The organism is Psychromonas marina, from assembly GCF_030161115.1.
Lineage (GTDB): Bacteria > Pseudomonadota > Gammaproteobacteria > Enterobacterales > Psychromonadaceae > Psychromonas > Psychromonas marina.
The window spans coordinates 1-115,343 of sequence record NZ_BSPQ01000004.1 but is presented as its reverse complement, the minus strand read 5'-3'; the positions used below and the strand labels follow the sequence as shown (position 1 = coordinate 115,343).

The following is a 115,343-nucleotide window of genomic DNA, read 5'->3' as shown; positions in this document are numbered from 1 at the left end:
CAACAACGGGTAACTTAGAGATGTTTGATGTTACCGACCCTTACTCATTAAGTTTGTCTGAGAACAGCCTATATTCACAGGTTGTTGATATGGATGATGCAAGCTTAAAACCAGATGGCTGGGATGAGTACCAGTTTGATGCAGAAGCTAAAGCAACCGATGCAATTATCTATGAGTCCCATATTCGCGACTTTAGTAATAGCGACACCACTGGTAGCACAGAAAACAATGGTAAATATCTTGCTTTCACGGAAGCTGATCGCGCCAGCATGAAGCATCTACAAACCCTTAAAGATGCGGGATTAACTTATTTCCATCTGATGCCAACCTTTGATATCGCAACGGTGAACGAAGACCCAGAAAAATTGGTAGACCTTAATGATACGGTTGCAAAACTCTGCACATTAAATGCAAGTGCAGCGTTATGTAGCAGCGCAGATAAAAGTGTCACCCTATTATCTCTGCTAGAAAGCTACGATCCAGAAAGCAGCGATGCACAAGCGCTGATGAATGACATGCGCGCACTTGATAGCTTCAACTGGGGTTATGACCCATATCACTACACAGTGCCAGAAGGTAGCTATGCAAGTGATGCTGAAGGGACGATACGTATTGAAGAGTTCCGTCAAATGGTGAAAGCACTACATGACATGGGTCTTAAGGTGGTTATGGATGTCGTTTATAACCATACAAACGCTTCTGGCACCAATGACAAATCAGTATTAGATAAAGTGGTACCTGGTTATTATCACCGTTTAAATACTGACTCAGGCGCTGTTGAACAATCAACATGTTGTGACAATACTGCAACCGAAAATGTGATGATGGAAAAACTAATGGTTGATTCATTGGTGACTTGGGCACGCGACTACAAAATTGACTCGTTCCGCTTCGACCTGATGGGTCATCATATGAAAACCAATATGGAAAAAGCATTAGCGGCAGTGCAAGCGGTTAACCCAAGCACTTACTTCTACGGTGAAGGTTGGAACTTTGGTGAGGTGGCAGATGGTCAGCGTGGTGAAAACGCAATTCAATGGAATATGGCCGGTACTGGCATCGGGTCATTCAGTGACCGTCTGCGTGATGCGGTTCGTGGTGGAGGCCCATTTGATGGCGGCGAAGGTTTACGTGATAACAAAGGTTTTGCTAATGCAGGTCCTGACTTTTTAGATGATGCAAAAAAATCAGACCTAAATGTCTTAACCGACTTAGTACGTCTTGGTATGGCAGCAAATCTAAAAGACTACATGCTATTCGATTCAACTGGCGCACTTAAACGAGGCCAAGATGTTGATTATAATGGCCAGAAAGCGGGCTATGCAGAACAACCTCAAGAAACATTAAACTACGTTTCTAAGCACGATAACCAAACCTTATGGGATAACAATCAATATAAAATTCTAGCGGGTACAAGTTCAGATGATCGTGTACGTATGCAAAATATCGCACTCAGCACCGTATTATTAGGTCAAGGCGTACCATTCCTGCATATGGGCTCAGATCTATTACGCTCGAAATCGATGCAACGTGATAGTTACGATTCAGGTGATTGGTACAACCGTGTTAATTTTGATCTACAAAGTGGTGATCTAAATAACAACTGGAATGTTGGTTTACCCCGTGAAGATAAAGACGGTGGTAATTACGATGTGATTAAAGAGGTAATTGCAGACAGTGAAGCACAACCAACGGCAGAACAAATTAACCTAGCAGCTTCTCAGTTCCAAGAGTTGATGACAATCCGTACCACCAGTCCACTGTTTAACTTAGCAACAACGGAAGAAGTGATGGCACGTGTCGACTTCCAGAATAGCGGTAAAGAGCAAGTAGCGGGTGTGATCGTGATGTCGATTGATGACGGTACTGGGCTAACTGACCTAGATCCTAACTATGATGCAGCTGTCGTGATTATCAATGCAACAACAGAAGAGAAAGAAATGTCTGTCGCTAATGCAAGTGGTTTTGCACTGCATGAGATTCAGCTTGAATCTGCTGATGATGTTGTCCAAAATGCTGCGTTCGCTGATGGAACCTTTACTGTTCCAGCCTTAACAACCGCAGTATTTGTTAAAGCGCAAGGTGAAGCTCAGGGAATGGGACTACCCATCGTAGAGAAAGATGCAACTAAAATACCGACCTATGGTGATACAGCTATCTACTTAAAAGGATTAGATGGTGAATGGGGTGCGGTTAACTTACTTGCTTTTGGAAATAGCGTTTACTCTATCGAAATGACAACAACTGCAGGCGCTAAAGAGTTTAAAATGGCCGATGCAGGCTGGACAACTCTAATTTTCGGAATGGGTAACATTGTTGTTGGAGAAGGATCTGTTGCACTAACTGGCGATGATAATATCAATTTCACTGCCGAAGACGGCACCTACATCTTCACACTAGATGCCTCTGCAGATGCAGCTAAACCGACAGTAACGGTAACAAAGAAATAATAAATAGCGGCTATCACACTTAACGCACTATTGGTTAAGCTAGTTAGATAAAGCACTCAATCCCCAGTCTTGTATAAGATTGGGGATTTTTTGTTTAACAGCTAAAGCCAGGGGCTTATAACAATAATGCAATGCCCTTTTAATACTCAGTAAAAACAGATAAGTTCAAAGTAAAAGTTGCCGTAAATAGCGGCGACCTTTGTAAAAATTGTCACGTAGAAATAACCTACAGTAACCAGCAAGATTGATTCGATAATAAGTGGATTTATTAGCAGTGCGGTTGGGTAGTTATTGAATGAGTTTGTTATTATTTAGGATACAAAAAATGCTATTCACCTAAGATGAATAGCATTTTTAGAACGGTAGATAATTTTATTACAGTCTATTTGAGTAACATACCATTAGAAAAGTTAGGTTATTTAAAAACTCACATTGGTCTGGTTTCGGCCTGCTTTTATTGCGCCATGAAACGCTTTTTTAGCTTCATCTCTTAATAACGCCATAGTAGTCAATTCACTCGGAAAGATACTTGATAAACCAATGCTCACCGTCACAGCATCACTTACTTCTGAGGCTTTATGCTCGGTTGCAGATTCAGCAATAAATTGATGCATCTGTTCCGCTATTTTTAATGCTCGTGTCGCGTTGCCACCTTTAAGTAGTACAATAAAGTTACCATCATCTAAATAATAAACAAAGCCGCCATGTTTTTCACAGGTTTGCTGCAGAGCACAGGCCACAATCAATAAAGCATCCTCACTTGATTGTTTCCCATAGTGCTCAATGTAAGGGTTAAGAAAATCAAAGCCACAGATGATCATCGATAATAACTCTTCTTCAGCCTGACATTCTTGCCACAGCGCAGAGAAATTCACCTTCAATGAGGCCTGATCAGTAATCTGCATATCTAATAGAAATTGTTTAAAATTAGACACTTCAGAACTGGCGCTCTCATGCTGTGGCGGAAGATCAACAGAAACTTGGTTTCGCCCTGATAATCTTGCTTGATGTAACGTGTTATTAGCTTTTTCAATTAACATCGACATTGAGTTTGGATAGATACTTGAAACACCGATACTCAAGGTAACAACACGGCTAATATTAGAGAATTTATGCTCGGTTTGTGATGCTTCAACCGCTGAACGTAGTGCTTCTGCAATATTTAAAGCAGCTTCTTCATCCTTGCCCTTTAAAAGAATACCAAATTCTTCTTTTTGATAATGCGCTAAAAAACAGCCATGTTTATCACAAATATTTTTCAGTGCGAGACCAACAACAAGCAGCATAAAAGATGCACCTTGCTGACCATAATTATCAATATAGGATTTAAAAGCATCAATTTCACATAGCAGTACCGATAATGATGATCCATCCATACTCGCATCTAACCAAAGTTGCTCATATTTTTTGTCAAAGGCACTGCGGTCGGCAATATTCATCTGTGACATGACTTTTTCAAAACCAGAAGACTCTGCTTGCTCTGAATGTCTATATTCCGCAATATCTACAACCGCTTTACCCTCTTCCCCATCCAGATCAAAAGTGAATGCATCAGAGTCAGCTTTATCTTCAGTTTGTATATATTTCGACATAAATTATTCCTTGAGAATAGTTTCTCTTATTAAATACTTCTGGTATGTTGCTTCAGTGAAAATCACACTATGAGATAATATTATTTAGCTAAAACCAGACAGTTATTGATTACAACATATTTCCTTTGAGATAAAAGTAACTCGCTAATGTTCATATTTCAACCTCCTTTTTACCGTCTCCCTCTCAATTACCGACATATCAAAAAATCATACCCAAACTTGATGTTTTTTATATATAAACGTTCAAAAACAAGCAGTTTAACGACATGATTTAATGTACAGATTGGCATTAATCGATTTACTGGGAAGTAATAGATATACCTCCCGACTTGATCCTTCTATAGACTTAAGTTGATATTAGTTATTGTTTTATTCACACAATATCTCTTGTACTGTTAATAAGTCTGTTGCTTTGTCAGCAGGTAGTGGTTTAGAGAACAGATAACCTTGATAAGTTGAGCAGCCATTTGTTAATAAAAACGCTTTTTGTGCTTCCGTTTCAACACCTTCCGCTATTGTTTGTAACCCCAAATTATTAGCTAAATTAATAATCGTTGAACATATTTGTCCATCTTCAGTCGTAGAAGCACATTCATTAACAAATGATCGATCAATTTTGAGTATATCAATCGGTAAACGTTTTAAATAACTAAGTGATGAATAACCCGTACCAAAATCATCCACTGATATTTTAATATTCATCCCTTTTAGCTCAGACAAAACCTTAATACACTCCTCTATTTCAGTTAATAACACCCCTTCCGTTATCTCAATCTCTAAATGCTCACCTAACATATTATTAGCCGCTAACTGTGCATTGATAAAGGGGATAAGTTTTCCTGAAATAAGGTGCTTTCCTGATATGTTCACTGAGATCGGCACAAGCTCATAACCTTGTTTCTGCCATCGCATCTGTTGTTGCAATACCCTTTTAATCGCTAGCTCTCCGATGGTAATAATGATGTCTGATTTTTCAGCGATCGGGATAAATACAGCGGGAGAAATATAATGCCCATCGCAACCTAACCATCGAACTAAGGCTTCGAAGCCAATAACATCATCATATTGATTCACTTTAGGCTGGTATACAAAGTGAAATGACTCAGGATGATTAATTGCATTTATTAAATCTTGCTCATAAGTAAAATTAGCAAGATCAGCATCCTGCATTTCTGCCAGGAATAGCTGATAATTATTGCGACCATTATTTTTGGCATGATACATCGCAATATCAGCTTGTTTTATTAATTCCTGAGCATTCGCTTTTTCGACTTCAGATATTGCCACCCCGACACTGGTGAGTATATTCACCATATGCCCTTCCAATTCGATAGGCGTGTGCATCGAATTTAATATCTCTTGAGCTTTGTTAAGCGCGTTGAATTGATTTAACTCCCCAACCATCATGACTATGAATTCATCGCCTCCCCAACGCGCAATAACATCCGAAGAGCGCGTTACTTTGATCAATCGCTGCGCAACTTCACAGAGTAACTTATCGCCAGTTTTATGCCCTAAACTGTCGTTAACCTGTTTAAATCGATCTAAATCAAGAAAGAAAAGAGCAATATTTTGCGTGTGATTAGCTGGATTTTTAATAATACATTCTAAGCTCTTCATTAAATAAGTTCGATTGTATAAGCCCGTTAATGAATCACTGTATGCCAGCTGTTTCAGCTTATTTTGTAACTTTAGCTGTCGACCAATATTACGAATATGAAGGGTAAACTCGTTGTTAAGTGCATCACCTAAATTTGTTCTTGTTATTGACACCTCAGCAGGAAACTCTCCACTCGTATGGCAGCACAATATAATTGTATTTCTAATATTATGTAGCAATCCATCTGCAGAAGAGAACCCGTTTGTTAAACTATCTTGAATCCTCTGTTGGTCTTTGGGTTGAATAAACAGCTCAATAAAATTCTTACCAATAACCCGTTTTTTTAAGTAACCAAACATTTTTTCTGATGCAGGATTAAACTCTAGAATATGCCCACTTAGATCAACACTAACAATACTGTCCATCGATGAATCTAAGATTGCTCCCTTGCGTTTTTCACTAGATCGAAACTGTTTAATCGCATCATCTCGTTGCGTCATCTCATTATTAACGCGCTTAAGGACTTTGTTATATTGTTTCGCGATTTGCCCTACTTCAGTAAAGGGTTCTTCAGGCACAGAAACGGAAAAATCCCCCTGCGCTTGCTGTATATGCATAGAGTCTAATAATGAAATTAACTCCGTAGAGGCTCTATGCTCAGAAATATTCATACCGAGCGTTTCATTGACATCTGAAACACGTAAAGGCGCAAAGATATTAATTATTTTTAATAACAGGTAACTAGCAACAAAACTAAAAGTGACAATAGAAAAAATACCGATAAGTTGCGCATTGAATTGTTCAGCACGTGATAACCCAGTCCCTAATATCGACAAATCAGAAAAAACAGCAACCGCTAATGTTCCCCATATACCTGCAAATAAGTGTACGGGAATGACACCCAATGCATCATCAATTTTCAGCTTTTCAATCAACCCTGTACCATAATACAAAATAATACCGGCAATAATCCCTATCATCATCGCCTCTTTTGGAACGACACTATGACAACATGCAGTGATCGCAACAAGACCAGCAATAACCCCATTTAAGATATAAGAAACATCGATAAATTTATGATAATAATAATGAATGATTGACGCGACAATGCCACCAAAGGCAGCCGATATACAAGTGTTTAAAATAATACCAGGGACTTGCCCACTGAGTACCAACGTACTGCCACCATTAAAGCCAAACCAACCTAGCCATAATAATAAAACCCCTAAAACAGCGATAGGAATATTACTACCTTGTGGGAAGTTTGTGTCAGGATCAAAGCGTCCGATACGTGGCCCGACAATCAATACCGCCGCAAGTGCAACACTCCCGCCAACTGAATGCACGACCGTTGCTCCTGCAAAGTCGACAAAACCAATCACTTCTAACCAACCGAGATTATTTTCCGTATAGATCGATGACCACGCCCAATGCCCAGAGATAGGATAGATAACAGTCGTCAAAATGAGTGTGCCGTAAATGTAACCTTGATAGCTCATGCGTTCAGCAACAGCCCCTGACAGTAACGTCGCAGCAGTGCCACAAAACATCATTTGAAAAATAAAGAAGCTGACTTGAAAAGGAGTTTGCCGATCGCCAAAAAAGAAATCACTGGTGCCTAATAAACCATGAAATGATTCACCAAACATGAAACCAAAACCAATTGCCCAATAAATAGCAACCGCGACAATAAAATCAGAAATATTTTTGGCGGCAACATTGATGCTATTTTTACTGCGGATTCTTCCACTTTCTAAACAAAGAAAACCTGCTTGCATGACAAATACTAAAAATGCTGTTGTTAACAACCAATAATAATCCATTTAAAATCCCATTCGAGATAACTCAAATCCAGTTGAGTAAATAATTCATTAACATAATCTATAGGAGTGTAGTTTTTGTCAAGCAAGTGTCTGAGATTAAAAGGGTTTACATTAACAAAACAAAAAACATCAAATTTTAGTTGCCAACATTATTGTATTACTTGTCTCTCAGGTGTTCTGGCTCATTAAGCCCAACGAGGCTTACAATTTCACACACAACCCCCACCATACATACAACCACGATAGGTTAAAGGGAAATTAAAAATTAAAAAAAGCTATTCAACAAGCACACCACCACATGAAAAATAACTCACTCAAAAAAAAGAAAGCGGGAAATAAAAACAAATTATCAAACAGTTAAAAAGGTGATCCTTATCACGCTTGTAACTTATCTATGGATATAAAAAAACCCTGTAAAAACAGGGCTTAATTAACAACTTCAGATACGATTAATAGCATTATTCAATATTTTGGACTTGTTCGCGCATTTGCTCGATTAACACTTTACACTCTACTGCGACGGCAGTGATGTCAGTATTAATGACTTTTGAGCCTAGCGTATTTGCTTCACGGTTGAACTCTTGCATCATAAAGTCTAAACGACGACCAACGGCACCGCCTTTTTTAAGCACATTATGTGCTTCGCTAATATGTGATGATAGACGATCTAACTCTTCTGCTACATCAGACTTTTGCGCTAATAACACTAACTCTTGCTCAACACGTGTACTATCTAAATCAACTTTTGCATCTTCAAATTTCTTTAAAATACGTGCTTTTTGCCACGCTTGCACGTCAGGCATAAAACCACGCACTAAAGAAACTTGCTCACTAATCGCGACTAAACGCTGTTCTATCAATGCAGCAAGGTTTGTACCTTCAGCGCTACGTACTTCAATAAATTCATTTAATGTTTCTTCGAATCCAGCCATTAACTCAATGGTAATTGCATCGACATCTTGCTCTGGCGCTTGCATAACACCCGGCCATTTTAGGATATCAACCGGATTAATCGTTGCGTTGCCCGCTTGCTCAGCAACCCACTGTGCGTTTTTGATTAATTGACTAGCTAGCGCTTGGTTCATCTCTAAACCTTTTTGACTGCTATCTGCCCCTTCAAAACGTAAGCCACATTCAATTTTGCCACGTTGAAGACGTTTCTTAAAAGAGTCTTTTAGTTTTACTTCTAAACCACGAAACTGTTCAGGCAACCGAAAATAGGTTTCTAAATAACGTTGATTAACGGAACGGATCTCCCAAACGGCAGTACCCCAATCCCCTTTAATCTGCTTACGTGCAAATGCTGTCATACTGTAAATCATAATGTCTCCTCTATTTTATTATTTACCCGCGGAGTATATCATTGAACCTCTCAGGAGAGTTGAATGAAACCTAAAATTGCAACGCATATTATCAGTGGTTTCCTCGGTGCAGGAAAAACCACTTATCTTAATCAGTTACTAGCGACTAAAAGTGCTGACGAAACTTGGGTCGTGCTAGTTAACGAAGCCGGAACAAGCCATTTTTCGCAACAGCGCTTAGCGAGCCAAGGCATTATTATAAAAGAGGTATACGGCGGTTGTTTATGTTGTAGTGCAGGCATGCCTTTTCGGGTTGCGCTCAACCAACTTATAAAAGCCCATCAACCACAACGTATTTTTATTGAACCCGCAGGCGCAGGCCATTTAGCAAATATTAAAACACTTTTGCTTGGAGAGTTTTACCGTCCAATATTAACACTACAAAGTACGATTTGTTTATTGGCACACTGGCAATTAATCGATACTAAATTTACTGATAATGAATATTATCAAGGATTATTACAACAAGCAGATAAGCTGTGTTTCTATGAACAAGAGGCGGCGCATTTAGCAAAAAAAATGGCTCTTGAATACACAAAGCCATTGCATAAATTACACCATACGATTGATGATCTTACTTAGACTTGTTGGCGCTTAAGCATACATTAATCGCCCAAGTTCTTCGCCTGCTTCTATCATTCCTGCAAATTCTTCCACCAATCCCTGTTTATTGAGGTTTAGGTGGTCGGTTAATGTAACGGGAAAACGAGCTACAATCATCCCTGCTGGCAACTTAGCTCCCCATGCAAAACCTGCAAAAACAGACAAACGAATTAATACCGCACCAGCTGATGGTTGCTCATAGGAAAGCGGATCTAATTGCTGCTCTATCGCATCACAAAAAACAGTCGAAAAGTCCCAATGCTTCGCTAACTCAGCCCCAACCTGACTATAATCGAAACCAAACACTTCTCGTTGCGCAGATAAGCGAGGTTCGCCCGTTTCAATCGCCATTGCGACTAATGCGCATTCATCAGGTTTTAGTATCTGCAATAATAATTCACCAATGTTATGCATCATGGCACAGGTAAAAGCAGTCTCTTCGTTCACATTGGTATGTTTGGCTAACGCCTTTGCGATACTGGCAGTGGTGAAAGTATCTTGCCAAAATTTATTTTTATCAAAACTTGGTGTATCTGGAAATACGTTAGACAGCGTCGCTGCGACGACAATACTACGTACCTGATTAAAACCTAAACGAATCACGGCTTGCGAGATAGACTCAACCTCTTTACCGCGTCGGTAAGCGACTGAATTTGCCATACGAATAATTTTCGCACTCAGTGATTGATCCATGCCTATTTTTTTAGCAATATCTTCTACACTGGCACCTTCAGCGCTAAAGCTATCCATCAGTTCTAATAGTAAGATCGGTAAAACAGGCAGTTGTTTTACATCTTTAAATAATTGTGACAGAGCAAGCATCCACATTCCTTTTTATTCATCCATGATGCGGCTAAACTAAGTCGTATTAAATAGAAAATCAATGCCGTAAAGATGCTTTATTGAAGTGACGCAAACACAATCAATTTAATTACTTAATGTTGATAAAACAATTTTATTTTAGTATCTTTTTTGACCGCAACTGTTAAATCTACATATGCCTCTCTCGCAACACTAGAACACAACTTCAGTACCTGTAAAACTATCATAATAAGTAAAAATCGAGGTGCCTACCAATGTCCCAAATGTAGCTATACCTGTTATTTCACTAGTAAGAACGACTAACGGTTTCAGGCTAAATGATTAAGAAAAGTATTAATAACAATTATTAGCGTAGTTATCATTGCCAGCAAAAGAATTTCAAAATTCATGAATCTGCGCTATAAAATTGTTAAACTAGCAAAAATTTTCACGCTAACGAAAGGATTCAAAAATGAAATTCAGTCCCTGTACTAGCCAATGCACAAGTGATGGTGCCTCTTGCCAAGGGTGTGGTCGTACGCATATTGAAATTAAAGAAACACAAGCATTGGTCGCTAAACTCGTTGCTCACCTTGTTGATTACAATTATGACGATGCCGAACGCTTTTTAGCGCTTACCAGTGCCAAAGCACTTAAACGTGCCAACGCAATTTTAGAAGACAAATAATATGGCGAAAAAGAATTCAATTAACGTCTCTACTGAGACGGTTGATGAAGCACTAGCGATCGCGAAAAAAACACAAAAGCCAGGGCAGAGTAAAGAGCAAACCCGCATTATTGCCCAAGGCATTCAGAAAGGTATTGCTGAATATAAAAAATCGGCAAAAGCCAAACAGCGCCAAGCTGACAAAGCACAAAAGAAGCAGCAAAAGCTAAAACAGCCGCAAAATAATCAAGATCAAGCGGTCACAATCGAGCCTAACAACGCTAAAAAATCGCCACTACCTTGGGGATTATTAGTGGTTAGTTGGGTCAGCTTTGCACTCTATTTTTTCTACACTAAGTAACAGGGATTAACATGGTTAAGGTAATTGTAAATGGCGCTAAAGGGCGCATGGGCAGTGAAGCGGTTAAAGCGATTAATAACGATGACGCATTGCAGCTAGTGGCTGAATGTGATTTTGGTGATGATCTTGCTGCACTGATTAAAAACAGTGGCGCACAAGTGGTTGTAGATTTAACAGCGGCTTCTGCTGGTTTTTCAAATACACAGATTATCTTAAACGCAGGTGCTTGCCCTGTTATTGGTACTAGCGGATTTCAAGTTGAACAAGTAGAGCAACTACAAGCACTGGCAACAGAAAAGCAATTAGGTGGATTAATTGCGCCAAACTTTTCAATTGGCGCAGTATTAATGATGAAATTCTCAGCGGAAGCGGCCAAATACCTACCGGACGCAGAAGTGATTGAAGCGCATAGCCCGCAAAAAGAGGAAAGCCCTTCTGGTACGGGTATTCGCACCGCAGAGTTAATTGCAGCAGCACGCACTAAAGCCCCCATTGAATGTAGCGACAAAGAGTTAATTGAAGGTGCACGTGGTGCAGAGCTTCATGGTGTGAAACTGCACTCAATTCGTCTTCCGGGTGTGGTTGCACAACAAACGGTATTCTTCGGTGGGTTAAGTGAAACGCTGAAAATTGAGCATAATTCACAACATCGTGAATCATTTATGCCGGGTATCTGTCTTGCGTGTAAAGAGGTCGTGAAACGTAACGAATTGGTTTATGGTCTAGAACATTTAATGGACTAAGTTAACAGCACGGTTAACAGATGCTAATTCGATCAAAAAACGCCAACTTATGTTGGCGTTTTTATTAGCGCAGTACTTTTCTTCTGATAGACAAAATAGACAAAAACCAAAGGTATCGATAAATAATAAAGTTGTTGTAACTGCTGCAAGGGTTGCTCTGTTAGTGGTACAAATAACGCAATTAAAGCGAAAAAGACAACAATCATAAATTGTGAATAGTAGCTTTTACATAAGATATAGTAGATAGGCCTTTCGACACTGGCAATATCGTAAAAACGCTTGTTAAACGCAAGGCGAAACAAGCTACTTAAAAAAGCAATTAACAACATGCCGCCATAAAGTATTAACGGATTATCCTGAAAACTAAGCTCCCCACGTAAAAACCATGCTAATGCATAACCCAAAATAGAGATAAAAAATAAACGCTGTGCATTAGTATTATCAATTACCTGTTTGATAACAAAGAAGATAACCGCCAACAATAGACTCAGTGCAACAATTACAACCCCTAATGTAGATAAGCTTTCCTTAGTGAGCATGTAAATAGTTAACACCCAAAAATAGCTCTCTAAAAAAAGAAAGAGACCATCCACCATAAAAACACTTTTGGATCGGTAGTTATCTTTAAAAGCGAGTACGTCAGTCATCGAAAAGGCGGGTGGCTGTATAATTGAAAGCAAATTTCTGCTATTACTAAGCAGTTTATTGAGGCTATAAAAGCCTACTAAAGAGGCACTAAAAGAGATAAAAATGAGCGTGTTAGAATAATCACCGTCTAATAAAAAACTGCCTAATAGTATGCCTAACTTAAGGCATATCACCACGACAATCTGAAAGTTACCAAAGGTATTGCCGCTATTTTTATTGCTGGTAATCGATTGAAACAGGATACGTTGTGTTGACCAATAGAAGCAACCTGCTGCACCATTAATGAGTGCCCCAACAGATAATAAAAGCCACTGAGCATCCGCTATAAGTAGCCCAACTAACAGCATTTGCAGTATAAAAGAGAGCGCTATAATCACTCTCCAGTTGCTACTAGCCCGTAACCGATCCCACATGACCAAAGCCAATAAAAAACCAACACCACTAAGGGCAACAAAAGTGGCAATTTCATTAATGGTTAACCCTTTATCCCACAAAATAACTGGGATAAAGATAGGTAACAAACCCAATAAAAAAGAGTGGATAGCAGAGAACAGGTAAAAAGTACGACTTAGTATGGGCATCAATTATTATTCTATGTGATTGATATTAATAAATATCGGATTGACTAATTTCTAACTTATCGAGTTCATCAAAATGCACAGAAAGGTCTTCAGCTTGACCATAACGTGGATAATTATGCATTTTTAGATAAGGTCTTGAATTAACCTCTAAAAAAATACATTTTTGTTCTCGATGATCAACTTCAATACCCTTTTCTAGGATCACATCGATACCTAATATATTCGCATCAAACAGATTTAAGACCTCTTTAAAGAGTTTTTGGTTTGCCTCTGGTAACAGTTTTTTATCAATCACTTCCACCACCCCACCTGGGGCAAGAGAGATACGATAAAATAGGGTTACATTCTCATTGTTGGCCGGGATAGTTTGCAGGTTATAACCTGACTTTTTAAGAAATGAGGTTGTTTGCCCACCTTTTTGTAATGGTGACATACAAGGGTATAACCCCATCTGTTCACGTATTTTATTTTCAGTATCTATCAACTGCTCGATAGTCGATATACCATCACCCACAACAAAAGGGGCATAACGCTCCAATACCGACATTATCTTTCCATTCGCTACTACGACACGGTAGTTATGTCCCTGCAGATATTGTTCAACCACCGTAAATGGCCACCAACACTTGGCAAAAAACATCGCTTTCCAGAGCTGTTGGTAGTTTTCAATCGGAAAGTGACTTCCCCTTGAAAAACCACTCACGTTTGGTTTGATAACTAATGGGAATCCGTGTTGTTGTGCAAATTTAATCGCTTTGAAAGGGTTAAAAAAGATTAACCCCTGTGCGTGTTGAATACCGCCCTGCTTAAATTTATCACGTGCCTGTTTTTTACTACGGCAACTTTTACGTACCTGTAAGCTATTGTAGTTACTACAACCATCCATAAAGGTTTTGCTTATCCATGCATAAATTATTTTTTTTAGCTTCATGATAGTTCCATTAAATTGTTTTATTCACTGATTTTAAACGCTGTGCCACACGCAGTTTTTTGAAAAAAACTGATTTATTCTGCTGCGTAGTGGGAATGGTTTGGGTGACAAAAACCAACTGTTTCATCGCCTGTTTTATAAATTTTAATTTTTTCAACAGCGTCATCTGTTTCACTAATAACAGTAAAGGCATCGGCACATAAAGATTCACCTCAACCACATGAAATCGCCCTGCAATCAGATCCTCTAAACTATTGGCACGCACACCGTAGCGTGCAATACGATAATCACCGAGCTGCTTTAAATGCCCCCAAATTGTCTGTAGTTGCTGATCCGTTAGATGCTCAGCACAATCTTGGTAATAACTATCTTGGTTATAAATCCCATTTACTGGAAGCGCATCACCACTGCGATTACAGGTTTCAGTCACTGATAATAGCGAGAACTGCTGTAAATTATTTTCATTAGGAATCATAAACAATTCAAACTCACGCTTCTCTTGCGCAGCCTGTTGAATGAGATAAAACGGATGACGATCAGTACGTTGTTGGCGCAATGCATTAAGCTGCATTAGGTTATCAACCCGTACAACGCCCTGAGAATTCTGTCCCCACTCAGGTTTTACAAATACCGGATAATGGCTAGGATCACGGGCCCCTAAATCCATAAACTGCTCAAGCAACCACTGCTTAGGGATACGCTTATCCATATCTAACTTAGAGAACAGATTACGCTGTTCGTTAAAATAGGGCGCGTTTAACTGGAAGTAGCGCCACGGCGCAACAGCGAAACGGATGCAGTAAAATATATAAGTAAAAACCAGCGATAGTCGAATTAACAAACCTTATCCCCTTCTGTACTTGATCAAGTTAAGCAACGCGATAAAAGCACCTAGAATAAGAATAGAGGTCGCCGCATAAAACAGTGAACCACCATCGCTTTTACCCTCGTGTATCACTTCAATCCCTAATGGCGTAAACAGGTGGAAAAATACCGCCCCCGCCATCACCATTGAAGCTAACGCACCACCAACGGCATGCAACAGATGAATATTCGGAGCATTGCTGATCACACCCATTTTTTTAAAAACAAAAAACAGCGCAGGAGAAAGCAATATAAGCGAAGTCACTAACTCAACAGCCCCAACCGCGTAGGAGCCATAATTCATAAACAGCGTACCACCAGAATCGCCAATAAAGCCCTTCATCCATTGACCAATAGTGCCAAAAATATGCTGCGTATCAGGATGTAATGTAAATTTATAAGGTAATGAGAGTAGAAAAACCTTACAAATCCAAACAATCACAAGCCAACTAATTACTGATGTTTTACTTAATTTCATGGTTATTCCTTTTCCATACTTGCCCAATGAGCATCTGCTTTCTTAATGAACTGGTCTTTATTGACACGCCACGTATCTAATACTTTCTGATCATAATTGAGGTATAACTTATCGTTGTAAATAGTCCAAAAAGGAGGGTTGCCCGGTGCAGCTTTATCATTAGACATCGCCCATGCACAGTAGCCGCCATATTGCGGTGCATACTTTTCTGGATTTGCTTTGAATTTGTCGAGGTTACTTTGTGAAGAAAAGTACCAGTCTGCACCTTTATAGCTAAGCTGATATTTAGAGGAGCCTTCAACTGGCTGCGACTGTTCAAAATAAGCGATAACATCATAACCAGAGACTGCTTTATTATTAAAATATCCGGTATAAATATGATCAACTACCGTTCCAGCTTGTGCTGAACTAGTGCCCACGATAAACAGTAACAGTAAGGTTTTTATGCTTAACTTTAATAACTTCATACAAATACCACTTTTAAATTAAGGAATAATATTAACAACTACTTAACATTAGACCCTGAAAGCAATAAATGTATTTCAACAAATTAAAAAATAATTATCTATTTAATCATTAACTAGATAAATTTACCTGCCATTATTAGTAATAACACACTGATTAATTTGAAATTTAGAATAAAAAGACAGTCAAAATAGTTATTTTCATAATTCTCTTTTGAGTAATAGGTCGGTTTGCAGATCACCGGCCATATCGAAAGGATGTTCACCGACTTGTTGAAATCCGTGCGCGTGATAAAAGGCCAATGCAGGTACATTGTGTTCCCAAACACCTAACCAAACAGCAGACTTACCAAACTCCTGCCCAAGGTTATAAGCAAACTGCATCAACTTATTGCCTAATCCGTTACGCAAAAAAAGTTTACGGATATAAAAACGCTCGATCTCTAAACTGTCTTTAGCCACATCATCACTCTGTGCAGCATCAATATTGACCTTTAAAAAGCCAGCAACCTGATCAGCAAAATAGATAAAATAAAAATAACTGCCTACTGTTTGTAATTGTTGGCTTAATTTTTCCTCAGTGAGTGCATCATCAAGATACTGCTGCATTAACGCTTCACTATTACTCTCTTCAAAAGTATCACGATAAGTTTCGATAGAAACGTCACGTAACAGACTCAACTGATCTAATTGGCAAGGACGAATATTAATTGTCATAGGAACTCCATGTTTTGCTAATATATCCTTTTATACTATCCAAAAAGTGAAAAAGACATTGTTAGATGATCCAAAAGCACTCAGTGAAGCAATTAATCAAGTCATGCCCTTCGGGAAATATGCTGGTAGAAAATTAATATTTCTGCCTGAACCCTATTTAGTCTGGTTTTATAGCAATGGTTTCCCCGAAGGAAAGCTAGGTAAACAATTAGCATTGATGTACGAAATTAAATTGAATGGCTTAGAAAAGATGCTGAAACCTCTAATACGCTAATTATTTCTACAATATGCTTTATAATCTAGCACTTATATTGTGGATTTAGACTATCTAGACAGTTTCACCAATTCATTTTATCCTAAGCAAACAAGTTCGTTTCACGGAGGAAAATGATGACTAAGTTTGATAAATCTATCGATAAAAAATTAGTAAGCGCTGGACATAGCACACTACAACGACGTTTTTATGAGATAAGAAATAACAAAGTTTTTGAACTATTTGTTATCGCGATTATTATCTTCTCTGCGCTAATGATCGGTGCGCATAGCTATCAAATATCCGCAACGGCGATGAGTATTTTATCGATATTAGATATTGCGATCACGGTCATTTTCTTAACCGAGATTATTATCCGTTTCATTGGTGAGCCTGACAAAAAACGCTTCTTCCATAACTTCTGGAATATCTTTGATACCTTTATTGTCTTAGTGAGTCTTATCCCCGTTGAGGATAGCGAAATAGCCTACTTAGGCCGCTTGGTGCGTATTTTCAGGGTATTAAGAATGGTCAGCATCATTCCTGAATTACGTATTCTAATTAACTCTTTAGTTAAAGCGCTGCCCCAATTGGGTTATGTCATGCTATTGATGTTTATCATCTTTTATATCTATGCTGCGGTTGGCACCACGTTCTTTGCGGGCATTAACCCTGAATTATGGGGTGATATTTCGATCAGTCTGTTGACGTTATTTAGGGTAATGACCTTTGAGGACTGGACTGACGTGATGTATGAAAGCATGACGGTTTACCCATTATCATGGATCTACTATCTGACATTCATCTTTTTTACCGCTTTTGCCTTTCTCAATATGGTGATCGGCATTGTGGTGAATGTGTTAGAACAGGAACGACAGATAGAAGCGGACCTGAATAATAACGAAGCGCAACAGCCAACGATGCAGGAATTACAGTTGCAGATTGCGGAGATAAAAACACTGCTCATGCAGCAGCAGAAAAATAGATAATATTAATATGCAGTGCTAACAAAAAAGCACTGCCATTAATTTCGCTGATAACGAACGCGTATTACTTATGCGTGCGTCTCTTCATACGCCACTAACTCATCCATGGTGGTGGTTGTTACAAACTCACCGTCCATGTAAAAAGTCACGATATCACCCGATTTTTCGCCACGTAACGTTGCTTTCTCACCATTGCTATAAACGATATGGAAATCAAGCGTATTTTCATTAATTGCTTCCATTTGCGTTGAGTAAACCTCTTTTTCAACGCTGTCTGCTTTAGTGATTGGGTCGATTGGCGCATCGATCAATGATGGGTGTAAGTCATCATTGATATTAAGCATGGTATCTGTTTTTGTATCGAAGATATGTGGCTTACCGTTGATTGGGTTTTTGCCCGACCAAAACTCAACTGAGTTAAATACAATCGCATCTGCTGCAACCGTTAATGCATAAACCGGGGTAAGTAACATATTTAAGCCACCACGCGCATAACGGTTATCAACAGCTTTTACATTAAATGCCATTAAATGACCTGTGACTGCGTTGCTACCAACACAACCAGATAAACCACCCGCTACAGATGCGGTGAATGTTGCCAAAATAACAGTTTTTAAAATATTCTTTTTCATATTGATACAGGTAATCCTAAGGGCTTATCTCGCGTAAGCTAAAAATTTAAATACGAAACAGCGCGGATGCTGTTTCTATCGGGCGGGGATGATAAAAGAATAAAAGTTGAGCGCCTAGTGCTTCACAAAAAGATAATTTATCTATGTTAAAGTGATTAAGTACGTCTCCGGCTAAGACTGCAGAAAATAATAACAACAAAAGAGACACTAAAATTATCGACACGCTTTACTATAAACCTCAGAAGGCAGATAGTAATAAAGATCAGTACCCCCAATCCAATAATTAAAATATAAAAAAGGAAACTCTGTGCTCACTTACCAATTTGATGACTACAACGGCGTTGTGCTCAACAAGCAAACATTGCCAGAATCGATATCTGAATTTTCAGAGCAGTTCCATCACTTATTATTAACCGCCAAAGAGCAATCTAAACAATTGATTTGGTTTAGCTTATCGATTCAACAATCGGGGTTTATTAAGTTGCTCACCGATGCAGGTTTTGTTTTTCATAATTGCTTAGAAGATGAAATAACGCTTATTTTACGCCTTAAATCGGATGCCTACGCACCTTTTGTACCCACCTATAGCATCGGTGCTGGTGCACTTATTTTTAATGAAAATAATCAAGTATTGGTAATTCGTGAACGATTAGCTACCCACAGTGGTTTTAAGTTACCCGGCGGGCATATTGAACTCGGTGAAAAGATATCAGAAGCAATTGTACGGGAAGTATTTGAAGAGACAGGCATCCACAGTGAGTTTGTTGCTGTTCAAGGCTTTGCTTCCAAAGAGGTGTTTCGCTTTGGTAAGTCTAATATCTACTTTCTATGCGCGTTAAAGGCGTTAACAACAGAGATTAATATACAAGATATTGATGAGATTGCAGAAGCTAAGTGGTGTGATGTGAGTGAGTTTATTAATGATAAACAGAACAGCTTCTTTACCCGCGAAGTGGTTGAAAAATTGCAATATCAACAGGGTTTGAAGTCTATTGAATTAACTGACAATAGCGGGCCACATAAAAAGCACGAAGTTTTCTTTACTGAAAATAGCCACATCTAACGTTGATTTTAAAAAAAGTAACATTAACTTTTTGTAATGTTTTATCCACCTTGTTGAAATGGGCAAAGTCTATACTTCAGCCATCAACTAATAGCGAACAAGGCAAATAAAATGAAATTTACTAAACTAATCGGTGCAGCACTAATACTAACTTCTGTTTCAGCAGTAGCCGGCAAAGAGGACGATGTATTAGCAACAATGGCAATTCAGCGTGCTAATTTTTCTGTAGAGCAAGCAATTGAAAAAGTAAGCAGTGATTATGCACAATACATTATTGAGTTTGAAATTGATGATCACCATAATCAAGCGACTTACGAAATTGAAGCGATCAACTTCGAGACACAGGAAAAACATAAATTAGAGTTAAGCCTTGAAGATGGTGCAGTGTTAAAAGAAGAGAAAAAAAATCTTAAGTACTTAATGGTTAACCGTTTAGATGATGATGAATTACAAGCATTAGAAGAATTAAAAGCATCAAATTTTGAATTAGGTAAAACCATTGCGCAATTAAAGCAAAAGTACAATGCAGAGGTTTTCGAGTTTGAATTAGAAAATGAAAAAGGTATTACTTTTTATAAATTTAAATTAATGAATGAACAGGGCCCTAAACGTGTCATTGTTGATATAAAAACCGGTAATGTACTACCTGTGATGAAATACTAATTTAAATCCAACTGTTGGGAGAAACCCTCCCTTTAGGAGCCTCTGTGCGCATTCTTGTTATTGAAGATAACCAAACAACCCGTGAATATTTGCAAAAAGCACTTCAAGAACAAGGGTATGAAGTCGATCTCGCCGATAATGGACAAGATGGATTATTTTTAGCGCTAGAGGGGAAGTATCAACTCATCTTGCTCGATAGAATGTTGCCTAAATTAGATGGCTTAACGGTATTAAGTACATTAAGAAAAGCCGGTAAAGAAACACCGGTACTTATTTTAAGTGCATTAGATAGTGTTTCTGAACGAGTTAAAGGGTTGCGTGAAGGGGGGGATGATTACCTCATCAAACCCTTTGCATTGTCTGAGCTGTTAGTCCGAATTGAAATATTAATTCAACGTAAAGGTAATACTAGCCAGCAACTTACGAGCACCCTACAGGTCGCAGACCTAAAGATGGATCTACTTTCTCATAAGGCATTCAGGGGGGGCAATGAGCTAACTTTGCAACCTAAAGAGTTTAAGTTATTACGCTATTTAATGGAACACAGTGGGCAAGTTGTGTCGCGTTCAATGCTTTTTGAAGCGGTTTGGGATTATCAGTTTGACCCACAAACTAATGTTATTGATGTGCATATGGCACGATTACGAAAAAAGGTAGAGCTTGATGGGGTTACCCCTTTATTGGAAACAGTGCGTGGCATCGGTTACCGAATGGTGGAAAACGGTTAAACAAGCCCGTTCTATCTGGCGCTTAACCTTTTTATATACCGGTTTATTATTAGCCGTCGTGATCGTTTTACTGGTGGTATTATTCCAACTTAGTATTGGTCAGATGAGTCGTCAGCAACACTTGCAGATGGATAATATTATCCAACAACAAACTCAACTTGCCCAACAACTCAATAACGATGAATTTATAGCGCAGTTTAAACTTCAAGCGGAAAGTTCTCGACAGTATTTATTAACCTATCAAACACAATCAAAAATGATTGGCCGGTTGAACTCAATCCCATCAAACCTATCACAATGTTCTAAGCTCGCACGTTTCCCTATCTGGTTAGACAAATATGAAGAGATCCGCCTTATTTCTGGTTGTTCTCAATCTTTACCCGATGGCTTATTAATTATTGCCATTGATGATGAGTACCTATATGACCTCAAAGGGCAATTCATCACAGCTTCTATGATTGCTTTATGTTTAGCACTATTAATGGGATTAATCACCGGCCTTATCTTTTCTACACGGGTTTTAAAACGCATTAATAGCATTAACAAAGTTGCATTACGTGTTGAATCGGGCCAATTAAGTGCACGTATCGCTGTCTCTAAACACAATGATGAATATGACCATATGGCGTTGCATATCAATACCATGCTTAATCAATTACAACACTCCTTTGAAACCATTGCGGGTATTACCGATGCTATCGCGCACGATTTACGTACACCATTAGGGCATTTAAGGCAGCAACTCGAATCTGAAATAGAGGCTAACTTAAAGCACAATTTACCCAGTGAACAATTGCAATCGATGCTAGAGAAGCTAGATGAAATCCTATTTACTTTCAGTGCAATGCTAGAGTTAACGCGCCTACAGCAACAACAAGAGCAAAAAAGCCAACATTTTAAAACCGTCAACCTACAACAAATAATGGTTGATGCCGTGGATTTAATTGAACCACTGACAGAAGAAAAACAACAGATTATTAAACTCAAAAGTGATTTGGAAGTTTCTATTAAAGGCGATGCAAGTTTGTTATTCCGCGCTGTGTATAACTTATTAGAGAACGCCAGTAAATATGCCGGAGATAAGGCAACCATTAGCTTACAGTTAACTAAAAATGGTTTCATAGTCAGTGATAATGGCCCTGGCATTTGCGATAGCGAAAAAGATAAAGTATTTCAACGCCTGTACCGCATTGAAAAAAGCCGCCAGATTGCAGGTTTTGGTTTAGGGTTAACCTTAGTCAAAGCGATTATTCAACTACATAACGGTAGTATAAAATTGCTTGATAATAACCCGGGGTTAAGCGTTCAAGTTGAATTTTCACAATAAGCTAAAAAGCGCCTGCTGAAGTAACTCAACAGGCGCAATAATATTAACTATTTAGATTTAATGACTCGCCTCATCCACCAAATACAAGATGGATTGATAAGGGATACCACTGTGGTGCGATAGCCCTATTTCACAAGTCCGACTATTACTAAATCCACGTTTACAACTATTCGGCACTTGCTCTTTTAGTGTATGCAGCGCTGCTTCATTCAATTCAGGGGTGGTAAAACCTTTATCGCCCGCCCAACCACAACATTGAATATGTTCAGGGATAATCACTTCTGAAGCACAGGTTTTAGCCAACTCAAGCATGCTATTTTCTAACCCCATGCGACGCGAACTACAGGTCACATGTAACATTACCGCTTCATCAATGGGTTTTATGGTTAAATGCTCAAGTAGATATTTAAGCACAAAACCTGTCGGCTCTAGTACCTCTATCGGTTGGCTAAACTTTTCGATACTCTGTTTTGCGCAGGGGCTGGTATCCATTAATACCGGCCATTTTCCCTGCTCAGAGGCTTGCCATAAAACCTTCTCTAACTGTTGTGACTTTTGATCCGCAAGTGCATTCATCCCCTTGCTATCGTAGGGCATACCACAACATTGATCTGATAACTGCTCTGGAATAATAACTTCAAATCCTGCTTTTTTGATAAGAGATTGTGTCACCTCGGTTAACGGACGGTTATCACTATTACCAGCCTGTTGTCCCATGGTGCGACTTGCACAGGAGGGTAAATACACCACTTTTTTAGCACTGCTGTTAGCAGCTTTTGTACTTTGTACAGGGCTGTTATTCGCACTCGGTATTTCAGGTATCCAGATGGGTGTTTTGCCCGCACTAATATTACGCACCCCATTCACTACCGTACTAAGCGTTTTTTTACCCAACACATTTTGCGCGACTTGATTTGTTTTCAGCCCCAGACTAACCATTTTAGTGGTGGCACTGAAATGGTTCGCTGTCCAACGTGCAATAGGGGTGAACTTTTTATATTTATTAGTGCGTAATTTTTTAACTAGATCGCCAGTATTAATGCCTACAGGGCAACGTTCGGCACATAAACCTGTCGCAGCACAGGTATCTAAACCTTGGTATTCAAATACCTTGCGTAAATCTTTTATGTTTTCCGTTTCACCAGCACTTTCTCGACGTTGTAGTTCACGATACAGCACAATACGTTGACGTGGCGATAGACTCAGCGTGCGTGATGGACACACTGGCTCACAAAAACCACACTCAATACAGCGATCAATTAACTCATCAGCTTTAGGCATCGGTTTTAAGTTTTTAAGATGCGACTGTGGATCATCATTAATAATCACCCCTGGGTTTAATAAACCGCAGGGATCAAACAACGCTTTAATTTTCTGCATTAGGGCATAACCATCTTTGCCCCACTCTAGCTCAACATAAGGCGCCATATTACGGCCTGTACCATGCTCCGCTTTTAGTGAACCCTGATATTTAACCGCCACTAATTCAGCCACCGCATCCATAAAATCGCCATAGCGTTTTATCTCATCAGCATCTTCAAAGCTTTGTGTGAATACAAAATGTAAATTACCTTCGAGTGCATGACCAAAAATAATCGCTTCATCATAATGGAATCGGTCAAACAGTTTTTGCAGATCCAGCACCCCTGCGGCGAGATGTTCAACGGGGAAAGCAACATCCTCAATAATCACCGTGGTACCAACTTCCCTTACCGCGCCAACAGCAGGGAACATACCTTTACGAATACCCCACAACGTCGCGACTGTTTCAGAATCGCTGGTAAATGGAATCGATTCAATCACTTTAAATTGTGCAACGGTTTGCATGATCGTTGCGCATTGCTCTTCTAATAAGGTTTTATCACTTGCGCGTGACTCTATTAACAAGGTCCCAGCTTGCAGGTCTAAACCTGCAATAAACGCGGGCATTCCGGGTTTATCAGCAACGGAACGCATTGCACGACCATCCATCATCTCAACCGCTGATACCGGATCTTTGCTTAATGCAGTCACCGCTTGACTCGCTTCATCAATATTATTAAAAACAATCAGCGCTGACGCTTTATGGGGATGTTCGATAACGGTGTTATAGGTTATTTCAGCAATAAACCCTAACGTACCCTCGGAGCCGATCATTAAATGTTTAATGATTTCAATCGGGTCTGAATAATCGACTAAGGCATTCAGTGAATAACCGGTAGTATTTTTAAGGCGATATTTATGAACAATGCGTTGCGTTAACGCTTCATTCTTCGCGACTTCAGCGCATAACGCGTTAATGCCCATTATTAAACGCGATTGATTAGACTCAAAAGCACGAATACTTTGTGGACTAGCGGTATCAAGCAAGATGCCATCTGCAAATACTAACTTCATACTATCAACGGTGCGGTAGGAGTTTTGCGCACTGCCACAACACATACCACTGGCATTGTTTGCGGCAATTCCACCTATTTTACAAGTATTGATAGAAGCAGGATCAGGGCCTATTTTACGCCCAAAGGAGGCTAGGTACTTATTCGCATCTGCCCCAATCACCCCCGGTTGCAGGGTGATTTTATGGCCATTGTCACTGATTTTATGATTTCGCCAATCATCGGTTAATGTGATTAACACCGAGTCTGATACCGCCTGCCCCGACAAACTGGTCCCTGCCGCACGAAAGGTATAAGCAATATTAAATTGAGCACAGGCTTGGATAGTAAAAATAACTTCATCAAGATTTTTTAAACGCAGCACCATTTTAGGGATTAAGCGGTAAAAACTAGCATCGGTACCATAAGCAAGCAGCAGCGCTTGATCGGTAAAAATTCTATTTTCATCAATACGTGTCTGTAGCATATCTGCTAGTTGTTGATACTGCTGAACATTATTTTCCATTACATATCCTCAATTAAAATGACAACTAGCTGGCTAGGACCATGCGCACCATAGGCGAGTGTTTGTTGTATATCGGCGGTTTTAGAGGGGCCTGAGACCAAAACGATGTTGGTTGGCATCTTATTTTGCCACGCCTCTGTTACCATCAACTCCGCAAAATTACTGACAATTGTTGAGCGTTTGATTAACGCGATATGCGCGGGTGGGATTAATGATAGTGTTCTCGGCTCGGTATTATCAGGCCATAATACTAAAGTACCCGTGTCAGCAATTCCTACTCGACAATGGGTAATACCCGCATCAATGTCATTAAATAGTTGTGACTTACATTGCGCAAAATCAACATCAAATTGTAAGATATTTAAGGGGTGAGTGATTTGCACTAGGCTAATCGCTTTCACAATCTCGCTATGTAAATCCCCACCCGTACCGATCGCAATCCGAGCAAACTGTTTTTCGATAATAAGCGTTTTAAGCGTCTCGTTTAATGCATGCCTATTAGTTGTTAGCACCTCGGCATGGCTGGCGCTCAAGCCGTCAATAAAACGTGTTTTTAACACCTCTGTTTCGTTGCTTACCCAAGGTTGATAAGCGATCGTTTCCATTGTTTTCACTTTAGGATTCGCATCACGAAGACGCGCGAAAATAGCCTCTCTTGAACTGCTCATGATTGATCCTTTTTATGACTTGCCTTGAGTAATTGATGCAAGGTTTTACTCGCCGGTTTTGGCGCACTTCGGCACTGCGTCCAAGCCCCTAACTTGCTCGGTATTAATCCTCTGACTTTGGTCGCTGACCAACTGCCCAAGTGATAAATAGCGGGATGAGTCGCCGCATAAGCAAAACTTTTCATCGCTAACATTTCTGTTTTACTTGCCGCCGATGCTTGCCCTTTTATCTCAGGATGCGCTGCTGTTGCTGGATTTTTCGCTTCATTACGTAAGCGTTGTAACATCTCTGGAATCGGTATTTTCACCGGACAGACTTCGCCACAGGCACCGCATAAACTCGATGCGGTCACTAGATCTTTGGTTTTCTCTAGCCCCATCATATGCGGCGAGATTATTTTACCAATCGGCCCCGGATAAACCGTACCGTAGGCATGTCCGCCAATACGGGTATAAACAGGGCAATGATTCATGCAAGCACCGCAACGAATACACTGCAACGTTTTACGCATCTCTTCATCCTGAAATGCTTGTGTGCGGCCATTATCAAGCAATACCAAATGCACCTCTTGAGGCCCATCTAACTCGCCTTCACGACGCGGTGAAGTGATCATATTGAAGTAGGTGGTGATCGCTTGCCCCGTTGCAGAGCGCGTTAAGGCACTATAAAGCGGTGGCACATCGGTTAAAAACTCAACCACTTTCTCGATACCCGTAATCGCGATATGTACATCAGGTACGGTAGTGCACATGCGACCATTACCTTCGTTCTCTACCAAGCATAATGTGCCTGTTTCTGCGACCGCAAAGTTAACCCCAGACAGCCCGATATCAGCGTCCTGAAACTTTTGACGCAAACGACTACGACCGGTTTGAATCAGTTCATCAACATCAATCGTAGGCGTGAAATTATCAAGGTGTGCGGCAAAAGTATCACTCACCTCCTGTTTGTTTTTATGAATGGCAGGCATGATGATATGGGAGGGTTTATCACCATCGAGCTGCACGATATATTCGCCCATATCACTTTCTAAACAGTTGATACCAAGTTTTGCCATCTCATGGTTAAGTTCAATCTCTTCACTGACCATCGATTTACCTTTGATGATCTCTTTGGCGTTATGACGCTGTGCGATATCTGCAATAATCTGATTAGCTTGTATGGCGTCCTCAGCCCAATGCACTTGAATGCCATTATTGATGCAATTGCTTTCAAGTTGCTCTAATAGATCGGGTAACTTACTTAAGCAACGTTGGCGAATCGCTTCGGATAAATTGCGAATATGTTTCTCTTCCGCCACATCAGAGAACGCGAGTTTGCGTTTATCTTTTAAATAATCCATCGCGCCACGAAAGTTTTGACGCAGTTGAGGATCAGCGAGTGCTGCTTTTGCTTGCTGATGAAAATGCTCAGGGGCGAGCGGTTGAATGTGAACGCCGTTGTTCAATGAATTGCTGTCAGATTGACTCATTCTATTGTCCTCCGGTACGCGCCAATAAAAAGCTCGCAAGGTGTACGCCACGTAACGCTTTATTCTGATACTCCAACGCACCATTAATATTAAGTAAACAGCCCCAATCAGCACTGACCAGCTCAGTGGCCTCGGTAGCACAAAGGTGTTGGGTTTTATCTTCCACCATCGATTGGCTGATATCAGGATGGCGCACCGCAAAAGTGCCTCCAAAACCACAACATTCACTCTCATAAGCTTGTTCTCGAATCTCTACGTTATCAAGCTGCTCAAGCAGTTGTGTCGCGGTAAGATGTACGTTCATTTCACGACGCGCGGCACAGGAGGTATGCATCACCACCACACTTTTATCGCCTTGATCAATTAAGCTCGCCCTGCAGACATTAACCAGAAACTCGGTTAATTCAAAAACCCGATCGCAGAACGTATCTACCATCGCTTGATTGCTATCACCTTTGAATAAACGGCGATAATGATGATGCATCATGCCCCCACAGGATCCCGACAATACCACCACTGGCCAATTTTCAGGGAACAGGTCAATCTGGCTTTGCGCAACCTGTTTAGCTTGTTTGTCATACCCAGAGCTATAGGCAGGTTGACCACAACAGGTTTGTTTCTCAACAAAAATCACTTCAATACCTTGCTGCTCGAGTAGTGTTATCGCATCAAGGCCCGCCTGTGGATCAAACATATCAACAAGACAGGTGGCATAAAAATAGACTTTAGATGGTTTTGCAGGGTAGATACGCATTACTGTTCTCCTTTACTGCTATTGTGGTCGCTCTTTCAGTCTATCTCTGTTTATTGTGTCGTTAATGATGAGATGACAATTATATGAACTGAATAGGAAAATAAGGCTTATTTCAGCGCAACACCGACCTAGGCTTAATGCCTAAACCGTTGCTGCAATTATATTTATTTCGTACCTTGCGCGACGATTAGGCTATCGCTGATATTAAAACCATAAATAATCACTAAACCAATAATGCCTGTCGCAACAACATAATAGAATGTAGGGATCACCGTTTTACGAAGGGTGATACCCTCTCGCCCAAGTAAACCAACGGTTGCTGATGCAGCGACTACGTTATGAATGGCAATCATATTACCGGCAGCAGCTCCAACTGCTTGCAGAGAAACAACCGCGGCACTAGAGACACCGATGGTTTGTGCTACTTCAAACTGAAACTGACTGAACATCATATTTGAAACCGTATTAGAGCCTGCAATAAATGCACCTAATGCACCAATCGAAGCGCTTAACGCAGGGAACAGATCACCAACTATACCTGCTGCAAAATGCGCAGTGGTGACCGGCATACTTGCTAAATCAGCACCATTAACACCTGAGTTGATAAAGATACGCACCATTGGAATGGCAAATACCAGAACAAAACCTGCACCTATCAGTGTTTTACTTGATTCTTTAAAGGCATTGCCTAAGGGCTTGAGGCTGCGCGCTTGTAATAGCACTGCAAGTAACGCAACAAAAACCAAAATGCCGCCAGGTAGATAAAGAGGCTGGATCGCTGAACTCACACCCACCTCTCCTAAAATGTTACTAAATGACAGGCTAAAGCTTTTTAAGAAACCTTTAAATTCAGGGCTAACACGGCTAGCAACAAGCACGATGGCTAATAACAGGTAGGGTGTCCAAGCAAGCGTAAGGCCCATTTTACTTTTCTGCTCTGTTTTTAAATCCATTTTTAGTGAACCGAACCACTCCTTCGGCCATTTATCTTCACTGTCAAAGTCCCAAGTAGTTTTAGGTACTAAGAAACCTTTTTTAGCCGCAGTTACGACAATTGCAAGACTCACTAAACCACCAATTAACGAGGGGAACTCTGCACCAAGAAACACACCGGTTAAGGCATAAGGAACAGTAAATGCAAGCCCAGCGAAAATAGCAAAAGGTAAGATATCTAACCCCTCTGTCCAACTTTTTTTGTTTCCAAAGAAGCGCGTCAGCATCATCGCCATTAATACCGGAATAAACGTACCAACCACCGCATGAATCACCGCAACATTGCTGGTGATCTCTTGCAGATAGATCTCCCACGTCGAACCACCTGCAACCAGTACCTCAGAAATATTATGGGTATCAAGTCCTCTATTCACACCAACAATAATAGGGGTTCCGACAGCACCAAATGAAACAGGTGTCGATTGAATCATCATGCCCATGACCACTGCGGCCAATGCAGGAAAACCGATAGCCACTAATAACGGTGCAGCAATCGCTGCAGGCGTACCAAAACCAGATGCTCCTTCAATAAATGAGCCAAAGCACCAAGCGATAATAATGGCTTGGATTCTACGGTCGGCGGATATGTCGATGAAGCCATTACGGATAACTGAGATAGCCCCAGTATGCTTTAAGGTATTCAATAAAAAAATTGCACCAAATACGATCCACAATACTGCCACCGTAATGGTTAACCCCTGTAACGATGAAGCGACAATACGTGTTACGGACATATCCCACGCAAAAAGAGCGATAATAACGGTCATTACAAAGGCCACTGGCATGGCACGTTTTGCAGGCCAGTTAAGACCAACCAATAAAACAGCGGCGACCACTATCGGTGAGAATGCGATTAACGCGAGTAGAGTATCATTCATATTATTTTCCTTGCTTGCTATCGCTTGTTGGCTTAGCTAAGTGTGCTTAAAACAGAGTGAAGTTCATTGTCGATATTTATTACGGGTCTTAATTAAAGCCCCTTTAATTTGTTATCGAGTTGTTAATGGAGTGTGACGATACTCCTTTCTTTTTTATCGATATAGAGAAATAATGAATAACATTATTTCCAAAAGTTGATTAATCATGGCAAAGACAGACGACCTGATCCTGTTTGCTCAAGTAGTTGAATATGGGTCTTTTAGTAAAGTGGCAGAGGTTAATTCCCTTACAAATTCAGTGGTTAGTAAACGAATTGCACGATTAGAGGCTGACCTTGGTGTGCAACTTTTGTATCGAACAACACGAAAATTAACCCTGAGCGAAGCGGGAAAAGTACTTTATCAAGGGGCTAAAAGTGTGAAGCAGGCCTCTGCTGAAGCGATTGATGCGGTTTATGGCTACGCAGAAAGTGTGACGGGGCACTTAAAAATGTCGGTACCCACTATCTCCGGTGACCTGTTATTAGCAAATGCAGTGGCTGAATTTTGTAGTCTGCACCCAGGATTAACGATCGACATGTCTCTCAAGAACTCATTTGTTGACTTGGTTGAGGATGGTTATGACTTGGTAATACGAACAGGCTACTTGGGAGACTCTAATTTAATTGCACGTCATATTATCGATTCTCAATGGGTTATTTGTGCTGCTCCCAGTTATATAAAGAAGCATGGCAAACCACTACAACCTGAAGAGTTGATCAACCATAATTGCCTACAATACGCCTATCAAACAACCGGTGCATCTGAGTGGGAGTTCAAAGGAGATAATGGCAACTATATTGTCAAAGTAGCCGGTAACTTTTCAACCAATAATGCTGGCGCGTTACGCAAAGCGGCATTAGGCGGCTTTGGTTTAGCTTATGTCCCACGCTGCTTAGTTTACCAAGACTTTTTAAACGGAGACTTAGTCGATATTTTTCCTGATCGGGTCGGAAAAAAACTAGGTATATACGCTGTTTACCCCTTCACTCGTCAGCCTCCTCTCAAAATTCGTTTATTGATTGAACATATCAGGAAGCACTATTTAGCCATTGGGCAATGCTTTTAATAACAAAATAAATTTTAACGATTGATCAATATGATAAAAACAATTGACTTAAAATCATAGCGTTATTAGATATGGTATCATTTACCTCTCACTGACCAGTCACCCAGAATGGATAACAAATGCGACTTAAAAAGCTAATGCTTATAAGCTTATTACCACTACTTTTATGCTCAGCTTTTTCTGTAAATGCATCCGGTGATAATATTGAGATCCGCACTATTGGCTTCCCTCCTTATGGTATCAATACACAAGCGGAGTTAAGTGGCATCTACTATGAGATGGCTAATATCCTTGTTAGTGGCGCAGGTTACGCCCCACAAAATAGAGTTGCTCCCTACGCACGCATTATCAAAGAGATGAAGTTTGGCGTCATTGACCTGACGATTATGTTTCGCTATCCAGAACTAGAAGAGTACGTTGAATATATTGCACCGCTACCTTCTATAAAAACCGTTGTGATGGGTCTACAGGGCAATAACTTCACTAATATAGAAAGTTTAACGAATAAAAAAATTGCTTATTTACGCGGTGCCAAATTCAGTGATGAGATAGATAACAACGTAAGTATCATAAAATATCCGATAAACAATTATGCACAAGGTGTGAAAATGCTAGCAGCAGGGAGAGCAGATGCCATTATTGGCGCTCTTGATCCAATTCTCCGATCAGCACTTTACCTTAATGATAAAGAAATTTTATTTGGTGAACCTTTAGTGGTTGACTCGCGAACACCTTGGATACAAATTTCTAAAAAAAGCCACAACAATATGGATGTAAAAAAGTTAAAGGCGAGCTTTTTGGCGATGCAGCGCGAGGATACACTGAAGCGTTTAAGCACTAAATATAATAACCAATCACATCTAAAGCAGTAAATTTTACTATGAAAATCATCACACCCAGACTTATTTTACGCCCAGTTGCTGTTACTGATTTTGAGGTTAGCTATCAATTATTCAGTGATCCTGATGTGATGCGGTTTTCATTAAACGGCCCCTATAGTAAACAAAAAACCATTGAATTCATTGCAAACTGCATCAAACAAACAGAACAAAATCGGCCTAGCTTACTCGCCGTTTTAGATAAAGAAACGGAATTACTGATTGGATACTGTGGATTTTATATGCAAACAATTAATGGTATTGAAGAAGTGGAGCTAGGTTATCGATTATTAAAATCTCAGTGGGGAAAGGGATTAGCGACTGAAGCCGCTATCGCAATGAAAGAATATGCTTTTCAAGAGATGGGATTAACACGCTTAATTTCAATTATCGATAAGGACAATATCGGGTCGGTACGGGTTGCTGAGAAAGTTGGTTTAACAATAGAAAAAGAGCTGCTCTATAATCGTAAAATACACGTCGCGATCTATGCCATTAATGGTTAGCGCTAAAGACTAAAGTCCTCTCCAGTAACTGCAGAGAACTTGTTTATCAACATTAAAGTAATATCAGAGCCCTTTTCTCTGCTGATCTTTTAGCGCCTTCTTCTTCGCTCGATTATTTTCAAGCTGCACTAGCGCATCAGAACCGAGGTGAGACTGACCACGCTGCTTCGCTAGGCGAATCTGTTTTTCGCGTTCACTAAAGCGCTGTTTTTGCTCGTCACTAATGCTATCAAAACAGTGGTGACAACTAATGCCCTGCATATACTTATCTGATTTTTTATCTTCTTCAGTAATCGGTAAACGGCAACCATGACACTGATCGTAGGTGCCTTTTTCTAACTGATGATTTACCGAAACACGATTATCAAACACAAAACACTCACCTTTCCACATGGTCTCCGACTCAGGCACCTCTTCTAGGTACTTTAAAACACCGCCTTCTAAGTGATAAACCTCATCAAATCCCTGCTCTTTTAAGTAGGCAGTAGATTTTTCACAGCGAATGCCCCCTGTACAAAACATCGCCACTTTTTTATGCTGCTTCGCATCAAGGTTATCTTTTACGTATTGTGGGAACTCACGAAAGTTGGTTGTTTTTGGATCCACCGCATTTTCAAAGGTACCAATACTAATTTCATAGTCATTTCGAGTATCAACTAATAAAACATCTGGGTCGCTAATTAAGGCGTTCCAATCTTTAGGTTTTACATAACTGCCAACACTACGGTTAGGGTCAATGCCCTCAACCCCCATCGTGACAATCTCTTTTTTGAGTTTTACCTTAGTGCGGTAGAACGGATTAACCTCATCAAAGGACTCTTTAGTAGTGAGGTTTTCAAAACGAGGGTCTAATTTGAGCCAAAAAATAACATTATCAATCGCGGAACGACTGCCGGCAATGGTGCCATTGATACCTTCACTGGCTAATAATAGTGTCCCCTTAACTTCATTATTATTCATAATATCGAGTAAAGGTTGTTGAATTTCTTGATAGTTTTCAAGCGCGACAAAGCGATATAACGCACATACGACGGTTGTTGACATGGTTCTTCCTTGTTAGCTAACTAGAACGTAAATCCAGTGCTGATTTAATTGAACAGCGATTATACGAACTAATTATTAACAAATACACAACAACAATGTAACAAAAATACGTGAGATTAACGTTTAAAAAAGGACGATAGGGTAATCATACCAATGAATAGTAGGAGCACCTTGATCACTACCAGCTACCTTAATCGCTTACCAGTTAATGCGTGGTGGATTTGAGAAGGGTTATCTAAACCGGATACTTCAGCGTCGATAGTTGTCGCCAAAAGTGGATTATCGATAAACATCGCTTTAACTTGCTCGGCATTAGTGCATGCCTCTAAGCCAGAAAGGTTAGCACTGGTTGAGATGATAGGTTTAGCAAATTGGCTACAAAGTTGCTGCACAATAGGATGGTCACTCACTCTAACTGCTACGCTATCAAAGTCACCACTGATCAATTTTGAAAGGGATTTTTTTGCAGGTACAACCCAGGTAAAGGGACCCGGCCAGGTATTCTTTATCGCTGTAACTTGTTGCTCTGTGAGCATTGAAAAATCAGCATAGTGTTGCAACTGTTCAATATTAGCAGCAATTAAGATCAGGCCTTTATGTGCCGGACGTTGTTTAAGCTGTAATATTTTTTCTATCGCGAGATCGCAATCAGGATCGCAACCAAGACCAAAAACAGATTCAGTGGGGTAAGCAATAACACCTTCATTGTGCAGTGCACTCAGTGCGTTACTTAAGTCAACCTTAGCCAAAATACTATCTCCCTTCATATTTATAAGTATGATTTACAGTCGATTATATCGGCTTACTACGATACCCACACCCTTTTTTAGGACATATTATGCGAAAAGTAGCGGCAGTTTTACGCTCAACTAAGATTGGCCAATGGCAATCAGGGCAAAATTCATTAACCGGTTTATCGTTAACCGCATATTTACACGAGGGATAATTATCACAGGCATAAAAGGTTTTCCCATAGCGAGATTGACGCTGAATAAGCTCGCCTTTTTTGCATGATGGACAGCTAATATGTTGTTCTTTTGGGTCTTCTTTAGGTGGCTCTGTTAATTGTGCAGTATGCTGACATTCAGGATAACCACTGCAACCGATAAAGAGACCATAACGGCCCTGTTTCAATACCAACTCTTGTGCACACAATGGACAGCTTGTACCGACGAGTACTTTTTTTATCTCTGTTTTTTCGTGCAGTGGTCTTAGGTAGTCACACTCAGGATAACGCGTACAACCAAGAAAGGCCCCCTGCTTACCGTTGCGAATATGCAGTTCAGCACCGCAATCAGGACAGAGATCAATGGTTTTCATATGTGTGGTGGGAAGGTCATCTTTACTCATATTAATGGATCAGCCCATCTTCAAGATCCATTAACATGGATTCTAATTGTAAAAATTCACTTTCACTGCTTGGGTCATTAAATAACACCATCAATATTAACCATTTTAAGTCTTGTAACTCGAGTTCATTCAACTCCAATAACATCGCGCAATCAATTACAATTTCACGAGTATAACCGTTGAGAATCTCAGCTTGCTCTAAATAGGAGATATACCCCTGACACGCACTGTTTAAACGAAACTGTTCCTGTTCACTATACACACGATGTGAAGTTAGTTTTGCTAGTTGAACACGGTTGCTTTCTTCAGTTTCATGCAACCCTGATAGATGATCTAACCACGCTAACGCCTTGGAGATATCGGCACGTTGAAAGCCTTCCTCCAATAACTCTTCAGTGATCTCCTGCGCATCGACCTCTATATTTTGATCAAGCTGCATATAGCTTTCAAATAGATAAATAATTACTTCAAACATGTTTACTCTTTTACCTTTTATATGCACCTGATATTAAACAAGATACGATGTTTAATACGCTACATAAAGAAAACTAGGGTGAATATTAACACCGTTATTTTTCACAACGACGGGTATAACCTTCAGCAGTAACCTCAATTCTACCAGTTATCTCTAACTCTACTAACTGATTTTGCAAATTGATAATATCAAGGCCAGTACGGGAGAGTAGTTGCTCAAGTGTCGTGAGGTGAAAGTCGATATGCTTTAATAAAGCATGATCATCTGATTGGGGAATTAGTGGGGTAGGGATAGGGGATATATTTAGCGATGTAACAAAATTGAACTCTTCAATAATGTCAGCACTATTGACCACCAGTTTTGCCCCCTGTTGGATAAGTTGATGGCAACCACAAGCCTGACTATTATCGATGGAACCGGGTAAAGCAAACAACTCTCTATTTTGTTCATTTGCATAACGGGCAGTAATCAATGAGCCACTTCGCTGTGACGCCTCAACCACCAATACGCCAAGTGATAACCCAGAGATAATCCGATTTCGACGCGGGAAATTACTCGGTATCGCAGGGCTATCAGGCCAAAACTCCGAAACAAGCAATCCATTTTCAATGATCTGTTGCGCTAATTGATTATGTCGCTTGGGGTAGATGTTATTGAGGCCAGTTCCTAACACCGCAATGGTTTTACCATTGATATCTAAGGCTCCTTGATGTGCCAAGCCATCAATCCCAATCGCCATACCGCTGGTCACAGTAAAACCAGATTGCACTAATTCACGGGCAAATTGATAGGCCTTTTCTTGCCCATAAGGCGTGCTATTTCTACTGCCGACGATGGCAACTTGAGGGGTTGATAATAAACCGATATCGCCCTGCACATAGAGTAATAAAGGAGGGTTACTGATCTCTTTTAATTGCGGCGGGTAGCGTTGGTCATCAAAACAGATAATGTCTCTGCTTGCAGATAACTGTAACCAATCAATATTTTTTTCTATCTGCGTGAGATTGGGATGCAATAAGGCATCAATTTGAGCCTCTTTTAAGCGGTAACTTTCTAAGGTTGTCCTAGGTAGGTTTATCAGTTCCTGTAGCGGGTGTTTGCTTAACAGTTTAAAAATAGTGCGCTTTTGTAACGCTGGAATAGCATCAACTACCATCCAGCGTTTAATATGCTCAGTGGATAAAGGAGGTATTTCATCTAACTCAAATAGGTTTTGTTGAATAGTTACCTTCCTTTAACCTCACTTTAAGCGATAGCTAACAAATTAATGATTAAAACTCTAAACCTTTAATTTTATATTTTGCGCCCATTGCATCAGTACTACGCATCACTAAAGCAATACTTACTTTTTCATAGACTTTAAAGACCATTAATTCACCTAAGCGTTCTGCTGGAATGATGATATCTGGACTACCCACTTGATCAAGAGAGCTAGCATCACTTTGATATTCAATCTTATTTTTAGTGACTAAAACACCAGGGCCTGAGCGCATGATAGAAAACAGTGAACCAATTTGTATATTTTCACGACTACCTTTATCAATTACAACGACATCCCATTTACCAATTGCAGAGACATTATTAAGCGCACCTAGAATGTGCCCTTCAACTTCCGATGATACCGGCTGTGGTAAAAAGTAAGCGGGTGTCGTTTCATATTCAGGAATCGGTAAAATCAGGTCACCTTGACGCGCTTCACGTGCACTCTTTAAAAGATCAAAGGGTGTTGCCTGTTCAGTAGCAGTAACATTGATACTCTTAGAAACTTCCGTATGACCAATAAAAATTAACTGTTTACCTAAAAACTCTCCCGTCTCAGGTTCAAGGTAATCATTGCCTTGGCGGTAGATACCATATAATTTTCCGGCTTCATATTGCCCTTGACCATAAAAAACATCGCCTTCAAGAAAGCGAGGAGTCCCGACAGCATCACCTAATAATCGTGGTGCTGCAACGAGTAAATCGGGCTCAATAATATGATCTCGTGATAAAAAAGCAGAAATGGTCGCAAGTGGAATAGTAGGAATTGCCACCTCTTTATCTTCTATGCGAGGAGTAGGTGATAATTTTTTTAATTTTTTACGCGTTAATTGTGGCTCTCCATCAACCCAAATTAAGGTTAATACGTCACCAGGGTAAATAAGATGTGGATTTTCTACTTGGCTATTTGCTTGCCATAAACGCGGCCATAACCAAGGAGTATTTAAGAAGTGAGCAGAAATATCCCACAATGTATCACCCTTTACAACCGTATAGGTTTCAGGGTGATTCTCTTTTAGAATCAGCGTGTCAGCAAAAGCTGCAAAGGAAAGTGCTGCTCCTAATAAGAATGAAGTAATACGTTTAAATTTCATAACAATCCCTGTTTTGTAAGTAAATCTGTTTTTATAAGGAACTGAGCCCCTACATAACCTCACGATGCTTTGTTGCATCTTCAAGCACCATGGGTATAGAATTAGTATTCTTTAACATTAACTATAGAGCAAGATAATATCATGGCTTTACTTGAAGTATTACATTTTCCCGATCAACGCCTTAGAACCGTTGCTAAAGCTGTTGAGCAGATCACACCCGAGATCAAAAAAATTGCGGCAGACATGATTGAAACCATGTATGACGAAAATGGCGTTGGGCTAGCTGCAACACAGGTTAATATTCACTCGCGTATCGTCGTGATTGATGTCTCTGAAGATCGTAACCAACCTATGATCATCATTAATCCTGAAATTATAGAACAATCTGGCGAAGAAGAGTCTCAAGAAGGATGTCTTTCTGTTCCAGATACCAACGCTGATGTAAAACGCAGTGAATTTGTTACCTTACAATATCTTGATGTTGAAGGTGAGAAACAGGTTCTTGAGGCAGATGGTTTAATGGCCGTTTGTATTCAACATGAATTAGATCACCTTAAAGGTAAGCTGTTTATCGACTACCTTTCACCTTTTAAGCAGAAACGCATTAAAGCAAAACTTGAGAAACTACAGCGTCAAAACGCTAAGTTTTCATAAGAACTCTTCATTACAGCCCATTTACAGCGTAGGTAATATATTTTAGTGGAAAAATTAAACATCGTTTTTGCAGGTACACCTGACTTTGCAGCAAAACATTTAAGTGCTCTTATTGAGTCAGAATTTAATGTGGTTGCTGTTTATACGCAACCGGATAGACCTGCAGGTCGTGGTAAAAAACTAACTGCGAGCGCAGTAAAAGCATTAGCTCTTGAGCACGATTTACCGGTATACCAGCCAGAAAACTTTAAATCTGAGCAAGCGGTTTCTGAGCTTGCTGCACTCAATGCCGATATCATGATCGTTGTTGCTTATGGCTTAATTTTGCCAACCGTTGTTTTACAAACGCCACGTTTAGGTTGCCTTAATGTGCATGGTTCTCTGCTACCAAGATGGCGAGGAGCGGCACCTATTCAACGTGCTATTTGGGCTGGAGATAAAGAAACAGGCGTTACCATCATGCAGATGAATGAAGGCCTTGATACCGGTGATATGTTAACCAAGGTAAGTTGCCCGATTGATAGTGATGAAACTAGTGCGTCACTTTATGAAAAACTAGCGACACAAGCCCCACAAGTACTCGTTGATACTATCAGTCAACTCGCAAAGGGTGAGTTAAGCGCTGAAGTACAAGATGAAACGCTTGCTAATTACGCTAAAAAATTAAGCAAAGCAGAGGCTCTGATTGATTGGACACAGGATGCTGAATTTATTGAGCGTTGTGTACGTGCATTTAATCCTTGGCCAATGAGTTACTTCGAAGTGGCCGATAAACCCGTTAAAGTGCATAAAGCGAACATTATCGCAGAGAGCTCAACACAGCCCGTTGGTACAATTATTAGCGCTGATAAAACAGGTATCCAAGTTGCCACTGGTAAACATATTTTAAACCTACAAGTGATTCAACTTGCAGGTAAAAAAGCAATGCCGGTACAAGATATATTAAACTCACGTAAAGAGTTATTTGCACTAGGGACTGTGCTGACCATTAAAGGTGAACAAGCATGAATACCCGCGCATTAGCTGCAAAAGTATTAAACCAAGTCGTAGAACAAGGGCAATCTCTTTCCCAAGCGCTACCGACTGTACAACAAGACCTTAACCCTAAAGATAAAGCACTGGTTCAAGTCTTTTGTTATGGGGTGCTACGCACCCTACCGCGCCTGGATTTTTTCTGTCGCTCATTGATGCAAAAACCTCTCAAAGGTAAACAACGTGAACTTCACTTTTTGATTTTGGTGGGTTTTTATCAACTGCTTTATACACGTATCCCTAGCCATGCTGCGGTAGGTGAAACGGTAAACGGTGCCAAAGCCCTTAAAAAACAAGCTTTGAAAGGCATGATAAACGGTGTTCTACGTAACTTTTTGCGTGAAAAAGATGCCTTAATCGAAAAGGCTGATCAGCAAGATACATTAAAATATTGCCACCCTGGTTGGCTAGTTAAGCGTTTACAAGCAGCTTATGGCGAAGAGCAAGCTGCAGCCATTATGACTGAAAATAATCAGCAAGCACCGATGTGGTTACGCGTTAATAATATCCATCATACTCGAACTCAATATCAAGCCTTATTAGAACAGGTTGAACTACCTAGTTTTATTGCTGCGGATGCTGAAAACAACAATGCATTGCGCTTAGAAAAAGCAACCGATGTTTATAAATTACCTGGCTTTACAGAGGGTTGGGTATCTGTTCAAGATGGCGCTGCACAATTAGCTGCACACTACCTTGGCGCACAAGCCGATGAGCTTATTCTAGATGCATGCTCAGCACCTGGTGGTAAAACAGTACATACTTTAGAGTTGCAACCTAATATAAAACAGATGGTTGCCGTTGATGCTGATGCGAAACGTCTAGTACGCGTACAAGAGAACTTAGATCGCTTAAACCTGAAAGCCACGGTTATTCATGGCGATGCTTCCAAACCAAACGATTGGTGGAACGGCGAGCAGTTTGATCGTATTTTATGTGATGCGCCATGTAGTGCGACGGGTGTTATTCGTCGTCATCCGGATATTCGTTGGTTACGACGTGATAGTGATATCGCTGAATTAGTGACATTACAAAAAAGCATCCTTAATGCATTGTGGGAAAAATTAAAACCAGGTGGTATTTTATTATATGCAACCTGTTCAATCTTACCCGATGAAAATGAACTACAAGTTAAAAGCTTTTTAGAAAGTAAAAGCGATGCCACATTAATTCCATTATCTGAACAATATAATAGCGATACGCAAGGACGTCAGTTATTACCAAATGAAGATGCAATGGATGGTTTCTATTACGCGAAACTTCAAAAAGCCCTATAATTCAACGGTAATTCAGAGAAATAGTGCAGGTTTTCGACTCTGCACTATTATCTAAATGGAACACACTGAGTTAAGCAACTCCCCTATCAACAGGATCATGGATAACGATGAAAATTATTATTTTAGGCGCAGGTCAAGTAGGCGCATCACTGGCTGAGAACTTAGTAGGTGAAAATAACGATATCACCGTTGTTGATTCGTCAAATGAACAGTTGCAAGACCTACAAGACCGATTTGATCTACGTGTGGTGCAAGGTAATGCATCTAGTCCACGTACGTTAGGTGAAGCGGGAGCTGCGGATGCTGACATGCTAATTGCAGTAACAAACTCCGATGAGATCAATATTGTTGCCTGCCAAATTGCATTCACTCTGTTTAACGTTCCGAAAAAAATAGCACGTATTCGCTCCCAAAGTATGGTCATGTTTGAAGAGGAGTTATTTAACAGTGGCGCCTTTCCTATTGACCATATTATAGCGCCTGAGAAGCTAGTAAGTGATTACATATTCCAGCTCATAGAACACCCTGGTGCACTACAAGTTGCACATTTTGCAGAGGGACGTGTTGGACTAGTGGCAATCCGTGCCTATTATGGTGGCTCACTAGTTGGCAACGCCATTTCAACCTTAAAAGAGCATATGCCTAATATTGAAGCGCGTGTAGCTGCAATATTTAGACGTGGTAAAGCGATTCGCCCACAGGGGACCACCATTATTGAAGCCGATGATGAGGTATTTTTCATCACTGCAAGCCAACATATCAAAGCAATAATGAGCGAGATGCAGAAACTCGAATATCCCTATAAACGTATCATGATTGTAGGTGGTGGCTTTATTGGGGAGAGTCTTGCAAAACGACTTGAAAAAGATAACTCCGTTAAATTGATTGAAAAGAATCTGAAGCGTGCAGAATATCTATCAGAAACACTTTCCAATACCATTGTATTTTGTGGTGACTCCTCTGATCAGGAGTTGTTATCTGAAGAGCATATCGAACAGATCGACCTATTTATCACCGTTACCAATGATGACGAAGCGAACATCATGTCGGCAATGCTAGCGAAACGAATGGGCGCGCGCAAAGCAATGGTCTTGATTCAACGTACGGCTTACCTTGATTTAGTGCAGGGTAATATTTTAGATATCGCTATCTCACCACAACAAGCAACTATTTCCGCACTCCTCACACACGTCCGTAAAGCAGACCTTAAGCATGTATATTCACTACGTGAAGGTGTTGCTGAAGCGATTGAAATTATCGCACGTGGTGACAGCATGACTTCTAAAGTAGTAGGTAAACAACTAAACCAACTAAAATTACCACGAGGTACCAGTATTGGTGCAATTGTACGTAATGATGAAGTATTGATCGCTCATGATGACACCGTGGTCGAAAGTGATGACCATGTGATTCTATTTCTGGTGAACAAGAAATATATCAGTGACATTGAGAAACTATTCCAACCTAGCCCATTTTTCCTTTAATTTGGTGCTGTAAATGGTCTATCGCCCCCTGTTTTTTATCACCGGTTTAGTCTTATCCAAGATGGCCGTGTTTATGTATTTTCCAATGGCACTGGCTTTTTATCAAAATAGCCTCGGTGGTGTGGAATTTCTTTCGGCGATCATCATTACCCATATTGCTTCTTTTATTTTCTTGTTCCTAGGTGGAGAGAAACAACGTTCTCGCTTAGGTGCTCGTGAAATGTTTTTACTCACGACTACTGTTTGGGTACTCGCCAGCCTTTTTGCCGCACTGCCCTTTGTATTGATTGAACACATTAGCTACAGCGATGCTTTTTTTGAAACCATGTCTGGCATCACCACCACCGGCAGTACCGTATTACATGGTTTAGATACCATGCACCCTAGCATCCTCCTGTGGCGCTCTATTTTACAATGGCTCGGTGGGGTTGGCTTTATCGTAATGGGAGTAGCAATTTTACCCTTTTTAAACGTCGGTGGTATGCGCCTTTTCCAAACAGAATCTTCTGACTGGTCTGATAAAGCAGAATCAAAAACACGTCGTGTCGCAATCGATATTTTGCTGGTATACCTATTTTTAAGCGTCTGCTGTTTTATCGGTTATCGCTTAGCGGGGATGAATCATTTTGATGCGTTAAACCATGCGATGACCACGATATCGACAGGCGGATACTCCACTTCAGATGGCTCAATGGGGAGTTTTTCACAGGGTGCACATTGGAATGCAATTCTGTTTATGTTTTTAGGCGGCTTACCTTTCCTGCTATTTACGCGTGCTATAAACCATCGAAATCCGATGTTCATTTTAAAAGATGCACAGATTCGAGGTTTCCTGAAACTGGTACTGTTTTGCACGCTTAGTTTAACCTTCTACCTAATTTATACCGCGCAATTTAACTGGTCAGATGCACTGCGTTTAAGTATGTTTAATGTGGTTTCAGTGATCACAACAACCGGATTTGGTTTAGATGACTTCATTACTTGGGGTGATTTCAGTGTATTAATCTTTTTTGGTTTGCTGTTCACAGGGGCCTGTTCAGGTTCAACAACTGGCGGTATCAAAATATTTCGTTTTCAGATTGCGTTTAGCCTATTAAAACGCCAATTGATGTTACTTATGCACCCACGTGGCGTGTTCCCTCAAAAATATAATAATCGTGTTGTCAGTGACGATATATTGCGTTCGCTGATCGCTTTTGTGTTGGCATATCTGACCACAATTATTGTTGCTGCACTGTTGTTAACACTCTGTGGATCAAGCGCAATGACCTCACTAACCGCGGCTATCACTGCGGTTTCTAACGTAGGCCCCGGATTGGTAGCTGAAATTGGTCCGTCAGGAAATTTTGCACATTTTTCTGATGCGTCAAAATGGATTTTATCGCTGTGTATGTTGATGGGCCGTTTAGAGATATTAACGGTTGTTGTAATGTTAACGCGCCATTTCTGGCGCCGTTAATAGGTTAAAGAGAAAAATGAGAAGCCGGGTCAGGTCGATGATTTATCATATATTCATAGGTTTTTGCGCTCAATACTCGCGTATTTTTTACCGCTAAACATATCTCTTGCCACATACTCACAGGCAGTTCTAACTGTTTATTTATTCTCCACTTTCTCGACGTTAACTCTCCCTCTTTTCGATGCTGAAAAGTAATAACCGGATAAGCATAACGCTTACTGCCAACTGTTTTCACTTCGTGGGTAAATGACAACCCTTTAAAGCCCGTATTAGAACGTTTCGATTTAATATCATTACGTGCATGCTTTAATTGCAGTTTAAGTAACTGACGTTCTTTATCTTGTGCTCTTCTTAATGCAGTTGAATCTGTATATTTACTGTATGAAAAATAAAACTGTTTCGATTTACCGTTAACACTTACCGAGACACGTACTCCAGCCCATCCGCTGGAAAGATCCCCTGGTTTATAAATCCGAATCATATTACCTCTCTTCTAACTTACTCCCTTTAGATAACTCAACGAGTTGCTCTGGAAGTGGCTTATTAACCGTCACCCCCATGTTTTTAAGGGATTCCGCTTGTGAAACTAAGTTACCTCGCCCTTCACTAAATTGCTTAAGGGCATGGTCATAACTATCCTGGGCTTTATTTAACTGTGCCCCCACCTCAAGCATATTTTGGCTAAATAGGCGCAGTTTGTCGTATAACTTGCTTGCTTGCGCTGCAATTAAACGGCCATTCTTTTCTTGTGAATCGAAACGCCATAGATTCTCAATGGTGCGTAGCGCAATCATTAAGTTGGTCGGGCTCGCCAATAAAATATTATTATCCAGTGCCAACTTCACCAACTCAGGATCATGTTCAATCGCAGCAATAAAGGCCGGTTCAACCGCAACAAATAACAGTACATAATCAAGGCTATTTGCACCAATCAAATTTTGATAATCTTTTTTCGCCAATCCTTTAATATGTTGTCGAACAGAAAGTGCGTGTGCTTTTAATGCCTCTTTTTGTTCCGCAACATTTTCACTATTAAAAAAGCGTTCGTAAGCCACTAATGATACTTTTGAGTCGATAATAATATTTTTATCTTGGGGAAGATGCACAATCACATCGGGTAAAAAGCGTTGACCCGCTTCGTTTTTATAGTGACTTTGTGTTTCGTACTCATGCCCTTCTCGTAAACCAGAGTTCTCTAAGATGCGTTGTAAAACCACCTCACCCCAGTTACCCATTTGCTTATTATCACCCTTTAATGCATTCGTAAGATTATTCGTTTCCTGCTGCATTAACTGGTTAATATTGGCCAGTTTCTTAATCTCTGCTTGTAAATTATAGCGCTCTTTACTTTCATTGATGTAACACGCATTAACTTGCTCTTTAAAACCCTCTAGTTGCACTTTGAAGGGGGCTAATAACTGACTAACACTCTCTTGATTAAGCGCTTTAAACTGAGCGGATTTATCATTAAAAATACGCTGAGAAAGCAGTTCAAATTGGTTGCTGAGCTTCTCTTCATTCTCTTGTTGATCACGCAAGCGCTGTTCACCTGCCTGCAAGCGCACCTCTGACTCACGCAATCGCGCGGTTAATTTGGTATTTTGCATCTGCAAGCTCTCAACCAGCAACGTTGATTGTTCAAGCTGAACGCTCACATTCTCTAGCTCCTCATCGTGAAAAGCATGTTGTTGCTCATTAAGTAATTGTATTGTGTTGAGTTGGCTTTTCGTGCGTAAGTAGAGCAGTAAAAATAGCCCCATCATAAAGACAATCGCCACTATGATAATAATTTCAAGAGAGATTGGTTTCATTAATACTGTAACTTTTTAAGGTAAGCGGTAACAAATCGATTACTGCGGTTCCAAAGCAGAAGATATGCAAGGTAGATAGCAAAGACCACCCATTTATGGATATTTTTTCCCTGGTCTAAATCAGCAAAACTAAAGCCCGGATCGTTACTACTCATCACAAGTACATAACCGACCATAATTATTGGGATCACAAATACTGACGATAACTTCCACAGTAATATTAAAAATTGGCTAAGCTGAGTTAAAAACATAACTTTCTCCACAAAATGTTACTGTTATTTTAAACAGTTATCTTATATTTAGCGACTCTCTTTAGCTGAATCCAACTTTTTTGTGCACCAGTTATCACTGTTTTTTAAAGAAACAGGTACAAACATGCAACAAATACGTCTTTTTGCATGTTTTTTGTTAAAAAATGCTCTATCATGCATGAACGTATGTTTTGGTGCGTGTTTTTCTTTGTTTTATTATTCGATCTAAATTATTGGGGCAGTATTTATGTGTGGAATTGTTGGCGCGGTTGCGCAAAGAGATGTAGCAGAAATTTTACTTGAAGGGTTAAAACGCCTTGAATACCGTGGTTACGATTCAGCAGGTGTTGCGATTGTTAATAACGAACAGCAACTAAACCGTGTTAGACGTTTAGGTAAAGTAAAAGAACTCGCTGATGCCATCACTTCTGATCCCATTACTGGTGGAACAGGTATTGCTCACACTCGCTGGGCAACCCATGGTGAACCCTCTGAAATCAATGCGCATCCTCATATGTCAGGCGACAACATTGCAATTGTGCATAATGGCATTATTGAAAACTATGAAAGCCTGCGTGAAACATTAAAATCTCGTGGTTATGAATTTGTTTCACAAACAGATACAGAGGTGATTGGTCATTTAGTGGAATGGGAATTACGCACTTGTGACAGCCTACTTGAAGCACTACAAAAAACAGCCGCACAACTTGAAGGTGCCTACGGCACGGTAGCGATGGATCGTCGCGACCCAAGTCGTTTAGTGGTTGCACGATCAGGCAGCCCATTAGTCATCGGCTTAGGCCTAGGTGAAAACTTCCTAGCTTCTGACCAATTAGCATTATTAAACGTTACACGCCGCTTTATGTACCTAGAAGAAGGTGATGTGGCTGAAATAACACGTCATGACGTTAATATTTTTGATGTTAATGGTAACCCAGTTACACGCGAAGTACTTGAATCTACAGTTGAACATGATGCTGGTACTAAAGGAAAATACCGCCATTTCATGCAGAAAGAGATCTTTGAGCAACCAACAGCGTTGATCAGTGCAATGGAAGGCCGTATTAGCCATGACAGCGTATTGGTTGAAAGCATCCGTACTGGTGCAAAAGATATTCTGTCTAAGGTAGAGCACGTGCAAATCATTGCCTGCGGCACCTCTTACAACTCAGGCATGGCTGCACGTTATTGGTTTGAATCGTTAGCTGGCGTAAGTTGTGACGTTGAGATTGCCTCTGAATTCCGTTACCGCGATTTTGTGGTACGTCCAAACAGCCTATTATTAACTCTTTCACAATCTGGTGAAACAGCAGATACATTAGCCGCACTTCGCTTAGCAAAAGAAAAAGGTTACATGTCGGCAATGTCGATTTGTAACGTTTCTGGCTCTTCATTAGTACGTGAATCTGATCTCGCGTTCATGACCCGTGCAGGTACTGAGATTGGTGTTGCATCAACGAAAGCATTTACCACGCAGCTTGCTGCTATGTTGATCTTGGTGACTGCGATTGGTAAAGAACAGGGCACCATCAATAAAGAAAAAGAGACTGAAATTGTACAAGCCCTACATTCATTACCAGCGCAAATTGAAAAAGCACTAGAGTTTGATACCGAGATTGAAAAACTAGCAACTGATTTTGCAGATAAACACCACACTTTATTCTTAGGTCGTGGCGAGTACTACCCTATTGCTATGGAAGCAGCACTGAAACTAAAAGAGATCTCTTACATTCATGCTGAAGCTTATGCGGCAGGTGAACTTAAGCATGGTCCATTAGCACTTGTTGATGCGGATATGCCGGTTGTTGTCATCGCACCAAGCAATGATCTGTTAGAGAAACTAAAATCAAACGTTGAAGAAGTACGTGCCCGTGGCGGTCTATTATATGTATTCGCTGATGAAAATTCAGGTTTTGAAGCGAGTGAAGGCATGAAGATTATTTCACTCCCTCACGTAGACCCTATTGTTGCTCCTATCTTCCATACCGTACCAATGCAGTTACTTTCTTACCACGTAGCTTTAATTAAAGGTACCGATGTGGATCAACCACGTAACCTAGCAAAAGCAGTAACGGTAGAGTAATCGTTGTTATACCTCATATAACTAATGTGGGCAGACAATAAAGATTGAAAATAAAGCATTATTACCCCTTAGGTAATAATGCTTTTTTACTTTAATTAATCGTTACAATTAAGAATTGTGTAAATCAGATAAGTATTTCTGCACCGCCGCTTCTTGAACCTTATTATAAGACAGGCCTAACTTGGTTCTGCGTAATAAAATATCATCATGCTTTCTTGCAAACTCGAAATGATATAAATACTTTATTTCTACTTCAAATAGGTTTGGTGCAATTTCTTTGCCTAGCTCCTCTTGTGAGGATAATCCATCTAATAACTTGAATACCCCGCTGCCAAACTGGGTTGCATAACGACTACATAGCTCGTCCTCTAACCAAGAATACTGCTTTTCTAATCTTTTAATCAGTATTGCAAGAGACTCAATATCCCCTCCTGGTAATGGAGTAGAATCTGTCCACGATTCCCCCATCTCCGGAAAATATGGCGATAACTTATCTAATGCAGCTTCTGAAAGTTTGCGGTACGTCGTTAACTTTCCACCAAAGATAGAAAGTAATGGAAGTTGCTCGCCGACTTGTTCGAGCTCCAATGTATAGTCACGTGTAATTGCTTGTGGTGAAGAAGACTCATCTTCACAAAGCGGTCTTACGCCGCTAAAACTACTCACTACTTGCTCTCGATTGATACCCTTAACAAAATGTTGATTAACAATATCAATTAAATAATTAACCTCTTCCTCGCTAATGCAACAATCTTTAGGATCGCCATCAAAATTAACATCTGTAGTACCAACCAACGAATACTTACCAAGGTATGGGATCACGAAAACAATGCGCTGGTCTTTATTTTGTAAGATATAAGCCTGCTCATTATTGTGTAATTTCGGCACAATAATGTGGGAACCTTTAATCAAACGGATACGCCTAGGAGATCGGCGCTTCATCGCATTTGAGATAAAACTTTCTACCCATGGCCCTGCTGCATTAACAACAGAACGGGATAAATAATAACTTATTTTTCCACTATTTTTGTCCAGAACAGCAACTCGCCATAAGCCATCATGCTGATCAATATTCGTCACTTCATGATAATTGTGAACCAATGCTCCTCTCTGTTGTGCATCTAAGATATTAGCCAACACCAATCGTGCGTCATCTACCCAACAATCTGAATACTCGAAGCCTTTTTTAATCGATTCAACAAATAAACCTGTACCTGATAAATCCACAGTCTGCGTTCCAGGTAATGTTTTCCTACGCGCAAGAACATCATATAAAAATAACCCCGCACGAATCATCCAAGCAGGACGTAAGAATGGACGGTGTGGTAGTATAAATCTCATCGGCTTAGCAATGTGTGGCGCCTTATTTAAGATCACCTCACGCTCTGCAAGAGCTTCTGAAACTAATCTAAACTCATAATGCTCAAGATAACGTAAACCACCGTGAATAAGCTTTGAGCTCGCACTTGATGTCGCACTGCCAAAATCATTTGCTTCAAAAAGTGCCGTTTTCAACCCACGACCAGCAGAGTCCGCAGCGATTCCAGCGCCATTAATACCGCCACCAACAACCAGCACATCAAAAATTGACGTATTATCCATTATAAAAATAACTCCATACACGATAAGCAAAACATAGGTTAATCAATTAGGTTTCCTAGTTGATCAAAAAACGGATAAGGACCATCGCTATGATCAATATAACTCAAGTGCGATATAACGGTATCTTGATCCAAAATAAACAACCTAATAGCTGCGGGCTCTAAAGAAAAAGAAGAGTCTGCCTCAGGTTTCAAATCCAAGGTCACTGAGTGGCTATGAGAAGGACCAACCCAGACAGGAATTTTATTCCACAGAGCAGAGATAGGCCTATGTAAATGCCCTGCCACAAGACCATTCACATTATCAAAGCGCTTTAAAATGTCGTATAAATCACCAGCGTTATGCAGATTTTGAACATCCATATGTCCAAGCCCTACAGGCATTGGTGGGTGATGGATAAACAGCATTACCGATTTCTGCTTATGTATTTCTAATGTTTTATTTAACCAAAAAAGCGTTTCTTCTGATAAATATCCATGAGACTCACCAATCACAGATGAGTCTAGACCTATCAATACTTGATCGGGATGATCAACCACAAAATTACAATATTGCGCATGATCGAAAGATGTCATTTCGCCTAATACTTGACGCAAATTATCTCTATTATCATGGTTTCCTGGCACGATATGCACTGGCATTGTAAATTTATAGAGAGCCTTTGAAATAAGTTCATATTCATCTATTGTGCCAAAATCACCTAAATCTCCCGTTATCACTACAAGGTCTGGGCAAGGAACTAACGCATTGATATGTGAAATTGCTTTTTCTAAACATGCTAATGTATCCACCTTTTTATAGGCGTGCTTACCCGCTTTTTTGATGTGTAGATCGGTTAATTGTGCAATAAGCATAAATATTACCCCTGCAAAGGAATCAAGTGTTTTGACTCAAAGGAAAGTGCAACAATTTGCCCACTTGGGTATTCAATTCTCTGAAAACAATCCACAATCACTTTACCCTCTTTTTGCACCTTCTCAAGCGTAACGCGAGTGCGATCCCCTAAGAATACAGAGCTGCTGACGATACCTGTTAACGCGTGCTGCTCATCCGTTACCTTTGTAAGGCGAATATCTTCAGGTCGTAGCATCATGCTGAGGGTTTCATTGGCATTCGACGAAGCAAGTGCTTCCGAAGACAGTGGTATTTTCTTACCCGTATTCAATACTAATTGAGCATCAATGACGTTACCTTCAAAGCGATTCATCTGACCGATAAAGTCCGCTACAAAAGCATTTTTAGGTTGTAAATAGATCTCTTTCGCGGAGCCAATTTGAGCTATTTCACCATGGTCGAGTACCGCAATTCTATCGCCCATTGCCATTGCTTCTTCTTGGTCATGTGTAACATAAACGGCCGTTATTCCTAGGCTCTTTAGCAATGTACGAATATCTCCTCGTAAACGCGCTTTTAATAATGCGTCCAATGCAGATAACGGCTCATCAAGCAATAAAACATCAGGTTCAGTGATAATTGCTCTTGCTAGTGCGACTCGTTGACGCTGACCACCGGAAAGCTGATGCACACCTCGTTTTGCATACTTTTCCAAATCAAACATTTTCAGCATTTCAGCCAATTTATGGTCTATTACTGCAGTATCAATACCACGCACTTTTAGGCCATAAACAATATTTTCACTCACGTTCATATTAGGAAAAAGAGCATAAGACTGAAAGACCATACCAACCTTGCGCTTTTCAATGGGTAGTTCGGTCACGTTTTTATCACCAAAATTAATAGAACCACCATTTGAATCAGCAAACTCTAAGCCTGCAATAAGGCGTAATGTCGTTGTTTTACCACAACCTGAAGGCCCAAGTAGCACCAAAATCTCTTCTGCTTTAATGGTTAAATCTGTTGGTTTTAATGCAAGTGTTCCGTCTGAAAATGTTTTAGTAATATTTTTTAACGTAATCTCAACGCTATTTGTTTTATCTGTCATTGTCTTCTCAACCTAGTTGTTCTGTACTTTCTTATTATTTAACATTTGTGCCAATACCAATAACGGCAAAATTAAACAAAGAAAAATTAATGTATATGCAGAGCTCACTTCAAAACGCATTGACGCATAAGAGTCAGCTAAACCAACGGGTAGTGTTTTTGTCAGTGGTGTATGTAACATCCAAGTCAAGTTGAACTCACCAATTGAAAGCGTCAGCGTCATCAACATGCCCGCGACAATGCCTGCTTTACAATTTGGAATGATCACATCAAAGAAGCGACGCCAGAAACTAGCCCCTAAGCTTGCAGCTCCCTCTTCTAATACCTTAAAGTTGAAGCTTTGTAATACCGCCAGCACTGACTTAACCATAAATGGCAAGGTAAAAATAACGTGCCCAATTAGAATGAAGAACCAACTAGAACGAAAATCACTAAACCCACCGTACACCGAGATAATACCCAGAGAAATTGCCATACCAGGTATCGCAATGGGTAGTGTCAGTAGCTCATCAAAAACAGAGACCCAGCGACTTTTACTGCTCGCCATGACATAAGCACAGGGCACACCAACAATGACGTTGATCATCGTCGTAGCAAGCGCAATCTTCATCGTTAACCAGATAGTATCCGAATAAAGCATCCACACTTGCTCTACCCAGCGCAGGGTAAAGCCACTTTTGATACCTACAAAATAATTGTTGGTAACACCCGCAACAGCAGACATAACCACTGGCACAATTAAGAAAGAACATACTGCTAACGTAAATAAAAGCTGCATGTAAAAGTATTTATCTTTTTTCATTGTTATCCACCCATACCAACTGACGCGGCACCTTGTCGCTTAGCGATCCCTAAACATACCCACGTAACCAAACCAAGAATTAAGCTCAGCGCAGCTGCCATCGCAAAATTAGCATTAAGCGTAAATTCTGTATAAATAGTCATTGGCAAAACATTAATATTGGTTGCCAATGTGAATGCAGTACCAAATGCGCCCATTGAAGTAGCAAAACAGATTGAACCTGAAGAAATCAACCCTGGTCTTAAGGTTGGCACCGTAACATCGCAAAATATTTGCCAACGGCTAGCGCCTAAAGATCGCCCTGCTTCAATCAAGTTTTGATCCAGTTTTTCTGCCGCTCCCATTACCGTTAAGACAACACGGGGAATTGAGAAATAGAGATAACCTAAAAATAAACCGGCCATCGAATAAGCAAACATCCAACGCTCACCAACAAGCGCGAGGCCAATTTGAGCAAATAACCCCTGCCGTCCAGCTAACATAATCACGAAGAAGCCGATAACAACGCCGGGAAAGGCAAGTGGAAAGCTCAACATCGCAATCAACACTTGCTTGCCCCAGAATTCATAACGAGTAAGAAAAAGGCCTGTAATCGTCGCTATCACTAAACTTACAAACGTCACGAAGGTAGATAAACCAACCGTGGATAACAAACTTTTCAGATACATCGGCTGCGTTAAAATATTCCAATAGCTAATACCGTTACCTTCAACAACAGAGACCTTGAATAACTGTACGATAGGTAAAAGAAAAAAAGCGAAGCTAATAATTATCGCAGGCAAAACTAAAAAGAGAGAAATACGTGTATTTTTCATATTATTAATAATGGTACTTACGTACCATTATCCATTCAGTGTATATCTAGTTTGGGTTAGTTGACTTCACGTAGGTAAAGCTCAGCAAACTGTCGTTGATTTTCTGCCATTTTTGAAAAATCGACAGTAGTTACTCGTGCGTAATCGCTATCTGGTAGGAATTTACTTCGTACTTCGCTATCCATAACACCATCAATGATTGGTCGTAAATAAGCATTTGCCCAGACCTGTTGGCCTTTATCAGAGAGGACAAAATCTAATATTTTTTCGCCATTTCCTGGATTTTTTGAATTCTTTACCTTACTCATAACATAAGGAACGGCAATCGTGCCTTCTTGAGGAATCACAAAAGCGGCATTTGTGTAATCATCATATTTTGCACGATATGCATTAAAGTCATAATCCAATAAGATTGGAATCTCACCTGATAAAACACGTGCATAAGATGTTTGCTTTGGCACAATTGGGCGATTTTTAGCTAATTTATTAAAATACTCGATAGCAGGAGCAAAGTTATCAATGTCTCCTCCCATTGCTTCATTAATCGCCACTGCACTCGCATAACCTACAAATGCACTTGTCGGGTCCAAGTAACCAACCATGCCACGATATTCAGGCTTTAATAGGTCATCCCAAGTTTGTGGTACGGCAGCACCATCTAATGCATCTTCATTAACAAAAAAACCAATAGTACCTGAATGGATAGCAAACCAATTACCATCAGGATCTTTCATTCCCTCAGGAATTTGATCCCAATTAGCAGGCTTATAAGGCTCTACAACATCTTGTTTTGCTGCATTGATACCAAATGAAACGCCGTAATATACAACATCAGCTACAGGGCTATTTTTTTCCGCCACTAGTTGAGAAAATGTCTGACCTGAGTTTTTATTATCCATCGGAACTTGAATACCTAACTCTTTATTAATCAGTTGTAATTGCTTGCCCCAATTTGCCCATTCAGGAGGACAGTTATAACAAATAGCATTCGAAGCTTGCGCTTGAAAGGAAGCACCAGCGAGTCCAAGAAGCAGACCTGTCGCGCCAATTAAACTAGATATTTTTTTAATGCTCATTATTTTCTCCAACAATTAACGGTGAGTTAATATTTAAATTGTAAATTTGGATTCACTCTGTGATTGCGTCTTTTTAATTATTTTTAATTATTTTTAATTATTTTTAATTATTTTTAATTCGAAAAAATGAATTACTTTCCCGTTAGGTTCATCTTTGCGGGCGATTGCTCTATTAAGATACATTTATTAGAATGAAGAGCGCTGAGCAGACACTTCAACGGCCTAGTAGCACTCAATAATCATCTTCTAAATAATTTAAATCACGGCGAGACTAGATAAATTATGTGACAGAAATAAGTCATTTTTTTTACTATTGCATTACAGAGGAGACACGGGTAATCACCAAAAAATCAAACACGTGAGTGATTGAATTTAAATACCTTTTTAATTTAGGGGGCATGTAGAAGTCGAGGTCTTAATATTGAAACGCGTATGTAATGAAGGCAGCCTGGATAGTAAACCAACTCTAAAAATATTTAGAAATTATTAATATCAGAACTATTTTAAAACAAAGTAAAAACACAACAAAAGGCAAGTAAAGGTCAAGTACAGTGACATACCCGTAATATTTCTGTCACATAATAACAGGTAGCTTGATTGATAATTAACAGCAAACAAGCACCTGGTCGAACCAGTTAAAGCGAAAGTAATGAACTAAAAATGATAAAAAACCTACCAAATCCTAGTTACTATTATTTGTTCTCGCTGATTGCGCGACCTCTTTGGAAACGATCGTTTGTCCAATCGGCGCAAAGGAGATGATAGCTAGTTTTAAGTGCTGAATGGCAAAAGGAATACCAATAATAGTCATTGCACAAGCAACCGCTGAAATAAGATGCCCTAGCGCTAACCAAATTCCGGCCAATAAACACCAAATAACGTTACCCACTAACCCCCAATCGCCAGTACCAACATCTGCTTGCCCTGTCAGGTATCGCCTGTCTATTGGCTCTTTACCAAAAGGTAAAAATGAAAAATTACCTATAACAAAACAAGCCTTTGCCCAAGGAATGCCAATAATCGTCATAAAGGCTAAGACTCCCATCAGCCACCACGCTAGGCCCATAAAAACCCCGCCGAATAACAACCAAATAATATTACCGATTAAAGTGATCATGCTATTTCCAAAATAAGATAAAAAATGAGAATAAATAATTTTTTAAAAAGAAGCAAAGAATAGATAAAGCAGAATTTCTGTTGCTAAAATCATAGGAAAACTTTAGCCTGACAACCTTATTAGTGTTTAGGAAACGGATAAAGTGACTTACCCTCGCATCGAAATACCCTTTAATTACCGAAATACCTGTTGGTTTTGTGGGGAACCTGATGATAAAAAGATTAATTTCCCGAAAAAAGCATACGAAGCGAACATCGTCAGCCATAAACCACTCTGCCTACCGAGTTGTAAAGAGTGTGCGAGTATCGTGCAACGCAGTGCCTTTACTTCAATCTATGCTTATCGTGATGCAATCAAGCAAGCCTTAGTCAAGAAACACCAAAAAGTACTCAGTATCGGTTCCAACTGGACAGAGCAAGAACTATTGGAGTCTGAATTAGAAGGTAGTGCTTTCGAGGGATTTAAACGCAGTGCATGGCCTATGTTCAAGATGATGCAGGCGCGCATAAATTATGTCGGTTGGCCAGTGATTATCAATAATGATCAACTCATTGAAGAGCAAGATAATGAGAGCTTCACCTTTGATGGCGTTAACTACACCTGTTTAGATGATGCGGTCACCCACGCTGTTAACACCTTCTTTTTAGATGAAGAGCTGTTTACCCGTGTTTTAAGTGTGCTGGGTAAATCCAAATTCTCACAAGCAATTCGCTTATGTCGTTTATACCCTAAATTAACCAGTAAACAGAGAGAATCTGTATTTCTGGAGATACTTGATAGTATTGGCCTCTAAACTTAATTCACAAAAAAGCGTGACGTCATGATGACAATACGTTCAAAATAAAAATGAATAACTTACAAAAGGAAACCGTTCGTGCAAAAAAAACTTTCAAGCGCTTTTTATGACGCAATGTTTGGTCCAGAACAATTGTCGACAGAAATAAATGCTATTGAAGAAAAAGCCTTAAATAATGTACGAGATATTCTCAATAACCCAGTAAAATTAAGCCATCAAATTCCTCCACTGCCTACCGTATTATTAGAGTTAATCGATACCTTAAAAAATGATAATGCAACCTTTATAGATATCGCTTTGGTAATAGAAAAAGATCCCTCACTGGCGATTGAAGTACTGAAAGTCGCAAACTCTTCTCTTTATTACACAGGAAATGGTGAGATTACGTCATTGAAAAAGGCGGTATCATTGATCGGAGTTTCTGGTATTGCGAGTATCTCAAGCACCATATTAATGAAAAAAATTCGCCCTGCAGCACCTATCTATTACAAGATGTTTGGTCGCCAAATCTGGATGCATTCGATGCAGTGTGCCTTTTTATGTAAAGCACTCGCCAAAGATGAAAAACAGGATGAATTTGACGCTTATTTCCTAGGGTTAATCCACGATATTGGTAAGATAATTATCTTTAACTGCTTATGCGAAGCGCTACGCTCAGAGCCGCCAAGCAGTTCACCCGGCACACGTACTTTTAAAGCACTCATGACTGAAATGTCTGCCGATATCTCTTTTTTCATTGCCCAAGAATGGGGATTACCAGCAATTTATTGTGATGCATTACAAGCACACCGAAATGTGCGTTCATCAGCACTAGCCACCACGTTATATAAGGGCAACCTACTCAGTGAGACCTACCTACTGGTAAAAAATAAAGGCTTGGATGACGATATTATTGATAGGTTGCTCAGTAAGTTGTCTGTTGATAAACAGATTTGGATAGCATTTATTGCACTTTGCCCTGAGATTGAGAAGCATGTTTGATCAACATTTGGTGTACTTCCTGTAATGAAACTTCAACGATATGCCCTAACTTCAGCACCTCTGCACAAGGGGCAACTAAATCTGGAATCTGAAACACCTGCATATTAGCCGCAATACCCGAACGTACGCCATTATTTGAATCTTCAAAAACAAGGCATTGTTCGGGACTTACCTGTAAACGTTCAGCCGCTAATAAAAATATCTCGGGATGTGGTTTGCCCTGTTTGACCTCACATCCAGTAGATAATTGCTCGAAGTAACCATACAGGCCAGCTAATTTAAGCTTAGTAATCGCTAACTCTTTAGGTGTTGATGTTGCTACCGCCATCGGGATGTTTTGTGATTTCAACCACTCAAGCAGCTCAATCACGCCTTTTTTAACCGGGATTGCTTGCGTCTCTACGATCGGATGGTATCTATCCATCCAAGCTGCTCTTAAGGTTGGATAAGCAATTTTATCGCTATAACCCGCGCTTAATACCTCTTCAATGCCCTGTGCATTACGACCAATAATACCTAGGTAGGTTTGTTCTAAAAATGGTAAGGATAAAGCATAACAAGCATCGCGAAAAGCTTCTAAACAAACACGTTCGGTGTCTAATAACAATCCATCCATGTCAAAAATGGCCGCTTGGTAATTCATTACACTCTCCTCTTATAAAACACCATGATACCGATAACTTTTGACAAAAAATAGCATACCAAGATGATTTGCATTTACGCTGAAATAGCATTCAATACATAACCATTAATTAAAGAGGAACTTTGTGCGGTTTATCGACTCTGATAGAAAGAAGATAATTAATTGAAATTTTTATGTAAAATAACCTCTCTTATTAATCGATACCCAACGATTTGGAGCTTTACCTTGAACAACCTTCCCCTTTTGATGCGCCTACTGGCCTTTGCTCTTTTTTTTAGCAGCTTACCTGTAAAAAGTGCAGATTTTATTCAAACCAGTACCGGGTGGTTAATAAGTCCAATGCATCAACCCGTTTCTGTTCAAGCACAAATGACAGGGCAAGTTGACCAGCAGTCTAAAACAGCCGATCTGTTATTAGATATTAACCTTGAAGGTGAGTGGAAAACTTACTGGCGCTCTCCCGGTGAAGGTGGTGTTGCGCCAGCATTTGAGTGGCAAACAGAATCTAAAAATATCAGCAATATTAATTGGTTTTGGCCTGCGCCTAAACGCTACCCTGTGTTAGGTGTTGATACGCTTGGTTATAAACACCAAATACACCTCCCATTAACCATTGAGTTGCAGGATTTAAATCAGCCAACGCTGTTAAAAGGCCGTTTAACCCTCGCATCTTGTACCACTATTTGTGTGTTAAGTGATTACGATATTGAATTGTCATTTAGCATTGCTGATCTATTGATTGATCAGGATGTCGCCTTTAGTTATGCGCAAGCGATGGGCTCAGTGCCGATTTTAATTGATGAGGCACACATTGAGAGTGGTAAAAATAGCGCCTCAATTACAGCATTACAATCCTATTGGAATCAAGCTAAACAGCAACTTGTTGTTCAGGTTGAGAATCAGTTTGAGTGGCAAAAACCAGATCTATTTGTCGATTTACAAAATCCAGAATTAGATGGCATCTTTTTTTCTACGCCGCAGATAAGTGTTGTTAACAAACAATTAACCGCCACCTTTGATGCTTCTACTTGGGGGGGAGATGTTGATTTAAGTGATACTAAAATTCATGCGACCGTCATTGACCAAGATGTTGCTGTAGAATTAGTAAGTACTACCAGCGATAAAATTATTATCAGCTCAAACAGTGAAGCCAATATCATATCCATGTTTCTTATCGCGTTACTTGGCGGCTTGATTCTTAATATCATGCCCTGCGTATTACCCGTTTTAGGCATGAAACTTAGCTCTGTCTTGGGTGCCCACGGCATTAAAAAATCACAAATTAGAAAACAGTTTTTAGCCTCTTCGTTGGGTATTTTGAGCTCATTTTGGTTATTAGCCCTGTTTCTGCTCACATTAAAACTCTCTGGTGAAGCGCTTGGCTGGGGCATTCAGTTTCAAAACCCCTATTTCATTGCTGCGATGGTTGCTATCACCGCATTGTTTGCCGCGAATATGCTGGGATTATTTGAAATTCAGCTACCTTCAAGCATGCAAACTTGGTTAGCCACCAAGGGTGACCAATCCTATTTGGGGCATTTTTTACAGGGAATGTTTGCCACGCTGCTTGCAACACCTTGTAGCGCACCGTTTCTGGGCACGGCTGTCGCTTTTGCATTAGGTGCTTCAGTGGTTGAGTTGTTTGTTATCTTCAGCGCATTAGGCTTAGGCATGGCACTACCTTGGCTGTTAATTGCCCTATTCCCTTCTATTGCACTGTTATTACCTAAACCAGGTAAATGGATGGGCAGCGTTAAGCTTATTTTTGCGCTGATGATTTTAGCGACCAGTTTATGGTTATTAAGCCTATTAACGAGCTTTATCGGTATCGCCTATGTGCTACTTATTACCGCGCTATTACTCATTATACTTTTCACTTTAGTGACGAGAAAACATGGTAAAAAAGTACTGCTTATCACCCTCGCTTCAGTATTGTTGATAAGTGCAGTTGGTTTGTTAGTCAGTAGTTTAACGGCAAAACATTGGGCAACCCCACTAGCCAATGATCTGCATTGGCAACCACTCGATACGACCCAACTTAAACAGTATGTTGAATCAGGAAAAACGGTATTTGTTGATGTCACTGCCGATTGGTGTGTCACCTGTAAAGCCAATAAAATTGGGGTGTTGCTGCAAGACCCTGTTTATAGTGCATTGCAAGCTGAAGATATTATATTAATGAAAGGTGATTGGACCGTACGCTCCGATAACATAACCCAATACCTACAATCCTATGGTCGTTACGGCGTGCCCTTTAATATTGTTTATGGTCCTGCAATACCACAGGGTATTGAGTTATCCACAATTTTAAGTAGTGATGCAGTGATCAATGCCATCACTTTGTCTCAGGAACAATAAAATGAGCAATAAAAAACAATCGATAAAACAACGTAAAGGCTGGTTAGGTTGGCTAAAAGAGCTACTCATATTTAGCCTGATTGCGATTGTTATTAGTGTGGCAATCGATCTCTGGCGAGGGCAATCAATTGTTTCCGGTACGGCACCAACATTAAATGCACAGTCGCTGCTAGGCGAACAGGTAGATCTGATCAAAATGAGTAATGAAGAGCCTGTTTTGGTCTACTTTTGGGCAACCTGGTGTGGGGTGTGTACTACGGTATCACCCTCAGTCGATTTTATCGCAGATCATTATCAAGTAGTTACCGTTGCACTAAGCTCAGGGGAACCAAAGCGTATCAAGCAATACCTCAATGCCAAAGAGTATGATTTTAATGTGGTAAATGATCCTAGAGGGGAAATTAGTCGCCAATGGGGCGTATCGGTAACTCCCACCATTTTTATCATCGATAAAGGGAAAATAAGCTCGGTTACCACCGGATTTACCTCTCCGATAGGCATGTGGTTACGCTTATTCTTTAGCTAACAACCGGTACTTTTTACGCGATAGGTTGCTTTTTGTATTGCAACCCGACCGTTGGGCATCATTTTTTGCGCTGCCTGTTGATAATCTAAGTAGCAGGCATCATTTTTAAAACGATCCAGATATAAGCGAATCACGCCCTCTTTATTGGTGGGAGCATACTCAATAAGATCACTGTCTAAAAAACGCTGTAAATCTTTTTCTTGTGCACGTAACTCCCCATAAATAAGGTAAGCACCCGCATCTTTTTCACCTAATATATCGGTTGTTTGTAATGCATTTTCCTGCACACCTTTAATGAGCGCTCGGCTATAAAGCATTCGATTAACAGAGCTAATACTTAATACTGTTGCATTTAACGCTTTTATACGTGCTTCTATGCCAACATCGATAAATTTTGGCAATGCAAAAATAGCAACAACAAACAACAGGATGATAATAACCACATATTCAAATAGCGGATATTCAATACGTTTTTTCACTTTTTATTTAATCCCCAAATACCTACCATTCAACCTATTCCATACTTATTTAAAAGCTCATTGCATATTCTATTTATTAAGCCGCCAAAATAATTCTATGTATTTTAGTACCTTTACGATTTTTTTATTTTGCTATGTATTGTAACTTTGAGATGTATGCTAAATTACTACGCCTAAATTACCTACCATTTTGGAGCTTTCATGGATCAGTATGCTGTTTTTGGTAACCCGATAAAACAAAGTAAGTCCCCTTTTATCCACACTCTTTTTGCGACACAAACATCGCAACAACTTGTTTATAGAGCAATCGAACCTTCTAATGAAGATTTTAAAATTACCTTACGTAAATTTTTTGCAGGCGAAGGAAAAGGCTGCAACGTAACGATGCCCTATAAAGAGGAGGCGTTTCAATTTGCACAACAACTGACTGATCGAGCAACCTTAGCAGGTGCTGTAAATACCTTAAAGCTTACCGATGATAATCTAATTATTGGTGATAATACCGATGGTGCTGGTTTAGTATTAGATCTTAAAAACAACCATATTGACCTCGCTGACGCACGAATTTTATTACTGGGAGCTGGCGGTGCTGCACGTGGCGTTTGTGGTCCATTACTTGCAGAATCTCCCAAAGAGATCGTCATTGCAAATCGAACTTTCAGCAAAGCGGAAACATTAGTATCTATCTTTAAAGACCTAGGTAATGTCGGCGCTTGTGAACTGGATAACTTAAGCGGTGAATTTGACCTTATTATTAATTCAACCGCAGCGAGTCTCAACGGAGAAGTGCCAGCAATTAGCCCGCTGCTAATCCGACCTGAAACCGCAATATACGACATGATGTATAGCGCTCAACTAACCCCTTTCAATGCTTGGGCAAAACAACTCGGCGCACGCGTCACAATTGATGGCTTAGGCATGTTAGTCGGACAAGCAGCAGAAAGCTTTGCTATGTGGCGCGGTATTAAGCCGGGCGCAAAACAAGTATTAAATGAATTACGCCACAATTTATCGTAACCAAACAACTTTCTTATAATAAAAATAAAAACTGGAGAAACTTATGCACAACTCTCATATCGATGAGCTAATTAAATTACTAAAACCAATCTGGTTAAAAAATAAAGAGTTAACTTTTTTAGAGCTGCTCACGTTAATTAACAAAGAAGCAGGTTCTGCACAACCATTAGGTAACCTGAGTGATGAAGCGATTATTACTTACCTGCAAGCTTTGCAAACTAAAAGCAATGAAACAGTACATCTGGTTGATGAAGTACTAGAGTTGTTAGCACCTTACTGGATAAAGAATAATGAACTAAGCTTAATGGCACTGCTCGCTTTACTACAAAAACAATCTGGATTCTCAGACACGCTAGATAAGCTCACTGACTCGGTGATTATTTATCACTTAAAAATGGATCAGACCGAAGAGGGTGAAATGATCCCGGGCATTAAAAAAGATTGTGAAGATGACTTTCAAACAGCCTTGTTAAAAGCACGAGGTCTTATTTAAAGGGGTAAACATGGCCAATCATAGGATACTGTTATCCGTTATTTGTAGTTTACTTGTTTGGGGATGTGAAGATTCCACCTCCGAACCTAATAACAATGCGACAGACTTAGGCCAAGTTTATACCTATCGCGAGCACACCTTAGCAACACCTCAGCGAGACCCTGCCAGCTGTGTGAATTATTCACGCAGTTGTAGTGTCGCAGAATTACCTTTTATCGCTATTAGCTATCCCGAACCTGACATTCAACAAATAATGTCTCGTGTCGTCGTTTCACATGATTGGATGGGCGCACGATTTGAATCGCTATTAGCGGTGTTGCCCGAGCATATATTAACCCTACTTGGCTCAGTCACAGCGATCGTTATCGCAAATAATATCCGCCCCTCTTTCTATTGGACAGGATCTGGTGCTATCTACCTTGATCCCGCTGCATTATGGCTAACCAATACTGAAAAACTAGATATTGATAAAACAGAAGATTACCGAGATGGTTTTTCAAATGGCTTACGTTATAATTTTTTTCACCGTTTTGTTAAAGATGACCAACCTGCCTATTATCGTTACTCCTTAACCAGTGATGTTGAGCGCGACATTGATGATATTATTATTCCAGTAGCAAGTTTACTGTTTCACGAATTAGCACACGCTAATGATTTTATGCCCATCTCATTAATGCCTTCTCTGAATATGAATGCGACCACTTCATCGGAAATAAATCGTTTTTCTGACATCCGTTTGAACGAACAATTAACACAAAACTATCCCATCAACGATGCCGTACTTACAGCCCAATCAATGATTTTATATCGAGGCCAACAAGCAACTGAAGAGAGAAAGCTAGATACTGCATCAGAGCTAGGTGCTTTATTTGAACAGGAAGGCGCAAATCATCTTTATGCCTACTCACAGCAAGCTGAAGATGTCGCGATGTTATTCCAAGCAACCATGCTCAGCTATTATTATGATATAAAAATGGATAGTGCTTTTGTCATACAGCCAGAAATTGACAGTAACAGTTGTAGTGATTATACGGTCAGTTGGGGGCAGAGACACCGTATCGCTGACCCCATCAGCAAGCCACGCACACAATTCATCAGCCAGCAGATATTGCCTAACATCGATTTTAATGATTTTTTTGAACAACTCGCCTCACCACAATCATTCCCCTCATTGACCAGTTGGTGCAACATTAGTCTAACGGAGTCTGCCACAGAAAATATACAGACTAGATCTGCACAAAAAAATACGATTGAAGCACTAAAAAAAGATCATCATCACGGAGCGCTGCCCCTAATTAAATAATTATTTTAGATTTATCTAATATAATTTATACTGGCGACTCAATGGTATTTCAGGTGCAAAGCAATGACCGAGCGAATTAAAATCAAAGAGATAAAAACATCAACCCAGTCAAATGTTGATCGTTATAACCCCAGTAATCGCATCTACGTACGAGCGGTCTATGGTTTGTTTCAAAAACTTCGTCGCTATACTGGCTGGGGATTAATCATTCTCTTTTTAGCGTTGCCAATGATCCGCTGGAACGGGCACCAAGCCGTCTTATTTGATATTGCAAAACAGCAATATCATATTTTTAATATGACCCTGTTCCCTCAAGATTTAACGCTCTTGGCATGGATATTTATCATTGCCGCTTTTGCCCTGTTTTTTATTACGACTTACCTCGGCCGTGTTTGGTGTGGTTATACCTGCCCGCAAACCGTTTGGACTTTTATTTTTATCTGGTTTGAGGAGCGCTTTGAAGGCACCGCCAATAAACGTAAACGCCTTGACCAAATGCCTTGGAGTTTTAACAAAATATGGCGAAAAGCAGCCAAGCATACGGGGTGGATAATTGTTTCATTGCTGACAGGCCTCGCTTTTAGCTCCTACTTTGTCCCCGTCGATGAACTCTATTTTGACTTTATCACTTTTAATGGTGGTTTTGCGACAACCGCCAGCATACTGTTTTTTGCAACCATCACCTATGCAAATGCCGGTTGGATGCGATCTATTGTTTGTACCCACATGTGCCCTTACGCACGCTTCCAATCAACGATGTTTGATAAAGATACCTACATCGTTGGTTACGATACAACACGTGGTGAAAAACGTGGTCCACGTCGCCGTAAAGCAGACCCTAAAGAGTTAGGACTTGGAGACTGTGTTGATTGTGATTTATGTGTACAAGTTTGCCCTACAGGCATCGACATTCGTGACGGCTTACAATATGAATGTATTAACTGTGGTGCTTGTATTGATGCATGTGATGAAACAATGGTAAAAATGGGCTATGAAAAAGGGCTTATCTCCTATACCTCAGAACAAAAATTGGCGGGTAAAGAAACCCATGTGATGCGCCCTAAAATTATCGGTTATGGATTAATGTTGCTAGTCATGATTGGCATGTTTATCACCAATATTATTAATTTAAGCAGTGCAGAGCTTGAGATAGTCCGCGATCGAACCGCTTTATACCGAGAAAATAGTGAAGGGTTAATTGAAAATACTTATACCCTAAAAATCCTTAATAAAACTATTGAAACACAAACCTATGACCTCTCTTTTAGCGGCTTACAAGATGCACAATTAATTGGTCCGAAAAAAATAGTGATTAAGTCTGGTGAAATTCTCACTCAACCAATCTCAATTGCTGTTGATGCATACGATATGAAAGAGAAAAAGGTAATGATCACCATTAAACTCACCAGCAGCACGGGTGATGTTGAAGAGATCGAACAACAGAGCCCCTTCTTTACCGGTTCATAGCGGAAAACGCTAAACTTTGTACCTTGGGTGGTAACGAGTATAATCAAATAAAGCGCAACATCGGTTGCGCTTCCTTTTTTAGAGAACACCATGCCAGACTCAAATTTTAGTTATCTCTCCCTTACGCCTGAATTACAACTTGATGCACTTGCAAGTGTTGGTATCTATCCTGAAACAGGGCTAATACAGCTTAATTCCTATGAAAACCGTGTTTCACTGTTTACTGACGAAAATAAAGTTCGTTATGTCGTTAAATTCTACCGACCACAGCGTTGGAGTGAGGAACAACTGCTTGAAGATCATGCTTTTAGTCTGGAGTTAAAAGCGCAGGGAAACTGCTTATCTGAACCTGTTACTATTGATAATAAAACCCTCTTTGTGTTTCAAGGTTATTACTTTGCACTGTTTAAAAGCCTATCTGCTCGTAGTTTAGAGAGCGATAACTTAGATCATCTCTATGAAATTGGTATTAGCTTAGGCAAGTTGCACCAAACTAGCAGCCAGCAACATTTTCAATCACGAGAAGTGCTCGATACAGAGACCATGTTAGTGCAACCAATTAAGCAGCTTAAACAGAGCAAGTTAATCCCAAATGCTATTCGAGAGCCCTTATTTGCTGCGTTAGACAGTGTAGCAATACAGGCAACTGCACTATTTAATGCGCAACCCTTTACCTCAATTCGCTTACATGGTGATTGCCACGCAAGCAATATTTTAATGGATAATGATACTCCCTATTTTGTCGATTTTGATGATTGTAAGACCGGCCCTGCAGTGCAAGATTTATGGATGTTATTAAGTGGTAATCAGCAAGAGCAACAATTACAACTATCGACTTTATTAGAAGGTTATGAACAAGAGTTTGAATTTCACGTAGGGCAATTGAAGTTAATTGAACCATTACGCAGCATGCGTATCATTCATTACGTGAGCTGGATCAACAAAAGATGGTCAGATCCTGCATTTCCGCTTAACTTTCCTTGGTTTACTACTGACCAATACTGGCAAGAGTTGTTACAATCACTACAACAACAGATCATTAATATGCAAGTTGCGCCACTATCAACGCAACCCAACTATTAGCATTATTTACAAAGGGAATACCGATGAAAAAGTTTTTTGCAGTTTTCGCAGCTTTAATATTATTACCACTATCACTACAAGCAGCTGATTTTAAAGAAGGAACTCATTACGAGGTAGTTAAACAAAATGCAACATCTACCCCACAAGTACTAGAGTTCTTCTCATTTTACTGCCCACACTGTTTTAAATTTGAACCGTTAATGGCGCAATTAGAAGCAAAACTAGGTGATGACGTTGAGATCAAAAAGAACCATGTTAACTTTTTAGGTAAAGAGATGGGTCCACAGCTAACACAGGCATATGCAGCAGCTGAACTATTAAAAGTTGAAGATAAAGTAGCAAGTTTGATTTTTGACCAAATCCATACTCAACGTAAAGCGATTAATGGTGAAGCTGGCGTTTTAGCTATCTTTGAAAAAGCGGGTATCCCTGAAGTTGAAGCAAAAGGTGCACTAGCAAGCTTCCCAGCAACAGGTATCGCATCACAAATGAAACGTAATACTGAAACCTTCCAGATTCGTGGTGTACCGTCACTGATTGTAAATGGAAAATACCAAGTTATTACTAATTCAGTTAAAAGCACAGATGAGTTTATCGAACTGGTTTCGTATCTAACAAAGAAAACAGACTAGGATAAATTTTTAAGTTATTGCTCGTTAAAGATAACTAAATACCTAATAAAACTGATGCAATAAGGCCACTTATTTCTGCTGTAACTCAAGCGACTTATCTAACACCCGCTTGAATTACAATGGATTAGTGGTCATTTTTGTGCCGATTACTGTTTATAAGGTATACTAACAGCCAATGGATAAATGGAGTGTTACCTTTGAAAATTGTATTTAACGATGCAGACCAAATCAAATCAATGTTACGAGATTTGCACATCGAGAAAGGCTCAAATAAAGCTAAGATTGTCGCAATCAGTGGCATTGAAGGTGGCGGTAAACGCGAACTGACAGAAAAAGTAGCTGACGCTTTACGTCTTGCTGGAATATCAGTGGCTATTGTACATACTGTTGATTGGGAAGCAGCTCAAAATGTTCGCTTTAATGTCATGAACAGCCCTCAAGAATACTATCTCAATGCCTACCGTTTAGATGATATGGTCGAACAACTGATTCTACCTCTAAAACTTTTTGGTAAAGTAAAAACATCTGTCACCCTTAAAAATGTACTTAATCCCCGCACCACGCATTACAACCTAGAAAATATAGATATTATACTCATTGAAGGTGTGTACCTTTTACAAAGCGCTTATTTAGCACTGTATGATTATACTATTTGGGTAAAAAGTGATTTTGATGCCGCTTTTGCACGGTTAAATAACCAATTTGAGATTCAACAATCACATCAAACCTTGTTAAGCCTGTTTGAAGGACTAATCAAACCAGCAGCTCAATACCATATTTATACAGACGACCCGCAAGGAAATGCTAAATCTGTCTATATTGAACAAGAAAATAACGACAATGCCGCAAAATCAGAAAATGAATAACACTGCATATATGCAGTTTGAAAGAGCACAGTGGGCGGAGCTACGTAATAACGTCGCGCTGCCTCTCTCTGAAGAAGATCTACAACAACTACAAGGTATTAACGAGTCACTTTCGATTGATGAAGTGATAGAAATTTATCTTCCTCTATCACGCCTATTAAACCTATATGTCGAAACACAGCAATATCGTCATACCGTGCGCGATAAATTCTTAAACAGTAATCACGAACACGTACCCTATATCATTGGTATTGCAGGCAGTGTCGCGGTTGGAAAAAGTACTACAGCACGTATTTTACAAGCGTTGCTCTCACTTTGGCCACAACACCCAAAAGTTGCATTAGTCACTACGGATGGCTTTTTACGTCCTAATAAAGACCTTGTTGCGCGTAATTTAATGCATAAAAAAGGCTTTCCAGAAAGCTTTGATATTAAAGCACTTGTCGATTTTGTTGCTGCTATAAAGTCAGGCAAAGAATCTGTTTCTGCTCCGATTTACTCGCATTTAACTTACGACATCCTTCCTGATCAAACGCTATCCGTTGAAAAACCTGATATTGTTATATTAGAAGGATTAAATGTATTACAAACAGCGATCAATTATCCCGATCACCCTCATCGTGTTTTTGTCTCTGATTTTGTCGATTTTTCTATTTTTGTTGACGCGGATATGGACCTTTTAAAGCAATGGTATATTCAACGTTTTCTTAAATTTCGTGAAGGTGCATTTACTGACCCCGATGCTTATTTCCACAGTTACTCTAAAATGAGTGAACGTGAGGCAATCACTATCGCATCTAAGATTTGGGATGAGATCAATGGTGTTAACTTGCAAGAAAATATTAGACCAACCCGTGATCGCGCTAATTTAGTGCTAAATAAAGCCACAAACCACCAAGTCTCTAGCGTAAAACTACGCAAATAACAGCCTACTTAATACTTTTCAATGCCAAATCGGTGGCAGGTTTAGTTTCACCTGCCCTGATTCGTTTAAGCTACTCACAAGCACTATAAAAAGGGTTATTTTAGTGTCATATCAATAACTAAAAAAAAATGCTATTATCTGCCACCTTTTTATGAAAATAATAAATTAAATGGATTTAAGACCTTATTTTCCCTTGTTAACTCATACTCATTTCTAAAGCCTAGCTAACCTTAGCCGGTCTTCATAAATGGGCATATTAGGAAAATTTATGCTTTCACTGTTTAATAGTATTAACGGTATTTTATGGGGGCAAATTCTTGTCTACCTACTTATCGGAACCGGCATCTACTTCACCGTACGCTTAGGGTTTATTCAATTCCGCCACTTTTTACATACTTTCACTGTTATGCGCAGTAGCCGCAAATCAGATAGCGAAGGGATTTCCTCATTTCAGGCACTTTCAACCAGTTTAGCTGCACGTGTCGGTACGGGTAACCTTGCCGGTGTTGCGATTGCAATCACTGTCGGCGGTCCTGGTGCTATTTTTTGGATGTGGGTAATTGCAATTTTGGGGATGGCAACCAGCTTTGCTGAAAGCACCCTTGCGCAAGCTTATAAAGTACATGATGAAGATGGTAACTTTCGTGGTGGTCCCGCTTATTATATGGAGCGTGGCTTAAACGCTCGCTGGATGGGTAGCCTATTTGCGATATTACTCATTATTGCTTTTGGTTTAGTATTCAACGCAGTACAAGCAAATTCAATCACAGCAGCACTGCACGAGTCTTTCCAGTTTGATAAAATATGGATTGCGGCGGTATTAGTCGTCGTATGTGGTTTTGTTATCTTTACCGGTATTCGCGGTATCGCAAAAGTGGCAGAGAAAATAGTACCAACAATGGCTATTGCTTACCTAGCCGTTGCTGCATTTGTTGTGCTTACTAACATCACTGAACTTCCTGCTATTTTCAAAATGATCATTGATTCTGCCTTTGGCTGGCAAGAAGCAGCAGGTGGTGCCTTTGGTATCATGATCATGACCGGTATTCAGCGTGGTCTATTCTCAAATGAAGCGGGTATGGGTAGTGCAGCGAATGCAGCAGCAACCGCATCTCCTTATCCTCCTCACCCTGCTTCACAGGGTTATGTTCAGATGCTAGGTGTGTTTATTGATACCATTGTTATCTGTACAGCAACAGCATCTATTATCCTACTTTCAGGCGGTTTAGAGTCGTTCACTGGTATGGGTGGTATCGAAATCACACAGCGCGCACTTGACTCACAGGTCGGCGGTTGGGGTGGTCAGTTTGTTGCTATCGCACTACTGTTTTTTGCTTTCACGTCAGTGATCGCAAACTACTCTTATGCAGAAACAAACCTTATCTTCTTAATGCATAAAAATACCCGTGGTTTAATCTTCCTGCGCATTGCAGTTTTAGGCATGATTATTTTTGGGTCACTGCAAAGCAACGATCTTATTTGGTCACTTGCGGACGTATCGATGGGTCTAATGGCGATTGTTAACTTAGTGGCTATTTTACTGCTGTCTAACGAAGTGATTAAACTGGCTAAAGATTACAATCAGCAATTAGATGCAGGTAAAGTGCCTAGCTTTGACCGCACTAAGATTCCTGAGTTAGATAAAAAACTTGAACCAGGTATCTGGGAAAAGAAATAATCTCGTTAAATTTCAGGTACAAAAAAGGCGCTTTAAGCGCCTTTTTATTTACCTGTTATTCGTATAAAACAGACTTAAAGAATAATCTCTTTTAGTCGGATATCTTTACGATCTAGGTAATGGATAGAGTGAATACGACGTACTGTACGAGATTTACCACGTACCAATAGTGTTTCAGTTGTTGCCATACGACCATCAACAGCCACACCTTCAACTAAATCACCTTTAGTAATACCCGTCGCAGCAAAAATAACATTGTCATTTTTTACTAGGTCTTCAAGTTTTAATACTTTATTAACTTCAATACCCTGCTCTTCACAGCGACGAATCTCTTCTTCACCGGCTTTAATATTTTCTTCAGTCGCTTCTTTTACCATCGGACGTGGAATTAAGCGCGCTTGCATATTACCATCTAGAGCACGAACAACAGCTGCAGAGATAACCCCCTCTGGTGCACCACCAATACAGTAAAGCACATCAACTTGGTTATCAGGCATACAAGCGAGTACTGAGATAGCAACATCGCCATCAGGGATAGCAAATACACGACAGCCTAGGCCTTGCATATCTTTAATCACACGGTCATGACGAGGCTTAGCTAGCGTTGCAACCGTTAGTTCTGTTAATGGCTTACCTAATGCAAAAGCAATCGCTTTTAAATTTTGCTCAAGTGAAAGCTCTAAATCGATTGCGTCTTTTGCACCTTGACCAACGATAAGCTTTTCCATGTACATATCTGGCGCACGTAAAAAGCTACCTTTTTCACCAACAGCTAATACAGCAAGTGCGTTTGATTGCCCCATTGCCGTCATGCGCGTACCTTCGATAGGATCAACAGCGATATCTACTGCATCAGAACCTGCTTTACCCGTACCAACATGCTCACCAATGTAAAGCATCGGTGCTTCATCAATCTCGCCTTCACCAATAACGATTTCACCATCGATATCGATTTGGTTAAAGATAAGGCGCATCGCTTCTACTGCTGCGCCATCGGCAATATTTTTATCGCCACGGCCTAACCATTTGTAACCCGCTAATGCAGCGGCTTCTGTTACTCGAGAAAATTCAAGTGCTAATTCGCGTCTCATTCGTTGAGCTCCCAGTTCGAAAATCTGTTTTGCAAAATATATAGCGCAAATACTCTTAGTTAAGCCATATTAGTGATGACCAATAACACAGCTAGTACCTGAATATTTACAAAATCCTTTGTGCAGCTAATGGCTAAAAATCAACCATAGCGGCAATTGTCAGACATTATACCTAGATCCCCTGAAAATGCAGATGTATCTTATTGCTTGTGTGTAAAAATTTAAGCTCATTTTCAACACATTTTCACAGCCACTCAATGATAAATTTATGCAGACTCAACCACTTGTCGTACGGCAACTTTAAACTTCAACATCGCAGCTTTAATTTCATTGTCACTAATATTTAATGCCGGCGCAAAACGTATCACATCTGCACCTGCGACCAATACCAACAACCCTTGCTCTGCACTGGCTAATAAGAAATCTTTGGCGCGCCCTTGGTATTTTTCATTTAATACCGCACCTAATAATAACCCCGCGCCACGCACCTCTTTAAATACCGAAAATTGGTCATTAATATGCGTCAACAATTCACGAAATAGTATCTCTTTCTGTTTAACGGCAGCTAACATTTCAGGGGTATTAATGAGATCAAATGCTTTACCAGCAACTGCGCACGCTAATGGATTACCACCAAAAGTCGTACCATGTGTACCCACCGTTAAACAACTCGCGAGTTTAGTCGTGGTGAGCATTGCTGCGATTGGAAAACCAGCACCTAATGCTTTGGCGGAAGTGACAATATCAGGAACGATATCAAGCCCCATATAAGCAAATAGGTGACCTGTACGACCCATACCGGTTTGTACTTCATCAAAAATCATAATGGCATTATGCTTATTACACAAAGCACGTACAGCAATAGCAAATTGATTACAGATAGGTAAAACACCACCTTCGCCTTGAAGTGGCTCAAGGATAACAGCACAAGTTTTATCAGAAATAGCAGCTTCAAGCGCAGCTAAATCATTGTACTCAAGGTGAGTTATATCAGCAGGTTTAGGACCAAAACCATCAGAATATGATTTTTGACCACCTGCAGTTACGGTGAAGAAAGTACGCCCGTGGAAACCTTGATTAAAGGCAATAATTTCTGTTTTATCTTTGCTGTAGTTATCTTGTGCGTAGCGACGTGCTAATTTTAATGCAGCTTCGTTTGCTTCTGCACCAGAATTTGCAAAAAACACCTTTTCAGCAAAGGTATGATCAACTAATTTTTGCGCCAATTGCAAAGCAGGTTCATTGGTATAGATATTACTTACATGCCATAGTTTTTGAGCCTGCTCCGTTAGCACTTTAACTAATTCTGGATGTGCATGACCTAATGCATTAACCGCAATGCCACCGGTTAAATCTAAATATTCATTATCCTGTTGATCCCACACTCGAGAACCTTCACCGCGCACTGGGATCATCGGTAGTGGCGCATAATTTGGCACCATTAGTTGATCAAAAAGTGGGCGAGTGATTTGAGTGTCTGGCATAAGAAAATCCTTTTAAAATGATGGGTGACTAAAAATATAAATTAACAGCTACAGCAAGTGCTGTCCAAATTAATTACGCACTTGTTGAATAAAGTTATTAAGTAACTGCAACCCCTGTTCTGACATAATACTTTCGGGATGAAATTGCACCCCTTCGACAGCTAATGATGTATGGCGAATCGCCATAATCTCATCACTATCAAGCACCGTGGCAGAAATATCAAAGCAACTTGGTAATGTTTCTGGTTTTACAACTAAGCTATGGTATCGGGTTACGTCTAAAGGGTTATTTAGACCAGTAAAGACGCCTTTACCATCATGTTGTATTAAGGAGTTCTTTCCATGCTTAACTTGCTTAGCACGCACCACATCGCCACCAAATACTTGTGCGATACTTTGGTGACCTAAACAAACACCTAATAATGGAATTTCGCCAGCAAAGCGTTCAATAGCAGCCAGTGAAATACCAGCTTCATTAGGCGTGCAGGGTCCCGGAGAAATAACGAGATGGTCAGGGTTTAAATCAGCAATCTCTTTCAAGCTAACTTGATCATTTCTTTTTACAATAACGTGTTGTTTTAATTCTCCAAAATACTGAACTAAGTTATAAGTAAAAGAGTCGTAATTATCAATCATCAATAGCATGAAAAGAGTCACCTGTATGAGTCAAAAAATTCATTTTAACTCAACCCAGATACCAAGCAAGATGCTTTATCAGGTGATCGATTAAACATTTAAGCTCGTATAATATTAAAATCGCGATAATGCCCTTTTAAACGGAGAAAACAGCATGAAAATATTAATCATTGGATCCTCTGGCTTAATTGGCAGTGCATTAGTGCCCTACTTACAACAACAAGGTTTTGAGGTCGGGCGCCTTCTACGCGTAAAACAAAAACAACATCCCTACTGGTGTGTTGATCCTCTCAACTTTAACCTTAAAGAGTTCGCCAATCCCGATATTATCATCAACCTCGCAGGTGAAAATATTGCCGATGGTCGTTGGAGTGAAAAAAGAAAGCAACAATTGATCGATAGCCGAGTAAAAACCACTGAGCTTTTAGTGAAGCATTTTAAACACAATCCACCTGCACTATTCATTAATGCTTCAGCAATCGGCTTTTATGGGGAAAGAGGGTCACAGATTGTCGATGAGAACAGCGATGCAGGTAATGACTTTGTGTCTCAATTGGCGCAACAGTGGGAAGATAGCTGCGCTGATATTGAATCTACTACAACACGTTTAGTAAAAATACGCACAGGAATAGTATTAAGTAATAAAGGAGGAGCGTTAGCTAAAATGCTACCTGCCTTTAAGTTCGGAGGCGGTGGAAGAATAGGTGATGGTCAGCAAATGATGAGTTGGATAGATATCAACGATCTATGCCATGCAATTTTATTTATTATCGAGCAAAAACAACTATCAGGCGCAGTTAATCTTGTTTCCCCTAATGCAATAGATAACCAAACCTTTAGCCAAGCCTTGAGCAAGCAACTTTGCCGCCCTTGTTTATTGCCATTACCTCGATTTATGGTAAAGCTGTTATTTGCACAAATGGGCGAGGAGCTGCTGCTTGCTAGTACGCATGTAAAACCAACAAAATTATTGGATGCGGGTTTTCAATTTGAATATGATTCGATACAAAAAAGCTTAGCGATGCAAGTTAAATAATCTGAAGGTAAGCGAGTTATAAGTGAGGTTTTAAAAATTAATGCGGTAAATATTTTCTTTGCGGTAAAGGAAAGGGCAGCCGAAGCTGCCCTTAAGTTAGTCACTCTATCCAATCCGTGATAGTTGATGCTCCCTGCTTACATCCATTTGACTAATTGCCATCAAGGCATCCACTTCCTAATCCTTTAGGGTCATCCCTTTGTACATCCTTATAAGATAAACATCTTGTCTATCCATCATCTCCCTGTCCTTAGGAGGTGTCCTTCACTTGTCATCCTGACTAATAATAACCATCCTAGCTATTATATTTCCTTCATCCTGAAGGTGATCCTTTACTACATCCTGTAGTGTGTTCCAATATCATCCGTAATAATAAAACATCCTGTTTTATTCCTCTCATCCTGAGAGTATCCAACATGTCATCCTGACATTACAAAGAGCTTATTCGTTAATGTCTTACATCCTGTAAAACCGCGTCTCCTCTTTGCGAAACAAATAATACCCGTTTAGCAATCAGGATATTTGTAGTTAATCCTATAAAGTTCAGTGTAAATTATATCAAACAAATATATACCCAATAGATTCAACAACTTAAAAACAATAAGTTTTAAAGGTATGGCAAAGTAAATTTTTAATAACAACGATCACCTCTATGAGTAATGGTCGATCTCTTACACGTTTATTTAAAAGCAATTGAGAAACTAATATCAATAACGACAAAAAACAGATAAAACTAATTGAGTTTATCAAGATTCACTTAAAGCAAGATAAGAACAATTGATAAATTGATAAGAGAGCTGGTTTTAAGGGGGGTATATAAGAAGTAATTAAACAAGTTATATCGTTAGCTATTTATTTCCTTTCAGAAACAGGAAAGGGCAGCCGAAGCTGCCCTTAATGTAGTCACTCTATCCAATCCGTGATAGTTGATGCTCCCTGCTTACATCCATTTGACTAATTGCCATCCAGGCATCCACTTCCCAATCCGTTGGGTTCATCCCTTTACATCCGTATAAGATAAACATCCTGTTTATCCATCATCTCCCTTTCCTTAGGAGGTGTCCTTCGCTTGTCATCCTGACTAATAATAACCATCCTAGTTATTACATTCCCTTCATCCTGAAAGGTGTCCTTAACTACATCCTGTAGTGTGTTCCAATATCATCCGTAATAATAAAACATCCTGTTTTATTCCTCTCATCCTAAGAGTGTCCAACATGTCATCCTGACATTGCAAAAAGCTTACTCATCAATATCTTACATCCTGTAAGAACGCGTCTTCTCTTTGCGAAACAAATAGTACCCGTTTAGCAAACAAGATATTGGTAGCGAATCCTATAAAATTCACTGTAATATATATCAACCATAACATTTTCCTTATATTTCAATGGATTATGTAATTTGTGATCAAAATGCACGACAAAATAAATTAATATTTAGCACGATCACCTCTATTTATAATGGTCGATCTCTTACAAGAATATTTAAGAGTAGAAAATAGCCTAGTGTGAATATCGATAAAAAAACAGATAAAACTTAATGAGTGTAAAGTAATTCATTTAAAAAATGACTAAATCAATTAATAGGACACTGTTTTTGAAAAATTTTTTGAGGGTAGTTGTATAGGCAATAGAACAAGGAATTTTCTTTCAGAAATAGGAAAGGGCAGCCGAAGCTGCCCTTAATGTAGTCACTCTATCCAATCCGTGATAGTTGATGCTCCCTGCTTACATCCATTTGACTAATTGCCATCCAGGCATCCACTTCCCAATCCGTTGGGTTCATCCCTTTACATCCGTATAAGATAAACATCCTGTTTATCCATCATCTCCCTTTCCTTAGGAGGTGTCCTTCGCTTGTCATCCTGACTAATAATAACCATCCTAGTTATTACATTCCCTTCATCCTGAAAGGTGTCCTTAACTACATCCTGTAGTTTGTTCCTATATCATCCATAACGATAAAGCATCCTGCTTTATCACTTCTCATCCTGAGAATATCCAACATGTCATCCTGACTACGTAAACCTGATGTAACTTCCATCCTGTTAGTCACTTCCTGCTTACGGGTTAAATAATACAATACCACTTATCTAATAAGTGCATAAAATAACTAAAATAATCTAACACAAATAAAAACAAACAAACAAAGACATTAAAATCAGCCACTTGAGTTAAATTGTAAATATTATGCTGGATATAATGCCTTTTAAATACGCTATATCTCGCATAAACAATGGTCGATCTCTTACAATTATTTTTATTGGAAAGTATTAATAAGAGAATCAAAACAGATTATTTAATAGATAAAAAAAATCCCAGACGAATCTGGGATTTATATTTTCACTTTATGATGAAAAAGTGATTAGAAGTTGTAGCGTAGACCTACCATTAGTTCGTCTTCTCCATCGTCCATGTTATCAAGCATGTATGATGCATAAGTACGGATAGAGCTATTGAAGCGGTATTGTGCTTCAAGGGCAAAGTAATCTTTTTCTTTTAAATCGTCAGAATCTGTTTCTACATTTGCATAAATACCGATTAGACGAAACTCTTTAGTAAACTTGTACTGAGCAGCAACCTCTAATCCCGTGAAATCATCATTTGCATCAACATCACCCATTGCGTAAGTTGCAGCAACGTAAAAATCATTTAATGTGTAACCCGCACCAAATGTCGCTTGGTTAGAATCGTTATCAGCGTCAGAATAAGCAGCACCAATATTAAGTCCAAAATCAAATTCATAAGCAGCTGAAATACCAAATGAGTCAGCATCTTTATCTTCTTCAGCAATATAACTTGCTTGTACTGTTAGTCCGTCAGCAAATTCCCCCGAATAAAGAAAGGTATTTGCTCGCTTATCAGAAGCGGCATCAATAAGTTGCTGTTCACCAGAATGGTTAGATGCAATATCTGTAAAATCAGAAATTTGCACACCCGCAGTATCTTGACGACCGTACGAGAAGTCACCTACTTGAGTGCCGAAACCTGCATATAGGTAACGATTAGTGAGATCATCTTTTCCATCAAGCTGATATTCAACAAAACCAAAACCAGTTAGATTTTCAGAAATTTGTGTTTTAGCATCAAAATTAATACGTGCACGACTTTTATCTTCCATCGTACCTTCAACACCATCACCGAATACACCACGAACTTCAGCACGGCCGCCAATTTTCATTGAAGTGCCGTCATTGTCGTATACTGTAGCCGCGCCTGCTGTTGCAGAAACAAGACCAGAAATTATTGCTGTTGCTAATAGAGTTTTTTTCATGATTCTTCCGTGTATTATTTTAAGGTTATTATTATTTATCATTAACTTAATGACATTTTGTAACGTTATCGCTGTTCATGGGAGGGCAGATTACCCGCTATTCATGACAAATTTGCGACAAAATTGTTACAAGATCATTAAACCAATTAAATAATTACCTAATGTTCACTTATTAACCGTTTCTATTAAGAATCAATACCCTAAATGAAAATAATACACAGAAAAATTTCTTTATTTACCAATACAAAAACTAGAAAAAATACGCCCTAATAGATCATCAGAGCTAAATTCACCAGTAATTTCACTCAAATATTGCTGTGTTAACCGTAACTCTTCAGCCAACAATTCACCCGCTTTATATTCTTCAAGCTGAACCTTACCCTCTAATAGATGGCGCCCTGCATTATCAATCGCTTCTAAATGACGACGACGTGCCATAAAACCACCACCAGTAGAGCCTTGATAACCCATAATCTCTTTCAGATGACCTTTTAACCCATCCATACCCAAACCAGTTTTAGCTGAAATTCGGTACACTGGATGTTGATGATCTTCGGTTACTTCGAGTGTTTCACCCGTCAAATCAGCTTTATTACGTACTACGGTTAAACCTACAGAATCAGGCAATTTATCAATAAAGTCTGGCCAAATTTGATGCGGGTCAGATGAATCGGTGGTAGTTGCATCGAGCATAAACAATACACGGTCCGCACTTTTAATCTCTTCCCATGCACGCTCAATACCAATTCTTTCGACCTCATCAGCGCCTTCACGTAACCCTGCGGTATCAATAATATGCAACGGCATGCCATCGATATGGATATGCTCACGCATGACATCACGTGTTGTGCCTGCAATATCGGTAACAATCGCACTTTCTTTACCAACAAGGCTGTTCAATAGGCTTGATTTACCGGCATTAGGACGCCCAGCAATGACCACTTTCATACCATCGCGTAAAATCGCACCTTGTTTAGCCTGTGACTTAACAGAATCTAAATTATCAATAATTTGGTAAAGATCCGTCGCGATTTTTCCATCACTTAAGAAATCGACTTCCTCTTCTGGAAAATCAATGGATGCTTCTACATAAATACGTAAATGAATTAAGCTCTCAACTAAGTCATGAATTTTTTCTGAAAACTCACCTTGTAAAGAGTGCAGGGCACTTTTAGCTGCTTGCTCTGATGTGGCTTCGATTAAGTCGGCAATCGCTTCAGCCTGTGCTAAATCGAGTTTATCGTTCATAAATGCACGCTCAGAGAACTCACCAGGATTAGCACTACGCATATTTTTAATTGTAAGTATTGCTTTGATCAGCATATCCATCACAACAGGGCCGCCATGTCCTTGCAGTTCTAATACATCTTCACCAGTGAATGAATGCGGTGCTTTAAATAACAACGCGATGCCTTGGTCTAATACATCACCATGTTGGTCATTAAAGGCTAAATATTCGGCATAACGTACTTTAGGTACTTTACCTAAAATGATCTGTGCAACGGCCTCCACATCAGGACCAGAAACACGAATAATACCTACACCACCACGACCTGTTGCTGTTGCCTGTGCAACAATTGTATCTGTTACTTCAATCATAATAATGACCACTCTGTTGATATAATTTGAACGATTATAAAAAGCAAAAAGGCGACTAATAAGTCGCCTTTTGAATATTATTGGGGAGTAGAGTTACTTCTTACTGCCCAATCCCTTTTTTTCAAACTGCTTATAAATAATAGTCTGTTGAATCAGGGTAACAATGTTACTTACTAGCCAGTAAAGTACTAGACCTGCAGGGAACCATAGGAAGAAGAAGGTAAATATTACCGGCATAAACTTCATGATTTTCTGCTGCATTGGGTCTTGTACTGTCGTTGGAGACATCTTCTGAATAAAGAACATGCTCACACCCATTAATAACGGTAATACGTAGTATGGGTCTTGTACCGACAGATCTTGAATCCATAACATAAATGGCGCATGACGTAATTCAACCGATTCCATTAATGACCAGTATAGGGCAATGAAAATAGGCATCTGTAGAAGAATAGGGAAACAACCGCCAAGTGGGTTAACTTTCTCTTCTTTGTACAGTTCCATCATCGCTTTAGATACTTTCTGACGGTCTTCACCGTAACGATCACGTAATGCTTGAATCTTAGGCTGTAATAAACGCATCTTCGCCATCGACGTGTATTGCGCTTTAGTCAGTGGGTATAGAGCACCTTTAACCGTAAAGGTAATTAAGATGATCGCAAGACCCCAGTTACCAACAATACTTTGGAAGAATAATAATAATTTGAATAATGGTTGTGCAATAAACCATAACCAACCGTAATCAACCGTTAAGTCTAAGTGATTAGCAACAACAGCCATCTCTTTTTGTAATTTTGGACCAACCCAAAGATTAGCTTCAATATCCATTGAACTGTTTGGTTGAACAATTTGCATTGGAGCTTTAAAGCCGATCGCTGCATCTTGGTTGTGGATAATATTACTATATAGAGCATTGTTTTGATCAGGAGCAGGGATCCAAGCAGATACGAAGTAATGTTGCAGCATCGCTACCCAACCACCTTCAGTATTCTTGTTTAGAGAACCATCTTGCATATCATCAAAACTGTATTTTTTGTAACGCACGTCACTTGTCGAGAAAGCACCACCACGGTATACAGGCATCATCATATTCGTGCCGGTATCTTTGATTGTCTCTTTTAATTGACCATATAACTGCACGTTTAATTCGCGAGCACTGTTATTTTCAATGTTATAACTTACGTTAACCGCATACTCGCCACGTTTAAGTGTAAAAGTTTTAGTGAACACATTGCCAGATTGATCAACAAAACGTAATGAAGTAGAAACACTGTCTTGACCTTCAGAGATAACCGCTTGATCACTGTTTGCACTATAGAAAGGGCGACCTTTCTTGTTAGCATCAGGACCTTGCTGTCCAATCAAACCACTTTGTGCAATGTAAGTGAAACCGTTACCGCTATCTAAAATACGGAAAGGTTTACCAGAATCTAACTCAGTATCATGCTCAAGTAGATCTGCTGAGACAACATCACCACCCACTAATGAGATAGCAAGACGCAAAGTATCGTTCTCTAACGTCACAGATTTGCCTATCGGCGCTTCTGTTGGTAGCTGAGTTGGCGTAGCTGCTGCTCCAGATGATGCAGGGACATCAGCACTGAAATTTGAACTTGAAGGAACAGAGGCACTTGTATTAGTGCTTTGCTCAGTCGTTTGCGCAGTCGCAACAGGCTGAGGATTTTGATCTGTTACCCATGCTTGATAAAGCAAAAAGCTTACAAACAGTAGGGCAAGTAACAATAAATTGCGTTGGGATTCCATAACGTTTACTAATCTCTTTTATTAATTGAATCTGTTTTATGACAACAAGTAGGTACAGGATCGTACCCGCCTTCACTTAGAGGTTGGCATCTTATAAGACGTTTGGCTGCGAGCCAACATCCTTTTACAATTCCATGTGATTTTATCGCTTCGATCGCATAATGAGAACAACTTGGCGTAAAACGGCAACGTGGCCCAATCATGGGGCTGATAATTAACTGATAAAAACGAATGAATTTAATTGCTATCCACTGCAGCGCTGCACTAATTTTCGCCATAACTTATCCAAAATCTTATCAATCTCTTGGTTTGATAAATCAGCAATACCTGCTTTAGCAATAACAACGATATCAATTGCTGGCAGATTGTGTTGTTGATGGCGGAATTGTTCTCTTACTACGCGACGGATACGATTACGCCCAACAGCAAGTTTAATATGCTTTTTAGGTATAGCCATGCCAATACGAGGATGATCTAAGGTATTTTTTCGAGCAAGAAGTGTGAGGTACGGTGAGACTGCTGGAACAGCATTCTTAAATACGGGTTGAAAATCTTCAGGAGTTAACAGACGTAACTCCCGAGAATACGAATAATTTTCCACGTCTGGGAAATTATGCGCTTAAGCTTGCGCGGCCTTTAGCACGACGACGAGCTAGTACGTTACGACCGTTTTTAGTCGCCATACGAGTTCTGAAACCGTGTGAACGCTTACGCTTAATGTTACTTGGTTGAAAAGTACGTTTCATGCTCTTTTCCACTTATGTTAAGTACTGTACAGTAGCTAATATTTTCATTTTACAATTTTAACATAACTCAGAAAGTTATCTTAAATAGTAAAGTAAAAAGGTTAGCCGATTAAAAAGAGAGCAAATTCTATGTATTGTTCGACTAAAAGTCAATCAGAGATACCTCTTTCACGCACATTAAATTATCACCTTAAAAAGCATTCACTTAGATAAGGTATATATTAATTGCTTGCCAGACTCGAAAGTTTGGGTGGGAGGATTATATAGAAGCATCATTAATAAGCAAGGATCGATCGGTGATCTTTGCATTTTTGTTTAAAATTAAACCGTATAAATAAGTAAGTATATAAGCACTATCTGCACGGATTAGGATTGCAATCTATTTAATGATCTTTTTTTACAAAAAGATCGCAGGATCTTGTGGATTGATCTCCATCTTCGCTGTAGAATTATCCGCCCCGAAATTCACAACTGGAGTTAGTCATGTCCCTCGCTATTTGGCAAGAGTGCTTAGCACAATTAAAAGATGAATTGTCAAAAAGTGACTTCAGCACATGGTTGCGTCCATTACAGGCCGGATACAGCAATTCCGTACTCTCGCTGTACTCTCCAAACAAGTTTACCAGTGATTGGGTACGCAATAATTTTATGGAAATTATTGAGAATAAAGTTAAGTTGCTTGCTCAACTTGAAGATCCGAACCACACGATCCAAATTCGATTATTAGTTGGTAAACCTGAATCTTCGGAAACAAAACCGGTAGCAGCCCCCATTGCTGCAAAAATAAATACCAACCATCCTTGGCAAGGTGTTAGCAAGGCAGATCCCGTTGCGCATAAAAGTAACCTGATCAAACGTTTTACTTTTGACAACTTTGTAGAAGGTAAATCAAATAACTTTGCAATTGCGACTACTCAGCAAATTGCAGAAAACCCAGGTGGTGTTTACAACCCACTATTTTTATATGCTCACCCAGGCCTAGGTAAAACGCATCTATTACATGCTGTAGGTAATGCGATTGTTGCTGAAAACCCAGAAAGTAAAGTGGTCTACATTCGTTCTGAACGTTTCGTGCAAGATATGATTAACGCTATCCGTAATAATACCATTGAGCAGTTTAAAGATTATTACGCGTCTCTTGATGCACTGTTAATTGATGATATTCATTTCTTTGCCGGTAAAGAACGTTCACAAGAAGTACTTTTCCAAACCTTTAATTCAATGTTAGATGGTCACCAACAGGTTATTTTAACCAGTGATCGCTTTCCAAAAGAGATTGAAGGGATTGATGAACGCCTACGTACGCGTTTTGGTTGGGGACTATCAATTCCAATCGACCCACCAGAATTAGAAACTCGTGTTGCCATCTTAATCAGTAAAGCTGAAGAGCGTGGTTTAACACTGCCTGATGATGTCGCTTTCTTTATCGCAAAACGTTTAACCATTACTGACGTTCGTGTTTTAGAAGGTGCAATAGCAAATATTTCAGCTAAAGCACAATTCACAGGACAAGATATTACTATCTCACTGGTGCAAGATGCACTGCGTGATATGCTTGCTGTACATACTAAGCAAACTACCATTGATAACATTCAAAAAGTGGTTGCTGAACATTACCGTATTAAGATTTCTGATATGGCATCAAAACGCCGTACACGTACTGTTGCACGACCACGTCAAATCGCAATGGCATTAGCAAAAGAGCTAACTCAGCATAGCTTGCCAGAAATTGGCGAAGCATTTGGTGGTCGTGATCATACGACGGTTTTACACGCATGTCGTAAAGTCGCTGAATTACGTAATGAAAATAATGATATTCAAGAAGATTATAAAATCCTGATCCGCACACTTTCGATGTAAGGTTAATAACCATGAAATTTTCAATCTCACGTGAAGCGTTCCTACGCCCACTACAACTTGTAGTAGGTTCAGTAGCGGGTGGGCGTCCTGCGCTACCAATCATGGGCAATATCCTCATTGAAGTAAAACAGGGCTTATTAAGCTTAACGGGTACTGATTTAGAAGTTGAATTAATTACTCAAATTACACTACAACAGCCTGCGGAAGATGGTGTCATCACCGTACCAGCACGTAAGTTGTTAGATATTTGTCGCGGTTTGTCCGATCCTTGCGAAATTACCTTTGAAGTGAAAAATGAGAAGGTAACAATACGCTCAGGGCGTAGTCGCTACTTACTTTCTTCGCTTCCTGCAATCGACTTCCCTAATATTGAATCGTGGAATAGCCTACTTGAACTGACCGTCATGCAAGGTGAGTTTAAAAAGTTAATCGAATTTACCCAATTCGCAATGGCAAGCCAAGATGTGCGTTATTACCTCAATGGCATGTATTTTGAAGCAAGTGAAAATAGCCTACGTAGTGTTGCAACAGATGGTCACCGCTTAGCTTCTTCAGCGATCACTTTGCCTCAATCAATTGAAGCACAGTCGATTATCGTACCGCGTAAAGGTGTATTAGAGCTGGTTAAGCTACTCGATAATGAACAAGAAAATGTAACCCTACAAATTGGTAAAAATAATCTACGTGCAATTATTGGTGGTTTCATCTTTACCACTAAGCTAGTTGATGGTCGTTTTCCTGACTACCGTCGTGTTATCCCACGTAATGGTGATAAAGAACTATTAGCTAGTCGAGAGTCGCTAAAACAAGCATTCACTCGTGCTGCTATTTTATCAAACGAGAAATTCCGTGGTGTGCGCTTAACGCTCTCTGAGAACCTGTTGCAAATTACTGCAAACAACCCTGAACGTGAAGAAGCGGAAGAGTACATTGACGTAGATTATCAGTCTGAAGCACTGGAAATAGGCTTTAACGTAAGTTATGTACTAGACGTATTAAATACACTGAAGAGCGAACAGGTTAAAATTACACTTAGCAGCTCCGATCACAGTACATTAATAGAGTCAACCGATAGTGATGACTCACTATACGTTCTTATGCCGATGCGCTTGTAACGTTTTAACCCGTCATATTTCTACTCATAATACTGCATAACATAGACGGAGTTGCTTGATGTCACTTTCAAAATTAGTCATCCATCAATTCCGTAATATTAACAGTGCTAATATCACCTTTAATAACAATATAAACATTATTGTTGGCGCTAATGGTAGTGGTAAAACATCATTATTAGAGGCGATCTATTTCCTCGGGTTAGGGCGCTCTTTTCGTAGCCATTTAACCAGTCGTATTGTGCAGCACGAACATAAAGAGTTCACTCTCTTCAGTGAGATCACCCAACAAGATTACATCACGCCAATTGGCCTACAGAAATCTAAAAATGGCGACACCATATTAAAAATAAATGGTGCGATTTCTAAAAAACTAGCCAATTTAACGCAATACCTGCCATTACAATTAATTACCCCTGAAAGCAGCACGTTACTCTCAGGAAGCCCTAAAAATCGACGTGCTTTCCTTGATTGGGGGGTTTTTTATCACGATCCTCTCTTTTATCACAATTGGGCGCGAATAAAACGGCTATTAAAGCAGAGGAATGCCGCTTTAAAGCAATGTAAAACGTACAATGAGTTGCAAGTGTGGGATAATGAGCTTTGTATTTTAAGTAATAAAATAAGCACACAGCGAAGCGCTTATTTTGATCAATTACTGGTACTCATAAAAAGCACATTAAATGATTTTTTGCCTGACTTTGATATCAGCTGCCAATTCTTCTGTGGTTGGGATAAAAATAATAAATCATTAGCTGATTATCTACATGATAATTTTCTGCGCGATAGCCAACTCGGTTATACAACAGCAGGACCGCAAAAAGCAGATATCCGCTTTAAAATTGCAGGTTACCCGGTTGCTGATGTTTTATCACGCGGGCAACTAAAACTCTTTGTTTATGCATTACAGCTCGCACAGGGTCTGTTTTTAAACAGCATTGACAAAAAACAGTGTATTTTCCTAATAGATGACTTTAGTTCTGAACTCGATCAGAACAAACAACAGATATTAGCAAAACATATTGCTGACTCAGGCGCTCAACTGTTTATCACTGTTATCGAACCTGATAATATTGATAGACTTTTTACGCAAAAAAATAGCGTGTTTCACATGGAACATGGTCAGATTACAGAACAACTAGAAAACTAAATAGGTGAAAGCTTTATGACTGAAAATAGTTATGATTCGTCAAGTATTAAAGTACTAAAAGGATTAGACGCTGTACGTAAACGTCCAGGCATGTACATCGGTGATACCGATGATGGCACTGGTCTACATCACATGGTGTTTGAGATTCTTGATAACTCAATTGATGAAGCATTAGCAGGTCACTGTAGCGACATTATTACTACAATTCATACTGATGGTAGTGTATCTGTTCGTGATGATGGCCGTGGTATCCCGGTTGATATGCATGAAGGTGAGGGTGTATCTGCAGCCGAAGTAATCATGACCGTATTACACGCCGGTGGTAAATTCGATGATAACTCTTATAAAGTATCTGGTGGTTTGCACGGTGTTGGTGTTTCTGTAGTAAATGCACTGTCTAAAAAATTACGCCTAACAGTTAAACGTCACGGTAAAATTCATCAACAGACCTACACGCATGGTGAACCAGATGCGCCACTTGCAGTCATTGGTGACTCTGAGAATACCGGTACTGAAATCCGTTTTTGGCCAAGTGAGGAGACCTTCTCTGATGTTCTTTTCCACTACGATATTCTTGCTAAAAAATTACGCGAACTATCGTTCTTAAACTCTGGTGTATCAATTAAATTAATTGATAAGCGTGAAGAAGATAAAGCAGACCACTTCTGTTACGAAGGTGGTATTAAGTCTTTCATCGAATATTTAAATAAAAACAAAACACCTGTTCACCAAAAAATCTTCCACTTCACCGTTGAAGGCGAAGATGACATCAGTGTTGAAGTTGCGATGCAATGGAATGATGGTTTCCAAGAAAATATCTACTGTTTCACTAACAACATTCCTCAACGTGATGGTGGTTCGCATTTAACAGGTTTCCGTGGTGGTTTAACACGTACGTTAAATGCCTACATGGAAAAAGAGTTAGCGAAAGTTAAAAATAATAAAAACAAAGCAGCGACTGAAGGCGGAGATTCACGTGAAGGTTTAACAGCGGTTATCTCTGTTAAAGTACCTGATCCTAAGTTCTCATCGCAGACTAAAGATCGTTTAGTGTCGTCTGAAGTACGTCCAATTGTTGAAAGTGCAATGGGTGAAAACCTACAAGACTTCTTACTTGAAAATCCTCAAGAAGCTAAAATCATTACCTCTAAAATCATTGATGCGGCACGTGCACGTGAAGCTGCGCGTAAAGCGCGTGATATGACACGTCGTAAAGGCGCATTAGATTTAGCGGGTTTACCGGGTAAATTGGCAGATTGCCAAGAAAAAGATCCAGCTCTTTCTGAACTATATATTGTGGAAGGGGACTCTGCTGGCGGTAGTGCTAAGCAGGGTCGTAACCGTAAAAACCAAGCAATTTTACCGCTTAAAGGTAAAATTCTTAACGTAGAAAAAGCACGTTTCGACAAAATGTTATCTTCACAAGAGGTAGCAACACTGATCACTGCATTAGGCTGTGGTATCGGTCGTGACGAATATAACCCAGAGAAAACCCGTTATCACCGCATCATTATCATGACCGATGCCGATGTCGATGGTTCTCACATCCGTACACTGCTATTGACCTTCTTCTACCGTCAAATGCCAGAGCTGATCGAAAATGGTTATATCTATATTGCACAGCCACCACTATATAAAGTGAAAAAAGGCAAGCAAGAGACTTACGTTAAAGATGAATTAGAACTACAAACCTACCTCACTACGTTAGCGATGGAAAATTCTTCTCTACACGTTAATGTTGATGCACCAGGAATTTCTGGTCTTGCATTAGAAGGTCTAATTCAGCGTTACCGTAGTGTTCAAGATACGATTGAGCGTTTAAAACGTCGTTACCCAGCGGTTATTTTAGATAAATTGATCTACAAACCAGCACTAACGACTGAACAACTAGCAGATAAAGCACAAGCACAACTGTGGACTACTGATATTGTTGATACGCTGAATGCTGAAGATTTTGAAGGTACTATTTACAGTGCTGAAATTGTTCAATCGGAAGATGAGTTAAGTAACAACATTATCTTTACTATTCGTAAGCATGGTGTTGAAACGCATTACACATTTGATGAAGAATACTTTGGATCTGATGGTTATAAAGCCGTTGCTTCTGTTGGTGCTGAAATTTCAGGGCTACTTGAAGAGGGTGCTTATATCCAACGTGGCGAGCGTAAGCGCGAAGTAGGACACTTTATCGATGCAGTTAACTGGTTGATGAGCGAATCTAAACGTGGTCTTTACATTCAACGCTACAAAGGTCTAGGTGAGATGAACCCTGATCAGCTTTGTGATACTACGATGGATCCAAATACACGCCACATGCTACAAGTGCGTATTGAAGATGCTGTTGGTGCAGACCAACTATTTAGTACGTTGATGGGTGATCACGTTGAACCACGCCGACACTTTATCGAAGAAAATGCACTTCGTGTAGAAAACCTAGATATCTAAGTTTTACTAAACGATAAAACTAAAAAAACCAGCTATTTAGCTGGTTTTTTTGTATCTGCTATATGTAATGCATTTAAAAAAGGCTACTGCGCATTACTCAGCTTAAGCGCATTATTTTTTACAACAATCACTCTTAGTTTATCGTAGCTAAAGTTAAACACGAACGCGTAGATAGTAATGAAAATAGTCACACCAAGATCCATTATGAATGCATCCCATAAACTAACATTTAAAATGTAAGCCATTACCGGAATAGTAACGATCAATAGACCCGCCTCAAACAAAAGAACGTGAACAATACGTAATGAAAATGAACGCTTATCTTTATCGCCAGTGACAACTTTGTCGAAAAAGTAATTGAAAAAATAGTTCCAAACCATCGCAATACTCGCAATAACTATCATCGTACCTGATAGCGAACTAAGATCATGATTAGTAAATATCGCGAGTCCCGCAACAGATAAACTAACAGCCAACAATTCAAATAATATTGATTGCAATACTCTTTCTAACGTACCCATATCTTGCCCTTAAAAATAATAATTAATATAAAACATGCGCTAATTATGCCTAATGATTTTGACAATAAAAGTTAGAAACCATCACATTAAGTGATAGCTTTGATGTCCATTCACACATGGCTATCTATTTTCATGGGGTAATCGCATTAGATAATAACAATAGGAAAAGTAGAAATAGGCAGTCTATTTTCTTAATTTAGGTGCACTAATTTAGATCATGACAATACTAAATAGAAATGGAAACTATTATCGTTTAGGGTTATATTACGCTGTATTATATTAATCAAAGTTAATTCTTATTAAGGTATCTAATGAGCTCTTTATTATCTCTATTCAAGACTGTATTTGTAGTTGTTTTAATCGGTCTAAGTTTTTCAGCATCGGCAAGCAGTATTACTGTCAAACATATACTCGGTACAACAGAGGTTAAAGAGAACCCTCAGCGTGTTGTTGTAGTGGGTGGTCATGGTAGTTTAGATGTATTGAACCGTTTAGGTATCAAACCTGTTGGTGTGGTAACGCAGATGTTACCTGAATACCTTAAAAAATATTCTACAACAGCACCTGTCGGTAGTATGAAAGAGGTCGATTTTGAAAAAATATTTACCTTAAAACCAGACCTTATTATCGCAGAAAGTCGCATTATAGAATCCTACCCAATGTTATCGAAGATAGCACCAACGGTAATGTACATGGTTGATAATACGAATTATTGGGGTGATACACAAAAAAACTGGCGCATGCTCGGTAAAATATTTGATAAAAAAAATGAAGTAGAAACGATTATTGCGCAGACGCAGGTTCAACTTGATCACATTAAAGCACAGGTAAGTGATAAGAATTTAAGAACATTAGCACTGATGAATAATGGTAATAATGTGTCGATGTTTGGTAATAAAAGCCGCTTTGCAGTCATTTTTGATGAGTTCGGTTTTAAAGAAGCACGTACCAGCGATACTCAAAACCCACACGGTAATCTGATCTCATTCGAATTTATTGCCGATGCAAAACCAGATGTAATTTTTGTACTAGACAGAGAAGCAGCAATTGGTATGAGCAGCGGTAAAGCACAATCTTTATTCGATAATGTATTAATCAAATCGACACCCGCTTATCAACACAATCGTATTATTTACTTAGATTCAAACGCTTGGTATTTAACAATTGCAGGTATAGATGCAACACAAACGATGATTAACGATATGGCTTCAGCCATTTAACTAAAAACAGTTAAGGCTTCAAGCAATTTGAAGCCTTAGTTTTAATCCTAGCAATAATGAACCTTAACCCATGTTAAACCTGAAAAAACTTTTTACCTTAAACAAACTACTCGCAACATTTGGGTTGTTAATATTAGGGGGCCTTTCATTATTTGTTGGTATCGCTAATATCGATATCTACAACTTAATTAGTGGCGATCCACAAAGCCAAACCATTCTTTTCTCCAGTCGTTTACCACGCTTATTAGCTATCTGTTTAGCAGGGGCAGGTTTAAGTGTTGCTGGTTTGATTATGCAACAGGTTTGTCAAAACCGTTTTGCTTCACCTTCAACCACCGGCACTATTGATTGTGCCATGCTCGGTTATATCGTCAGCTTAGTATTTTTAAGTGGCGCGAGTCAGTGGCTAAATCTATCTGTTATTTTTGCTTTCTCTGTTGCAGGCACACTTATTTTCGTACGTTTTCTGCAAACCTTAAAATTTAAAAATACCATGTTAGTGCCATTAATCGGCATTATGTATGGCAATGTTATCTCTGCATTAGCCACCTTCATCGCTTACCGTTTCGACTTAGTTCAAACCATGTCTGCTTGGACTGTTGCCAATTTCTCTTCAGTATTACAAGGAAATTACGAGTTTTTGTATTTAGCGCTACCTGCCTGCATCATTGCTTATTATTATGCGAGCCAGTTTAGTGCTGCTAGTGTCGGTGAAAGCTTTGCTAAAAACATAGGTCTAGATTACACAAAAATAGTGTTAATCGGCGTTATTATCGTTGCGATGTTAGCCTCTGCTGTGGTGATGATTGTTGGTGTTATTCCGTTCCTTGGTTTGATAGTACCCAATTTAGTAGCGTTATTCATGGGTGATAATATGCGCCGTAATCTTCCTTGGGTTGCTTACTGGGGAATTATTATGGTGTTAGTTTGTGATGTAATTGGCCGCGTTATTATCTTCCCTTATGAGATGCCAATATCGATGATTATCAGTGTTTTTGGTGGTGCCGTATTTATTATGTTAGTGCTTAAGGATAAATCTAATGCTTAACGCTTTGAAGGGTAAGTTAGCTGATCGCCTTAAAATTATTTTATTATCAGTTGCCGCTATTATTATTATCGCGCTATTTATTGGCCAAGGTTTAAATGCCGATAACTACTCATTTTTCCTTTCATTGAGAGTACCTAAAATACTCGCGATTGTCTTAGCCGCCATTGCAATATCAGTCTCATCATTGGTGTTTCAAACCATCACTAATAACCGAATTTTAACGCCATCTATTCTTGGTTTTGATTCTTTATATGTAATGATTCAAGTGATTATTGTGGTGGCATTTGGCAGTATGAGCATGTGGTTTAGTGATCCGATAGTTAATTTTTTACTATCCACACTGATCATGATTGGCTTTTCATTGCTCTTATTTGGTCTCTACTTCAAGCGTAAAAACAGTAATGTATTTACCTTGTTATTAATCGGTATTGTTTGCGGTAGTTTGTTTAGCAGTGTGACGAGCTTCTTTACTATGCTGATTGATCCGAATGAATTTGCAGTATTACAAAACAGTATGTTTGCTAGTTTTAATAACGTAAATAGCGATCTTGTCTATTGGTCTATTATTCCCCTCGCAATCTGTTTTCTCTATTTATATCGCATATCAAATACACTCGACGTACTTTGGTTAGGTGCTGATAATGCTAAAAGTCTTGGCGTAGATACACAAAAACTCACCATCCGAGTCATGCTGGTATTAACTATTATGATTGCCGTTTCTACTGCGCTGGTTGGCCCTGTACTGTTTTTTGGTTTAATCGTCGTAAGCCTAACGCGTGAAATGTTTAATCGTTATCAGCATCGTTTTTTAATGCTCGCCTGCAGTTTATTATCCGTCGTCCTATTAGTTGGAGGACAATTTTTAATTGAAAAAGTGTTCTCTTTTGATACCACTATCAGTGTCATTATTAACTTTGCCGGTGGCAGCTATTTTCTCTATTTATTAATGCGTAACAAGTTGAGCTAACATGATCAAAGTTTCTGGTTTATCTAAGAAGTACAGTAGTAACTATGTAGTAACCAATGCGGATGCCTTATTTCCATTAGGTGAAGTAACGTCAATTATCGGCCCCAATGGGGCAGGAAAAAGTACACTATTATCAATGGTCAGTCGCTTAACAGACAGCGATGCCGGTGAAGTATTAATTGCAGACAAGCCATTATCAGAATGGAATAGTAAAGCGTTATCTAAACGCCTCGCTGTATTACGCCAATCTAATAATATTAATATGCGTTTTACCGTTGAAGAATTAGTTGCCTTTGGACGCTTTCCTCATAGCCAAGGTCGCTTAACCGATGATGATCAGCGTATTATTAACGATGCATTACAACACTTAGATATCGAACATATTAAGGATAAATATTTAGATCAACTCAGTGGTGGGCAACGACAAATGGCTTTTATCGCCATGACCGTTGCACAGGATACAGACTATCTATTTTTAGACGAACCATTGAATAATCTTGATATAAAACACTCGGTCGAGATCATGAAAATACTACGCAAACTAGCGCACCAATTTAATAAAGCGGTTGTGATCGTAATCCACGATATTAACTTTGCTTCTTCTTATTCAGATAATATCGTCGCGATGCGTCAAGGTGAAGTGATTAAAAGCGGTAAAGTTGAAGAGGTCATTGAGAAGGGGATAATGGAAAGTATCTATCAGATTCCATTTGAAATTCAACAGGTCAACGGCAAGCGAATCTGTTTATACTATGGACATTAAGACTCACGTTATGTAACAACGCTTTCAGCCAACCCTAAGCACTTTTCTTTCATTAACTAGCTCGTTGTTCATCAGATATAAACGAGCTAACCAATTTAACCACAGCATCCCTGTAGTGACCCTTCATTCTGCCGTATCAAATTTATTGGATCTGTTTCACGTGAAACATGTCGCTTTAAACTGATTATTTATAAAGTGCATTAATCTCAGCAGCAAGAATAGCAATGCCACGTTTAACAACCTCATCATCCTGTGCATAGTTAACGCGAATACACTCTTGCGTATGTTGCCACTGCTGTTCTAAACCAGGAAAGAAATAGTGTCCTGATACAATTAACAGTCCTTTCGCTTTTAAACGTTTATAAAGCTCGTTCGAACTAATCGGTAAGTCTTTAAACCATAACCATAAGAAAAGGGCGCCTTCGGCTTTATGAATTTTAAAATTTGGTGTGCTTATCTGTTGCTGTAAAAGTGTAATAGCTTGCTGTGATTTTTTATAATAAAAGGGCTTAATCACCTCATCACTGAGCGTTAGTATCTCTTTTGTTTTAACTAACGGCAGGGCAATCTCTGGACCAATACCACCCGGAGATAATGCCATAATGCCTGAAAGATTTGACATTGCTTTAATAATAGCTGGATTAGCGATAACAATGCCGCATCGAGCTCCAGGTAAACCAAACTTAGAAAGACTTAAGCAGAGGATTGTATTGTTATTCCAAAACGGAGTTACCTGTTCAAAAATAATATTTGGGAAAGGGGTGCCATAAGCATTATCAATAATTAAAGGGATATTATTTTCTTTAGCAAGTTGATCAAGATGAATGATCTCTTCATCAGTCAGTACATTACCCGTTGGGTTCGTTGGGCGTGAAACACACATTGCACCAATATCAGAACCAATTTCTAATGCATCAAAGTCGACGTTATATTTAAATAGACCATTTTCAAGCTCACTAATTTTAGGTCGAACAGCAACAAATGCATCTTCAGATACACTCGCATCTGCATAACCAATGTATTCTGGCGCGAGGGGAAATAGAATTTTTTTCTTTTTACCTTCGCTAAAATTACCACCTAACAGGTTAAACAGATAAAAGAATGCATTCTGACTACCATTGGTAAGCATGATATTTTTAGCACTTAAATCCCAATCATAAAGATCGTTAAACAGTGTTGCTAAAGCATCAATAAAGCTGTTTTTCCCCTGTGGGCCATCGTAATTTGAAAGGGTATTAACTAAGTTTCCCTCATCTAATAATTCCTGCATTAACTCAGTTAAACGTGTTTGAATTTCAGGAATAGAAGCAGGGTTGCCACCACCTAACATCAGAATATCATCTCCACCTTGCACACCTGCATTCAGATCATCCATTAATTCCGTTATACCAGAGTGCTGAGTAAATTTATTTCCAAATATTGAGTAGGGCATTTTCTTTCCTAAAAATCTAATTTATAAAAATTGTTCCACGTGAAACATGATAAATAGCTGTTAGCTGTTAGCTGTTAGCTGTTAGCTGTTAGCTGTTAGCTGTTAGCTGTTAGCTGTTAGCTGTTAGCTGTTAGCTGTTAGCTGTTAGCTGTTAGCTGTTAGCTGTTAGCTCAAAATGAGACAACATCAGTTTCCCGCTGTCAAACAACAGCTTCAAACCAATAACTAATGACTAACACCTAAATCCATATCAATCCATTTTAAGAATAGTGTTTCACGTGAAACATTATTCTTAAAGTGGATACAAAAAAGCTCAGTAAAAACTGAGCTTTTTGATCATAAAATAGGTTTACCTAATCGGTAAACTCCACTTTTATAAAACCGAAACGTCAGCAACTTGTAAGAACAAATTACGTAAACGGTTTAAAAGTGCTAAACGATTCTGCTTAACCACTTCATTTTCGGCCATAACCATTACGTTATCAAAGAATAGGTCCACAGGAGCTTGCAGAGAAGCAAGTTCGAATAAGGCAGCCTCGTAGTCTCCGTCTAAAAATAAAGGGCTTAGCTTGCTTTCTAGAGAGCCTAATTTTTCAGCTAATGCTTTTTCAGCGTCTTCTTCAAATAAAGTTGCATCAACATCAGCGTTAATTTCGCCTTTTACTTTCGCAAGGATATTTGAAATACGTTTATTTGCTGCAGCAATTGGCTGTGCTTCAGGAAGCTCTTGGAACTTAGCAACCGCTTGAATACGTTTTTCAAAATCAACAGGTTTAGTAGGACGGCGATCAAGTACTGATTGAATCAGTTCAGCCGAGAAACCATTTGCTTGATAAGTTGCACGGAAACGCGCAAACAAGAAATCAACAACATCATTAACTACATTATCGTTAGTTAATTTATCAGCATATTGTACTTTAGCAATTTCAACTAAGTCGATGATATCTAGATCTAACTGTTTATCTTTAATGATACGTAGCAGACCAATCGCTGCTCGACGAAGTGCAAACGGGTCAGCGGCGCCTTTTGGAGCTTGGCCAATACCAAAAATACCAACAAGTGTATCTAATTTATCAGCAAGAGAAACAGCACAAGCAACCAAAGATGTTGGCAGTTTATCGCCTGCGAAGCGGGGAAGGTATTGCTCATTTAATGCAATTGCAACTTCTTCAGCTTCACCATCAAAACGAGCATAATACATCCCCATGATGCCTTGAACATCTGGACACTCAACAACCATTTCAGTCATTAAATCTGTTTTTGACAATAGACCAGCACGCGCTGCATTTTTAGTATCAGCATCTATTTTTTCAGCAACAGTTGCTGCAACACTCGCAATACGTTCAGATTTTTCTTTTAACGTACCTAATTGCTTTTGGAAAAGTACGGTTGAAAGTGACTCTAAACGGCTTTCTAGTGTTTTCTTTTTATCTGTTTCAAAGAAGAACTCTGCATCAGCTAAACGAGGACGTACTACTTTTTCGTTACCTTCGATTACCTGTGCTGGATCACGACTTACAATGTTAGAAACAAATATAAAGCGTGGTAATAATTTGCCTTCTTTATCTAATACTGGAAAGTATTTTTGGTGATCTTTCATTGTGTATATAAGCGCTTCTGAAGGTACGTCTAAAAATTTCTCTTCAAATGAACCCACTAATGTCACAGGCCATTCAACTAATGAAGTTACTTCTTCAAGTAAGTCTTCATCAATTGCAGCAACACCATTTTCATGAGCAGCTAATGCTTCAACTTGCTCACGAATGATCGCTTTACGACGTTCGTAATCAACAATAACTTTACCGCTATCATCAAGTAGAGCTTCATATTCATCAGCATGATTAATGGTTAATTCAGCTTCACCGAGGAAACGATGACCTCTAATCGTACGATCAGATTCAATGCCTAATAGCTCGCCTTGAATTAATTTGTTACCAAATAACATACAAACTGTATGAACAGGACGAATAAATTGTGTCGTTGTAGCGCCCCAACGCATTGGTTTAGGGATAGGTAATTTAGCGAGTGCGTCTGCAGCGATGGTAGGAATCACTTCAGCAGCAGCTTTACCTTTAACTTCAGCTTTAAACAGTAACCACTCACCTTTATCTGTTACTAAGCGTTCAGCTTGCTCAACAGTAATACCGTTTGAGCGAGCCCAGCCTTGAGCGGCTTTAGTTGCATTACCTTCTGCATCAAAAGCAACCGTAACAGCAGGGCCACGTTTCTCAACAACTTTATCAGTTTGAGAAGCAGCCAAGTTAGCAACCACTATCGCTAGACGACGTGGAGATGCGAACCAACTAACTTTTTCAAAAGAAAAATCAGCTTTTTGTAATTCAGCTTCAACATTGCTAGCAAAAGACTCTGCAAGTTGGCGTAATGATTTCGGTGGTAACTCTTCGGTTCCCAGCTCAATCAATAAATTTTCATGTGATTGTTGTGACATTCGGCAGCCTCTATTTATCTAAGTTTTTGCAAAGTGGGAAACCAAGCTCTTCACGCTTCGCGTAATAAGCTTCAGCAACTGCTTTTGATAATGCACGTACACGTAAAATATAACGCTGACGTTCAGTCACAGAGATTGCATGGCGCGCATCTAATAAGTTAAAGATATGCGATGCTTTCATCACTTGCTCGTAAGCAGGTAAAGGAAGGTTTGCTTCAATCAATTTTTGGCTATCTTTTTCACATTGATCAAACTGTGGGAATAACGCATCTACATCAGCATGCTCAAAGTTAAACGTTGATTGCTCAACTTCATTTTGATGGAATATATCACCGTAAGTCACTTTACCCATTGGACCATCTGTCCATACTAGGTCATAAATACTATCAACATCTTGAATGTACATTGCAAGACGCTCAAGGCCGTAAGTGATCTCGCCAGTAACAGGTGAACACTCTAAACCACCAACTTGCTGGAAATAAGTAAACTGCGTTACTTCCATGCCATTTAGCCAAATTTCCCAACCTAGACCCCAGGCACCTAATGTTGGTGATTCCCAGTTATCTTCTACAAAACGAATATCATGAATAGAAGTATCGATACCCACTTCTTCAAGAGATTTAAGGTAAAGCTCCTGAATATTCTTAGGCGATGGCTTTAACACGACTTGGAATTGATAGTAGTGCTGTAAGCGGTTAGGGTTTTCACCGTAACGACCATCTGTTGGACGACGACATGGTTGTACATAAGCACTGCTCATCGGCTCTGGACCAATTGAACGTAAGAAGGTCTGTGGGTGGAATGTACCAGCGCCCACTTCCATATCAAGTGGCTGTACAATTGCACAACCTTGGCGAGCCCAGAAATCTTGCAGTGCAAGAATCAGCCCTTGGAATGTTTTTGTATCGAATTTTTGCATGATTTCGGCTTCGAGTTGATTATAAAAAATTGGTGGATATTATACCTATTCAAGCGCATCTATACCACTAACAGTTTAAAGTTGTGACTCGCCAGGCAGGTAACTCACAAAACCGACCTTAAAACGCTCCCACCAACTACTATAAGGTTCATGTAGATAGGTGGTTGTTTTACCGGCTACCGTTTTAGACCAAATAATATCTCCCTGTTGTAGTGATAGCTCAAAAGCAATGCGGCTAATAAGGCTATCAAACTGCTCAGCAACAGACATTGATAAGTCAGGTGCATCGAGGATCACACCAATCTCGGTATTTTCATAAAAAGAACGTGGATCTAAATTCAATGAACCGATAAAAGTCGACTGCCTATCGATAATAAAATACTTTGCGTGTAGGCTAGCCTTAGATTTCCCCCAAATAGAGGATTTTTTATTATCTGCTTTGCTATAAACAGATTTAGAAGTAAGTAACTGGCTGTCCATCTCATAGAGTTTCACCCCCATTTTTAATAGTTTTTTTCGATACTTTGAATAACCTGCATGCACAACCATCACATCGTTTGACTTTAGTGAGTTGGTTAGTATTTTAATTTCAATGCCACGTTCAATAAGCTCAGCAAAGAATGCAAGCCCCTCATCTCCCGGCACAAAATAGGGGGACACAATAATTAACTCCTGTTTAACGGCGTTAATATGTGGTGCGAGCTGCGGTGCAAGATGATACTTTTTTTTGTCTCTGGAAGCGGTTATTTTATTGGGGCTATCAACCAACAAATAGGCTTCTCCACTATAGACTTTTACATCATTAGACTGGATTAACTCCCCCAATTTATTCGCTTTTAACTCTTTTACATAATGATGGTCTTGCTTTGTTTCCAGCATCTCAGCTACCTGTAGCGAAATAGAATCAATGGTTTGATCATCCCATTGATGATCAGACAGTAATTGAACAGAGTAACTAAGCGGGTGATTCCAATACTCATCAAAAGAGCCTGAAACGGCCTCTACAATGGGCCCTGTTAATGCAACATCGAGATCACCAAAAACGATATTATCATCGGCACCAAAGTAAGTATCGCCAATATTACGCCCACCTAAAATGGTGATACTGCCATCAACCGTCAGTGATTTGTTATGCATGCGCCGGGTAATCGAACCAAACTGAGTAACAAACTGAGAACCTCTATTTTTTCCGCGAATGAAGGGATTAAATAGGCGAATATTAATGTTGGGATGGCTACTTAACGCACTTAAATTTTTATCTTTTCCCTGCATATCCATATCATCAAGTAATAACCTAATACGGACACCACGCTCAGCGGCTTGCCATAATGCAGCAGTTAATAAGCCGCCACTTAAATCTGAATGATAGAGATAGTATTGCAGATCGACACTCTTGTGCGCAGCATTAATCAATGATAAACGCGCTACAAAAGCATCAATGCCGTCATCTAATAACAACATAGTCACCGCGTCATCTGCTAATCCAGCTTGTCGATTAGCATTGATAACCTGTTTTTCTATTATGCTATTACTGGACTTTTCAAAAGCGTAATTTGCGACGCTGCTGTTCTGGGGTAGGCTACTGCAGGCAGTTAACAGAAAAAACAGCAATAAACTGATTAATGAACGAAACATTTCAACTCCCTATGAAATAGTAGAAAACGTGTACTTAATCGACGTATTGTTTAATGATCATATCCACGACCATATCAATAACTAACTGTTGTTTTTGATCATCAGGAAAAGGCGAACAGTGCAACATCTGCGGCCAAAAATAGAAACCTTTAATGACCGCAACAAACTGTTCGCTAACAAACTCAGGATGGTTACTTTTGATGACACCATCTGTACACGCATCCACGAACCAAGTATTGATAGGATAAGTATATTGATCCAGTTTTTCCATTGTTGATGAAACTAAAGCAGGGTTATTAAGCGCTTCACGGATAAATACTTTAGTGCCCGCCATCACCTCTTTACTTTTCAGCAGCTTAATTTCTGCTTCAACTAGTCTTTTTAATTGGGGTTTTATCGGTTTATTTTTTTCATATTTAAAGTTTTCAAACATACATAACATGTTAACCATTTCAGAAGCTATCTCATCAAACAATAGCTCTTTACTGGTAAAATGGTTATATACCGTGCGCTTTGAGACCCCCGCAATATGCGCAATATTATCCATGCTCGCATGCTGAAAGCCTTTTTCTTGAAACTCTTGCATCGCTGCATCGATAATCGCTTTTTTCTTCAATTGCGAGCGCGTTACTTTAAGAGGAGTCATTGCTTATCACTTTAATAAAAATTATTTTTAACCATATTACACTAACGAGTTTACTTTTTAAACAAACCCCAATAAACTACACTCGCAAGTTTACTTTGTGAGGCGTTATGTTAAAAATCAGTATAACTTTAATTTTCTTGGTTTTATTTTTTTCAGTGATAGGAGGCTATATGTCAACCAAATCAACAGCACAATCAACACCAAAGACAAAAGCCCATCATGCTGAAAAAGGCTTTGTAAATACAGATTCTGCAATGCCAGAAGATGCCTCTATGACAACAATGCTTTATCGCTTAATTGCAGAGAAGCGTGTTGATCCAAAGCCAACTGAAGCGATTCCAGTAAAATCGTTAACTGCCCAGCAATTAAATACAATTGCTATCGATGAAGAAGTATTAGTACGTTTAGGTCATTCAAGTATCTTCCTGCAGTTAGCAGGGCAAAAAATACTGATTGACCCCGTATTCTCTGAACGTGCCTCACCCTTTTCTTTTATTGGCCCAAAACGCTTTCACCAACCGCCTATTAAGCTGCAGCAACTTGAAGCGATAGATCTGGTCATTATTTCTCACGATCATTATGACCACCTAGATAAAACAGCGATTAAAGAACTTAAAGATAAAGTGAAGCACTTTGTTGTGCCATTAGGTGTTGATCAACATTTGATTGATTGGGGAGTGGCAGAGCATAAAATAACCGCTTTAGACTGGTGGGAAAACACTGAAATTCAGGGGCTGAAAGTTACCTCAACACCTACCCAGCATTTTTCTGGCAGAACCTTAACGGATCGTAATAAAACATTATGGAGCTCTTACGTGTTGCAATCAGCAACAAGTAACCTCTATTTCAGTGGTGATTCTGGTTACTTTTCCGGCTTCAAAGAGATCGGAGATCGCTTTGGCCCATTTGATATCACCATGGTTGAAACCGGTGCTTATGATAAAAATTGGCCAGGCATCCACATGACACCAAAGCAAAGCTTGCAAGCGCATTTGGACTTACAAGGAAAGGTGATGCTGCCAATTCATAATGGTACTTTTGATTTGGCGTTTCATAGTTGGTACGAACCACTGCAACGTATTAGTGTGCTTGCAGAAGAGCAAGGAGTGACACTTGCAACACCGATTATGGGCAGTATCCTCAACATTCAAAACATTCCTCAAAGTATTGCTTGGTGGCATCAGGAACAACAGGTTGAGCCTAAAGAAGTGGTGATGAGTGAAGTAACTTCGCTATAAATATAAGCATCGGGGCGCTTAATTATGCATACTATCAACCACCTTTATTATTTTGATAATTTATTATGCCCCTAAAAATTAAAGAGAGTGACCTCTACCAACCCATTAAAAACCACCTTCAAGCATTAGGTTTTGAAGTAAAAGGTGAGATCAAGGATTGTGATATTGTTGCTAAACTAGGCGATCAAGTGATCGTAATCGAGCTTAAATTGAGCCTTAATATCACCCTCTTATTACAAGCAGTGGATCGTTTTTCTGTTGCTGATGATATCTATATTGCGGTTCCTAAACAGTGCACCATCTATAAGAAACAGGCTAAGCAGGTTAAAAAATTAATTAAACGCTTAGGCATTGGCTTAATTATCGTTGATGTACAAAAAACAACACAATATGTAGAAGTGGTGTTTGACCCACAGGATTACACGCCACGTAAAAACAAGCGTAAGCAAAGTGCCTTATTAAAAGAGTTTGAACAACGCATCGGGGATACACAAAAGGGCGGTTCAACACGTGCTAAAGCCGGGTTAACTGCATACCGTCAACGCTGTATTCGTGTTGCACAATATTTACTGACGCAACCGATGGCAAAGGGTGCTGAAATAAAAAATGCGATTGGTGAGGAGCAAGCAACACAATTTTTAAGTGCTAACTATTACGGTTGGTTTGAAAAGGTTGAACGTGGGGTTTATCAGTTATCTAAAAAAGGTATAAATGAGCTCCCAGAGTGGCTTTAGTCTCATCAAGTTTCATGTGAAACATTGTTGGATCATTACGCGATCAGGTTAATAATATAAATTACCAAGATGCTTAAAACAAAAAAGGCGACCCTAAGGTCGCCTTTTTACGAAAGTGTGAATACCTACTTACGTGTTAACTTAATAGCACGTAACTGTGCAACAGCTTGCGCAAGTTGTGCAGTTACCAATGCAAAATCAATATCGTTAGATGGATTTAACATTTGCTCTTCGGCAGCACGTTTAGCGTCTTCTGCTTTCGCTTGGTCAAGATCTTGACCACGAATTGCAGTATCAGCTAAAACAGTAACGCCGCCAGGCTGTACTTCAAGAAAACCGCCTGAGATATAAATGACTTCTTCACCGCCACCTTGCTTCACCAATTGCACCATTCCTGGCTTAATGGGTGTCAGTAGTGGTGTGTGACCAGGCATAATGCCGAGTTCACCTTCTTGACCAGATACTGAAAGGTGTGAAACTCGTCCTGAAAACAGAGACGTTTCTGCACTTACAACATCTAAATGTGTGGTCATTGCTTTAGTCATAGTAACCTCCAGCTATTATAAGCTTTTCGCTTTTTCAACAGCTTCTTCAATTGCACCTACGTATAGGAACGCTTGCTCAGGTATATCATCGTAATCGCCAGCGATTAACCCTTTAAAGCCAGCTAATGTGTCTTTAAGTGGTACGTAAATACCAGGTTCACCAGTGAATACTTCAGCTACGTGGTAAGGCTGAGTTAAGAATTTCTCAACTTTACGCGCACGAGATACGATTAACTTATCTTCTTCAGATAACTCATCCATACCTAGGATAGCGATGATATCTTTAAGCTCTTTATAACGCTGTAAGATACCTTGTACACCACGTGCAACATCGTAATGATCTTGACCAACAACTAATGGATCAAGTTGACGAGATGTAGAATCAAGTGGATCGATTGCAGGGTAAAGACCTAGCGATGCGATATTACGTGATAATACAACTGTTGCGTCTAAGTGAGCAAAGGTTGTAGCTGGTGATGGATCCGTTAAATCATCGGCAGGTACATATACCGCTTGGATTGATGTAATAGAACCTGTTTTAGTAGAGGTAATACGCTCTTGTAAAACACCCATCTCTTCAGCAAGTGTTGGCTGGTAACCAACGGCTGATGGCATACGACCTAGTAGCGCTGATACTTCAGTTCCGGCTAGTGTGTAACGGTAGATGTTATCAATGAATAGAAGTACGTCTTTACCTTCATCACGGAAACGCTCAGCCATTGTAAGACCTGTCAGGGCAACGCGTAAACGGTTTCCTGGCGGCTCATTCATTTGACCGTATACCATTGCTACTTTAGATAACTCAGGTTTTTCAACGTTTACAACGCCAGCTTCCTGCATCTCAAAGTAGAAATCATTACCTTCACGAGTACGCTCACCAACACCAGCAAAAACAGACAAACCTGAATGTTTAAGTGCGATGTTATTGATAAGTTCCATCATGTTTACTGTTTTACCAACACCTGCACCACCGAATAGACCGATTTTACCGCCTTTTGCGAATGGACAGATTAAGTCGATAACTTTAATACCAACTTCTAGTGTATCAACAGATGAAGATTGCTCTTCGTATGATGGTGCTGCACGGTGAATTTCGTATTGTTCAGTTGCTTCAACTGGACCACATTCATCGATTGGCTCACCTAATACATTCATGATACGGCCTAGTGTAGCCGTACCAACAGGTACTGTGATTGCATGTTTAGTATCAGTAACTTCTAAACCACGACTTAAACCTTCAGAAGCACCCATAGCGATACAACGTACAACGCCGCCACCAATCTGTTGCTGCACTTCCATAGTAAGGTTTTTTTCAGTCACGATCAGTGCACTGTATATATTCGGAACATCTGCTTGTGGGAATTCAACATCCACAACAGCGCCGATAATCTGTACGATTTTACCTGAACTCATTTCTGATCCTCTAAAATCTTTATTTAAAATTATACCGCAGCCGCACCACCACAAATCTCAGACAGTTCCTGAGTAATTGCAGATTGACGTGCTTTATTGGCAACAAGTTGTAAATCATCAATTAAGTCACTTGCGTTATCTGTTGCAGCTTTCATTGCAACCATACGTGAAACTTGTTCACACGCTAAGTTTTCAACTACTGCTTGATACACTTGAGATTCAACATAACGAACTAATAATGCGTCTAAAATATCTTTAGCGTCACCTTCGTAAATGTAATCCCAGTGATGGGCAGCAACTTCATGATCATCATCTGCTTTTGGCAGAGGTAATAACTGATTGATTGTAGGTTCTTGTACCATAGTACTAACGAATTTATTGTTCACTATGTATAAGCGATCAAGTTCACCTGCATCGTAAGCGTCTAACATGATTTTTACCGAACCGATTAAATCATCAATCGCCGGAGCATCACCTAATGCTGTTGCTTGAGCAACAATATTAGCGCCTAAATTACCAAAGAAAGCAGTTGCTTTAGAACCAACAAGGGCTAAATCAACTTCAACACCAGCTTCACTGTGTGCTTGCATCTCTTGGATAACCGGTTTAAACAAGTTAATGTTTAAACCACCACATAAACCACGATCACTTGAAATGACAATATAACCAACACGCTTAATCTCTCTTTCTTCAAGATAAGGGTGATGGTATTCCAAGTTACCTAATGCGATATGACCGATCACTTTGCGCATAGTTGTGGCATACGAAAGACTGCTTTCCATGCGCTGTTGCGCACGACGCATTTTCGATGCAGCTACCATTTCCATCGCACCAGTGATCTTTTGAGTGTTTTTTACACTCGCGATCTTATTTCTAATTTCTTTATCGCCGGCCATCTCTAACTCCTAATTAATGCTCAACTAACGGCTTTCGCCGTTAATTAATTACCAGGTTTGCGTTGCAACGAAAGATTCCAAGATAGACTTAAATTGTCCTTCGATCTCTTTGTTGTAATCACCAGATTCATTAATTTGAGCATAGAACTCAGCATGCTCATTTTTAGCGTAAGAGATTAATGATGCTTCAAAGTCTAATACTTTTTCAACATCGACATCATTTAAGAAGCCTTTCTCTGCCGAAAATAGTGATAACGCTTGTTCAACAACTGACATCGGAGCATATTGTTTCTGCTTCATTAATTCAGTTACTTTTTTACCATGGTCAAGCTGTTTACGCGTTGCTTCATCTAAGTCAGATGCGAACTGTGCAAAGGCTGCTAATTCACGGTATTGCGCTAAGGCAGTACGGATACCACCAGAAAGCTTTTTAATCACTTTACACTGAGCAGCACCACCAACACGAGATACAGAGATACCTGGATCTACCGCTGGACGTACACCATTATTGAATAATTCAGTCGTTAAGAAGATCTGACCATCAGTAATAGAGATTACGTTAGTGGGTACGAATGCAGATACATCGCCCGCTTGTGTTTCGATGATTGGTAATGCAGTTAATGAACCTGTTTTACCTTTCACTTCACCTTTCGTAAATGTCTCAACATAGTGAGCACTTACACGAGATGCACGTTCTAGAAGACGTGAATGAAGGTAGAATACATCACCAGGGTATGCTTCACGACCAGGTGGACGTTTAAGCAGTAGTGAGATTTGACGATAAGCAACAGCTTGCTTAGAAAGATCATCATATACAATCAGTGCATCTTCACCGCGATCACGGAAGTATTCACCCATTGAACAACCAGCATATGGTGCTAGGTATTGTAGAGCAGCGGCTTCAGAAGCAGATGCTACAACAACGATAGTATTTTCTAACGCGCCATGCTCTTCAAGTTTACGTACTACATTCGCAATCGTTGACGCTTTTTGGCCAATCGCTACGTATACAGAGTATAAACCTGTTGATTTTTGGTTAATGATTGCATCGATCGCGATAGCAGTTTTACCTACTTGACGGTCACCGATGATAAGTTCACGTTGACCACGACCGATTGGAATCATCGAATCGATTGATTTCCAACCAGTTTGAACTGGTTGATCAACAGATTTACGATCGATTACACCTGGTGCGATAACTTCGATAGGAGAGAAACCATCGTTTTCGATTGGTCCTTTACCATCAATCGGCTCACCCATTGTGTTTACAACACGACCAAGAAGACCTTTACCTACTGGTACTTCAAGAATACGACCAGTTGATTTTACCTTTTCACCTTCTTTAAGGTCACGGTAAGGTCCCATTACAACAGCACCTACCGAGTCACGCTCAAGGTTAAGTGCCATAGCAAAGCTACCATTTGGTAGTTCGATCATCTCACCTTGCATACATTCAGCAAGGCCGTTGATGCGAATAATACCATCGCTTACAGAAACGATTGTACCTTCATTTCGCGCTTCGCTTACCGCTTCGAATTTTCCAATTCGTTGCTTGATAAGATCGCTAATTTCAGTGGAATTCAGTTGCATGCTAACTTCCCATTAAGATTGTAAAGTATTAGATAAACGAGTTAGTTGACCGCTAGCTGTGCTATCAATCACTAAATCACCCGCTGTAATTACCATTCCGGCAATTAACGACTTATCAATACTACAATTTAGGTTTACTTTTCGTGCGAGACGTTTTTCTAACGATTTACTCAACTCAGTTTTTTGTGTTTTAGAAAGTGCATAAGCAGAGACAACATTTGCGTCGACCTCTTTTTTATACTCAGTTTCTAATTCTACATAAAGTTGGGCAACGCGAGGCAAAACACTCAAACGTCCATTTTCAGCTAATAGCTTAATCAAGTTCTGACCATTCTCATCGAGTTGGTCATCACAAACACTAAGAAATAGATTAGCTAACTCTTGTGGTGCTTTATCGCGTGTCAATATGTTTGCCATGGTTGCATCTTGTGCAACTTCAGCAGCAAAAAACAACATCGTAGACCAAGCTTCGATATTATTATTACTAACAGCAAATTCAAAAGCGGCTCTTGCATAAGGACGAGCTACAGTAGTCAATTCAGACATAACCAAGTTCCTTATAGTTCAGCAACCAATTTATCAATAATGTCGCTATTCGCTTCTTTATCAATTGAACGCTTAATGATTTTCTCAGCACCCGCGATAGCTAACGTAGCAACTTGTTGACGTAACTCTTCACGAGCACGATTACGTTCTGCTTCAACTTCAGCTTCACCTTGCGCGATAATTTTATCTCGCTCAACTTCACCTTCGTTTTTAGCTTCTTCAACAATTTGTGTACGACGCTTATTAGCTTGATCAATAATCTCAGCAGCTTGCACTTTAGCTTCTTTCAACTGTTCAGTTGCTTTAGCTTGAGCAAGTTCAAGATTTTTTCCTGCACGTTCAGCTTGTGTAAGACCATCAGCAATTTTCTTTTGACGCGCTTCGATCGCATCTAAAAGTGGTGGCCACACGTACTTCATGCAGAACCAAACAAATACCGCAAATGCGATAGCTTGGCCAATTAGGGTTGCATTTATATTCATAACAGCTCCTCAATAATTTAAGTTAATTAGGATCCGTTATTAGCCAACTAGTTGACTTACAAATGGGTTTGCAAATGTGAAGAATAATGCAATACCAACACCGATCATTGCGATTGCATCGATAAGACCAGCAACGATGAACATTTTAACTTGTAGCATAGGTGCCATTTCAGGTTGACGTGCTGCACCCTCTAGGAATTTACCACCTAAGATACCAAAACCGATTGCTGTACCAGCTGCGCCTAGACCAATTAAAAGTGCTACAGCGATTGCAGTAAAACCTAATACTGTTTCCATGAAAATTCTCCAAATATAAATAAATTGTTTTAATGATTAAAAGTAATTACTTAAAAGTAAAAATTAATGTCATACCTAAATATTAATTAATGATCTTCGTGTGCCATGCTGAGATATACAATCGTCAACATCATAAAGATAAAGGCTTGTAGAACAATAATTAAAATATGGAATACGGCCCACGGGAAGTGAAGTGGTAACTGCCAGTAACCCAATAATGCTATCAAAATAAAGATTAACTCACCGGCATATAAGTTTCCGAATAAACGTAGACCTAATGAAACAGGTTTCGCAAGTAGCGTAACAGATTCAAGAAGGAAGTTTACTGGGATAAATGCCCAATGGTTAAATGGTTGCATAGTCAGTTCTTTTACGAACCCACCAAACCCTTTAACTTTGATAGTGTAATAGATGATTAAAGCGAAGACACTCAAGGACATACCAAGTGTTACGTTTAAATCAGTTGTAGGTACAACTTTAAGATAAGGAACTCCGACAGCTTGCGCAGCGTGAGGCAATAGATCAACAGGAACTAAATCCATTAGGTTCATTAAGAAAACCCAAGCGAAAATAGTTAATGCTAAAGGTGCGATCAAGGCATTTTTACCATGAAACGTATCTTTTACATTTTCATCTACAAATTCAACCACCATTTCAATGAAACACTGTAACTTACCAGGTACACCGACAGTTGATTTTTTTGCAACACTGCGAAACAACCAAAGAAATAATACACCGAGAACTACTGCTACTAGCAGAGAATCGACGTGAAAAGTCCAAAATCCAGCATCATGAGCATTCCATCCACCATCAACACTCCATGTAAGGTTTGTTAAATGATGTTGGATATAACTTGATGATGTTAGAGCTTCACCTTGACTAGACATGTTTTATCCCATCGTTGTTGTAAAAAAAGAAAGGCGACAACCACTGTGAGACTACTAGTAATGAAAACGAAATATAAAAGGCTATTAATGATAACGATCCATATTTCAAAAACACTACAAAGAGAAGCACAGTTAAAAGAAGTTTTATAGCCTCTCCTGCGTAAAACCCCCTAACTACTTTTTTAGTTTGTCTTGCACCTGCATGCGCAAATGCCATCAAAACAAAAATTAAATTAGGAAGCCAAAAAGTAATTCCACCTGCTAATGCTGAATAACCAGATTTAGCGGAAGAAAATACTGTTAAAACCAATGCTATTATTAGCACAAGTAACAATTGAAAAGCCACCAATTTCAGTCCAGACCTCTGACTTTTTTTTGCTAGTTTATCAACCATTATGATTTCCTTTAATTATTTAATTTGTGACAAAAAAGCTATATTTCTTAACAACTTTCATGACCCAGATTAAAACATGCGCAAATTATACCGACAACGTGCCCTAATGCAATATCCCACAGCAGTTGTTGAGTAGGTTTACGGTTTATATCTTATTTTTGAAATAAATTAAATAATTGTTAATCCCGCAACATTTTACATACAACTACTTTAAGTTGATATCAGTCATGGCTATTTTTTTTATCAATAACTGACATTAAGTTTTCTAAATCTGAAATGGATTCAAAATTAATGACTAATTTACCTGCCCCCTTCTTACTCGTCTTGGCAGTAACGTTTAACCCCAAGTTAGCTTTAAAGCTACTGATTAGATAATCAAATTCATCAGTAGGTGGTACTTTACTCACTTCATTTGTATTATTATACGATTTTTTAACAAGTCGCTCAGTTTCTCTTACTGTTAATCCTTTTTTCGCTACGATTTTAGCAAGATCTGATTGTTTTTCGGGCTCACTACTCAGCAAAGCGCGCGCATGCCCCATTTCAATCGCCCCTTTTTCAAGTAAAATCTTTACATCTGTATTTAAATTGTTCAATCGAAGTAGGTTACTTACAGTCGTTCGTGATTTTCCAACAGCAGTCGCAACTTCATTATGAGTAAGTTCAAACTCTTCTAATAAACGCTTATAAGCAACAGCTTCTTCCATTGCATTAAGGTTTTCACGTTGAATATTTTCAATTAAAGCGATGGCAATGGCTGCGTGATCTTCAACATTTTTGATTAAACAGGGAACGGTTGCTAGGCCTACACTTTTAGCTGCTCGCCATCGACGCTCGCCAGCAATAATCTCATATTTTTGATGACCGGTTTCTCTAACTACAATAGGTTGAATGATACCTTGAGCATGAATTGAGTTAGCTAACTCTTCTAATGCTTGTTCTGACATTTCACGTCGAGGTTGATATTTCCCTGGCTGTAGCTGATCGATATTAAGATCTTGCAGTGCACCTTTAACTTCATCAACAAGCTGTTGGGTTTTTTCTGCATGAAAATCATGTGATACTTGTTTATTACGGTTAACCGTACTGCTACTTAATAAAGAGTCCAACCCTTTACCTAAGCCTCTTTTCTTTCCTAACATGGTTTTTATCCTACTGAGGCGCTTTCTACGCTGACTTCTTTATGTTGCTCTTCACGACGTAGCATCTCTCCTGCTAATGCAAGATATGCTTTCGCGCCACTAGATGATTTATCGTAATACATGACAGGAGAGCCAAAACTAGGCGCTTCTGCAAGGCGAATATTGCGTGGAATAATAGTGCGATAAACCTTTTCGCCGAAGTGTTTTTTTAATTGATCAGAAACATCAGAAGAGAGACGATTTCGTGGATCGTACATAGTACGTAAAATTCCCTCTATCTTAAGATCTGCATTAACCACCGCAGCAAGCTTACTAATAGTATCGACTAACGCGGTCAACCCCTCAAGTGCATAATACTCACACTGCATAGGGACTAAAACAGAATCAGCAGCACTCATTGCATTAATTGTTAACATATTTAAAGAAGGGGGGCAGTCTATAAAGATGTAATCATAATGATCTTTGTAATCTTTTAACGCATTACGCAAACGCATCTCGCGTGAAAAAAGTTCCATTAACTTTACTTCAGCAGCGGTTACATCACTATTAGCAGCCACAAGATCGTAACCACCGGAAGTCTCTTTTTCTATGACACGATCTAATGGCATTTCATCAATCAGAAGATCGTAAGCACTATGGGCAACTTCATATTTATCAATGCCGCTACCCATCGTTGCATTGCCCTGTGGATCTAAATCAATCACTAGTACTTTACGCTTAGTGGCGGCCATAGAGGCAGCTAGATTGACGCAGGTAGTTGTTTTTCCTACGCCACCTTTTTGATTTGCAACTGCAATAATTTTACCCACAAAAACCTACTTAAATAATTAGTTATGAAACAAGCTCCACCTTTACTAAACAACGCTCACCTTCAAGGTTAGGAACTTGTAATGCGATTGACTCAATAAACGTAAACTGCTTATCGAGCATCTTTATCTCTTGCTCAGGAAATTGTCCTTTAAGTGCTAAGAAATGCCCGTTTGTATTAGGCAAATGTTTACACCAAAAGAGCATATCTTCTAACGAAGCAAAAGCACGGCTTAAAACGACATCAAACTTTTCTTCAGGTTGATATTCTTCAACACGACTTTGTACAAACTCAACATTTTTGAGGCCGAGTTCCAACACTGCTTGGCGAATAAAACGCAAACGTTTACCTAAACTATCCAATAAAACAAATTGTTTATCGGGATTTAAGATCGCAAGTGGTAAACCAGGCAAACCTGGTCCTGTACCAACATCGATTAAGCGTTGGCCCTGCAGGTGAGGAGAAACAACTATACTGTCCATGATATGTTTGACAAGCATTTGCTGTGGATCTCTTACAGAAGTGAGATTGTACGCTTTATTCCACTTAGCAAGTAACTCAACTAGTTGAATTAATTTATTTTGTTGATCCGCAGGAATCGATAACTCAGTTTCTGCTAGCATCGTTTGAAGTTGTTCTAATAAACTCATTTTTATATTGCCTTACGCTTTAAACCATTTTTCTTTAAATAAATTAGCAGGATAGAGATTGCTGCTGGAGTAATACCTGAAATTCGTGATGCTTGACCAATACTTTCTGGCTTAATTTCGTTTAGTTTAACTACGACTTCAGTCGATAAACCTTTAATATCTGAATAGTTAAGTTCAATAGGCAATACAGTGTCTTCGTAGCGTTTCAACTTAGCTATTTCATCTAATTGACGATCAATATAACCTTGATATTTAATCTTTATTTCAACTTGCTCTGCCGCTTTTTTATCTTCAAGCGCAGGACCTAAGCCTTCCACTTTCATTAAGTCACTATAATTCACTTCAGGTCTGCGAATCATTGCTTCTAGCGTACTTTCACGTTGCATCGGTTGCTTAAGTAATTCATTAATCTGCGCAGCATTTACTGAGTTAGGATTAACCCATTGACCTTTTAAACGTTGACATTCACGTTCAACCGATTCTTGTTTATCAGAAAAAGCTTTCCAACGGATATCGTCAACTAAACCAAGTTCACGACCTTTTTCAGTTAAACGAGTATCTGCATTGTCTTCACGTAGCAATAAACGATATTCAGCACGACTTGTAAACATTCGGTAAGGTTCTTTAGTACCTAACGTTGAGAGGTCATCCACTAATACACCGGTGTAAGCTTCATCACGACGAGGGCACCACCCCTCTTTATCTTGTGTTTGTAGGGCAGCGTTCATACCTGCCAATAAACCTTGTGCTGCAGCTTCTTCATAACCGGTTGTACCGTTAATTTGACCAGCAAAAAACAGGCCATCAATGAATTTACTTTCTAACGTCGATTTAAGATCACGTGGATCAAAATAATCGTATTCAATCGCATAACCAGGTCGTGTAACAAATGCATTTTCAAAACCATTCATTGAGCGAATGAAGTCAATTTGAACATCAAATGGTAGACTAGTAGAAATACCATTTGGGTAAACTTCATGTGTTGTTAACCCTTCAGGTTCTACAAATATCTGATGAGAGTTTTTATCAGCGAAACGCATGATTTTATCTTCGATAGAAGGACAGTAACGTGGACCCACGCCGTCGATAACACCGGTATACATCGGGCTTCTATCTAGATTATTACGAATAATATCGTGCGTTTTTTCATTCGTGTGGGTGATATAACAAGGAATTTGACGTGGATGCTCGCTTGCTTTACCCATAAATGAGAAAGTAGGGATTGGCGTATCACCATGCTGAACTTCTAACTTGGAAAAATCGATTGAGCGTGCATCAATACGTGCTGGTGTACCGGTTTTTAAACGACCCATACGAATTGGAAGATCTTTTAAACGTTCAGCTAAACCGATAGAAGCAGGATCGCCTGCTCGGCCACCACTGTAATTTTTTAAACCAATATGGATTAAACCATTCAAAAAAGTGCCCACGGTTAACACAACAGTTTTAGCTGAAAATTTAACGCCCATCTTGGTAACAACACCGCTAACACGGTCATTTTCCACAATCAGATCTTCAACTTCTTGCTGGAATATTTTTAAGTTTTCTTGATTCTCTAATTTCTCACGAATAGCCGCTTTGTATAATAATCTATCTGCTTGAGCACGAGTTGCACGAACGGCAGGGCCCTTACTTGAATTAAGGGTTCTGAATTGAATACCACCTTTGTCAATTGCATTAGCCATGAGACCACCCAATGCATCAACTTCTTTCACTAGATGTCCTTTACCGATGCCACCAATGGCTGGGTTACATGACATTTGACCTAGCGTTTCAATGTTATGTGTTAATAATAACGTATTCATACCCATACGTGCAGCTGAAGCGGCTGCTTCTGTTCCTGCATGGCCACCGCCAATAACAATCACATCAAAATGTTCGTGGTAATTCATTGTTCATTCCAAAATAGCAGTTAAAAATAAAAAACATATTTTACCTACTTCCTTTGAAATATGACACTACTAAGATCGAATCATTAGTATTAGTAGTATATATAGATCTTTAAAGATCTTTTATTACTATACTTATTAAGCAAACGAAATTCTGTGTAAAAGCCTTATTAAAACTTAAAGATCAGGATCTTAAACTAGATCTGGATCTGTGTGTGATTGTGGATCTAATTGCGTTTAAGTAGGGGATAGAATGGCTAGTTATGCACAGAGGAAATTAACCACAGGTTTACACATAGTTTAAACATATTCCATTAAGGAGTTATAAATACTTTATGCACAAACGACTGTGGGTAACTTATTTACTATTAATCGATCAATTCATTTAGATCTTCAATTAAAAGCGGGATCCAATCAGCCATTCGATCTTCTGGCATTGCATGATCAACAACATCAATTTCTAGTCGCTCTCCGATACGCTGAGCTCCCATCTCTTCAAGAATATAATCAAAGTTTTTGGCTGCCTCACAAAAAGTATCGTAGCTAGAATCACCAATACCAACTAATGCATAACGAACGCCATCTAAAGGAGCATTTACAGACTGTAATTGCTCCATAAAATCTTTAAAGTTTTCTGGGTAATCACCCGCACCATGCGTTGATAAAAAAACCAACCAAATTTGCTCTTCTTGTAGAGACATCTCATTTAAATCTGGTTCTAAATGCATGTCGGTATCAAAAAATGCTTCTTCTAGTAAAGCTTGAGCAGCTTCTGCCACATACTCAGTGCCACCTAATGTGCTACCTACTAATATTTCTATTTGACTCATGTTATTTACTCCTGAAAATTTTCCCTACTATATAGGTAAAAAAAAATTAGGGAACTGATAGGTGTGAACTATAGCTATTCAACTTAAAGGTGCAAAAGAACATTAGTATTTATTAATAGGACGACCATGTGTAAGTTGAAAGTAAATAGGTGTAATGGTGTATGACTCAAATACACTAAATGGATTGAGTTAGGTATTTACCTCAACTAAGGATGTTGGTAACAAAAGTAATCTATGGCATTTATGTGGTTTATGAAAGGTAGGTAATGCTTAGCACTAGGCTTAAAGCTAAATGTGAATAGGTGTTAGAGGCTTGGATGATGACTAATGAAGGTATTAGATAAGGTATTGCATCTTCATATAACGATAAAGCACCGTTTATTGCATGAATTGCACCCACTTTGTTCGCTTATTATTCACTTAGAAATTTTATTGAAATAATCACTAATAAACCCTTGCGAATATGATTGAACTCCCTATAATACGCCGCACAGACAAGGACTGAGGCGCAAGCCACTAACCTAGTCGGAACCAACAAACTCCTAGAGTTTGAGTCGATAAACTTAATAAATTAAGTTGTTGACAAGGTTCACAGGTAGCGTATTATACGCACCTCGCCGAAAGGCACGCTCTTTAACAATTTAATCAAACAATCTGTGTGAGCATTGATAGTAGATTTCAAAATAGTCCTCCTTACTTGTAAGAGGGGACAAAAAGAATCAATATCAATGACACACGAATTAATTCATTAATTCAGAATAACAACAGTACATTGCACTTGTTGCAAAAGTACTTAGTTTTAGTCAGTAATATTGAGTCGCAGTGTTGGTAACAACATTGCACATTAAACTTTAAATTG

107 protein-coding genes (1 of these 107 running past the window's edge) are annotated in these 115,343 nt (G+C 39.4%); 44 read left to right on the top strand and 63 right to left on the bottom strand.

What is annotated here, in order from left to right:
- Positions 1 to 2,450, top strand: partial view of a pullulanase-type alpha-1,6-glucosidase gene (gene pulA, locus QQK09_RS07995; RefSeq protein ID WP_284203606.1) — the 3' portion only. Its footprint begins 1,138 nt before the window's first position; the window shows 2,450 of its 3,588 coding nt (coding positions 1,139–3,588); its start codon lies off the left edge, out of view; it ends in the stop codon at positions 2,448 to 2,450.
- A gap of 419 nt (positions 2,451 to 2,869) precedes the next feature.
- On the opposite strand, the gene QQK09_RS07990 is transcribed toward pulA, so the two are convergent.
- The 3 genes from QQK09_RS07990 to QQK09_RS07980 all read right to left on the bottom strand — a co-directional run bounded on the left by QQK09_RS07990 (position 2,870) and on the right by QQK09_RS07980 (position 8,787).
- Positions 2,870 to 4,042, bottom strand: coding sequence for a diguanylate cyclase domain-containing protein (locus QQK09_RS07990; protein ID WP_284203605.1), 1,173 nt, complete (start codon positions 4,040 to 4,042; stop codon positions 2,870 to 2,872).
- 369 nt (positions 4,043 to 4,411) lie between these two features.
- On the bottom strand, positions 4,412 to 7,465 hold the full coding sequence (gene amt / locus QQK09_RS07985) for an ammonium transporter (RefSeq protein WP_284203604.1): 3,054 nt from the start codon (positions 7,463 to 7,465) through the stop codon (positions 4,412 to 4,414).
- Positions 7,466 to 7,923: 458 nt separating this feature from the next.
- Positions 7,924 to 8,787, bottom strand: coding sequence for a YicC/YloC family endoribonuclease (locus tag QQK09_RS07980; protein WP_284203603.1), 864 nt, complete (start codon positions 8,785 to 8,787; stop codon positions 7,924 to 7,926).
- 63 nt (positions 8,788 to 8,850) lie between these two features.
- Between QQK09_RS07980 and QQK09_RS07975 the strand changes: the two genes are divergently transcribed.
- The gene (locus QQK09_RS07975) at positions 8,851 to 9,408 is read left to right on the top strand and encodes a GTP-binding protein (RefSeq protein WP_284203602.1); all 558 of its coding nucleotides are present in this window, start codon (positions 8,851 to 8,853) and stop codon (positions 9,406 to 9,408) included.
- A 12-nt stretch (positions 9,409 to 9,420) separates the two neighbouring features.
- Here the strand turns inward: QQK09_RS07975 and QQK09_RS07970 are convergent, their stop codons facing one another.
- Positions 9,421 to 10,251 carry an HDOD domain-containing protein gene (locus tag QQK09_RS07970; protein ID WP_284203601.1) on the bottom strand — a complete coding sequence of 277 codons (831 nt, stop codon included), beginning with the start codon at positions 10,249 to 10,251 and terminating at the stop codon, positions 9,421 to 9,423.
- A 451-nt stretch (positions 10,252 to 10,702) separates the two neighbouring features.
- Between QQK09_RS07970 and QQK09_RS07965 the strand changes: the two genes are divergently transcribed.
- From QQK09_RS07965 to dapB, 3 genes are read left to right on the top strand one after another with little or no spacing between them, the layout of a single operon-like run.
- Entirely contained in the window at positions 10,703 to 10,918 is a 216-nt protein-coding gene (locus tag QQK09_RS07965; RefSeq protein WP_284203600.1) for a DUF1289 domain-containing protein, read from the top strand.
- Between the two features lies 1 nt (position 10,919).
- Positions 10,920 to 11,258, top strand: coding sequence for a DUF2956 domain-containing protein (locus QQK09_RS07960; protein ID WP_284203599.1), 339 nt, complete (start codon positions 10,920 to 10,922; stop codon positions 11,256 to 11,258).
- A gap of 11 nt (positions 11,259 to 11,269) precedes the next feature.
- The gene (gene dapB / locus QQK09_RS07955; protein ID WP_284203598.1) at positions 11,270 to 12,001 is read left to right on the top strand and encodes a 4-hydroxy-tetrahydrodipicolinate reductase; all 732 of its coding nucleotides are present in this window, start codon (positions 11,270 to 11,272) and stop codon (positions 11,999 to 12,001) included.
- A 47-nt stretch (positions 12,002 to 12,048) separates the two neighbouring features.
- Here dapB and QQK09_RS07950 read toward each other — a convergent pair whose 3' ends face one another.
- The 6 genes from QQK09_RS07950 to QQK09_RS07925 form a co-directional block, all read right to left on the bottom strand.
- Positions 12,049 to 13,233, bottom strand: coding sequence for an MFS transporter (locus QQK09_RS07950; protein WP_284203597.1), 1,185 nt, complete (start codon positions 13,231 to 13,233; stop codon positions 12,049 to 12,051).
- A gap of 22 nt (positions 13,234 to 13,255) precedes the next feature.
- Positions 13,256 to 14,161 (bottom strand): cyanophycin synthetase, encoded by a 906-nt coding sequence (locus tag QQK09_RS07945; RefSeq protein ID WP_284203596.1) that lies wholly within the window; start codon positions 14,159 to 14,161, stop codon positions 13,256 to 13,258.
- 10 nt (positions 14,162 to 14,171) lie between these two features.
- Complete coding sequence (locus QQK09_RS07940; RefSeq protein WP_284203595.1) at positions 14,172 to 15,002, bottom strand: hypothetical protein; 831 nt, start codon at positions 15,000 to 15,002, stop codon at positions 14,172 to 14,174.
- Positions 15,003 to 15,005: 3 nt separating this feature from the next.
- Complete coding sequence (locus QQK09_RS07935) at positions 15,006 to 15,503, bottom strand: hypothetical protein (protein ID WP_284203594.1); 498 nt, start codon at positions 15,501 to 15,503, stop codon at positions 15,006 to 15,008.
- A 2-nt stretch (positions 15,504 to 15,505) separates the two neighbouring features.
- Complete coding sequence (locus QQK09_RS07930) at positions 15,506 to 15,970, bottom strand: YHS domain-containing (seleno)protein (RefSeq protein ID WP_284203593.1); 465 nt, start codon at positions 15,968 to 15,970, stop codon at positions 15,506 to 15,508.
- 198 nt (positions 15,971 to 16,168) lie between these two features.
- Positions 16,169 to 16,684, bottom strand: a complete 516-nt coding sequence (locus QQK09_RS07925) for a GNAT family N-acetyltransferase (protein ID WP_284203592.1) — start codon at positions 16,682 to 16,684, stop codon at positions 16,169 to 16,171.
- Between the two features lie 58 nt (positions 16,685 to 16,742).
- Here QQK09_RS07925 and QQK09_RS07920 point away from each other — a divergent pair, with 58 nt between their 5' ends.
- Together QQK09_RS07920 and QQK09_RS07915 are read left to right on the top strand one after the other, a co-directional pair.
- On the top strand, positions 16,743 to 16,958 hold the full coding sequence (locus tag QQK09_RS07920) for a DUF3820 family protein (RefSeq protein WP_284203591.1): 216 nt from the start codon (positions 16,743 to 16,745) through the stop codon (positions 16,956 to 16,958).
- Positions 16,959 to 17,074: 116 nt separating this feature from the next.
- On the top strand, positions 17,075 to 17,926 hold the full coding sequence (locus QQK09_RS07915; RefSeq protein WP_431312585.1) for an ion transporter: 852 nt from the start codon (positions 17,075 to 17,077) through the stop codon (positions 17,924 to 17,926).
- A gap of 65 nt (positions 17,927 to 17,991) precedes the next feature.
- Here the strand turns inward: QQK09_RS07915 and QQK09_RS07910 are convergent, their stop codons facing one another.
- Complete coding sequence (locus QQK09_RS07910; protein ID WP_284203589.1) at positions 17,992 to 18,555, bottom strand: DUF3332 family protein; 564 nt, start codon at positions 18,553 to 18,555, stop codon at positions 17,992 to 17,994.
- Positions 18,556 to 18,862: 307 nt separating this feature from the next.
- Here QQK09_RS07910 and QQK09_RS07905 point away from each other — a divergent pair, with 307 nt between their 5' ends.
- The 4 genes from QQK09_RS07905 to QQK09_RS07890 all read left to right on the top strand — a co-directional run bounded on the left by QQK09_RS07905 (position 18,863) and on the right by QQK09_RS07890 (position 22,336).
- The gene (locus QQK09_RS07905) at positions 18,863 to 19,618 is read left to right on the top strand and encodes an NUDIX hydrolase (RefSeq protein ID WP_284203588.1); all 756 of its coding nucleotides are present in this window, start codon (positions 18,863 to 18,865) and stop codon (positions 19,616 to 19,618) included.
- 111 nt (positions 19,619 to 19,729) lie between these two features.
- Entirely contained in the window at positions 19,730 to 20,281 is a 552-nt protein-coding gene (locus tag QQK09_RS07900) for a PepSY domain-containing protein (protein WP_284203587.1), read from the top strand.
- A gap of 44 nt (positions 20,282 to 20,325) precedes the next feature.
- Positions 20,326 to 21,009 (top strand): winged helix-turn-helix domain-containing protein, encoded by a 684-nt coding sequence (locus tag QQK09_RS07895; protein ID WP_284203586.1) that lies wholly within the window; start codon positions 20,326 to 20,328, stop codon positions 21,007 to 21,009.
- Positions 20,975 to 22,336 carry a sensor histidine kinase gene (locus QQK09_RS07890; protein WP_284203585.1) on the top strand — a complete coding sequence of 454 codons (1,362 nt, stop codon included), beginning with the start codon at positions 20,975 to 20,977 and terminating at the stop codon, positions 22,334 to 22,336. The genes QQK09_RS07895 and QQK09_RS07890 overlap by 35 nt, the downstream gene beginning before the upstream one ends.
- A 57-nt stretch (positions 22,337 to 22,393) precedes the next feature.
- Here the strand turns inward: QQK09_RS07890 and QQK09_RS07885 are convergent, their stop codons facing one another.
- From QQK09_RS07885 to QQK09_RS07865, 5 genes are all read right to left on the bottom strand, one after another.
- Positions 22,394 to 25,216, bottom strand: coding sequence for an FAD-binding and (Fe-S)-binding domain-containing protein (locus tag QQK09_RS07885; protein ID WP_284203584.1), 2,823 nt, complete (start codon positions 25,214 to 25,216; stop codon positions 22,394 to 22,396).
- A complete protein-coding gene (locus QQK09_RS07880) occupies positions 25,216 to 25,884 on the bottom strand; it encodes a LutC/YkgG family protein (protein ID WP_284203583.1) in 669 nt (222 codons plus the stop codon). The genes QQK09_RS07885 and QQK09_RS07880 overlap by 1 nt, the downstream gene beginning before the upstream one ends.
- Complete coding sequence (locus tag QQK09_RS07875) at positions 25,881 to 27,356, bottom strand: LutB/LldF family L-lactate oxidation iron-sulfur protein (RefSeq protein ID WP_284203582.1); 1,476 nt, start codon at positions 27,354 to 27,356, stop codon at positions 25,881 to 25,883. The genes QQK09_RS07880 and QQK09_RS07875 overlap by 4 nt, the downstream gene beginning before the upstream one ends.
- Position 27,357: 1 nt before the next feature.
- Positions 27,358 to 28,110: a (Fe-S)-binding protein gene (locus tag QQK09_RS07870; protein ID WP_284203581.1), complete on the bottom strand. Its 753-nt coding sequence runs from the start codon at positions 28,108 to 28,110 to the stop codon at positions 27,358 to 27,360.
- A gap of 164 nt (positions 28,111 to 28,274) precedes the next feature.
- Positions 28,275 to 29,981, bottom strand: a complete 1,707-nt coding sequence (locus QQK09_RS07865; RefSeq protein WP_284203580.1) for an L-lactate permease — start codon at positions 29,979 to 29,981, stop codon at positions 28,275 to 28,277.
- Between the two features lie 205 nt (positions 29,982 to 30,186).
- Here QQK09_RS07865 and QQK09_RS07860 point away from each other — a divergent pair, with 205 nt between their 5' ends.
- From QQK09_RS07860 to QQK09_RS07850, 3 genes are all read left to right on the top strand, one after another.
- Positions 30,187 to 31,089, top strand: coding sequence for a LysR family transcriptional regulator (locus tag QQK09_RS07860; RefSeq protein WP_284203579.1), 903 nt, complete (start codon positions 30,187 to 30,189; stop codon positions 31,087 to 31,089).
- Between the two features lie 119 nt (positions 31,090 to 31,208).
- Positions 31,209 to 31,961: a substrate-binding periplasmic protein gene (locus tag QQK09_RS07855; RefSeq protein WP_284203578.1), complete on the top strand. Its 753-nt coding sequence runs from the start codon at positions 31,209 to 31,211 to the stop codon at positions 31,959 to 31,961.
- 8 nt (positions 31,962 to 31,969) lie between these two features.
- The gene (locus QQK09_RS07850; protein ID WP_284203577.1) at positions 31,970 to 32,473 is read left to right on the top strand and encodes a GNAT family N-acetyltransferase; all 504 of its coding nucleotides are present in this window, start codon (positions 31,970 to 31,972) and stop codon (positions 32,471 to 32,473) included.
- A gap of 63 nt (positions 32,474 to 32,536) precedes the next feature.
- Here QQK09_RS07850 and trhO read toward each other — a convergent pair whose 3' ends face one another.
- From trhO to QQK09_RS07820, 6 genes are all read right to left on the bottom strand, one after another.
- Positions 32,537 to 33,517, bottom strand: coding sequence for an oxygen-dependent tRNA uridine(34) hydroxylase TrhO (gene trhO / locus QQK09_RS07845; protein WP_284203576.1), 981 nt, complete (start codon positions 33,515 to 33,517; stop codon positions 32,537 to 32,539).
- Positions 33,518 to 33,702: 185 nt separating this feature from the next.
- Entirely contained in the window at positions 33,703 to 34,266 is a 564-nt protein-coding gene (tsaC, locus tag QQK09_RS07840; protein ID WP_348532705.1) for an L-threonylcarbamoyladenylate synthase type 1 TsaC, read from the bottom strand.
- A 43-nt stretch (positions 34,267 to 34,309) separates the two neighbouring features.
- A complete protein-coding gene (locus QQK09_RS07835; protein ID WP_284203573.1) occupies positions 34,310 to 34,867 on the bottom strand; it encodes a DNA topoisomerase family protein in 558 nt (185 codons plus the stop codon).
- A 1-nt stretch (position 34,868) separates the two neighbouring features.
- The gene (locus tag QQK09_RS07830) at positions 34,869 to 35,342 is read right to left on the bottom strand and encodes a Smg family protein (protein WP_284203572.1); all 474 of its coding nucleotides are present in this window, start codon (positions 35,340 to 35,342) and stop codon (positions 34,869 to 34,871) included.
- Positions 35,343 to 35,436: 94 nt separating this feature from the next.
- Complete coding sequence (gene dprA, locus QQK09_RS07825) at positions 35,437 to 36,498, bottom strand: DNA-processing protein DprA (protein WP_284203571.1); 1,062 nt, start codon at positions 36,496 to 36,498, stop codon at positions 35,437 to 35,439.
- 115 nt (positions 36,499 to 36,613) lie between these two features.
- Positions 36,614 to 37,696, bottom strand: a complete 1,083-nt coding sequence (locus QQK09_RS07820) for a LysM peptidoglycan-binding domain-containing protein (RefSeq protein ID WP_284203570.1) — start codon at positions 37,694 to 37,696, stop codon at positions 36,614 to 36,616.
- Between the two features lie 141 nt (positions 37,697 to 37,837).
- Here QQK09_RS07820 and def point away from each other — a divergent pair, with 141 nt between their 5' ends.
- The 5 genes from def (at position 37,838) to QQK09_RS07795 (ending at position 43,602) form a co-directional block, all read left to right on the top strand.
- Positions 37,838 to 38,350, top strand: a complete 513-nt coding sequence (def, locus tag QQK09_RS07815) for a peptide deformylase (RefSeq protein ID WP_284203569.1) — start codon at positions 37,838 to 37,840, stop codon at positions 38,348 to 38,350.
- A 45-nt stretch (positions 38,351 to 38,395) separates the two neighbouring features.
- Positions 38,396 to 39,358 (top strand): methionyl-tRNA formyltransferase, encoded by a 963-nt coding sequence (fmt, locus tag QQK09_RS07810; protein WP_284203568.1) that lies wholly within the window; start codon positions 38,396 to 38,398, stop codon positions 39,356 to 39,358.
- A complete protein-coding gene (rsmB, locus tag QQK09_RS07805; RefSeq protein ID WP_284203567.1) occupies positions 39,355 to 40,659 on the top strand; it encodes a 16S rRNA (cytosine(967)-C(5))-methyltransferase RsmB in 1,305 nt (434 codons plus the stop codon). The genes fmt and rsmB overlap by 4 nt, the downstream gene beginning before the upstream one ends.
- 107 nt (positions 40,660 to 40,766) lie before the next feature.
- On the top strand, positions 40,767 to 42,143 hold the full coding sequence (gene trkA, locus QQK09_RS07800; protein WP_284203566.1) for a Trk system potassium transporter TrkA: 1,377 nt from the start codon (positions 40,767 to 40,769) through the stop codon (positions 42,141 to 42,143).
- 13 nt (positions 42,144 to 42,156) lie between these two features.
- Positions 42,157 to 43,602 (top strand): TrkH family potassium uptake protein, encoded by a 1,446-nt coding sequence (locus QQK09_RS07795; RefSeq protein WP_284203565.1) that lies wholly within the window; start codon positions 42,157 to 42,159, stop codon positions 43,600 to 43,602.
- Positions 43,603 to 43,606: 4 nt separating this feature from the next.
- Here the strand turns inward: QQK09_RS07795 and QQK09_RS07790 are convergent, their stop codons facing one another.
- From QQK09_RS07790 to QQK09_RS07780, 3 genes are read right to left on the bottom strand one after another with little or no spacing between them, the layout of a single operon-like run.
- Complete coding sequence (locus tag QQK09_RS07790) at positions 43,607 to 44,083, bottom strand: hypothetical protein (protein WP_284203564.1); 477 nt, start codon at positions 44,081 to 44,083, stop codon at positions 43,607 to 43,609.
- Between the two features lies 1 nt (position 44,084).
- Positions 44,085 to 45,413, bottom strand: a complete 1,329-nt coding sequence (rmuC, locus tag QQK09_RS07785) for a DNA recombination protein RmuC (protein WP_284203563.1) — start codon at positions 45,411 to 45,413, stop codon at positions 44,085 to 44,087.
- A complete protein-coding gene (locus tag QQK09_RS07780; protein WP_284203562.1) occupies positions 45,413 to 45,664 on the bottom strand; it encodes a hypothetical protein in 252 nt (83 codons plus the stop codon). Before QQK09_RS07780 ends, rmuC begins: the two co-directional genes overlap by 1 nt.
- Positions 45,665 to 45,911: 247 nt before the next feature.
- Between QQK09_RS07780 and glmS the strand changes: the two genes are divergently transcribed.
- Entirely contained in the window at positions 45,912 to 47,747 is a 1,836-nt protein-coding gene (gene glmS / locus QQK09_RS07775; protein ID WP_284203561.1) for a glutamine--fructose-6-phosphate transaminase (isomerizing), read from the top strand.
- Positions 47,748 to 47,855: 108 nt separating this feature from the next.
- Here glmS and glpD read toward each other — a convergent pair whose 3' ends face one another.
- The 7 genes from glpD to QQK09_RS07740 form a co-directional block, all read right to left on the bottom strand.
- Entirely contained in the window at positions 47,856 to 49,349 is a 1,494-nt protein-coding gene (gene glpD / locus QQK09_RS07770; protein ID WP_284203560.1) for a glycerol-3-phosphate dehydrogenase, read from the bottom strand.
- Between the two features lie 38 nt (positions 49,350 to 49,387).
- Entirely contained in the window at positions 49,388 to 50,203 is an 816-nt protein-coding gene (locus QQK09_RS07765; RefSeq protein ID WP_284203559.1) for a phosphodiesterase, read from the bottom strand.
- 5 nt (positions 50,204 to 50,208) lie between these two features.
- Positions 50,209 to 51,291, bottom strand: coding sequence for an ABC transporter ATP-binding protein (locus tag QQK09_RS07760; RefSeq protein WP_284203558.1), 1,083 nt, complete (start codon positions 51,289 to 51,291; stop codon positions 50,209 to 50,211).
- A gap of 12 nt (positions 51,292 to 51,303) precedes the next feature.
- Positions 51,304 to 52,092 (bottom strand): ABC transporter permease, encoded by a 789-nt coding sequence (locus tag QQK09_RS07755; RefSeq protein ID WP_284203557.1) that lies wholly within the window; start codon positions 52,090 to 52,092, stop codon positions 51,304 to 51,306.
- A gap of 2 nt (positions 52,093 to 52,094) precedes the next feature.
- Entirely contained in the window at positions 52,095 to 52,907 is an 813-nt protein-coding gene (locus tag QQK09_RS07750; RefSeq protein ID WP_284203556.1) for an ABC transporter permease, read from the bottom strand.
- Positions 52,908 to 52,963: 56 nt separating this feature from the next.
- Complete coding sequence (locus tag QQK09_RS07745) at positions 52,964 to 53,983, bottom strand: ABC transporter substrate-binding protein (RefSeq protein ID WP_284203555.1); 1,020 nt, start codon at positions 53,981 to 53,983, stop codon at positions 52,964 to 52,966.
- Positions 53,984 to 54,665: 682 nt separating this feature from the next.
- Positions 54,666 to 55,100, bottom strand: coding sequence for a YccF domain-containing protein (locus tag QQK09_RS07740; RefSeq protein ID WP_284203554.1), 435 nt, complete (start codon positions 55,098 to 55,100; stop codon positions 54,666 to 54,668).
- A gap of 142 nt (positions 55,101 to 55,242) precedes the next feature.
- Between QQK09_RS07740 and QQK09_RS07735 the strand changes: the two genes are divergently transcribed.
- Together QQK09_RS07735 and QQK09_RS07730 are read left to right on the top strand one after the other, a co-directional pair.
- Positions 55,243 to 55,893 (top strand): hypothetical protein, encoded by a 651-nt coding sequence (locus QQK09_RS07735; RefSeq protein ID WP_284203553.1) that lies wholly within the window; start codon positions 55,243 to 55,245, stop codon positions 55,891 to 55,893.
- 81 nt (positions 55,894 to 55,974) lie between these two features.
- A complete protein-coding gene (locus QQK09_RS07730) occupies positions 55,975 to 56,877 on the top strand; it encodes an HDOD domain-containing protein (protein ID WP_284203552.1) in 903 nt (300 codons plus the stop codon).
- On the opposite strand, the gene QQK09_RS07725 is transcribed toward QQK09_RS07730, so the two are convergent.
- On the bottom strand, positions 56,840 to 57,520 hold the full coding sequence (locus QQK09_RS07725; protein WP_284203551.1) for an HAD family hydrolase: 681 nt from the start codon (positions 57,518 to 57,520) through the stop codon (positions 56,840 to 56,842). The two genes, QQK09_RS07730 and QQK09_RS07725, sit on opposite strands and share 38 nt — an antisense overlap.
- Before the next feature lie 225 nt (positions 57,521 to 57,745).
- Between QQK09_RS07725 and QQK09_RS07720 the strand changes: the two genes are divergently transcribed.
- Positions 57,746 to 59,878: a protein-disulfide reductase DsbD family protein gene (locus tag QQK09_RS07720; RefSeq protein WP_348532704.1), complete on the top strand. Its 2,133-nt coding sequence runs from the start codon at positions 57,746 to 57,748 to the stop codon at positions 59,876 to 59,878.
- A gap of 1 nt (position 59,879) precedes the next feature.
- Positions 59,880 to 60,404: a protein disulfide oxidoreductase gene (locus QQK09_RS07715; protein ID WP_284203550.1), complete on the top strand. Its 525-nt coding sequence runs from the start codon at positions 59,880 to 59,882 to the stop codon at positions 60,402 to 60,404.
- On the opposite strand, the gene QQK09_RS07710 is transcribed toward QQK09_RS07715, so the two are convergent.
- The gene (locus tag QQK09_RS07710; protein ID WP_284203549.1) at positions 60,401 to 60,883 is read right to left on the bottom strand and encodes a hypothetical protein; all 483 of its coding nucleotides are present in this window, start codon (positions 60,881 to 60,883) and stop codon (positions 60,401 to 60,403) included. The two genes, QQK09_RS07715 and QQK09_RS07710, sit on opposite strands and share 4 nt — an antisense overlap.
- A 201-nt stretch (positions 60,884 to 61,084) precedes the next feature.
- On the opposite strand from QQK09_RS07710, the gene aroE reads away from it, so the two are divergent.
- The 9 genes from aroE (at position 61,085) to QQK09_RS07660 (ending at position 70,347) form a co-directional block, all read left to right on the top strand.
- Entirely contained in the window at positions 61,085 to 61,900 is an 816-nt protein-coding gene (gene aroE / locus QQK09_RS07705) for a shikimate dehydrogenase (protein WP_284203548.1), read from the top strand.
- A gap of 43 nt (positions 61,901 to 61,943) precedes the next feature.
- Complete coding sequence (locus tag QQK09_RS19315) at positions 61,944 to 62,393, top strand: DUF1040 family protein (RefSeq protein WP_348532703.1); 450 nt, start codon at positions 61,944 to 61,946, stop codon at positions 62,391 to 62,393.
- Between the two features lie 10 nt (positions 62,394 to 62,403).
- A complete protein-coding gene (locus tag QQK09_RS07690; protein ID WP_284203547.1) occupies positions 62,404 to 63,696 on the top strand; it encodes a hypothetical protein in 1,293 nt (430 codons plus the stop codon).
- Between the two features lie 63 nt (positions 63,697 to 63,759).
- On the top strand, positions 63,760 to 65,163 hold the full coding sequence (ccoG, locus tag QQK09_RS07685; protein ID WP_284203546.1) for a cytochrome c oxidase accessory protein CcoG: 1,404 nt from the start codon (positions 63,760 to 63,762) through the stop codon (positions 65,161 to 65,163).
- Positions 65,164 to 65,253: 90 nt separating this feature from the next.
- Complete coding sequence (locus QQK09_RS07680; protein ID WP_284203545.1) at positions 65,254 to 66,246, top strand: serine/threonine protein kinase; 993 nt, start codon at positions 65,254 to 65,256, stop codon at positions 66,244 to 66,246.
- A 23-nt stretch (positions 66,247 to 66,269) separates the two neighbouring features.
- Complete coding sequence (locus QQK09_RS07675; protein ID WP_284203544.1) at positions 66,270 to 66,878, top strand: thiol:disulfide interchange protein DsbA/DsbL; 609 nt, start codon at positions 66,270 to 66,272, stop codon at positions 66,876 to 66,878.
- A 197-nt stretch (positions 66,879 to 67,075) separates the two neighbouring features.
- Positions 67,076 to 67,744 carry a nucleoside/nucleotide kinase family protein gene (locus QQK09_RS07670; RefSeq protein WP_284203543.1) on the top strand — a complete coding sequence of 223 codons (669 nt, stop codon included), beginning with the start codon at positions 67,076 to 67,078 and terminating at the stop codon, positions 67,742 to 67,744.
- Positions 67,719 to 68,669 (top strand): type I pantothenate kinase, encoded by a 951-nt coding sequence (gene coaA, locus QQK09_RS07665; RefSeq protein WP_284203542.1) that lies wholly within the window; start codon positions 67,719 to 67,721, stop codon positions 68,667 to 68,669. Before QQK09_RS07670 ends, coaA begins: the two co-directional genes overlap by 26 nt.
- A 268-nt stretch (positions 68,670 to 68,937) precedes the next feature.
- Positions 68,938 to 70,347 carry an alanine/glycine:cation symporter family protein gene (locus tag QQK09_RS07660; RefSeq protein WP_284203541.1) on the top strand — a complete coding sequence of 470 codons (1,410 nt, stop codon included), beginning with the start codon at positions 68,938 to 68,940 and terminating at the stop codon, positions 70,345 to 70,347.
- 74 nt (positions 70,348 to 70,421) lie between these two features.
- On the opposite strand, the gene glpX is transcribed toward QQK09_RS07660, so the two are convergent.
- The 3 genes from glpX to QQK09_RS07645 form a co-directional block, all read right to left on the bottom strand.
- On the bottom strand, positions 70,422 to 71,438 hold the full coding sequence (gene glpX, locus QQK09_RS07655) for a class II fructose-bisphosphatase (RefSeq protein ID WP_284203540.1): 1,017 nt from the start codon (positions 71,436 to 71,438) through the stop codon (positions 70,422 to 70,424).
- 266 nt (positions 71,439 to 71,704) lie between these two features.
- The gene (locus tag QQK09_RS07650; RefSeq protein WP_284203539.1) at positions 71,705 to 72,922 is read right to left on the bottom strand and encodes an aspartate aminotransferase family protein; all 1,218 of its coding nucleotides are present in this window, start codon (positions 72,920 to 72,922) and stop codon (positions 71,705 to 71,707) included.
- Between the two features lie 69 nt (positions 72,923 to 72,991).
- On the bottom strand, positions 72,992 to 73,567 hold the full coding sequence (locus QQK09_RS07645) for an anthranilate synthase component II (protein ID WP_284203538.1): 576 nt from the start codon (positions 73,565 to 73,567) through the stop codon (positions 72,992 to 72,994).
- Between the two features lie 145 nt (positions 73,568 to 73,712).
- Between QQK09_RS07645 and QQK09_RS07640 the strand changes: the two genes are divergently transcribed.
- Complete coding sequence (locus tag QQK09_RS07640; RefSeq protein ID WP_284203537.1) at positions 73,713 to 74,594, top strand: TIGR01777 family oxidoreductase; 882 nt, start codon at positions 73,713 to 73,715, stop codon at positions 74,592 to 74,594.
- A 2,364-nt stretch (positions 74,595 to 76,958) separates the two neighbouring features.
- Here QQK09_RS07640 and QQK09_RS07635 read toward each other — a convergent pair.
- The 6 genes from QQK09_RS07635 to rpmH form a co-directional block, all read right to left on the bottom strand.
- The gene (locus QQK09_RS07635; protein ID WP_284203536.1) at positions 76,959 to 77,867 is read right to left on the bottom strand and encodes a porin; all 909 of its coding nucleotides are present in this window, start codon (positions 77,865 to 77,867) and stop codon (positions 76,959 to 76,961) included.
- A gap of 231 nt (positions 77,868 to 78,098) precedes the next feature.
- Positions 78,099 to 79,466: a tRNA uridine-5-carboxymethylaminomethyl(34) synthesis GTPase MnmE gene (gene mnmE, locus QQK09_RS07630; RefSeq protein ID WP_284203535.1), complete on the bottom strand. Its 1,368-nt coding sequence runs from the start codon at positions 79,464 to 79,466 to the stop codon at positions 78,099 to 78,101.
- Positions 79,467 to 79,559: 93 nt separating this feature from the next.
- Positions 79,560 to 81,230: a membrane protein insertase YidC gene (gene yidC, locus QQK09_RS07625; protein WP_284203534.1), complete on the bottom strand. Its 1,671-nt coding sequence runs from the start codon at positions 81,228 to 81,230 to the stop codon at positions 79,560 to 79,562.
- A gap of 8 nt (positions 81,231 to 81,238) precedes the next feature.
- A complete protein-coding gene (gene yidD / locus QQK09_RS07620) occupies positions 81,239 to 81,508 on the bottom strand; it encodes a membrane protein insertion efficiency factor YidD (RefSeq protein ID WP_284203533.1) in 270 nt (89 codons plus the stop codon).
- On the bottom strand, positions 81,475 to 81,831 hold the full coding sequence (gene rnpA, locus QQK09_RS07615; protein ID WP_284203532.1) for a ribonuclease P protein component: 357 nt from the start codon (positions 81,829 to 81,831) through the stop codon (positions 81,475 to 81,477). The genes yidD and rnpA overlap by 34 nt, the downstream gene beginning before the upstream one ends.
- Before the next feature lie 10 nt (positions 81,832 to 81,841).
- Positions 81,842 to 81,976 carry a 50S ribosomal protein L34 gene (rpmH, locus tag QQK09_RS07610; protein WP_015466401.1) on the bottom strand — a complete coding sequence of 45 codons (135 nt, stop codon included), beginning with the start codon at positions 81,974 to 81,976 and terminating at the stop codon, positions 81,842 to 81,844.
- Positions 81,977 to 82,459: 483 nt separating this feature from the next.
- On the opposite strand from rpmH, the gene dnaA reads away from it, so the two are divergent.
- From dnaA to gyrB, 4 genes are read left to right on the top strand one after another with little or no spacing between them, the layout of a single operon-like run.
- Positions 82,460 to 83,836: a chromosomal replication initiator protein DnaA gene (gene dnaA, locus QQK09_RS07605; protein ID WP_284203531.1), complete on the top strand. Its 1,377-nt coding sequence runs from the start codon at positions 82,460 to 82,462 to the stop codon at positions 83,834 to 83,836.
- Between the two features lie 11 nt (positions 83,837 to 83,847).
- Positions 83,848 to 84,951 carry a DNA polymerase III subunit beta gene (gene dnaN / locus QQK09_RS07600; RefSeq protein WP_284203530.1) on the top strand — a complete coding sequence of 368 codons (1,104 nt, stop codon included), beginning with the start codon at positions 83,848 to 83,850 and terminating at the stop codon, positions 84,949 to 84,951.
- 58 nt (positions 84,952 to 85,009) lie between these two features.
- Positions 85,010 to 86,098, top strand: a complete 1,089-nt coding sequence (recF, locus tag QQK09_RS07595; RefSeq protein ID WP_284203529.1) for a DNA replication/repair protein RecF — start codon at positions 85,010 to 85,012, stop codon at positions 86,096 to 86,098.
- A gap of 15 nt (positions 86,099 to 86,113) precedes the next feature.
- Positions 86,114 to 88,543: a DNA topoisomerase (ATP-hydrolyzing) subunit B gene (gene gyrB, locus QQK09_RS07590; RefSeq protein ID WP_284203528.1), complete on the top strand. Its 2,430-nt coding sequence runs from the start codon at positions 86,114 to 86,116 to the stop codon at positions 88,541 to 88,543.
- A gap of 83 nt (positions 88,544 to 88,626) precedes the next feature.
- On the opposite strand, the gene QQK09_RS07585 is transcribed toward gyrB, so the two are convergent.
- The gene (locus tag QQK09_RS07585) at positions 88,627 to 89,064 is read right to left on the bottom strand and encodes a PACE efflux transporter (RefSeq protein WP_284203527.1); all 438 of its coding nucleotides are present in this window, start codon (positions 89,062 to 89,064) and stop codon (positions 88,627 to 88,629) included.
- Between the two features lie 311 nt (positions 89,065 to 89,375).
- Here QQK09_RS07585 and QQK09_RS07580 point away from each other — a divergent pair, with 311 nt between their 5' ends.
- From QQK09_RS07580 to QQK09_RS07565, 4 genes are all read left to right on the top strand, one after another.
- Entirely contained in the window at positions 89,376 to 90,284 is a 909-nt protein-coding gene (locus QQK09_RS07580; RefSeq protein ID WP_284203526.1) for a siderophore ABC transporter substrate-binding protein, read from the top strand.
- Positions 90,285 to 90,354: 70 nt separating this feature from the next.
- Positions 90,355 to 91,332 (top strand): ABC transporter permease, encoded by a 978-nt coding sequence (locus tag QQK09_RS07575; RefSeq protein ID WP_284203525.1) that lies wholly within the window; start codon positions 90,355 to 90,357, stop codon positions 91,330 to 91,332.
- Positions 91,325 to 92,299 (top strand): iron chelate uptake ABC transporter family permease subunit, encoded by a 975-nt coding sequence (locus QQK09_RS07570; RefSeq protein ID WP_284203524.1) that lies wholly within the window; start codon positions 91,325 to 91,327, stop codon positions 92,297 to 92,299. The genes QQK09_RS07575 and QQK09_RS07570 overlap by 8 nt, the downstream gene beginning before the upstream one ends.
- Position 92,300: 1 nt before the next feature.
- Complete coding sequence (locus tag QQK09_RS07565) at positions 92,301 to 93,062, top strand: iron ABC transporter ATP-binding protein (protein WP_284203523.1); 762 nt, start codon at positions 92,301 to 92,303, stop codon at positions 93,060 to 93,062.
- A gap of 184 nt (positions 93,063 to 93,246) precedes the next feature.
- Here QQK09_RS07565 and QQK09_RS07560 read toward each other — a convergent pair whose 3' ends face one another.
- The 5 genes from QQK09_RS07560 to QQK09_RS07540 all read right to left on the bottom strand — a co-directional run bounded on the left by QQK09_RS07560 (position 93,247) and on the right by QQK09_RS07540 (position 100,143).
- Complete coding sequence (locus QQK09_RS07560; protein ID WP_284203522.1) at positions 93,247 to 94,494, bottom strand: valine--pyruvate transaminase; 1,248 nt, start codon at positions 94,492 to 94,494, stop codon at positions 93,247 to 93,249.
- Positions 94,495 to 94,867: 373 nt separating this feature from the next.
- On the bottom strand, positions 94,868 to 96,943 hold the full coding sequence (gene glyS, locus QQK09_RS07555) for a glycine--tRNA ligase subunit beta (protein ID WP_284203521.1): 2,076 nt from the start codon (positions 96,941 to 96,943) through the stop codon (positions 94,868 to 94,870).
- Between the two features lie 10 nt (positions 96,944 to 96,953).
- Positions 96,954 to 97,862: a glycine--tRNA ligase subunit alpha gene (gene glyQ, locus QQK09_RS07550; protein WP_284203520.1), complete on the bottom strand. Its 909-nt coding sequence runs from the start codon at positions 97,860 to 97,862 to the stop codon at positions 96,954 to 96,956.
- Positions 97,863 to 97,937: 75 nt separating this feature from the next.
- Positions 97,938 to 99,497 (bottom strand): phospholipase D family protein, encoded by a 1,560-nt coding sequence (locus QQK09_RS07545; RefSeq protein ID WP_284203519.1) that lies wholly within the window; start codon positions 99,495 to 99,497, stop codon positions 97,938 to 97,940.
- A 34-nt stretch (positions 99,498 to 99,531) separates the two neighbouring features.
- Complete coding sequence (locus QQK09_RS07540) at positions 99,532 to 100,143, bottom strand: TetR/AcrR family transcriptional regulator (RefSeq protein WP_284203518.1); 612 nt, start codon at positions 100,141 to 100,143, stop codon at positions 99,532 to 99,534.
- Between the two features lie 170 nt (positions 100,144 to 100,313).
- Between QQK09_RS07540 and QQK09_RS07535 the strand changes: the two genes are divergently transcribed.
- On the top strand, positions 100,314 to 101,381 hold the full coding sequence (locus tag QQK09_RS07535; protein WP_284203517.1) for an MBL fold metallo-hydrolase: 1,068 nt from the start codon (positions 100,314 to 100,316) through the stop codon (positions 101,379 to 101,381).
- 65 nt (positions 101,382 to 101,446) lie between these two features.
- Positions 101,447 to 102,115, top strand: coding sequence for a DUF2161 domain-containing phosphodiesterase (locus QQK09_RS07530; RefSeq protein WP_284203516.1), 669 nt, complete (start codon positions 101,447 to 101,449; stop codon positions 102,113 to 102,115).
- 125 nt (positions 102,116 to 102,240) lie between these two features.
- Here the strand turns inward: QQK09_RS07530 and QQK09_RS07525 are convergent, their stop codons facing one another.
- The 14 genes from QQK09_RS07525 to mioC all read right to left on the bottom strand — a co-directional run bounded on the left by QQK09_RS07525 (position 102,241) and on the right by mioC (position 114,484).
- Positions 102,241 to 102,660 (bottom strand): F0F1 ATP synthase subunit epsilon, encoded by a 420-nt coding sequence (locus QQK09_RS07525; RefSeq protein WP_284203515.1) that lies wholly within the window; start codon positions 102,658 to 102,660, stop codon positions 102,241 to 102,243.
- A gap of 15 nt (positions 102,661 to 102,675) precedes the next feature.
- Positions 102,676 to 104,073, bottom strand: coding sequence for a F0F1 ATP synthase subunit beta (atpD, locus tag QQK09_RS07520; protein WP_284203514.1), 1,398 nt, complete (start codon positions 104,071 to 104,073; stop codon positions 102,676 to 102,678).
- Between the two features lie 29 nt (positions 104,074 to 104,102).
- Positions 104,103 to 104,969, bottom strand: a complete 867-nt coding sequence (atpG, locus tag QQK09_RS07515; RefSeq protein WP_284203513.1) for a F0F1 ATP synthase subunit gamma — start codon at positions 104,967 to 104,969, stop codon at positions 104,103 to 104,105.
- Positions 104,970 to 105,017: 48 nt separating this feature from the next.
- Positions 105,018 to 106,559, bottom strand: coding sequence for a F0F1 ATP synthase subunit alpha (atpA, locus tag QQK09_RS07510; protein ID WP_284203512.1), 1,542 nt, complete (start codon positions 106,557 to 106,559; stop codon positions 105,018 to 105,020).
- A 12-nt stretch (positions 106,560 to 106,571) separates the two neighbouring features.
- Positions 106,572 to 107,105 (bottom strand): F0F1 ATP synthase subunit delta, encoded by a 534-nt coding sequence (gene atpH / locus QQK09_RS07505; protein ID WP_284203511.1) that lies wholly within the window; start codon positions 107,103 to 107,105, stop codon positions 106,572 to 106,574.
- 11 nt (positions 107,106 to 107,116) lie between these two features.
- Entirely contained in the window at positions 107,117 to 107,587 is a 471-nt protein-coding gene (gene atpF, locus QQK09_RS07500) for a F0F1 ATP synthase subunit B (RefSeq protein WP_284203510.1), read from the bottom strand.
- 39 nt (positions 107,588 to 107,626) lie between these two features.
- Entirely contained in the window at positions 107,627 to 107,884 is a 258-nt protein-coding gene (gene atpE, locus QQK09_RS07495; protein WP_284203509.1) for a F0F1 ATP synthase subunit C, read from the bottom strand.
- 86 nt (positions 107,885 to 107,970) lie between these two features.
- Positions 107,971 to 108,771: a F0F1 ATP synthase subunit A gene (gene atpB, locus QQK09_RS07490; RefSeq protein ID WP_284203508.1), complete on the bottom strand. Its 801-nt coding sequence runs from the start codon at positions 108,769 to 108,771 to the stop codon at positions 107,971 to 107,973.
- Positions 108,764 to 109,165, bottom strand: coding sequence for an ATP synthase subunit I (locus tag QQK09_RS07485; protein WP_284203507.1), 402 nt, complete (start codon positions 109,163 to 109,165; stop codon positions 108,764 to 108,766). The genes atpB and QQK09_RS07485 overlap by 8 nt, the downstream gene beginning before the upstream one ends.
- A gap of 221 nt (positions 109,166 to 109,386) precedes the next feature.
- Positions 109,387 to 110,307 (bottom strand): ParB/RepB/Spo0J family partition protein, encoded by a 921-nt coding sequence (locus QQK09_RS07480; RefSeq protein ID WP_284203506.1) that lies wholly within the window; start codon positions 110,305 to 110,307, stop codon positions 109,387 to 109,389.
- Positions 110,308 to 110,312: 5 nt separating this feature from the next.
- On the bottom strand, positions 110,313 to 111,116 hold the full coding sequence (locus QQK09_RS07475) for a ParA family protein (RefSeq protein ID WP_284203505.1): 804 nt from the start codon (positions 111,114 to 111,116) through the stop codon (positions 110,313 to 110,315).
- Positions 111,117 to 111,138: 22 nt separating this feature from the next.
- Positions 111,139 to 111,765, bottom strand: coding sequence for a 16S rRNA (guanine(527)-N(7))-methyltransferase RsmG (gene rsmG / locus QQK09_RS07470; RefSeq protein WP_284203504.1), 627 nt, complete (start codon positions 111,763 to 111,765; stop codon positions 111,139 to 111,141).
- Positions 111,766 to 111,767: 2 nt separating this feature from the next.
- Positions 111,768 to 113,657: a tRNA uridine-5-carboxymethylaminomethyl(34) synthesis enzyme MnmG gene (mnmG, locus tag QQK09_RS07465; RefSeq protein WP_284203503.1), complete on the bottom strand. Its 1,890-nt coding sequence runs from the start codon at positions 113,655 to 113,657 to the stop codon at positions 111,768 to 111,770.
- A gap of 365 nt (positions 113,658 to 114,022) precedes the next feature.
- The gene (mioC, locus tag QQK09_RS07460; protein WP_284203502.1) at positions 114,023 to 114,484 is read right to left on the bottom strand and encodes an FMN-binding protein MioC; all 462 of its coding nucleotides are present in this window, start codon (positions 114,482 to 114,484) and stop codon (positions 114,023 to 114,025) included.
- Positions 114,485 to 115,343 lie beyond the last annotated feature (859 nt).

Bases quoted from the DNA above. Each gene is read 5' to 3' on its own strand.
- QQK09_RS07760 (WP_284203558.1), bottom strand. From the start codon at position 51,291: ATGACAGATAAAACAAATAGCGTTGAGATTACGTTAAAAAATATTACT.
- QQK09_RS07675 (WP_284203544.1), top strand. From the start codon at position 66,270: ATGAAAAAGTTTTTTGCAGTTTTCGCAGCTTTAATATTATTACCACTA.
- yidD (WP_284203533.1), bottom strand. From the start codon at position 81,508: ATGGCGAAAATTAGTGCAGCGCTGCAGTGGATAGCAATTAAATTCATT.
- QQK09_RS07485 (WP_284203507.1), bottom strand. From the start codon at position 109,165: ATGGTTGATAAACTAGCAAAAAAAAGTCAGAGGTCTGGACTGAAATTG.
- QQK09_RS07865 (WP_284203580.1), bottom strand. From the start codon at position 29,981: ATGAATGATACTCTACTCGCGTTAATCGCATTCTCACCGATAGTGGTC.
- recF (WP_284203529.1), top strand. From the start codon at position 85,010: ATGTCACTTTCAAAATTAGTCATCCATCAATTCCGTAATATTAACAGT.
- atpH (WP_284203511.1), bottom strand. From the start codon at position 107,105: ATGTCTGAATTGACTACTGTAGCTCGTCCTTATGCAAGAGCCGCTTTT.
- QQK09_RS19315 (WP_348532703.1), top strand. From the start codon at position 61,944: ATGCACAACTCTCATATCGATGAGCTAATTAAATTACTAAAACCAATC.
- rmuC (WP_284203563.1), bottom strand. From the start codon at position 45,413: ATGAAACCAATCTCTCTTGAAATTATTATCATAGTGGCGATTGTCTTT.
- QQK09_RS07570 (WP_284203524.1), top strand. From the start codon at position 91,325: ATGCTTAACGCTTTGAAGGGTAAGTTAGCTGATCGCCTTAAAATTATT.
- QQK09_RS07790 (WP_284203564.1), bottom strand. From the start codon at position 44,083: ATGATTCGGATTTATAAACCAGGGGATCTTTCCAGCGGATGGGCTGGA.
- QQK09_RS07725 (WP_284203551.1), bottom strand. From the start codon at position 57,520: ATGAATTACCAAGCGGCCATTTTTGACATGGATGGATTGTTATTAGAC.
- rpmH (WP_015466401.1), bottom strand. From the start codon at position 81,976: ATGAAACGTACTTTTCAACCAAGTAACATTAAGCGTAAGCGTTCACAC.
- QQK09_RS07870 (WP_284203581.1), bottom strand. From the start codon at position 28,110: ATGCGTATCTACCCTGCAAAACCATCTAAAGTCTATTTTTATGCCACC.
- aroE (WP_284203548.1), top strand. From the start codon at position 61,085: ATGGATCAGTATGCTGTTTTTGGTAACCCGATAAAACAAAGTAAGTCC.
- trhO (WP_284203576.1), bottom strand. From the start codon at position 33,517: ATGTCAACAACCGTCGTATGTGCGTTATATCGCTTTGTCGCGCTTGAA.
- atpD (WP_284203514.1), bottom strand. From the start codon at position 104,073: ATGAGTTCAGGTAAAATCGTACAGATTATCGGCGCTGTTGTGGATGTT.
- QQK09_RS07650 (WP_284203539.1), bottom strand. From the start codon at position 72,922: ATGCCAGACACTCAAATCACTCGCCCACTTTTTGATCAACTAATGGTG.
- QQK09_RS07755 (WP_284203557.1), bottom strand. From the start codon at position 52,092: ATGAAAAAAGATAAATACTTTTACATGCAGCTTTTATTTACGTTAGCA.
- dprA (WP_284203571.1), bottom strand. From the start codon at position 36,498: ATGGTAGTTGATGCTATTCCAGCGTTACAAAAGCGCACTATTTTTAAA.
- QQK09_RS07565 (WP_284203523.1), top strand. From the start codon at position 92,301: ATGATCAAAGTTTCTGGTTTATCTAAGAAGTACAGTAGTAACTATGTA.
- QQK09_RS07850 (WP_284203577.1), top strand. From the start codon at position 31,970: ATGAAAATCATCACACCCAGACTTATTTTACGCCCAGTTGCTGTTACT.
- QQK09_RS07545 (WP_284203519.1), bottom strand. From the start codon at position 99,497: ATGTTTCGTTCATTAATCAGTTTATTGCTGTTTTTTCTGTTAACTGCC.
- rsmG (WP_284203504.1), bottom strand. From the start codon at position 111,765: ATGAGTTTATTAGAACAACTTCAAACGATGCTAGCAGAAACTGAGTTA.
- gyrB (WP_284203528.1), top strand. From the start codon at position 86,114: ATGACTGAAAATAGTTATGATTCGTCAAGTATTAAAGTACTAAAAGGA.
- QQK09_RS07990 (WP_284203605.1), bottom strand. From the start codon at position 4,042: ATGTCGAAATATATACAAACTGAAGATAAAGCTGACTCTGATGCATTC.
- dnaA (WP_284203531.1), top strand. From the start codon at position 82,460: ATGTCCCTCGCTATTTGGCAAGAGTGCTTAGCACAATTAAAAGATGAA.
- trkA (WP_284203566.1), top strand. From the start codon at position 40,767: ATGAAAATTATTATTTTAGGCGCAGGTCAAGTAGGCGCATCACTGGCT.
- QQK09_RS07750 (WP_284203556.1), bottom strand. From the start codon at position 52,907: ATGAAAAATACACGTATTTCTCTCTTTTTAGTTTTGCCTGCGATAATT.
- dnaN (WP_284203530.1), top strand. From the start codon at position 83,848: ATGAAATTTTCAATCTCACGTGAAGCGTTCCTACGCCCACTACAACTT.
- QQK09_RS07580 (WP_284203526.1), top strand. From the start codon at position 89,376: ATGAGCTCTTTATTATCTCTATTCAAGACTGTATTTGTAGTTGTTTTA.
- glmS (WP_284203561.1), top strand. From the start codon at position 45,912: ATGTGTGGAATTGTTGGCGCGGTTGCGCAAAGAGATGTAGCAGAAATT.
- QQK09_RS07740 (WP_284203554.1), bottom strand. From the start codon at position 55,100: ATGATCACTTTAATCGGTAATATTATTTGGTTGTTATTCGGCGGGGTT.
- yidC (WP_284203534.1), bottom strand. From the start codon at position 81,230: ATGGAATCCCAACGCAATTTATTGTTACTTGCCCTACTGTTTGTAAGC.
- QQK09_RS07795 (WP_284203565.1), top strand. From the start codon at position 42,157: ATGGTCTATCGCCCCCTGTTTTTTATCACCGGTTTAGTCTTATCCAAG.
- QQK09_RS07635 (WP_284203536.1), bottom strand. From the start codon at position 77,867: ATGAAAAAAACTCTATTAGCAACAGCAATAATTTCTGGTCTTGTTTCT.
- mioC (WP_284203502.1), bottom strand. From the start codon at position 114,484: ATGAGTCAAATAGAAATATTAGTAGGTAGCACATTAGGTGGCACTGAG.
- ccoG (WP_284203546.1), top strand. From the start codon at position 63,760: ATGACCGAGCGAATTAAAATCAAAGAGATAAAAACATCAACCCAGTCA.
- QQK09_RS07935 (WP_284203594.1), bottom strand. From the start codon at position 15,503: ATGAAATTAAGTAAAACATCAGTAATTAGTTGGCTTGTGATTGTTTGG.
- rsmB (WP_284203567.1), top strand. From the start codon at position 39,355: ATGAATACCCGCGCATTAGCTGCAAAAGTATTAAACCAAGTCGTAGAA.
- def (WP_284203569.1), top strand. From the start codon at position 37,838: ATGGCTTTACTTGAAGTATTACATTTTCCCGATCAACGCCTTAGAACC.
- atpE (WP_284203509.1), bottom strand. From the start codon at position 107,884: ATGGAAACAGTATTAGGTTTTACTGCAATCGCTGTAGCACTTTTAATT.
- QQK09_RS07975 (WP_284203602.1), top strand. From the start codon at position 8,851: ATGAAACCTAAAATTGCAACGCATATTATCAGTGGTTTCCTCGGTGCA.
- mnmG (WP_284203503.1), bottom strand. From the start codon at position 113,657: ATGAATTACCACGAACATTTTGATGTGATTGTTATTGGCGGTGGCCAT.
- QQK09_RS07855 (WP_284203578.1), top strand. From the start codon at position 31,209: ATGCGACTTAAAAAGCTAATGCTTATAAGCTTATTACCACTACTTTTA.
- QQK09_RS07880 (WP_284203583.1), bottom strand. From the start codon at position 25,884: ATGAGCAGTTCAAGAGAGGCTATTTTCGCGCGTCTTCGTGATGCGAAT.
- QQK09_RS07745 (WP_284203555.1), bottom strand. From the start codon at position 53,983: ATGAGCATTAAAAAAATATCTAGTTTAATTGGCGCGACAGGTCTGCTT.
- QQK09_RS07835 (WP_284203573.1), bottom strand. From the start codon at position 34,867: ATGAGTAAAGATGACCTTCCCACCACACATATGAAAACCATTGATCTC.
- QQK09_RS07780 (WP_284203562.1), bottom strand. From the start codon at position 45,664: ATGTTTTTAACTCAGCTTAGCCAATTTTTAATATTACTGTGGAAGTTA.
- QQK09_RS07885 (WP_284203584.1), bottom strand. From the start codon at position 25,216: ATGGAAAATAATGTTCAGCAGTATCAACAACTAGCAGATATGCTACAG.
- amt (WP_284203604.1), bottom strand. From the start codon at position 7,465: ATGGATTATTATTGGTTGTTAACAACAGCATTTTTAGTATTTGTCATG.
- QQK09_RS07680 (WP_284203545.1), top strand. From the start codon at position 65,254: ATGCCAGACTCAAATTTTAGTTATCTCTCCCTTACGCCTGAATTACAA.
- QQK09_RS07875 (WP_284203582.1), bottom strand. From the start codon at position 27,356: ATGAGTCAATCTGACAGCAATTCATTGAACAACGGCGTTCACATTCAA.
- QQK09_RS07960 (WP_284203599.1), top strand. From the start codon at position 10,920: ATGGCGAAAAAGAATTCAATTAACGTCTCTACTGAGACGGTTGATGAA.
- QQK09_RS07480 (WP_284203506.1), bottom strand. From the start codon at position 110,307: ATGTTAGGAAAGAAAAGAGGCTTAGGTAAAGGGTTGGACTCTTTATTA.
- coaA (WP_284203542.1), top strand. From the start codon at position 67,719: ATGCCGCAAAATCAGAAAATGAATAACACTGCATATATGCAGTTTGAA.
- QQK09_RS07925 (WP_284203592.1), bottom strand. From the start codon at position 16,684: ATGACAATTAATATTCGTCCTTGCCAATTAGATCAGTTGAGTCTGTTA.
- QQK09_RS07535 (WP_284203517.1), top strand. From the start codon at position 100,314: ATGTCAACCAAATCAACAGCACAATCAACACCAAAGACAAAAGCCCAT.
- atpA (WP_284203512.1), bottom strand. From the start codon at position 106,559: ATGCAACTGAATTCCACTGAAATTAGCGATCTTATCAAGCAACGAATT.
- QQK09_RS07645 (WP_284203538.1), bottom strand. From the start codon at position 73,567: ATGCTATTGATGATTGATAATTACGACTCTTTTACTTATAACTTAGTT.
- QQK09_RS07530 (WP_284203516.1), top strand. From the start codon at position 101,447: ATGCCCCTAAAAATTAAAGAGAGTGACCTCTACCAACCCATTAAAAAC.
- mnmE (WP_284203535.1), bottom strand. From the start codon at position 79,466: ATGATTGAAGTAACAGATACAATTGTTGCACAGGCAACAGCAACAGGT.
- QQK09_RS07860 (WP_284203579.1), top strand. From the start codon at position 30,187: ATGGCAAAGACAGACGACCTGATCCTGTTTGCTCAAGTAGTTGAATAT.
- QQK09_RS07660 (WP_284203541.1), top strand. From the start codon at position 68,938: ATGCTTTCACTGTTTAATAGTATTAACGGTATTTTATGGGGGCAAATT.
- QQK09_RS07560 (WP_284203522.1), bottom strand. From the start codon at position 94,494: ATGCCCTACTCAATATTTGGAAATAAATTTACTCAGCACTCTGGTATA.
- glpX (WP_284203540.1), bottom strand. From the start codon at position 71,438: ATGAGACGCGAATTAGCACTTGAATTTTCTCGAGTAACAGAAGCCGCT.
- QQK09_RS07585 (WP_284203527.1), bottom strand. From the start codon at position 89,064: ATGGGTACGTTAGAAAGAGTATTGCAATCAATATTATTTGAATTGTTG.
- QQK09_RS07525 (WP_284203515.1), bottom strand. From the start codon at position 102,660: ATGACTAAAGCAATGACCACACATTTAGATGTTGTAAGTGCAGAAACG.
- QQK09_RS07965 (WP_284203600.1), top strand. From the start codon at position 10,703: ATGAAATTCAGTCCCTGTACTAGCCAATGCACAAGTGATGGTGCCTCT.
- QQK09_RS07540 (WP_284203518.1), bottom strand. From the start codon at position 100,143: ATGACTCCTCTTAAAGTAACGCGCTCGCAATTGAAGAAAAAAGCGATT.
- glyQ (WP_284203520.1), bottom strand. From the start codon at position 97,862: ATGCAAAAATTCGATACAAAAACATTCCAAGGGCTGATTCTTGCACTG.
- QQK09_RS07830 (WP_284203572.1), bottom strand. From the start codon at position 35,342: ATGTTTGAAGTAATTATTTATCTATTTGAAAGCTATATGCAGCTTGAT.
- QQK09_RS07915 (WP_431312585.1), top strand. From the start codon at position 17,075: ATGACTAAGTTTGATAAATCTATCGATAAAAAATTAGTAAGCGCTGGA.
- glpD (WP_284203560.1), bottom strand. From the start codon at position 49,349: ATGGATAATACGTCAATTTTTGATGTGCTGGTTGTTGGTGGCGGTATT.
- QQK09_RS07640 (WP_284203537.1), top strand. From the start codon at position 73,713: ATGAAAATATTAATCATTGGATCCTCTGGCTTAATTGGCAGTGCATTA.
- QQK09_RS07900 (WP_284203587.1), top strand. From the start codon at position 19,730: ATGAAATTTACTAAACTAATCGGTGCAGCACTAATACTAACTTCTGTT.
- atpB (WP_284203508.1), bottom strand. From the start codon at position 108,771: ATGTCTAGTCAAGGTGAAGCTCTAACATCATCAAGTTATATCCAACAT.
- glyS (WP_284203521.1), bottom strand. From the start codon at position 96,943: ATGTCACAACAATCACATGAAAATTTATTGATTGAGCTGGGAACCGAA.
- atpG (WP_284203513.1), bottom strand. From the start codon at position 104,969: ATGGCCGGCGATAAAGAAATTAGAAATAAGATCGCGAGTGTAAAAAAC.
- QQK09_RS07945 (WP_284203596.1), bottom strand. From the start codon at position 14,161: ATGAAGCTAAAAAAAATAATTTATGCATGGATAAGCAAAACCTTTATG.
- QQK09_RS07765 (WP_284203559.1), bottom strand. From the start codon at position 50,203: ATGCTTATTGCACAATTAACCGATCTACACATCAAAAAAGCGGGTAAG.
- QQK09_RS07820 (WP_284203570.1), bottom strand. From the start codon at position 37,696: ATGAAATTTAAACGTATTACTTCATTCTTATTAGGAGCAGCACTTTCC.
- QQK09_RS07980 (WP_284203603.1), bottom strand. From the start codon at position 8,787: ATGATTTACAGTATGACAGCATTTGCACGTAAGCAGATTAAAGGGGAT.
- QQK09_RS07970 (WP_284203601.1), bottom strand. From the start codon at position 10,251: ATGCTTGCTCTGTCACAATTATTTAAAGATGTAAAACAACTGCCTGTT.
- QQK09_RS07930 (WP_284203593.1), bottom strand. From the start codon at position 15,970: ATGAAGTTATTAAAGTTAAGCATAAAAACCTTACTGTTACTGTTTATC.
- QQK09_RS07715 (WP_284203550.1), top strand. From the start codon at position 59,880: ATGAGCAATAAAAAACAATCGATAAAACAACGTAAAGGCTGGTTAGGT.
- QQK09_RS07910 (WP_284203589.1), bottom strand. From the start codon at position 18,555: ATGAAAAAGAATATTTTAAAAACTGTTATTTTGGCAACATTCACCGCA.
- QQK09_RS07690 (WP_284203547.1), top strand. From the start codon at position 62,404: ATGGCCAATCATAGGATACTGTTATCCGTTATTTGTAGTTTACTTGTT.
- QQK09_RS07575 (WP_284203525.1), top strand. From the start codon at position 90,355: ATGTTAAACCTGAAAAAACTTTTTACCTTAAACAAACTACTCGCAACA.
- dapB (WP_284203598.1), top strand. From the start codon at position 11,270: ATGGTTAAGGTAATTGTAAATGGCGCTAAAGGGCGCATGGGCAGTGAA.
- atpF (WP_284203510.1), bottom strand. From the start codon at position 107,587: ATGAATATAAATGCAACCCTAATTGGCCAAGCTATCGCATTTGCGGTA.